Consider the following 111,353-nt stretch of genomic DNA (forward strand, 5'->3'; position numbering starts at 1 on the left):
GCAGTTTAATATTCGTTATTTAGATATAAATGCCCGTCAGCCCAGTTCCCCCCGCACCATGGCCGCCCCGTCGACCATCGCTTTCAACTTGCCGAAGGCGACGTCGCGCGGCAGGTACTTCATGCCGCAGTCGGGGGCCGCGATCAGGCGTTCCGGCGCGATGTGTTTCAAGGCGCCGCGCAGGCGGTCGGCGATCATCTCCGGCGTCTCGACCTCTTCCGTGCCCAGGCTGAGCACCCCGAACAGGATCTTCTTGCTCGGCAGTTTTTCCAGGATCGCGGGATCGAGGTTGGGCTGCGCCGCTTCGATGGAGATCGCCCCTGCCGAGCACGCGTCCAACTGCGGCAGGAACGAATAGCCCACGGGCTTGTCCTTGACCACGTAGGCATAGCCGAAGCAGAGGTGCACCACGGTCTCCCCCTCGATGCCGTCCAGGGCCTGGTTGATGGCCGACACGCCGAATTTTTCCGCCTCTTCCGGATTGGCCTGCATGTAGGGCTCGTCGATCTGGATGACGTCGGCGCCGGCGGCCTTGAGATCGCGGATTTCTTCATTCACCGCCTTGGCGTAGGCCGAAATCAGGGCCGCCGTGTCGCCGTAGTGTTCGTCCTTGGCCAGCTTGGCCATGGTGAAGGCGCCGGGGATGGTGATCTTGATCGGGCGGTCCGTATGGGCGCGCAGGAACGCCACGTCGCGCACCTGTACGGGCGTGGTGCGCCGAATTTCGCCAACCACGCGCGGTACGGGCACGGCGACGCCGCGCCGATTGGGCACCATGGCCGGGTTGTCGATGTCGATGCCGTCCAATGCGTTGGCGAAGCGGTTGAAATAACTTTCGCGGCGGATTTCCCCGTCGGACAGAATGTCGATCCCGGCCCGTTCCTGATCGTGGATGGCGGTCAGGGTGGCGTCGTCCTGGGCTTCGTCCAGTTCTTCCGCCGCCACCTTCCACACGTCCTTCATGCGCACGCGCGGCGGCGCGGAGCCCAGCATCTTGTTCTTGTCGACCAGCCAGGCCGGCTGCGGGTAGCTGCCGACCAGCGTCGTCGGGATCAGTTTCTCGGTCATGGGTGTCCTCCTCCTGGCGTTTCTTCGTTGTGGGCCCAGCCTAGACCAGCCGGCTTTCCTCGACGATCTCGGAATGCAGGGTCTTGTGGACCGGGCATTTGTCGGCGATTTCCAGAAGCTTCGCTTTCTGTTCGTCGCTCAGATCGCCTTCGAAATGAAGATCGCGGACGATTCGGTCCAGCTTGCCCACCTTGGTTTCGCAATCGGTGCAATCCTCGGCATGGATCTTGTCGTGCGTCAGGGTGACACGGACCTTGGTCAACGGCAGTTTCTTCAAATCCGCGTACATGCGGATGGTCATGGCCGTGCACGCACCCAGCGCCGTCAGCAGGAAGTCATAGGGCCCGGGCCCCGTATCGGTGCCGCCCACGTCCACGGGCTCGTCGGCCAGCAGGACATGCCGCCCGCCCACGGAAACCGCGTTCTGGAACCTGCCCTGGCCGGTTTCCTCGACCACCACGGTGCCCGCCTCGGCCTGGGGCGCGATGCGCGACGCCGGCGCGTCTTCCAGACAGACATAGCGGCGCGCCCAGGCGGCGATCACGCCAGCCACGTATTCCGCGTCTTCCTTGCGGCTCAAAAGATGGTCGGCGTCGTCCAGGGACACGAAGCTTTTCGGATGCTTGGCCGCACCGTAAATGGCCGCGGCGTTGTCGATGCCGACGGTGGCGTCGACCGGCGAATGAAAGATCAAGAGCGCCTTTTTCAGGTCGGCCACGGCGGCCGCGACGTTCTGCGCCCGAATGTCGTCCAGGAACTGTTTCTTGATGCGGAAGGGCCGCCCGACCAGCAGCACCTCAGCCTCGCCCTTGGCCTCGATCTCCTCGATCGACTCCTGGAAGTTATGGGCGACATGGGCGACATCCGCCGGGGCGCCGATGGTGATGACGGCCTTGGCCTCCGGCACCTTGGCCGCCGCCACCAGGACCGCGGCCCCGCCCAAGGAGTGCCCCAGCAGCATGGCCGGCGCTTCCAGATTGTCCCGCATCCAGTCCGCCGCCGCGACCAGATCGCCAACGTTGGAGGAAAAGTTGGTGTTGGCGAAGTCGCCTTCGCTGGCACCCAGGCCGGTGAAGTCGAAGCGCAGCACGGCGATGCCGTTTTCCGTCAGCGACCGCGCCACCCGCGACGCGGCGAACACGTCCTTGGTGCAGGAAAAGCAATGCGCCCAAAGCGCATAGGCCCGGGGCGGGCCGTCCGGCAGGTCCAATCGCGCGGCCAGGGTCTCGCCCAAAGCGCCCGGGAAGGAAACCTTTTCGCTTGTCGTCATGGCGGCCGCCTTTCATCAGGGTGACGTCGTTGATATGAAACCCAAGATGACCATACTACCGCCACGGCATGAAAGGGCGATATCCGATGGACAGTGACGATCTAGAGATATTGGCGCGGCGCCAAGTGTTCCAGGGATATTTCCGCCTGGAGGAATGGCGCATCCGCCACCGTTTGTTCGCCGGCGGCTGGAGCAACGAGTTCACCCGTGAATGCCTGGAACGCGGTCATGCCGTCGCCGTCCTGCCCTACGACCCCGTCCGCGACGAAGTCGTCTTGATCGAACAGTTCCGCGTGGGTGCGGCGGCCAGTGCGCCGTCGCCCAATTGGGACGGCGCCCCGCCCTCCCCCTGGCTGATCGAAATCGTCGCCGGCATCGTCGAGGACGGCGAACATCCCGACGAGGTCGCGGCGCGCGAGACCATGGAGGAATGCGGGCGTGACCTTCTCGCCCTCAAGCAGATCACCAACTATCTGGTGACGCCCGGCTGCTCGTCGGAAACCATCCGGCTTTATCTGGGCCGCGTCGACGCCGCGGATGCCGGCGGCATCCATGGCCTGGACCACGAGAACGAGGACATCCGGGTGTTCACGGTCCCGGCGGAGGACGCCTTCAAGATGGTCGCCGACGGCACCATCAACAACGGCACGATCATCATCTGCCTGCAATGGCTGCAACTGAATCGGGAAGACGTGCGCCGGGAGTGGACATGAACGGCCGCCCTATTCCTTGAACCAGCTTGGGTTGCGCTTTTCGAGAAACGCGGTAAGCCCCTCGCTGGCTTCGGCCGACTGGCGTTTTTCCGAATGCAGGCGGGCCAGATCCTCGGCCGTCGCCTCGTCAATGCTGGTTTCCGCAAGTTCCAGTATCTTGGCCTTGGTCTGAGCCACGGCGTCGGGGCCGCTGCGCAGGAAGGCCTCGATCGTCTTTTCCGCCGTGCGTTCAAGCTGCATGGGGGGGGCGACTTCGTGGACCAGCCCCATGTTGTTGGCCTGGTCGGCGGAAAAGCGTTCGGCGGTCAGGGCGTAGCGGCGCACGTTGCGCGAGCCCATGGCGGCGATCAACTGCGGCAGGATCGGTTGCGGGATCAGGCCCCAGCGGACCTCGGAAATGGAGAACGTGGCGTCGGACGCGGCGATCACCACGTCGCAGGCGGCGATCACGCCGGTGCCGCCGCCGACGCAGAACCCCTGCACCACGGCCACGGTCGGTTTCGGGCAGATATCCAGCAGCCGCACGACGGCTTCGGTGTCGCGCGATGCTTGCAGATTCTGTTCCGGCCCCTCGCCGGCCACTCGTTTCAGCCACTTCAGGTTGGCGCCCGCCTGGAAATGTTTGCCGGCCCCCCGCAGGACGACCAAGCGCACCCGGTCATCAACGGACAGGGATTTCACCCCGTTCAGCAACGCCGCGATCATTTCATCGTCGTAGGCGTTGTTGACGTCCGGACGGTTCAGCGTGACCGTCGCGACGCCCCTGGCGTCAATTTCAAGAAGGACGGGTTCGTCGGCCATGATTGTTCTCCATTCGCTCTTATTTTCGCACGTGTCCCGGCGGGCGGGGAGAATAGCGTCTACCACGCGTCCGACGGAACAGGAAATCCGCGCGAAATCCAAAGCCCGCGCCTTGATCGCCCCCGCGGGCACGGTTATGTTGCCGCAAACCCCAACAAACGTAAGCTGACGAACCTCTAGGGACGGAACTCAAATACATGAACATCAAGAAGGGCCTGGTGGACGCCATCGGGAACACGCCGCTTATTCGCCTCAACAAGCTGTCCGAGGCGACGGGCTGTGAAATCCTGGGCAAGGCCGAATTTCTCAACCCCGGCCAATCCGTCAAGGACCGCCCCGCCCGCCACATGATCCTGGAGGCCGAAAAGCGCGGCGACCTGAAGCCCGGCGGCCTGATCGTCGAGGGCACGGCCGGCAACACGGGCATCGGCCTGGCCCTGGTCGCCAACGCGCGGGGTTACCGCACCACCATCGTCATTCCGGAAACCCAGAGCCAGGAAAAGAAGGACATGCTGCGCCTGTGCGGCGCCAAGCTGGTCGAAGTTCCGGCCCTGCCCTATTCCGACCCCAACAACTATCAGCACATCGCCCGCCGCATGGCGGAGGAACTGGCCGCGACGGAACAGAACGGCGTGCTGTTCGCCGACCAGTGGAACAACCTGGACAACCGCCGCGCCCATTACCATTCCACCGGCCCGGAAATCTGGGAACAGACGGGCGGCAAGATCGACGGCTTCATCTGCGCCGTCGGCACAGGCGGCACCCTGGCCGGGACCTCGACGTTCCTGCGCGAAAAGAACCCGAACATCGTCGTCGGCTGCGCCGACCCCAAAGGGGCGGCCATGTACCACCTGTTCAAGGACGGCGAGGCCAAGGCGACCGAGGGCGGCTCGATCACCGAGGGCATCGGTCTCGGCCGCGTCACGGCGATCATCGAGGACCTGAAGGTCGAACAGCCCTATTCCATCGACGACCAGGAAGCCGTGCCGCTGATCTTCGACCTGATCAAGGACGAAGGCCTGGTGCTCGGCGGATCGTCCGGCATCAACGTCGCGGGGGCCGTGCGCCTGGCCAAGGAACTGGGCCCCGGCAAGACCATCGTCACCATCCTGTGCGACGTCGGCACGCGCTATACGTCGAAGCTGTTCAATCGCGATTTCCTCAAGTCCAAGGGCCTGCCGGTCCCGGACTTCCTGCCCTGATCGACCGGGAAGGAAACCGCTCCATGCCCTATTCGAACCCGCAAGCCCTGGTCTCCACCGATTGGGTCGCCGATCACATGTCGGCGCCCGACGTGCGCATCGTCGATTGCACCTATTACCTGCCCAACGACGGCCGCAACGGACGGGAGGAATACGCCAAGCAGCACCTGGACGGCGCCGTGTTCTTCGACATCGACGACGTCAAGGACCCGGACAATCCCCTGCCCCACATGATCCCGCCGGCGCATGTCTTCTCGGCCAAGGTGCGCAAGCTGGGCCTGGGCGACGGTATCCGCATCGTGTGTTACGACCACAACGGCGGCGGCATGGCGGCCGCCCGCGTGTGGTGGATGTTCCGCCTGTTCGGCCACGGCGACGTCTGCGTGATGGACGGCGGCCTGCCGAAATGGCTGGCGGAAAACCGGCCGGTGACGGATATCGAGCCGACCCCCCGGGAGCGCCATTTCACGCCGCGCGAAAACCACATGATGGTGCGCACGGTGGATCAGGTGCTGGCCAACATCGATGGCAAGCGCGAAGATGTTCTCGACGTGCGCGCCGCCGGCCGCTTTGCCGGCACCTCGCCGGAACCGCGCGCCGGCATGCGCTCCGGCCACATGCCGGGGGCATTGAACCTGCCCTACGGCGACCTGATGGACGCGGACAAGAACTGCACCATGCGCTCGGCCGAGGAAATCAGGGCGCTGGCCGACAAGGCGGGCGTCAACCTCAAGCGCCCGCTGGTCACCAGCTGCGGGTCCGGCGTCACGGCCTGTTACGCGGCCCTGGCGCTTTACCTGATCGGCAAGGAAGACGTCGCCGTCTATGACGGGTCCTGGTCCGAATGGGGGGCCCGGCAGGACACGCCCATCGTTACCTGACCCCGTCTCTCCAGCCCATCCGGACAGCATAACATCCGGCGGACACCAACACATGACGCTGCCGGACTTCACCCCCATCGCCCTTCTGGTCATCATCCTGGGCCTGTTTTCCGGCTCCCTGGTAAAGGGCGTGCTGGGTGCCGGCATTCCCGCCGTCGGCCTGCCGATCATGGTCATGGTCATCGACCCGGCCCAGGCGGTGACCCTGTTCATCGTGCCCGTGGCGATTTCCAATGTCTGGCAGATCATCGAATCCGGGGAATGCCGGGAAGCGGTCCGGCGCTTCTGGCCGTTCCTGGTCCTGCTCATGGGGGGCGTGTGGATCGGCGCGGGCGCCTTGACCAACCTGGACCCGCAGGTCATCGCCCTGGCCCTCGGCTGCGTCGTCATCGCCACGACATGCGCGCAGATATTCACGCCCAACGCCACCTTCCTGCAACGTCACGCCCGCCTGGCCAATCCCGTGGCCGGGGGGCTGATCGGCCTGTGTTCCGGTGCTACCGGGGCCTTCACCCCGGTGATCGTCTATTTCGCGGCGCTGCGCCTGCCCAAAAACCTGTTCGTCGCCCAGATGGCCCTGGCGGCCATGGTCGGCTCCGTGCCGCTGTATCTGCGCCTGATCACCGAAGGCCACATGTCCTGGCCGCAGTTCACGGCCTCGGCCCTGGCCATGGTGCCGGTCGGCATCGGCATCGCCACGGGGTTCTGGATCCGCAAGCGCATCTCCGAAGCGGTGTTCCGCCGCCTGGTGCAGGTCGGCCTGATCCTGCTGGGCCTGATGCTGATCTGGCGGGGGCTGTCTTAGGCGTCGGCCGCAGAGCTTCCGTTCAGACCGCCGCCGGCTGGCGGACCGTGGCCGACAACCCGCCATCGACCACCAGCGACGTGCCCGTGATATAGCCCGCCCGGTCCGAGGCAAGAAACAGCGCCGCCTCGGCGATGTCCCAGGCACTTCCCATCCGCCCCATCGGACAGCTCGCGTCGCGCGCGGCACGCATCTGCGCTTCGTCGCGATCGCCATAGCTTTTGGCCAGCGTCACCCCGATCCGGGGTGTGTCGATCAGCCCGGCAATGATGGAGTTCACGCGAATGTTGTCGGGTGCCAGTTCGACCGCCAAGGCCGTCGCGAAGTGACTCGCCGCCGCCTTGGTCGCGCTATAGGCAAGGTGCGGGAACCCGGGATAGCGAATCCCCGCGATCGAGGACGTAATCGTAATCACCCCGGCCCCTTGGGCACGCATGGTCGGGACCGCCGCCTGGGACGCGACATGCAGCGACGTCAGGTTGGCATCACTGATCCGCCGCCATTCGGCGGCCGAGGTTGCGTCCGATGGGCCGCTTTTGCCAAGCCCCACGTTGCAATGCAGGATGTCGAGCCGATCGTGACGGTTGATCACACGGGCCACCAAGGCCTCGACAGACGCATCGTCCAGCACGTCCACTTCGGAGGTTTCCGAACTTCCCCCCGCCTCGGCGATCATGTCGCAGGTCACTTGGGCGGCGGCCAGATCGTTGTCGGCGGCCACCACATGCGCCCCTTCCCGGGCCAGGGCCAGGCAGATCGCCCGGCCGATGCCGATCCCGGGCGCAATCGACCCGGCGCCGATGACCAGGGCCACGCGCCCGCTCAATTCCGGGGTTGCCATGCCGCTCATTGGTCCCTGCCTCTCGGCCGAGAGGAGGTCTTGCGGATGCAAGGGGCCGGCATCGCTGTGCTGGCCGTAAATACCCGGAAGAACGGAACGAAACCGATGATCATGATGTTTTCCCAATGGTCGGAAGAAGGAGGCGGTGCAATGCAGATTACCAAGTCCATGCGACATGGAAACCACCAGGCGGCACCGACTTCGCCACGAGGTTCTGGATTCGAAAGCGCATCTCGGAAGCGGTATTTCGTCGCCTCGTGCAGATCCAGCTGGGCCTGATGCTGATCTGGCCGGGGCTTTTTTCGTTCTGGGAAGGTCGTCCGTAACAGGCGCTTTTAATCCAAGCTGGACGTTCTAACGGCTTTCTATCTCTCCGGCTTAATGGGCAGGGTAAAATGAAATTGCGTGCCTTCACCGGGAACGCTCTCTAACCAAATTTCCCCTCCATACTTCTCAATCATTTCCTTGCAGAGAGGCAGTCCCAGCCCTGTTCCTCGTTCTCCGGCCGTACCAATCGTCGAGGCTTTATGGTCTAGAGCGAAAATCTTATCCATTTGCTCCTTTGAAAGGCCAACGCCTGTGTCGCTCACTGTTACCTGAACCATTCCGTTTGTTTGTTGCGACGAAATCTCAATTTTTCCATTCTTCGGGGTAAATTTTATGGAATTGGAAACGAGATTCCGGATGACCGTTTGAGCCATATCCGGATCGGCAAAGGCTGTGTCGTTATTTATGCTGTTCGTAAGCGAGATATTTTTTCCCATAGCCATGGGCATCAGAACGTCGATGTTTTCCTGAGCTAAATCACGCAATGAGAATGACACTGCCGGTCGATCAAATTTGACCCCTTCCATCTGCAGGCGCGACCATTCGAGAAGGTTTTGTAACAGTTCAAAGACCCGGTCGCCTGCCTCATTCACAGCCTTGGCATATTCAACAAGTTTGTCTTTGCTAAAACTGTCCGCCATTTCGGACATCATATGGGTCATTCCCAGAAGGGAATTGAAGGGGCTTTTCAGATCATGGGAGATGATGGAAAAGAATCTGTTTTTGACGTCGACTTCGTATTCGAGCCGTCTTTTTTGCACCATTAATTCTTCTGTACGCTCTGAAACGGCGTCTTCCAGCCAAGCCCGCTTGGCTTTCTCATCATCCAATAACAACTCCCGGTCTCTCTCCATGGCAGAGAGCATCACGTTCATATGCTCTTGAAGTTGTCTAATTTCGTTATTTTCACTAATCGAAAGGTTAATCCGTTTTCTTGCGTTTTGATCCTGGTGAACCTCATCCACTTGCGACATCAATTCCTTCAAAGGGGCCGCCAAATAACGATCAAAAGCCCATACAAATAAACAAAATAAAATAGATAATTTCACCATAGCCGTAATAACTATCAGTGAAAAACCGAATAAAACTCGATCTAAAACAATTTGCGATGATGAGTAAATTACAAGAAAACCAAGAGGTATTTTTTTATTATTAAACGTCCAGCTCAAATCTGATTTTGTACTGAATATAGATAACGGCGCCGATTCCTGACTGTAAGACCTTTTAGAAATTACTTTTTTTCCATTCGCATCAAAAACATCGACACCTTCGATCACAGGCATCTCGATAAGCCCGGTAGTGAGGGCTTCCAGCTGTTTCTGATTGTATTGCCACACACTCGTAGAAATGGGGATGTGAACTGTTTGCTCCAACTGCTTCAATTCGCTTAAAATTGAATCTTGCGTTTTTAAGTATTCTGTTAGAAATTGAATAATAGTTATAAATAAAGTTACACATAAATATATAGAAAATATAATCCTCAGAAGTTTTTTTGATATATTATTGGGATATATAAAAGTTGATAACATTTAAGATCACACAATATGATAATTAATATAGAAAATGCGTTTAAACATAATAATTATTGATCATTTAATGTAACTCCATAATTTTTAAGAATTTCGTTTTCTTTTTTACCCCTCATCGATAAACGCCCCTCATCCCAAATTTTGATTAATACTTGTCTTTTTTCAGGGGGGATTCTTGTCGAAAAGATCGGTTTTTCCACCAACTTGTTTTCCATACCCGAACGCACAATCTGCAGAACATCGTTCAAGGCCAGCCGCTTCATTACGAACTGCAGGACGAGGTCGTTATCCGCATATAGATCGACCCTGTTTTCCTTAATCATTTTGAAGATGCGATCAACCACATCATCGTAACCGGCAACCACTTCTACAAAGTCAGAATTTTTTGGGTCATCAAGATAATTTTGATAGTCGGCGCTTATTGAACTGTAGTCCCAACCAGGCCCGGTTGCGACGCGCTTTCCTTTCATGGATTGCGTGCCTTCATAGCGCCAGGGATCCCCTCGCCTGACGACAAAAGCTGTTGTGTACGCAAAAGTTTCTTGGTTCGCATACACGTAGCCTTTTCCTGCAATCTCCGAAGCTGGGAGTTCCGGCAACATGTCGCAAAGGCCATTCGCCACCATATCCAATCCCCTTGCCAAGGGAACTTCAAAATATTTCAGTTCATATCCATGTGACGAATATATTTCGTCCAACATATCGATAACGACACCGCGCGCGGGGGCCCTTTCGGATGGAAACATTGTCATCGGGGGCCATTGATCGTAGCAAACATTCAGCGTCGCGGCGTGGCTGATACCGGGCAGGCTGATTCCGGCCAAAAGAGTTACAAGGGCTGCCAGACGATGCATTTTTTACCTTTCGAAACGGCCGCGGCTCTTTCATCGGCGCCATAAAATTCCAATTCAGCGTGGTCGATTAGTTCGACATTTGCACCTTCTTTTCGCTCGGATGAGATCACTCATGCCCACAACCTGAATGTCCTGAAATGGCTTTTGGGGGCATCCGCACAAAAGAAGAAGGCGCCCCAAGGGACGCCTTCTCCATATTCGGAACCGCCGCTGATTTAATGCGCCAGAATCTGGCTGAGGAACAGCTGGGTGCGTTCGTGCTGCGGATTGTCGAAGAACGAATTGGGTTCGTTCTGTTCGATGATCTCGCCGCCGTCCATGAAGATGACCCGGTCGGCCACGGTCTTGGCGAAGCCCATTTCGTGGGTCACGCAGAGCATGGTCATGCCCGTGTCGGCGAGCTCGATCATGGTGTCGAGCACTTCCTTGATCATTTCCGGGTCGAGGGCCGAGGTCGGCTCGTCGAACAGCATGATCTTGGGGCTCATGCAGAGCGAGCGCGCGATGGCCACGCGCTGCTGCTGGCCGCCGGAAAGCTGGCCCGGGAACTTCAGCGCCTGTTCGGGGATCTTGACCCGCTCCAGGTACTGCATGGCGATGGCCTCGGCCTCTTTCTTCGGCGTCTGGCGCACCCAGATGGGGCCCAACGTACAGTTCTCCAGCACCGTCAGGTGCGGGAACAGGTTGAAGTGCTGGAACACCATGCCGACCTCGCGGCGGATCAGGTCGATGTTCTTGAGATCATTGGTCAGCTCGATCCCGTTGACGTAGATGTCGCCCTTCTGATGTTCCTCCAGCCGGTTGATGCAGCGGATCAGGGTCGATTTGCCCGACCCGGACGGCCCGCAGATGACGATGCGTTCCTTGGATTTCACGCTCAGATTGATGCCCTTGAGAACGTGGAAATCGCCATACCACTTATGCATGCCGTTGATCTGGATGATGTCGTCCGACCCTTTGGCGGACCCGATCATGCCGGTCTGTGCGGCGGTTTGCGTTTCAGCCATGATTGGTGGCTCCTCTTAATGACCCGTGTGCAGCTTCTTCTCGAGGTACAGGGAGTACCGCGACATGAGGAAGCAGCTGATGAAGAAGAAGATGGCGACGAAGACATAGACCTCGGTCGAGAGGCCCTGCCACTTGCTGTCGGCCAGCGATGACCGTCCGATGCCCAGGATGTCGAGCCGGCCGATGACGATGACCAGGGTCGTATCCTTGTAGAGGGCGATGAAGGTGTTGACGATGCCGGGGATGGCGATCTTCAACGCCTGGGGCAGGACGATCAGGCGCATCGACTGCCAGTACTTGAGACCCATGGAATCGGCCGCCTCGTACTGTCCCTTGGGAATCGCCTGCAGGCCGCCGCGGATGACCTCGGCCATGTAGCCGGAGGCGAACAGCGTGACCATGATCAGCATGCGGACCAGGAGGTCGAAGTTGGTGCCCGGCGGCACGAAGTAGCTGAGCATCACGGCGGCCACGAACAGCAAGGTGATCAGCGGCACGCCGCGGATGAACTCGATGAACGCGATGCAGACGATGCGCAGCACCGGCAGATGGGATTGCCGCCCGAGGGCGAGACAGATGCCGATGGGCAACGAGAAGGCGATGCCCGTGACGCCGATGATGACGTTCAGCATCAGGCCGCCGAACTGGTCCGTCGCCACGTATTCCAGCCCGAAGATGCCGCCGACCAGCAGTACGCCGGCAATCAGCGGATAAAGCACGGTGAAGATCAGCGCCTTGCCGCGATGCGGCACGTTGTCATAAAGCACCGGCGCCAAAGCGACGAACAGAAGGATCGCCGTCAGGTTCACGCGCCAGCGCTCGGCCTCCGGATAGAAGCCATAGATGAACAACTGCAGCCGAGTACCGATGAAGGCCCAGCAGGCCCCGCCGGCCTGGGCTTCGCAATCCTTGCGCGAGGTCCCGGTGTAGGCCGCATCGATGAACATCCAATCCACCATGGCCGGGATGATCTTGTACAGCAGGTAGATGGTCAGCAGGGTCAGCAGCGTGTTGGTGACCGAGCCGAACAGGTTTGTCTTGATCCAATGGACCGGCCCCTTGACCGAGGACGGCGCCGGCCAATCGGGATGTTCGCCCGGCTCGTAGGCGTTCACGAGGCCGGGTGTCATATCGGGATTCTGTGTGTTTGCCATGATCCCCTCCCCTTACCTTTCAACCAGCGCGATGCGCTTGTTGTACCAGTTCATGAACGCCGAGATGACCAGCGAGAAGCTGAGATAGATCAGCAGCACGATGATCATCGTCTCCATTTCCTTGCCCGTCTGCATGAGCGTGATGCCGCCGATGGTGGCGACGATGTCCATGTAGCCGATGGCGATGGCGAGCGACGAGTTCTTGGTCAGGTTCAGGTACTGGCTGGCCAGGGGCGGAATAATGACCCTGAGCGCCTGAGGGATGATGACGAGTTGCAGCACGCGGTTGCGGCGAATGCCCAGGGCGCCCGCGGCTTCCCACTGCCCTTTGTTGATCGCCATGATGCCGGAGCGCACGATCTCGGCGATGAAGGCCGAGGTATAGAACGACAGCGCCAGCCACAGGGCCAGAAACTCGGGCAGCATCATGACGCCGCCCTGCAGGTTGAAGCGCCCCATCTTGGGCAGTTCCCACACCAAGGGTGAGCCGGAGATCAGGAACACGATCAGCGGCAGGCCGATGATGACCCCCGTGCAGATCAGGAACACGGGATAGATCTTGCCCGTCTCCTCCTGCACCTTCCTGGCCCAGCGGCGGAAGATCACCGCGGCGATCACCGCGATCCCGAAGGCCGCCACGGTAAAGCCGAAGCCGTCGAGAAATTCGGGGCGCGGCGCATACACGCCGCGGTTGGACAGGAACAAGGCATCGCCGACGCTGATCGCCTGCTTCGGCAACGGCAGGAAGTGCACCATGATGCCGTGGATCAGCAGGATATGCAGCAGCACCGGCACGTTACGTGTGAATTCGATGAACACGTAGACGATGCGCGACGCCAGCCAGTTGTTCGACAACCGGATGACGCCCAGCACGAAGCCGAGAACCGTTGCCAGGATGACGCCGCAGAAGGCCACCAGGGCGGTGTTCAGGATACCCACCAGCATGGCCCGCGCGTGCGTCGACCGCGAGGTGTATTCGATCAGCGTCTGGTTGATGTCGTAGGACGCGGGTTCCTGCAAGAAGTCGAAGCTGAACGTCTTGCCCAGCGCTTGCAGGTTCAATACCGCATTATTGATGATATAGGCGAAGAAGGCGAACAGCAGGGCCATCGTCACAATCTGGATGATGACCGAGCGGGTCTCCTTGTTCCGCCAGAGCTTCAACAGCACATTGGGCTCGCCCTGTGCCGTCGCGCTTCCTTGATCCACAGTCGTGGTCACGTCAGCCCCCTGTCGTTATTGGGCGGTTTGATTCAAACCTTACAGGTGTTCCGCCGCCTTGTTTCTTCCCGTGCTCTCGGGAAGGCAGTTTCTTATTATCGGCCCCCGAAACGAAGACGCGCCGGAGGGGAACCCCCACCGGCGCGTATCGTTCAGATCGTTTGCACGAATATGTCCCGGCTTACCGGAACGGCGGCGCGTACTGCAGACCACCGTTGGTATATTGGGCGTTCAACCCACGCTCCAGACCGATCGGCGTTTTCGTGCCGAGATTGCTCTCGAAGATTTCACCGTAGTTGCCGTGTGCCTTGATGGCGCGCAGCGCCCAGGCCTTGTCGAGACCGAGCATGGCGCCCAGGTCGCCTTCGGCGCCCAGCAGGCGGGCGACGTCGGGGTTCGGCGGGGTCTTGGCCATTTCATCGGCGTTGGCGGCGGTGACGCCGGATTCCTCGGCCTGGATCAGGGCGAACACGGCCCAGCGGACGATGTCTTCCCACTGGTTGTCACCGTGGCGGACGACCGGACCCAGCGGTTCCTTGGAAATGATTTCCGGCAGGATCACGTGGTCCGAGGGCTTTTCGAAGGTCGCGCGGGTGGCGGCCAGACCGGAAGCATCCGTGGTGTACGCATCGCAACGGTCGGCCAGATAGTTCTTGCGCGCTTCCGAGCTGTCTTCGATCGGCACCGGCGTGTACTTGATCTTGTTGGCGCGGAAGTAGTCGGCGAGGTTCAGTTCGGTCGTCGTCCCGGTCTGGATGCAGACCGTGGCGCCGTCCAGTTCCTTGGCGCTTTTCACGCCCTTGGACTTGCGAATGATGAAGCCCTGCCCGTCGTAGTAGGTCGGGTGGATGAAGGTCAGCTTCACGTCCACGTCACGCACGAAGGTCCATGTAGTGTTGCGGAAGATCACGTCGCCTTCCTTGGAGTTCAGCAGCGTGAACCGGGTCTTGCCGGTGGCCGGAATGAACTTCACCTTTTCCGGGTCGCCGAGGACGGCGGCGGCAACGGAGCGGCACATGTCGGCGTCGAAGCCGGCCCATTTGCCGTTGGCGTCGGTGTAGGAGAACCCGGGCAGGCCGGTGTTCACGATGCAGTGCAGAATGCCGCGCGCCTTGACGTCATCAAGCGTCGCCGCTTGTGCCCCCGAGGCAATGCCGGCAACCGCAACCGCGGCGGCTACGAAACTTGCTCGTTTGAACATTTGTAGATTGCTCCCTGGCTATCTGAAATCGGTTTATTACTTTGTTTTCCGCGGGCGAATGTTCATACCGCACCCGCGAAGGCTTACAGGCGTAACATAACCTACAAAAATCTCTCAAGCGAGAATGATTGTCCTTTTTCCCGGGAAGCCGTCCGCTTTGGTGCGGTGCACACGCGTAACGCCTTGCGAAAACATGGTTTCCCGTTATCTTGCCGAAACGCCCAACCAACCAAGGACTCTCCCCGAAATGACCAAGAAATCACGGCGCAAGGACACGGTGATCGCCCATACGGCGATGAAGCCCTGGGACAACGTGGGCATTCCCAATCCGCCCATTTATTACGCCTCGACCGTGCTGTTCCCGACCGTCGAGGAATTCGAAACCCGCGACCGGCCGCCTTTCAAGGGCGTGCAGTACGGGCGTTCGGGCACGCCGACCCAGTTCGCGGTCGAGGAAGCCGTGACCGCCCTTTACGAAGGCGCCCACCGGACCGTGACCTTCCCGTCGGGGCTGGGCGCCATCGCGGCGGCGACCATCACGTTCCTCAGACACGGCGACCATGTGCTGATTTCCGATTCCGTCTATGGGCCGACGCGCAAGCGGGTCGGCGCCAATCTTCTGGAACGCGCGGGCGTCGAGATCACCTTCTACGATCCCCTGATCGGCGCCGGGATCGAGGACCTGATCCAGCCCAACACGCGCATGATCTACATGGAATCCCCGGGCTCCCACACCTTCGAGGTGCAGGATGTGCCGGCCATCACCAAGGTCGCGCGGGCGCGGGAAATTCTCACCGTGATCGACAACACCTGGTCGTCGGCCTTCTTCTGCAATCCGTTCACGCTGGGCGTCGATATCGTGCTCGAGGCCGGCACCAAGTACCTGTGCGGCCATTCCGACGCCATGCTGGGCACGGTCACGGTCGCGACCGAGGAGCAGTTCCAGGCCTTGAAGGGCATGCAGAACACCCTGGGATCGCGCGCCGGACCCGATGAATGCTATCTGGCGCTGCGCGGCATCCGCACCCTGTCCGTGCGCATGGAACGCCACGAGAAGAACGCGATGGAAGTCGCGACCTGGCTCGCGGCCCGGCCCGAGGTCGAACGCGTGCTCTACCCCGCCCTGCCCACCGACCCCGGCCACGCCTTGTGGAAGCGCGACCATACGGGGGCGTCCGGTCTGTTCGGGGTGATGCTCGGCGATTATTCCAAGGCGGCGGTGTCGGCCATGGTCGACGGGCTCGATCTGTTCGGCATCGGCGCCAGTTGGGGCGGTTTCGAAAGTCTGGCCATCCCCATCAATCCCAAGGGATCGCGCACGGCCGTGCCCTGGGGGCATGACAATCCCATGGTGCGCCTCCATATAGGGCTGGAAGACCCCCGGGACCTGATCGAGGACCTGGAGGAAGGTTTTGCGCGGTTGAACGCCGCGAAGTGACAAGGACGACGGCATGAGCAACGACGTGGCGGACCGGGTGATCGGCCGCCTGACATTCAACGAAGCCGGCCTGATCCCCGCCGTGGCGCAGCAGTTTGATACGGGCGAGATGCTCATGCTCGCCTGGATGAACGCCGACGCCATCCGCGAAACCCTGGCAACGGGCCGGGTCTGCTACTTCTCTCGCTCCAAGAACCGGCTGTGGCGCAAGGGCGAAAGCTCGGGCCAGATCCAGGCACTCAAGGAATTCCGCTTCGACTGCGACGAGGACACGGTGCTGTTGCTGGTCGATCAGACCGGCGTGGCCTGCCACACGGGGCGCCACAACTGCTTTTTCCACGCCGTGCAGGGCGGCGACATCCGCGTCATCGCCGAGCCCGAGGTCACGCCGGAGGCCCTCTATGGCGGAAAGGACTGAGGCGGAAAGGACTGAGGTGGAAAGGACTGGCGCCGAGACGGCGGACGCCCCACAGAACGTCAACGCGCGGCTGATCGCCAAGACCATTCCCGTCACCGTGCTGACCGGCTTCCTCGGGGCCGGCAAGACGACGCTGCTCAATAAACTGCTCGGCCATCCCGACATGGGCGAGGCGGCCGTGCTGATCAACGAGTTCGGCGAGATCGGCATCGACCACCTGCTGGTCAAGGAAACCCGCGAGGACACGGTGCTGCTCAATTCGGGCTGCCTGTGCTGCACCGTGCGCGGCGACCTGGTCAACGCCATGCGCGAGCTGTTCTGGCAGCGCTTCGACAAGAAAATTCCCTGGTTCAAGCGCGTGGTCATCGAGACCACGGGCCTGGCCGACCCCGCCCCCATCATCCACACCCTGATGACCGACCCCACCGTGGGGCCGCGCTACCGGCTCGACGGCATCGTCACCGTGGTCGACGCGGTGAACGGAGCGCAGACCCTGGACGCCCAGCCGGAAAGCGTGAAACAGGCCGCCGTCGCCGACCGCATCGTGCTGACCAAGGCCGACCTGGCCTCGCCGGAACAACTGGCGGCAATCCGGGACCGCCTGCGCGACCTCAACCCGTCGGCCCCCGTGTTCGACGCGTCCGCCGAATTTGGCCCCAAGGACCTGTTCGACGCCGGCCTGTTCAAGGCCGATCGCAAGATCGCCGACGTCGCCGGCTGGTTGCGCGCCGAAGCCTTCGCGCAGGACCATGCCGACCATGGACATGGCCACGACCACGATCATGACCACGGCCATCATCATCACCATGATCCCAACCGCCACGACGCGCGTATTACGTCCTTCTGCATGACCGTGGATCGGCCCATCCCCTGGGACAGCTTCGTCACCTGGATCGAGATGCTGATCACGACCCAAGGCGAAAATCTGTTGCGCATCAAGGGGATATTGAACGTGGCGGGCGAGCCCAATCCGGTCGCCGTGCATGGGGTGCAGCACCTGTTCCATCCGCCCGCGGGCCTGCCCGGCTGGCCCGACGACGATCACCGCTCGAAAATCGTGTTCATCACCCGCGACATCGGCCGCAAGGTGATCGAAGACACCTTCAAAGCCTTCGTGGACGCGGCCCGGGCCATGCCCTAGCGTGCCCCCGGCATGGGCACGGGAGGCACACGCCATGGCAATGGACGACGAGATCGAGGACCTGGTCAAACGCCTGGTCCGCCTGGAGAAGGAGATCGAGGGCAAGCTGGAGGCTCAGCGGGAGACCTTGCAGTACCGCGTGGAGGCCGGCCGGGCCGTGTTCGAGGACGAGGTCCTGCGCCGCCACAGATTGCTCAAGACCGGGCTGGTGACCTTCCTGCGCCGGTCGCCGCTCGCGACCCTGCTGGTCGCCCCCGCCGTTTACGGCCTCATCGTGCCCTTCTTGATCCTCGACATCGGCGTCACCGTGTTTCAGGCCATCTGCTACACCATATGGCGCATGGAACGCGTCAAGCGCTCGGACTACGTGGTCATCGACCGCCACCGCCTGCCCTACCTGAACCTTATCGAAAAACTGAACTGCCTCTATTGCGGCTACGCCAACGGGGTGATCGCCTATACCCGGGAGGCCGCCAGCCGCACTGAGCAGTACTGGTGCCCGATCAAGCATGCCCTGCGGGTCCGCACACCGCATGGGCGCTACCGCCGGTTCGTCGACTACGGCGACACGCGGGACTTCCGCGAACGGCTGGACGCCTTGCGCCGCGAGGTCATGTCCCCGCCGCCGAGCAGTTGAGCGTCCTGCATCCAACAGTCACCGAAGCCGCCTGATCCCCGCCCCGCGATGACGGCGATTTCCGGCCGCCGCTGGATGTCCTAATATCCGGCCATGCTCGAGCCTGCTCTCATCGCCTTCACGACCTTTCTCGCGACCATCGGGCCGCAGGACGTGGCGATCATTTTCGCCGCCCTGACAGCCAAGGCATCCGCGGACATGCGCCGGCGCACGGCCGTCCGCGCCGTCCTCATCGCCGCCCTGATCCTGGGATTTTTCGCACTTTTGGGCAAACCGGTGCTGACCTACATGGGCATCACCCTGCCGGCCCTGCGCACGGCGGGCGGGATTTTGCTGCTGCTGGTCGCCATCGATCTGGTATTCGCCCGGAATTCAGGGATGACCTCGACGACCGAGGAGGAAAATGCCGAATCCGCGACCCGCAAGGACGTCTCCGTGTTTCCCCTGGCCACGCCGCTGATCGCCGGGCCGGGCACCATCGGCGCGGTCATCCTGCTGATTTCCGACGCCCATGGCGATGTCCGCAAGGTCGCCGCCGTTCTGGGCGCCTTGGCCGCGGTGCTGGCGATCTCGCTGATTCTCATGCTGGCGGCGGCACAGGTTCAGAAGCGCCTGGGCGTGACCGGCGTGCACGTGCTGTCGCGGGTGTTCGGGATTCTCTTGGCCGCCCTCGCCGTGCAATTCCTGTTCGACGGCATCCGCGCGAGCGGCCTGCTGGCCGGGCTGCCCGGCGGCGGTTAGGCGCTTTTGCCCAACGTCGCGATCAGGGCAAGCAGCTTGTCCGCGTCGATGGGTTTCTCGACATAGCCGTCGGCCCCCAGTTCCTTCGTCCGCCCTTTCCAGGTCTCTGCGGAATGGGCCGATACGATGATGATCTTGGTCTGGCGCAGGCGGTTGCTCCGCCGCAGTTCCCGGCACATGTCGAAGCCGTCGACGGCCGCCATCTGAAGATCCGTCAGGACGACATCCGGAATTTCCTGCCTGATGGTCGAAATCGCCGTGTCGGCCATCAGATCGCTCATCACCTCATGGCCGGCGCCTTCAAGAACGGACGTCAGAATTTCAACGGTGATCGGGTCGTCATCGACGATAAAGACTTTCAAGGGCTTCCATCCGATATCTGATCCAAATGTAGGCCCCTTGAGGGCGGACGTCTATGCCGCCTGTTCCCTTTCCCAGGGCGGCACGGGACCGAACTTCTCGGCGAAGTAGTCGATGAAGGCGCGCACGTTGGGCGACAGGTTCCGCTTGTTGGAATAGATCGCCAGGATATCCGACGTTTCATCCGCGTAATCGGGCAACACCCGGACCAAACGCCCCTGCGCCAGGGCATCGTTAACCAGATAGGTGGAAAGCCGGGCGATCCCGACCCCGGCCAGCACGGCGTAATAGATGGCGTCGGCGCTGTTGGCCTCGAAATTGCCCTTGATCGGCAGGCGTATGGGGCCGGAACTCTGGTCTCCCTGGCCGTCGTCGAAGGTCCAGGTGTTCCAGGCTTCCACCGTGGAAATGCGCAGGCAGTTATGGGCCGGCACATCATCCGGGGTGCGCGGCATGCCGTTGGCGGCGACATAGGACGGCGCCGCGACGTAGACCCGGCGGTTGGTCGCCAGTTTGCGCGAGACCACGGACGAATCGTCGATCTGTTCGGAAAACCGGATGGCCACGTCGACCTGTTCCTCGACCAGATCGATGACCCGGTCCGTGGCGTCTAGAGAGATTTTCAAATCCGGATTGACGGCCAGAAACGCGGGCAGCAGCGGCAGCAGCTGCGCCTTGGCGAACGCCACGGTCGCCGCCACCTTCAGGGTGCCCTGGGGGTGGTCGACCATGTTGAGAACCAGGGATTCGGCCTCCTGCACGCTCTGCGACACCTCGGCGCAGCGGACATAGAACGCGCGTCCGACCTCGGTCAGGGAGATACGCCGGGTCGAGCGATTCAACAGCCGCGTTCCCAGGCGGTCCTCCAACTGGCCGATCTGGCGGCTGACCGCCGAGGGCGTCAGGCCGAGATCCCGCGCGGCGGCGGAAAACCCGCCGTTTTCAACGACGGCGGCGAACATGATCATCTGTGTCGCGATATCCATTAACTTATTTCCAATTAAGTTTTGACCGTTTGTGCGTAAAAGTCACAAGCCTTGTGCAATCCGAGGGGATTATCGCTGATTCATCTTACCACTATATTGCACTGCAACACGGATTGTTGCAATGCAGCAGCCGCAGATTCAGTGACGAACCGCACACCAAACCCGAAAGGAGTCCTCAGATGAGCAACATCATTGGACAGACGAGCTACAAAGAAATCTCCCCCGAGGAACTGACCCGGCACCTGCACGAAGCGGAACTGCTTCGCGCCGAAGCGGTCCGCGACCACTTCTTCTCCCTCGGCCGCGCCATTTCCCGTCTTGCCGGCTCGATCCGTCACGGCCTCGACGGCCTGATCCACCCGAACGCCGCGGGCGCCCGCTAATTTAACCCGTACCACCACGGGTTCCGGCGGAGCAGGCGTACAGGACGGGCGTTCAAGCGGACCTCCCACCGCGCGTGGTCCCGTCCTTACTCCGCCGGCCGGATCGGCGGCGTCCCCTTGGCCCAGTCAGCCGTAGGAAGGGGACGCCCCGGTCCGGCCCAAACGTTCCGGCGCCTCCGGGCCCGGCCCTGTAAGGGCCGATATCTCTCCCGCAACGGCGCGGGATCTCATTCAAACATCGACACCGAATCCCCTACCTGCCGCCAAGGTCAGGTAGCGCCGAATTCATATGGAAATCAGGCAATTGCCTGATCGGATTCGTATTTCAGGAAAGGCCATACCCGCCAGGCAACGGCGCCCGGCGTTCACCCCGATCATTCGTTTGGCACGCATCACCATTAATCGGTGCCTTCAAAAACCAACCAGACAGGGAAAAGTGAGAACGTCATGAATCGCCGAGACCTCTTGAAAGCCTCCGTCACCGCCGGGGCCGCCGCCGGCGGTCTGCTGGCCGCCCCGGCCATCGCCCGCGCCAAGGACACCTTCAACTGGAAGATGACCAACATGTATCCGGCCGGCGCCCCCTTCTATACGGTCGGCCCGGGCAGCCCCACGGACTTCTGCGCGCGCGTCAAGGAAATGTCGGGCGGCCGCCTGAACATCCAGCACTTCGCCGCCGGCGAACTGATCCCGCCCAAGGAAGGTTTCGACGCCGTGCGCGCCGGCACCATCGAAATGAACGCCGGCAACGCCTATTACTGGGCCGGAAAGATCTTCGCCGCGCAATATTTCACCACCGTTCCCTTCGGCCTCAACTTCCAGGGCGTCAACGCCTGGATGTACCACGCGGGCGGCCTGGAGCTGTGGAACGAGGTCTATGCCGATTACGGCCTGACCGCCCTGCCCATGGGCAACACGGGCGTGCAGATGACCGGCTGGTTCAAGAAACCCATTGAATCCGTTAAGGATTTCGACGGCCTGAAGATGCGCATCCCGGGCCTCGCCGGCAAGGTCTACGAAAAGCTCGGCGTTGCCGTGAAGCTGCTGCCGGGCGGGGAGATCTTCCCGGCGCTGGAACGCGGCGTGATCGACGCGGCCGAATTCGTCGGCCCCTTCCAGGACCGCCGCATGGGCCTGCACAAGGCCGCCAAGTACTACTACACCACCGGCTGGCACGAGCCGTCCAACGTCACGGAACTGCTGATGAACAAGAAGTCCTGGGACAGCCTGCCCAAGGACCTTCAAGCCATCGTCAAGTCCTGCGCCCAGGCCTGCAACCTGGACAGCCACGCCTGGAGCGAGGCCAACAACGCCGACGCCCTGACGGATCTGGTGACCAACCACGGCGTCATCGCCCAAACCCTGCCCGACGCGGTCGTCGCCGAGCTCAAGAAGCTGACCGAACAGGTTCTGGCGGAAAAGGCCGCCGCCGATCCGTTGACCAAGAAGGTCCACGACCATTTCATGGCCTTCCGGGCCAAGCATCGGTCATGGGCCGCGATCTCGGAAAAGCCCTATCAGGGCATGATCTCTTCCTAACGCGGAACGGATAACCTTGCACATGCATCCACGCAGCCCCTCGGGCCTGCGGCGTCTCGAAGCGGCCCTGCTCATTCCCGTGGAATGGGCGGGCCGTCTCGCGGCCGTCTGCGGCCTGGTCATGGTGTTCGTCGTCGCGGGCAACGTGCTCACCCGCTACGGCTTCAATCTCAGCTCCGTCGCCCTGCAGGAACTGGAATGGCATTTGGTCTCGCCCATCGCCCTGATTGGCATGTCCTACGCCATGCAGAAGGGCGAGCATGTGCGGGTGGATTTCCTCTACGCCCGCCTGCCCGCCCGGTGGCAGGCCGTGGTCGACCTGGTCACGGACTTTCTCGTGATCGGGGTTGCCGTCACCATCGTCGTGCTGTCCCTGCCCTATGTGCAGCAGTCCTATGGCATTCTTGAAGGCTCGCCCGATCCGGGCGGCCTGCCGTACCGCTGGGTTCTGAAAGCCTTCATTCCCTTGGGCTTCGGCCTTTTGGGCCTACAGGCGATCAGCCAGGCCCTGGGCGCCCTCACCACCTTCGCCGCCGCGCGCGCAGAGCAGGCTGCCGCGCAATGACGGAAATGGAACTGCTCGCCATCGGCATGATCGGCGGCTTCTTCGGGCTTCTGGTGATCGGCATCCCTGTCGCCATCTCGCTGGCCGTGTCGGGCCTGCTGTTCGGCTATCTGGGGTTCGGCACCAGCCTGTTCGGCCTGCTGCCGGGGCGCATTCACGGCGTCGTCACCAATTACACCCTGCTGGCCCTGCCCCTGTTCATCTTCATGGGCGTGATGCTGGAAAAATCCCGCATGGCCGAGGACCTGATCGACGTCATCGGCCACGCCATGGGGCGGCTCCGGGGCGGCATGGGCCTCGCCATCGTCATCGTCGGCGTGCTGATGGGGGCGTCGTCGGGCATCGTGGGTGCCACGGTCGTCACCGTCGGTCTGTTGGCGCTCGGCCCCCTGGTGCGGCGCGGCTACGACAAGGGGCTCGCCTGCGGCACCATCTGCGCGTCCGGCACGCTCGGCCAGATCATCCCGCCCAGCCTGGTCCTGATCCTGTTGGCCGATATCCTGGGCCTGTCCGTGGGCACCCTGTTCGCCGCCGCCATGGTGCCGGGCCTGATGCTGGCAGGAATCCTGGCCCTTTACCTGCTGCTGGTCGGCTATTTCCGCCCTGACATGGCCCCCGCCATCCCCGAGGCCGAACGCGACGCCATGGGCCGGCGCGAACTGCTGATCAAGCTGGTGCAGGTCGTGCTGCCGCCCCTGGTGCTGATTTTCGCCGTTCTCGGCTCCATCGTCGGCGGCGTCGCGGCGCCGACGGAGGCCGCCTCCATGGGCGCCCTCGGCTCCCTCATCCTGGCCCTCATGGGCGGGCGGCTGAACCTGCGCGTCCTGGCCGACGTGTGCAAAAGCACGCTTTTGACCTCGGCCATGGTGTTCTTCATCCTGATCTGCGCCCAGCCCTTCGGCCTGGCGTTCCGGGGCCTCGGCGGCGAACACCTGGTCGGCTACATGTTCGACTTCATCCCGGGCGGCGTGACCGCCGACCTGCTGTTCATGATGGCGGTGATCTTCGTGCTGGGCTTCTTCCTGGAATGGATCGAGATTTCCTACATCGCCCTGCCCCTGTTCCTGCCCGTGTTCGCCCATTCGGGCGTCGACATGGTGTGGCTCGCGATCCTGGTCGCCATGAACCTGCAGACATCGTTCCTCACGCCGCCCTTCGGCTGGGCCCTGTTCTTCCTCAAGGGCGTGGCGCCGCCGGACATCACCACCGGCGACATCTACCGGGGCGTCATTCCGTTCATCGCCTTGCAGATGGTGGCGCTGGGCCTGCTGTTCGCCTTCCCGGAAATCGCGACCTGGCTGCCCAAGGCCATCGGCTGGTGACGCGAAGCGGCGGGGTTACTGCGACGGCCGGTAGTGGTCCTGCCACTTGAGCACGATGTTGAAGCTGACCGAGACCCGGGTGTCCTTGGACAGGTTCGGGTGGATGAAGTGGCTGAGAAAGGCCGGCCACATCATCAAGAGGCCCGGTTCCGGCAGCACCGTGAATTCGGGGTCGACGTAGGGGTCCTTGGCGATCGCCGTCATGTTCACGCCCGGGCGCGGGTCGTAGAACGTGATGTGCGAGGGGCGCAGGTCGGCGCGGTTGCGCATGGGCTCCTTCGCCCCCGGCATCTTCAGGTAATAGGTCCCGGACAGGTAGGCCCCCGGGTGATTATGGGCGTCGTGGTAATCGCCCAGTCGGTTGATGTTGGGCCAGCCCTGGATGGTCCACTTCACGTCGTAGTCGATGCCGATGGCGCGCAGATAATCAACCACGGTCAGGTTGATCTGTTCGCGCAGCCAGCCGACGGCGGGATCGTCCAGATTGAAGAAATCGGGGGCCAGGTAGTCCGTGGTCAGGTTCTTGTTCGCCCGCTCCATGTCGCGGATCAGCTTGACCAGGGCCTGGGTCGGTTCCTCGAAACCCGGCAGGTGGCGGCGCACCAGCTTGGTCGGCCACAGGTCGAGGATGCCGTCTTGAGAAGTGTCCGTCATGGGAGGCCGGGCATATCAGGCGCAGGCCGCACGGCGTCGGGTTAGAAGCATCCCAGGCCGTACAGGCTGTTCTGAACCACCTTGAGGGCGTTCACCTCCAGGCTTTTGGCCAGCACGAAGGCCCCCGCGTCCATCAGTTCGGGCGCGAAGATCACGGTGGCCATGCCGACCAGGGCGGCGAGTGCGATTTGCCGTTGCATGCCCGCCATAATATGGCCGAACGCCGCGCGATCCAAGAAAAATGGCGGCCCCGGGGTGGCCCACGGTCACGCTTTCGCGAGACCGCATGGATATCGCGGGCGAATCTCCTATATGCTGAACCACACACGGATTTTCGAGGATCACCGCCATGTTTTCCCTGTTCAAGACGCCGAACAAATCTGAACTGCCGACCGCCGCTCAGGCCCTGCCCGGGCGCGACACGCCGATCCCCACGTCCGAATTCCACGTCGTCACCGGCAACCGCATCAAACCGCCGTTTCCCGACGGCATGGAAACGGCGGTGTTCGGCATGGGCTGTTTCTGGGGGGCGGAGCGCATGTTCTGGCAGACGCCCGGCGTCTGGACCACGGCGGTGGGATACGGCGCCGGGTTCACCCCCAATCCGACCTATCAGGAGGTCTGCACCGGCCAGACCGGCCATAACGAGATCCTGCTCGCCGTCTACGACACGGCCAAGGCGAGCTTCGAGGACATGCTGAAGGTGTTCTGGGAAAACCACGACCCGACCCAGGGCATGGGCCAGGGCAACGACCGGGGCACGCAGTACCGCTCCGGCATCTACGTGAATTCGCCCGACCAGCGCCGCGCCGCCGAGGCCTCGCTGAAGGCCTATCAGAAGAAACTCACCGACGCGGGCTACGGCAAGATCACGACCGAGATCAAGGATGCGGGGCCGTTCTATTACGCCGAGGACGTCCACCAGCAGTACCTGGCCAAGAACCCCCGGGGCTATTGCGGGTTGGGCGGTACGGGCATCGCCTGCCCGATCGGCCTGAACGCCTAGCCGCGCCGCCCCCCGGTCGTCTATGACCCATGTCCAGGGTGTGACTTTCATCACTTTCCCCTGAGCTTCCCTATATTATTTTGATATCGAAATAAAAAGGGGGAACCCCAATGAGGAAAGGACCATGACCATGACGAAGCTCCTTGTGTCGGACGACAACCCCAACGGCGCCAAGCTGGAGGACATTATCCGCATCCTGCGCAACGACATCATCGCGCGGTGCAATGTTTCCGTCGCCACCCATGAACGGGAGACGGAGAAGGTCGTCGCCAATAACATGCGCATCCTCAACCTGCTGACGGAATGCATCGACCTGGCCGAGGCCTCGACGGACATCCTGGTCCAGGCCTACGGCGTCGAGCAGGCCGCCAAGGGCATCGCCCGGCGCCCCGAGGCGGTCCAGAACGACGCGGCATAAGTCGCCAACTCCGCGCATGGAAGGTGGAAATCGACCTCCGCCCCGCGATCAATACCGCCCCTAGGTCTTTTCAATAACTTTCTGAAAATGTGGGGTTTTCACACGCAGGGAAAAGCGCGGCATGGCTTCCCGTTATCCCGAACCGGCGGGGAACGCCATATCGGCGTAGACGCCGGGGGGCGAATGACGGCACTCTCGAACAAGGCGTTTTAGAGAAGAGAGAGCCTTCATGATCCACGAACTGAGAATTTACCACTGCGCGCCGGGGCGCCTGCCTGCCCTGTTGAATCGTTTTGCGTCAACCACCCTGGGCATCTGGGACCGTCACGGCATTCGTCAGGCCGGGTTCTGGACGACCGAGATCGGTCCGGAAAACCATGCCCTGTACTATCTGCTGGAATGGGAATCCCTGGCCGAGCGCGAGCAGAAATGGAACGCCTTCCAGGCCGATCCGGAATGGATCGCCAAGCGGGCCGAATCCGAAAAGGACGGTCCCATCGTCGCCACCATCGAAAACATGATCCTCAAGCCGACGGCATTCTCGGCCGTCAAATAGGCTGAAATCCGCCTGACGGGACGATTGCGGGGGGCGCGGAAGCGCCCCCTTTCGCATTGGCCGCCCCGCAAGGCGCGCTATTTGGAGGCTTTGAACCGCGACAGATCGGCAAATGCCGCGACCGCCGCGCTGGCGATGACGGTTTCGTACCCGCGCTCGGGATACGGCACGTTCAGGCCGCCCTTGACGACGCGGACCGTTGCCTTGCCGTGGGGCAGCATGGCCTGCACGGCATCGACGTCGACCGCCGACGGGTCCTGCACGCCGATCGTCACCTCGACGGTCATATCGGCATCCGGGTCCATGCCCAATTCGCGCATGACCGACAAGCTTGAATGATGGATGGCGTCATCGACGGCGCGGCAGGCGGCTTTGGTATAGTTGCCGCCGCGCAGCGAGACGCCGGAGCCCATTTCCAAAATCACGCGGTCCAGTTTCTTGCTCATTGGGCGGCCTCCAGGACGTCGTCGGAGACCTCCATGCGAACCACAACGGCGGCATGGGCCAGCAAGGTCGAATCCTCGCCGTCCGGTGTCGCGATTTCCAATCCCCCCTCCTGGCAGGTCACGGTGACCTGGCCGTAGGGAAAGACGGCCGCGACGGCAGCCTTGTCGATGGTCTCGGGACGGGGGGCGCCGATGGTCACCTCGATGACCATGTTGTCACGCGGCTGCCCCAGGGCATCGGCGATCTGCAGGAAATTCCGCCACAGCGCGTCACGCACCGCGCGTTCGGCGGCCTTGGTGCTGTCCGCGCCGTGGATATCGGTCCCCTGCCCCATTTGCAGAACCATGCGTTTCAAGCTCACCGCGACCCACTCCGTTTAAATCATTGATATAATTGGCGACCCCGGCAGGACTCGAACCTGCAACCTGCTGCTTAGAAGGCAGCTGCTCTATCCAGTTGAGCTACGGAGTCCCCGGCGGACGACACGCCGGAGACACGGCCCGGCGCAGCCCCATTCAGTGGGTCCAGACGCCGACCTTGTCGAAGGCGAAGTTGTCGGAATAGCTCTTCGGCTTGACGCGGCGGGCATGGGGCTCGATCACCTTGTAGATCAGGCCGTTCTTCTTGGCGTAGTCGACGGCTTCTTCCTTGCTGTCGAACTTAAGCCGCAGCTGGCCGCGGGTGTCGCCCGAGCCGATCCAGCCCATCAGGGGATCGGCGACGCGGGGTTCCGCCGGCTCGTATTCCAGTATCCAGCGCCGGGTTTTGCCCCGGCCGGACTGCATGGCGTTCTTCGCCGGCTGAAAAATGCGCGCTTCGCTCATCTTCCCAATTCCCATCCTGGCGCGGCCGATTGCCGCGCGTTCTAAGGTCTTCTATGCGGCCATCGGGCCGTCCCGTCAACGCTCACATGGACCGGCCACATGGACGGACCGGCGCGGCCCTCCCGGACCCCCTGCCCGGGTACTGGTCGGGGCGACTGGATTCGAACCAGCGACATCGTGCTCCCAAAGCACGCACTCTACCAGGCTGAGCTACGCCCCGACGCGGGGGAAACCTATGATTTAAGCCTGCCCAAGGCAAGCACGCGGTTAGCGGAAGATCGCGTGATCGACCCGGTCGCCGACGCGGATGCCGAGCCGCGCCACGGTCCCGGCGGCGACCTCGAGCACGGCGCGGTTGCGCTCCGGCGCCTCGATGGTCTCCAGGGACTGCGGCGTCGTGCGTTCGCGGATGAATCCGATGCGCCCGTCCGCGCCGATGAACAGCATGTCGAGCGGAATAAAGGTGTTGCGCATCCACATGGAGATGTAGATCTCGCGGCCGAAGTCGAACAGCATGCCGCGGTCCGGAGCCAGGTCGCGGCGGTACATCAGGCCGAGGGCGCGCTGCGCGTCGTCGACCGCGACCTCGACCTTGAATGGATATGCGCCGTTCGCCGTATGCACGACCACTTCGGATTCGGCGAATCCGACCGCCCGGCCGTCCGCCTGCGCGGCCATGCCGCCCAAAACGACGCAAAGCACCGCCAATACCGCGCCAAAACGCAGGCGCGCGCGGCGCGGGATTTTCCACGATCCGAAAATCTTGTCGGTCATTCCACGCCCATCGCACCTATTAATAATACAGCTTCCCTGAATTTCCGCCGCCCCTGGTATACCAGAGCGAACGTCCTTGTTATTCCATGAAATTATGCCCATTTTGTTGTCACGTCGATGGCTTTGGGTGGTATACCTGAGCCTTGGATATCGTTGCGGTCGGTGCCGCCCATCAACGGCGCGGCAATACCGGACAGGGGAAGAACGGGGGAACGTTCCAGTGCTCCATGCGATCAGCCTTAGCATCGGCTTGGCCGCGCTCTGGTGGCTGCTATCGGGCTATACGATTCCCCTGATCCTGGCCTTCGGCGCGGGCTCCGTCGCCCTGGTCGTGTTCATCGCCCACCGCATGGACGTGGTCGACCACGAAGGCCATCCCATCCACGTCACCTGGCGCTGGCTGACCTACCTGCCCTGGCTGGGCAAGGAGATCGTCATGGCCAACATCGACGTGGTGAAGGCCGTTCTGTCGCCCAAGGGCCGAGTCCACACCTCGGTCCTGCGCACCAAGGCGACGCAGAAGACGGAACTGGGCCATGTCATCTACGCCAATTCCATCACCCTCACGCCGGGCACGGTGACCCTCGCCGTCGAGGACGGGGTAATGATCGTCCACGCGCTGACGCGGGGTGCGGCCGACGGGCTGAAGTCCGGCGAGATGGACCGCCGCTGCACGGCCGTCGAGGGCGCGCCCGGAGAGGACCGCTAGCGCCATGAGCTTCGCCGCCGCCGCCCTCGCCGTTCTGGTCACCATGGTCCTGGTCCTGGTGCGCGCGCTCAAGGGCCCGACCGTGTTCGACCGCATCCTTGCCGTGAACGCCTTCGGCACGTTGACCGTGCTGCTGATCTCGGTCGTCGGGTTCCTGCAGGGACGGCCGGAATTCCTCGATCTGGCGCTGGTCTATGCGCTGATCAACTTCATCGGCACCATCGCCGTGACCAAGTTCATCAAGTTCCGGGACATGGGCCATGGGCAGGAAACCGCCGGTCCCGACGCGGGAGATATCTGACCATGGCGCTCCCCATTGATCCGATCATCTTCGACATCCTGACCTGGCTGTTCATTCTGCCGGGGGCGGTGCTCTTGATCATCGGCGGCATCGGCATGATCACCATGCCCGACGTGTTCGCGCGCATGCATCCGGCGGGCATCATCGACACGCTCGGCTGCGAACTGATCCTGGTCGGCCTGATGTTCCAGGCCGGGCTGACCATCGTCACGGTCAAGCTGGCCCTGATCCTGGCCTTCATCTTCTTCACCAGCCCGACGGCGACGCATGCGCTCGCCCGCGCCTGCCTCAATGCCGGCGTCACGCCCCGGGTCGACGAGGAAAAGAGCGCGGCCCTCAGCCGGGGAGGCCGGCCATAGAAAACGTCATCATCATCGTCCTGATGCTCATGATGGGGGCCGTGGGCCTGGCCATCGCGCGCATCCGCGACCTGTTCGCCGTGTCCATGCTGTCGGGCATCTTCTCGCTGATCGGCGCCGCCGCCTATGTGGTGCTGGACGCGGTCGACGTCGCCTTCACCGAGGCCGCCGTGGGGGCCGGGATATCCACCGTGCTGATGCTCGGCACCCTGGCATTGACCACGCGCAAGGAAAAGCTGGGCGGCGGCAAAAGCAAGAGCACGACCGCGTTTCTGGTCGTCGCCGTGACCGGCGCCGTGCTGGTCTACGGCACCTTCGACATGCCCCGCTACGGCGACAAGATCGCCGCCATCCATCACCACGTGGTGCCCCGCTATATCGAGAAATCGGGCGAGGAAGTGGGCATGCCCAACATCGTCACCAGCGTGCTGGCCAGCTACCGCGGCTATGACACCCTCGGCGAGGTCTTCGTGATCTTCACCGCCGCCACGGGGGTGCTCGCCATTCTGGGCCGCGCGCGCCGTCGGCGCGAGGACGAGGAAGCGGACGAAGGCGGCTCCGGCGCGAAGGAGACCGCATCATGATGCACCGCAAGGTCGTTCTCCGCGTCGTCTCCAAGTTTCTGATTCCGCCGATCCTGCTGTTCGCGCTTTACGTTCAGTTTCACGGCGACTTCGGCCCCGGCGGCGGGTTTCAGGCGGGCGTGATCTTCGGCTCGGGCTTTATCCTTTACGCGATCCTGTTCGGCGTGGAGACGGTGAAACGCGTGCTGCCGCCCTGGTCGACGCGCCTGCTGCTGGTCGTCGGCGTGTTGACCTACGGGCTGACCGGGGTCGCGGGGCTGATCCTGGGCGGCAACTATCTGGACTACAACGTCCTGGCCCACGACCCCTTGCACGGACAGCACTACGGCATCCTGATCGTCGAACTGGGCGTCGGCATCACGGTCGCGGCGGCGATGATCACGATCTTCAACGTGTTCGCCGCCCAATCGGGCGGGGACTGAGGCCATGCAGGGGATCGTCGACATCTTCAAGCCGCTGTACGACCTGTGGCTTTCCTTCGAAGCCTTCATGGTCGGCCCGGCGTCGCCCGGACTGCTCGGCTATTGGATCGTCATCGCGCTGATGATGACCGGGTTCTACATCGTCATCGCCCATGACAACCTAGTGAAGAAGATCGTCGGCCTGAACGTGTTTCAGGTCTCGGTCTTTCTGTTCTACATCCTGATGGCCAAGGTCACGGGCGGCACGGCGCCGATCCTGGCCGAAGGCATCAAACTATATTCCAACCCCCTGCCCCATGTCCTGATCCTGACCGCGATCGTGGTCGGCGTGGCGACCACCGCCCTCGGCCTCGCCCTGGTCGTGCGCATCCGCAACGCCTACGACACCATCGAGGATGACGAGATTCTGGCCGTGGAAGAGGAGGAGGACAGGTGACCGCCTTCTACGCCTATTTCCTGTCGCTGCCCTTTGCCGCCGCGATCGAACCGCACCTGCCCATCTTGCAGGTCGTCGTGCCGCTTCTGTGCGCGCCGGTCTGCGTGCTGCTGCGCGACGCCAAGCTGAGCTGGCTGTGGGCGACGATCGTCACCTGGGTCGCCTTCTTCATCGCCCTGGTCCTGCTGGGCAAGGTGCTGGCCAGCGGCCTGATCATCTATGAACTCGGCAGTTGGCCGGCGCCCTGGGGCATCGAATACCGCATCGATGCGGCCAACGCCCTGGTCCTGGTCATCGTCACGGCGATCGCCGCCGTCACCCTGCCCTACGCCAAGGCAAGCGTGGAGAAAGAGGTCGCCCGGCCGCGCATCTACCTGTTCTACCTGATGTACATGCTGTGCATGACGGGCCTGCTCGGCATCACGACCACGGCGGACGCCTTCAACCTGTTCGTGTTCCTGGAAATCTCGTCCCTGTCGAGCTACGTGCTGATCAGCCTGGGCCGCAACCGCCGCGCCCTGACGGCATCCTACCGCTATCTGATCATGGGCACCCTGGGGGCGACCTTCTACATCATCGGCGTCGGCATGATGTACATGATGACGGGTTCGCTCAACATGGCCGATCTGGCGACGCTGCTGCCGGCCGTGGACCACACGCGCACGGTGCTCGCCGCCTTCGCCTTCGTGGTGGTCGGCCTGGGGCTGAAGCTCGCGATGTTCCCGCTGCACACCTGGCTGCCCAACGCCTATGCCTTCGCCCCCTCGGCGGTCACCGTGTTCCTCGCCTCGACGGCGACCAAGGTCGCGATCTATGCCTTGCTGCGCCTCGTCTTCACCGTGTTCGGCGGCACCGACCTGTTCATCGGCACGGACATCAGGCTGATGCTGATCGTCGTCGCCCTGGTCGGCATGTTCGCGGGTGCCTTCGTCGCGATCTTCCAGACCGACGTGAAACGCATGCTGGCCTATTCCAGCGTGTCGCAGGTCGGCTACATGGTGCTGGGCATCGGCATGGCCACCGCGGCGGGCCTGACCGGGGGCATCGTCCATCTGTTCAACCATGCCGTCATGAAGGGCGCCGCCTTCATGGCCGTGGGCGCCATGTTCTACGTCGTCGGGTCGGTCAAGCTCGACGACCTTGCCGGCATCGGCAAACGCATGCCGGTAACCACCGCGGTGTTCCTGGTCGCCGGCCTGTCGTTGATCGGCACGCCGCTGACGGTCGGCTTCATTTCCAAATGGCAGTTAGTGCAGGCTTCCCTCGCCCTCGGCTGGTGGTATGTCGCGGCGGGCATCCTGCTGTCGTCGCTGCTTGCCATCGTCTACGTCTGGCGGGTGGTCGAAGTCGCTTATCTCAAGGCCCCGCCCGAAGGCGCCGTCCGGCGCAGTGAGGCGCCGCTGTCCATGATGGTGCCGATGATCGTGCTGGCCGCCGCCACCATCTGGTTCGGCATCGACGGCGACACCACCCTGCGCATCGCCGGTGAGGCGGCCAACGCCCTCATGGGTCCCGCCAGTGGAGGCAAGCCATGACCGGACTTCTTGCCGGCTGGGCGCCGGGCGACGCCCTGATCCTGGCCCTCGTCATTCCGGTCATCGGGGCCTTTCTGGTGTTGGCCCTTGGCCGTTGGGAAAACGCCCGCGACGGCGCCAGCCTGCTGACCGCCGCCTGCCTGTTCTACGTGGTTGCCCAATTCTACCCCATCGTCGCGGCCGGCGGCCGGCCCGACATCGTGCTGTTCGACATGGTGCCGGGGCTGTCGATCCGCCTGACGCTGGAACCGCTCGGCATGATCTTCGCGGGCATCGCCAGCTTCCTGTGGATCATCACGACGCTGTACGCCATCGGCTACATGCGCGGCCATCACGAGGAAAACCAGACCCGGTTCTTCTTCTTCTTCGCCATCGCCATCGCCTCGGCCATCGGCGTCGCCCTGGCCGGCAACATGCTGACCTTGTTCGTGTTCTACGAAGTACTGTCGATCTCCACCTTCCCACTGGTTGCCCATCACGGGACCGAGGAAGCCAAGCGCTCGGGCCGGATCTATCTCGGCATCCTGCTGTCGACCTCCATCGGCTTCCTGTTGTTCGGCATGATCTGGACCTGGCAGGTCGCCGGGACCCTGGATTTCGTCCGGGGCGGCGTGTTCAACGCCGAACAGGCCCAGGGCCCGATGATCGCGGTGTTGCTGGCGCTCTACGCCTTCGGCATCGGCAAGGCGGCGCTCATGCCGTTCCACCGCTGGCTGCCGGCGGCCATGGTCGCGCCGACCCCGGTCTCGGCCCTGCTGCACGCGGTCGCGGTCGTCAAGGCGGGCGTGTTCTCCGTGGTCAAGGTCATCGTCTACATCTTCGGGATCGACATCCTGAACGCCGCACCCGGCACGGATTTCCTCATCTACGTCGCGGGCTTCACCATCATCGCCGCCTCCGTCGTGGCGCTGCGCCAGGACAACCTGAAACGGCGGCTGGCCTATTCCACGGTCAGCCAGTTGTCCTACGTGGTGATCGCGGCGGCGATCCTGACCCCGATCTCGGTGGCCGGCGCCGCGATCCATATTGCGGCCCATGCGTTCGGCAAAATCACCCTGTTCTTCGCCGCCGGCGCGATCATGGTCACGTCGAACAAGACGGAGGTCAGCCAGCTCAACGGGATCGGCCGGCGCATGCCGCTGACCATGACCGCCTTCGCCCTTGGCGCGCTCAGCATGATCGGGCTGCCGCCGACGGCGGGTTTCGTATCCAAGTGGTTCATCCTGCAAGGCGCCGCCCAGGCGGAGCAATGGACCGCGATCGCGATCATCGTCGCATCGACCCTGCTCAACATGGGCTACTTCATTCCCATCGTGTATGCCGCCTTCATGAAGCCGGAAGACCGTCCCGAGGGTGAAGCCGCCGCCGGGCACGGCAAGAACGCCGACAAGGCGGCCGCCGACGGGCATGACGGTCACGACGACCACGGTCACGATCATCACGCCATCAAGTACGACCACGGCGAAGCCGCCTTCCCCATGGCCTGCGCCATGGCGGTCACCGCGGGCATGACCTTCATTCTGTTCCTGAAACCGGACCTGGCCGTCGGCCTGGCCCAGCAGCTGACGGGGATCGCGCCATGAGCGACACCAGCCCGCGCCCCGAGGGTGGCGAAAAGCACTGGCTGGTCCGCCCCCGGACCATCCGCAATCTGTGGATCGGCGGCATTATCCTGCTGATCGCCGTGACCATGCTTGATCTTATCGTGCACAAGCACGTGTACTTCGGGATCGAGGGCGGCTTCGGTTTCTATTCCTGGTACGGCCTGCTCACCTGCGCGGCCATGGTCGTGATCGCCAAGCTTCTCGGCCTGTTCCTGAAACGGGAGGATACGTATTATGACGATGCCGATTGAGTGGCTCGCCCAGTATCCCTTCCCGCCGGCCCTGATCCTGATCCTGGGCGGTCTCCTGTTACCGCTGCTGCCCACCAGCTTCCGCCCCGCCGCCGTGCTCGGCCTGCCGCTCGCGACGCTGGTCGTGGGCCTCAGCATTCCCGATGGCGTGCTGCTCTATTATCCGTTCATCGGCTATGAACTTGAACTGGTCCAGGGTGATCGCCTGGGCCGGTTGTTCTCCACCATCTTCTCGATCATGGCTTTCGCGGGCGGGCTCTACGCCTTCCGCAATTCCAAGATGATGGAGTTGTCGGCCGCCTTCGTCTACGCGGGCGGTGCCGTCGGCGTCGCTTTCGCGGGCGACCTGATCACCATGTTCGTGTTCTGGGAAATCATGGCGATCGGCTCGACCCTGGTCATCTGGTCGGCCCGCACCAAGGCGTCGCAGGGTGCGGCCATGCGCTACCTCGCGGTTCACCTATTCGGCGGCGTGGTGCTGATGGCCGGCATCGTCGCCCATGTGGCCACCACGGGGTCGATCGAATTCGCCGCGATCAAGCTGGACGGCATCGGCGCCTGGCTGATGCTGATCGGCTTCCTGATCAACGCGGGCGCCCCGCCGTTTTCCAGCTGGATCCCCGACGCCTATCCGGAATCCAGCCCCTTCGGCATGGTGTTCCTGTCCGCCTTCACGACCAAGACCGCCGTGTTCGTGCTGATCCGCACCTTCGCGGGAGCCGAAGTCCTGATCTATGTCGGCGTCTACATGGCCTGTTACGGGATCATCTACGCGCTGCTTGAAAACGACATGCGCCGCATCCTCGCCTACTCCATCGTCAACCAGGTCGGGTTCATGATCTGCGGCATCGGCATCGGCACGGAAATGGCGCTGAACGGTGCGTCGGCCCATGCCTTCGCGCACATCATCTACAAGGCGCTGCTGATCATGTCGGCGGGGGCCGTCCTGCAACAGACGGGCAAGCGTAAATGCACGGACCTGGGCGGCCTGTTCCAAAGCATGCCGCTGACCTGCATCTGCGGCACCATCGGGGCGCTTGCCATTTCGTCCTTCCCTTGGACATCGGGCTTCGTGTCCAAATCCATGATCAACACCGCCGCCGCGACGGAGCATCTGGCCTTCGTGTGGTACATGCTGATGGCCGCCTCGGCCGGCGTGTTCCTGCACGCAGGCATCAAGTTCCCCTGGTTCGTGTTCTTCCAGAAGGATTCCGGCATGCGCCCGCCCGACCCGGCGTGGAACATGAAGGCGGCGATGATCTTCTTCGCCTTCCTGTGCATCGCGCTCGGCGTCTATCCGGACCCGCTTTATGCGCTCCTGCCCTACAAGGTCGAGTACGAGCCCTATACCTTCGCGCATGTCGCCGAGATGTTGCAGTTGCTCCTGTTCTCGGGCCTCGCGTTCTTCCTGCTGCTGCCGATGATGAAGCGCACGCTGACCATCTCGCTCGACTTCGATTGGTTCTACCGGGTCGCCGGGCCGTTCGTCGTCGGCCGTCTGGTGCAGGGATTGGCCGCCGTCGGCACCGCCGTCGAAGCGACACTGACCAAGATGGTGGTCGATACGATCACGGTCATCCGCCGTCACCATGGCCCCGAAGGGTTCATGGCCAAGACCCTGCATCTCAGTTCGATGGTGTTCTGGGTGGTGGCCGCACTGGCCTTCGTGCTGATCCTGGACTTCGCCCGGGGCGTCTGACCGCGACTGTTCGTCCGACTACTGCTCGTCGATGCGCAGATTGACGTCCATTTCCTCGAGCCCGCCGCCCGAGCGCAGCCCCCGGATCGGGCAGGCCGTGCCGTAATCGAGCCCGAGCGCCAGCCGGATATAGGCGTCCGTCGCGCATTGATCGTTGGCCGGATCGAAGCTGACCCAGCCCAACCCCTCAACCAGGGTTTCCGCCCAGGCGTGGCTCGCCAGATGGCTGTCATTGCCCTGCCCCGCCGCCAGGTATCCGGATACGTAGCGCGTGGGCAAGCCCAGGTGCCGGGCGGCGGCGATGAACAGATGCGCCTGATCCTGGCACACGCCCTTGCCGGCGGCCAGCGCCTCGGAAGCCTTGGTCTCCACCGTGGTCTGACCGGCCTGATATTCCACGGCCTCGGCCACCGCGGCCATCAATGCATGGCCCGCGGCAAGCGCCCCCTGCGATTCAAGAACCTTGGCGATCGGCTTGGCGAACTTGCGGATTCCGTCATCGGCATCCGTGTAGTCCGTCGGCGTGAGAAAGATATAAGGCGGCAGCCCGTCGTCCATGGGCAGGATGCCGTTGGTATCCGACGTCGTGATCTCGCCGCTGACGGTGACGCGCACCTCGTCGTGCTCCCCGTCAAAGGTCGCGACGTGGACATGGTTGTCGAAACCGTCGATCCATGGAGTCAGCCGCCCGCTCGCCGTGATCTCCCAGTGGCGGACCCGCTGGCACAGGTCGGCGCGCGGCGTCATCCGAATGTACTGAATCGAATGGGTCGCCGCTTCCGCGAACTTGAACTGGGTGACGTGCTTGACGGTCAGATGCATGACGCACTCATTGGATCATCAGGAAGTCTTTTTGGATTTGCAGGCTGAGGTCGTGCAGGCCGGCCCGGTAATCTTCCAGGAACCGCGCCATGCCCGTGCGGTAGACACGGTCGATGCGCGCCGACTGTAGGCGGTTGAGAAGGTCGCGCGATTGTTCGAAACACCGCGACCGCGGCCGCAGGCCTTCCAGAACTTCACAAATCTCCTCGACACAGGCCATGACCGAGCGCGGGATTTCCGCGTTCAGGGTCAGCAGTTCGACGACCCGGCGCGGGTCGATCTGGCTTTTGTAGATTTCCCGATAGGCCTTGTAGGCGTTGACCGAACGCAGCAACGTGCCCCACTGGTAGTAATCGAGGGTCGCCGTGTCCTCACGCGAAACGGGACCCGTCGGCTTGAAGGTATGGGCGCGGGCGGCGAGCAGGCGAATGGTGTTTTCCGCCCGTTCGATGAACACTCCCATGCGCCAGAATTCAAAGGCTTCGCCGCGCCGCATGGTGCCGTGGGCGACCCCGCGGAACAGGTGCGAACGCACCTTGATCCATTCCAGGAACTCGTGGTGCCCCATGTCCTGCATGTCGGCATAGGTGGTCTGGGCGATGTCCAGCCAAGTCGAATTGACGGTCTCCCACATGTCCGTGGTCAGGACGTGGCGCGTGGCGCGTACATTCTCGCGCGCCGACCACACGCAGGACCGGATGCTCGACGAATTATCGCGATCAAGAACCATGTAAGTCAGCACCGGGTCGGTCTTGAAGGAATCGTATTTCGCAAGGTAGGCGTTACGCTCGTCCTCGGACTGGAACAGCCCTTCCCACAGGCCCGCCTGTGCGCCCCGCCGCGCCGGCAGCAGGGACATGTGATACAGCCCGGTCAGAAGACGCGCGGTATTCTCCGAACGCTCCATGTAGCGCGCCATCCAGAACAGGTTGTCGGCGGTGCTCGATAACATCTCTGCGTCGCCCTCCCTATTCCTCTTCCTCGATGACGGCCGGCGCCTCAAGGACCCAGGTGTCCTTGGTGCCGCCGCCTTGCGAGGAGTTGACGACCAGCGATCCCGCCTTCAGCGCCACGCGGGTCAGCCCGCCCGGCACCACGCGGGTCTTCTCGCCCGACAGAACATAGGGGCGCAGATCCACATGGCGCGGCGCGATGCCTTCCTCGACCAGGGTCGGGCAGGTCGAGAGCGCCAGGGTCGGCTGCGCGATGTAGTTGTCCGGCTCCGCCTTCAGGCGCTGCTTGAAATCGTCGCACTGGGCCTTGGTCGCCTTGGGCCCGACCAGCATGCCGTAACCGCCGGATCCGTGGACTTCCTTGACCACCAGGTCGGCGATGTTGTCGAGCACGTACTTGAGGTCGTCCGGCTTGCGGCAGGAATAGGTCGGCACGTTTTGCAGCACCGGTTCCTCCCCCAGGTAGAAGCGGATCATGTCGGGCACGAAGCAGTACATGGCCTTGTCGTCAGCGACGCCGGTGCCCATGGCATTGCACACGGTCACGCGGCCGCTGCGCACCACGGACAGCATGCCGGGCACGCCGAGGGCCGAGTCCGGATTGAAGACCAGCGGGTCGATGAACCCATCATCGACCCGGCGGTAGATCACATCGACCCGCTTGGGCCCTTCGGTCGTGCGCATGAAGATGGAACCGGAATCGACGAACAGGTCCCGTCCCTCGACCAATTCGATGCCCATTTCCATGGCCAGGAACGCATGTTCGAAATAGGCGCTGTTGTACTGCCCCGGCGTCATCAGCACGACCGTGGGATCATCGACGCCCGGCGGCGCCACGGCCTGGAGAGATCGCAGCAGGTATTCGGCATAGCGGTCCACGGGCGCCACCACGGACTGCGCGAACAGGTCCGGGAACAGGCGCATCATGGTTTCGCGGTTTTCCAGCATGTAGGACACGCCCGACGGCGTGCGCACGTTGTCTTCCAGGACATAGAAGGTCTTGTCATCGACCCGCACCACGTCGACGCCGGACACATGGGCGTAGACCCGGCGCGGCAGGTCGAGCCCCAGCATCTGGGGCTGAAAGGCCTCGTTGGTCATCACCAGCTCGGCGGGAACGACCCCGGCCCGGATGATTTCCTGTTCGTGATAGATGTCGTGCAAGAAGGCGTTCAGCGCATCGACCCGCTGAATCGCGCCCCGTTCCAGGACGCTCCATTCCTCGTGGCTGATAATGCGCGGGATGACGTCGAATGGAATCAGGCGCTCGCCGCCTTCGTCCTCGCCATAAACGGTGAAAGTGATGCCCAGCCGGCGGAACAGCAAATCCGCCTGCGCGTGTTTCTGGCGAAGCCGTTCCAGGGACTGGTCGGTCAGCCAAGCCGAATAATCTCTATAGGCCGGACGGATATCTCCGTTCGCGGCATGCATTTCGTCGAAGATTTTGGGTTTCTCTCTATCGGACAAGTTCACCCCGGGGCCCCAGTTGCCCTTAAACCGTAGAGCATCATTTGGTGCGGCGCAACAGAACCGACGCCGATCCGTCACGTTTAACTGGTTGGCCCGCTAGGGTTTTCCGTGTAGAGGCGTCGGAGAGGTTCGCCATGTCCATTCGTCCGTCCTTCGCCGCTCTCGCGGTTTTCACGTTCGCCGTCGCCGCCGATGCGTCGGAGACGCCGGGACGCGCCCTGCCCCGGGCGGAAATGTTGGAAGAGGATTCCCACCCCCACGACGTCCAGCCCGGCCAGGAAGCCCGGTTTCATACCCTGCCGGTGGCACGGCCGTCCCGGATCGACGTCAAATGCTCGCTGACCGGGCCGGCAGCCCGGGCCGCCATCGTGACGTCCGGCATGGAATTGCAGGACTGGCCGCTGCCGGGCCGTGAATTCGACCTCAAGCCCGGGGCGACCCTGTGGCTCGACATCACCGCCGTGGTCCGGCCGGGAACCGCCGAGGCGCCTTATTTCGCATTCCGGAACCTGGACGCGTCGCGCCTGCTCTGGCACCAGTGCTATAACAATTAGAACAAACCAACCGACATCCATCCGACCTCCAAGGAAACTCCATATGTCCGATGACCAGACAGGCATGAAAAAAGGCCTGACCCGCTATGGCGACGACGCCTTCTCCCTGTTCCTGCGCAAGGCCTTCATCAAGGCCATGGGCTACACAGACGACGCCCTGAACCGCCCGATCATCGGCATCGCCGACACCTTTTCCGGCTACAACGCCTGCCACAAGACCGTGCCCGACCTGATCGAGGCCGTGAAGCGCGGCGTCATGCTGGCGGGTGGCCTGCCGGTGGAGTTCCCGACCATCTCGATCCACGAAAGCTTCGCCCATCCGACCTCCATGTTCCTGCGCAACCTGATGTCCATGGACACGGAGGAAATGATCCGCGCCCAACCCATGGACGCGGTGGTGCTGATCGGCGGCTGCGACAAGACGGTGCCGGCGCTGTTGATGGGCGCCGCCTCCGCCAATGTGCCGGCCATCGTCTGCGTCACCGGCCCCATGGGCACGGGATCGCACAAGGGCGAGCGCCTGGGGGCCTGCACCGACTGTCGGCGCATGTGGGGCAAGTTCCGCGCCGGCGAGATCGACGAGGCCGAGATCGAGGACATTTCGTCCAAGCTGGTGCCCACGGCGGGCACCTGCGGCGTCATGGGCACGGCGTCGACCATGGCGCTCATGACCGAAGCCATGGGCATGATGCTGCCCGGCGGGGCGGCGATCCCGGCGTTCGCCGCCGACCGTCTGCGCCATGCCGAGGAAACGGGCACCCGCGCCGTCGCCCTGGCCAAGGAAAAAGTGACGCCGGACCGGATCATTACGCAAGCGTCCCTGAACAACGCCATGAAGACGCTGTTGGCCATCGGCGGGTCGACCAACGGCATCGTCCACATGGCGGCCGTTGCCGGGCGCCTCGGCCTCAGCGTCGATCTGGACGCCTTCGATACGATGGGCCGCGACGTGCCCATGCTGGTCGACCTGAAACCCAACGGCAGCTACTACATGGAAGACCTGTGGAAGGCCGGCGGCCTGACCACCATCCTGCGCGAGATCGAGGACCTGTTGGACCTGGACTGCCTGACCGTGTCGGGCAAGACGCTCGGCGAGAACCTGGCCGCCATGGCGCCGGGTTGGCAACAAGACGTCGTCCGCCCGCGGAGCAATCCCCTGTTCTCCAAGGGCAGCATGGCCGTGCTGCGCGGCAATCTGGCGCCGAACGGTGCGGTGTTGAAACAGTCGGCGGCGGACCAGGGCCTTTTGGTCCATGAGGGCCGCGCCGTGGTGTTCGAAAACCTGGAAGACCTGGCCGAACGCATCGACAGCGCCGACCTGGACGTGACGGCCGACGACGTGCTGGTGCTGCGCAACATCGGACCCAAGGGGGCGCCGGGCATGCCCGAGGCCGGATACATTCCGATCCCGAAGAAACTGGCGAGTCAGGGCGTGAAGGACATGGTGCGCATTTCCGACGGTCGCATGTCCGGCACCGCCTTCGGAACGATCATCCTGCACGTCTCGCCCGAAGCCGCCGACGGCGGTCCCCTCGCCCTGGTGAAGACGGGCGACCGCATCCGGCTCGACACGCCGAACCGTAGCCTTACTCTACTAGTAGACGACACCGAAATGACCGCCCGGCGCGCGGGCTGGACCCCGCCCCCGGCGCACAAGGGATCTGGCCGCGGCTATCTGAAACTCTACCTGGATACGGTCACCCAGGCCGAGGACGGCGCCGATTTCGGGTTCTTGAAGGCCGTCGACGGCGCCTGACCGCCCCGCCATCTGCATTCGCAGTTAAACGCAACCGCGCCGGCAGCCACCCCGCCGGCGCGGTTTTTTATTTAAGCATTATCAATGAGATGGAGGGCGCTTCTCGCACGACGCCTTGGCCGCCGGGCGGCCTCCGACGTTGAAAACCGGCCCCTGCGGGCAGGCATTCCCCGCCCAAACGGCGCAGCGATTCCAGAAGCGTAACGGCAAGGGCCCGGGGCGCTTACCCCCCCAGGAACAGCCGGCCCACGTCCTCGTTCTCCAGGAGCGCGTCGCCGGTGCCCGCGATGGCCAGTTCGCCCGACACCAGGACATAGCCGATATCGGCGAATTCCAGGCCCTTCTTGGCGTTCTGTTCGACCATGATGATGGTCTTGCCCTCGGTATGCTGAAGGTCGTCCAGGATGTCGAACACCATGTCGATGAACCGGGGCTCGAGCCCGATGGACGGCTCGTCCACCAGCAGAACGTCCGGGTCCATGACCAGGGCGCGGGAGATTTCCAGCAGGCGCCGTTCACCGCCCGACAGCACCTTGGCCAGATGCTTGCGGCGCTGGGCCAGGCGGTCGTACTTGGCGAACACCTTTTCCGCCGCCTCCTTGGCCTGGGCCGTGGTTTCCATGAGGAAGCCGCCCATCCACAGGTTCTCTTCCACGGTCATGTCGGGGAAGATGGACTTGTCTTGCAGGATATAGGCGATGCCGGCCTGCTTCAGCTTCTGGTTGGCGGTCATATGGGCGACGTCCTGGGCCTGCGCGCCCTCGCCCACCAGGATGTTGCCGCCCATCACCGTGTTGAGGCCGTAGATGGCGTGCAGCACCGTTGACTTGCCGGCCCCGTTGGGCCCGATCAGGCAGAGCGACTGGCCCTTGGCGACTTGCAGGTTGAGGCCGTGGATGATCTCCATCTTGCCGTAGCCGCAGCGCAGATCCTTCAGATTGACGAAGGGGGTGTTGTTGGCCAGGGACGCGACCTGTTCCAGCGGCACCTCGACGGCCATGGCCTTGGCCTGGCGGTTGACGTCCTCGACGGAAATGACCGCGTCGACGGTGCCCATGTGATAACCGGTGGAGCGTCGGTTCGCGGCGGCCCCCGCGGATTCGTCTTCTTGTGCCTTGTTTTCGTCGGCCATGTTCAATGTGCTCCCAGATAGGCGTCGATGACGCGCTGGTCGTTCTGGACCTCGTCCGGCGTGCCATGGGCGAGAAGCTCGCCATGGGCCAGACAATAGATCGACTGGGCCATGTTCATGATCACGCGCATGTTGTGCTCGATGACGAACAGGGTGATGCCCAACTCCTCGTTGGCGCGGCGGAGCCGGTCGATCAGCCCATTGATGAGCGTCGGGTTGATGCCCGCCGTGGGTTCGTCCAACAACAGCACTTCGGGCCGGTTCATCAGCGCCATGGCGAATTCAAGCAGCTTCTGCTGCCCGAACGAAAGGTCGCCCGAGATCAGCCGCCGTTTTTCGTACAGCCCGACGAAGTCGAGCAGACGGTCGACCTCTTCCATGGTTTCCTTGTCGCCGCGGTTCTTGAACATGTCCGCGAAGCCCAGCTTACGGTGCGGGATCGAGATCAGCATGTTGTCGATGCAGTTCATGTTCGAGTAGATGCGCGTCTGCTGGAAGGTGCGCAGCAATCCCAAGCGCGCGATCTGCGGCACCCGGTAGGTGGAGATTTCCTCGCCCTTGAACTTGATCGACCCCTCGTCGATGGGATGATAGCCGACGATGGAGTTGAACAACGTCGTCTTGCCCGACCCGTTCGGTCCGATCAGGCCGGTGATGCCGCCGGCGGGCACCTTCAGCGAGATGTTGTGATTGGCGACCACGCCCCCGTAGGACTTCGATACGCCCGAGATTTCAATGACGGTATCGGTCATTTTGCCGTCTCCTTCTTGTCGACGATGATGCCGAACCGTTCCGGGAACTTTTCCATCAGCCAGCCCATGATGCCCTGCTGGAAGAACACCACGTTGACGATGATCAGCACGCCGAGCGCCACCCATTGCCAGCCGAGGAAATAGGTCCAGGTGAGCTCCTTCAGGACGTGGAACAGGGCGGCACCGAGGATCGGCCCCCACAGGGTCCCCTTGCCGCCGAGCAACGACATGGCGACCATGAAGATGCCGAAGGTGGCGACCGGAAATGCCACTTCCAGGGGCTCGACAAAGCCCGTCATGTTACCGAACAGGGCGCCGGAAATTCCCAGGAAGAACGCCGATACCGACCACGCGATGGTCTTGTAGCGCAGGGTGTGGATACCCATGGCCTCGGCCTTCTGTTCATCGTCGCGGATGGCGTTGATGGCCAGGCCGAACCGGGTCGAATAAAGCCAGCTGCAAAACAGGTAGGTTCCGATCGCGGCGAAAAAGCACATGAAATAGAACATGAACGACTTGCCGTCGGCGCTGCCCGGGTAGACGGGCATGGCCAAGCCGCCGCCGGCGCCGACCCATTCCCAGGTCCCCATCAGTTCACCGGCCGTCAGCGCGATGCCGAGCGTGCCGATGGCGAAATAAGGCCCGCGCAGACCGAACAGGGTCCAGCCGAGGGACGCCGCAAGCAAGGCCGAGCCGACGGCCGCCGCCAGGATTCCCCATCCCAGGCCCCAGAAGTACTCGGAACTCGTATAGGTGAAATCGACCGCGCCCGAGGACGCCGTGTATTCGGACACATTGGCGAACATGCTGATCTGGACCAAGGCCGAAATATACATGCCCGAGCCGAAGAACAGGATGTTGCCGAGCGAGTTGTAGCCCATCTGGCCGCCCATGATGTCCCAGGTCAGGGCGAACAGGACCATGACCCAAAGGACGGCGATCTGAATGGTCACGCCGGGAATGACGAAGGGGGCCGCGATGCCGAAGATCAGGATCGGCAGATGCAGTTTCGGATTGAATGATTCCAAGGTTTTTGCTCCCGTTTTCGTTCTTCTTGGGCCGCGCGCCTATTGCACGACCTGGCGGTGGCGGCGCATTTCGAGCTGACGGTAGATCAGCACGGCGACCAGAAGGCCGACCACGCAGGCCTGCTGGTATTCGGCGCCAAGCACGAAGCCGCCGTACTGTTCCATGACGCCAAGTCCCAGCCCCGCCATGATGACGCCGCCCAGATTACCGAAACCGGCCGCCGTGACGATCACGAAGGACCGGATCGAATGGCCGATGCCGTAGAACGGCTGAATCACCCAGATCATCGAGATCAGGGCCCCCGCAGCACCACAGATCGCCGCGTTCAAGGAAAAGGTGAAGGCATAGACCTTGTCCGTGTCGATGCCCATGACCCGCGCGGCGCGGGCGTCCTGGGCCGTGGCGCGGATCGCCTGGCCCATGCGCGAATTCTTCATGAACAGCACCACGGCGACCGCCAGCACCCCGCAGAGCGCGAAGGCGACCAACTTGATATCGGCGACGGTGACGCTGTTGTCGAAATAGCTGCGGATGGCGAAATCGCTTTCCGCCGTCTGCACTTCGGGGCCGAACATCAGGTTCAACGCCTGGGCCAGAACGATGGCGAGGCCGAAGGTCGCAAGCAGCGAGGTGAACATGTCCTTGTCGATGACGCGTCGGATGATGGTGACATAGACCACCCAGCCGAACGTAAACATGACGACGATCGAGATCGGCAGGCCCCACAGGGGATGAATGCCCTGCTTGCCCAGCCACCAGGCGACGTAGCCGCCCATGATGACGAAGTCGCCCTGCGCCAGGTTCTTCACGTTCATGACGCCCCATACGAGGGCCAGGCCATAAGCCGCCAGCGCGAAGGTCGAGCCGATGAACAGCCCGTCGAGGATCAGCTGAATATTGAAGACCGGCGCCGCGGTCAAAATTGAAATGTTGTCCCACATGTCCCTGATCCATCCCTAGTTCAGTGGAGAAGCGATTGGTCGGTATATCCGAAAATATGAATGCTGGTATGCGCAGGAACCGACCGCCCCCGACCGATGCGGGCCGGGGGCGGGGTTCAAGCTTTGCCTGCGGTCACCCGTCAGGCCGGAAAACCCAGATTACTGGGCCTTCCGCGGCCAGTTCACGGGATGCGACGCCCATTTGGACGGCGCCACCACGTTGTACTCGCCGTTCTGGATCTGACGCAGAACCATCGGCTTGGCGATGTTGTTGCCCTCCGGCGCGAACTTGATCCCGCCATAGAAGGTTTCCATATCCGTCGCCGCGATGGCGTCACGCACCTTTTCCGGATCCAGGGAATTGGCCCGTTCGAAGGCGTCCTTCCACACCAGAACCGACGCGGTCGCCTGAGCCGACTGATAAGGCACGTTCTTGTAACCGTCGTAGGTTTTCTTGAACTCCTTGTCGTAGTCGGCAGCCGTGCCGAAGTACTTGTCCTTATAGGTCAAGGTCGGCGCCCACTGGGTCGGGCACAGGAAGTCGTTGGTCGAAGCGCCGAACTTGCTGGTGATCTTGGCCGCCTCGCAATGGGTCAGCGCGATCATCGGCACGTCGATCTTCATTTCCTTGATCTGGCGCGCCCCCGTGGCCGCGCCCTTGGAATGGCCGGACAGCAGCAGCAGGTCCGGCTTCAGGGCCTTGACCTTGGTCAGCGTCGAGGAAATGTCGTTCAGGTCACGCGGCATCTTGTCGTCGATCACGACCTTCATGCCGTATTTCTTGGCGTCTTCCAGCACACCGGCCCGCACGTCGAGGGAGAACGGATCGTTCTCGAACGCCATGGCGATCTTCACGTCGGACGCCTTCTTGCCGTTCTTTTCGGCGATTTCGGCGGCCAGGCCGATCGAACTGGCAAGGTACTGTTCGGACGTCGACAGGACCGCGAACAGGTACTTGTAGCCCTTGTTGAACAGCGAGCGCGACGCGCCTTCCGCCTCGATCATGGGCACCTTGTATTTTTCGATAATCGGCGCGGCGGCCTTGGTGGTGGCCGACGAATACGGCCCCAGGAAGTATTTCACGCCGTCCTGGTTGACCAAGCGCTCAAGCAGCTGCGCGGTACGGAGCGGCGTCGATTCGTCGTCGTAATACTGGATCTTCAGTTTGTAGGATTTACCACCGATCTTGACGCCGCCCATCGCGTTGATCTTCGCGACGCCGATGTCGTAGCCGTTCTTGGCATGGATGCCGTTGGTCGAATACTTGCCGGTGAACGAAATCGCCGAACCGAGGATGATGGTGTCGCCTTCGACCTTGGCTTGCGCCGGGTTGGCGAAGGCCAAACCCGCGACCGCAAGGCTCGCGGCGACGACGGAAATGAGTCGTTTGCTGTTCATGCGTGTCCTCCCAGACATATGTGTAAGGCATTTTATCCGTACGCCATTGCGGCGCTTATCGAAACGTCTGCCTCATTATTGCCGGCCTCCCGGAACGTCTCGGCACCGTCACCGGCACAGAGCAGCCCGGAGGAGCCGTTCGCGCCTGATATTAGCCAAGTCATGGAAAGGCGCAAGCGGAACCCCAGGATCGCCACCGAACACATTGATATGTATGAGAGTTTTTTTGGGACTAGGAGTTTTTCGCGCCCGGGTCCCAGGCCTTGACCTGAACCGGCTTGCCCGTCTGGGTAACAAAAACCTTGGGCTTCACCACCTGCTGAACCCCTGGCGTGTTTTCGGCCCGCACGAACGACAGACGCATGGCATCAAGGGTGATTTCCGTCCGGGCGCCCTTGGCCCGGGCCTGCTTGTAGGCGCTGGTTCCCTTGGTTATTTGGTTCAGCCGCTCCATCGACGCATGGCCGAAGCGGCGCCACAGACTGGTCAGGTAGCCGTCGATTTCATGGGGAATGAAAAGCTCGACATCGATGTTGGGGCGCCCGCGGGAGAATCCGGCGTAGATATTCGGCTCCATGGGGCCGAGTTCGTCGGCGACGAAAACGGCCGGCATCAATTTGCGCCCGTTATGCAGCACGGCGTAATAGCCCTGCGCCAGGAACAGGAGCCGCTGAAGCTTTTGCGGCTGTAGATATTCATTCTGTTCCAACGCCGTGTCCGCGAACCAGAAGGCCACGTCGAAGGCGCTTTTTACATCGGCACGCATGCCTTCACCCTTGTTTCCGGTGTCGTTCCGGTGCGCCGGTCTGTCCGGCTTGATGATCTCCACGCCGCAAGCCTTGAGCGGGCGGCCCGAGTATGGCCCGCCATTGACCAAGGAAAGATTAACATGGGCCCGCCATGGGAGGTCCAGCCCAAACATGCCCCGCACATCGCGGCGGTTGTGCCTGCCTTCCGCGCATGAACCTGCCTTCCGCGCATGAAAAAGCCGGCCATCGGGCCGGCGCGCAGGGCGGTCCGCGGCGGGATCGGCTAAAGACGCATGCTCAGGGTCGTGCCCTTCCTGGGCAGCGTGCCGTGAATGACCTGGGCGTTCAGCTCGTAAGTCGCGATCGCCTTGGAGACAAGGCCGCCGAAATTCCTTGGCCGGCCTTCCTCGCCGTAGACCTTGGGGGCGGTCATCTCACTCTGAATGATCCTGGCGAAGGTGTCGTTGGGTGCCGTGAAACGCCCGCGCCCCAGGTTCGGATTGCGCCGCCGGTCGTCGGACAGGGCCCGGCGGTCATCGTATTTGTCATCCGGCGCGTTCTGGAAGCCGAACTGGGCGGCTTCGAACGACATCGCATTGCTGCCGCTCAGTTCCTCCACGCGCCCATGGCTGGCCACCGCCGCGGCGCCCGTCATGCGGGCGGTCGAGACGCTGGAAATGGCCGGCGCGGCGGTTGGAGAAATCTTCGCCATATTCCCGTTCGTTAACGTGTCGTTTTTGGCTCCCGGCCGCGTGCGGCGCACGCGAACCGGGCACACTGCTCCATTAAGGCGCAGGTACACCACTACACTGTATAAATTATAGGAGTCTTAACGGCAGAACAACCCTAGAAGCCCCAGCCTTTTCAGGATGTTATGATTAACGCGCCGAAGGAACGGCGCCCTTCCCGCCCGTCGGTGCGGCGAGAAAGTTCAAAACGGCCTCCCCGGCGCCGAAGTCATAGACGTCGCCATGCCCCGCCCCCGGCAGCCAGGCCGCCGTCTTGGGTTCCGCCGCAAGGGCGAACAGGCGCATTCCCTGGTCCTGCGGAACGACCCGATCGGCGCTGCCGTGGAGGATCAGGACCGGGCATCGTACGGCGCCGATCTTGGCGCTGGAATCGTAGCGGTCACGGGTCAGCAGGCCGGTCGGAAGCCAGGGATAGTGCACCCCGGCCGCATCGGTCATGGCGGTGAACGGCGCTTCGAGCACCAAAGCCCGCACCGGCGTTCCCGCCAGAGCGAGTTCGAGGGCCGCCTGCACGGCCACACCCGTGCCGAGGGATTCGCCGTAGACGACGATGCTTGCCGGATCATGCCCCTTATCCGCCAGCCAGGCCAGATTGGCCCGAGCATCGGCATACAGCCCCGCTTCCGTCGGGCTGCCCGGATTGCCGCCATACCCCCGGTATTCCGCCAACATCACGCCAATCCCCTGGCGCGCGAAGAGACGCGCCTTGAAAGCACGGTCGGCGATGGTGCCCGCATTGCCATGGAGATAGAGAATGACCGGACGGCCGGGCTGGGGCGCCATATACCAGGATCGAAGTTCGACCCCGTCCGCCGTCGATACGCGAACCTCGCCCGCGTCGGGCAAGCCGGCGTCGGCGGGCGCGCCGGCCACACCGCCCGGATGATACATCAGGCGCCGCTGCCCAAGGTACACCAGACCGACGACAAGAACGTAGGTGCCGACAGCGAGAATCAAAACCTGTAAGGCGACCAGCATCACCGGGCCGTACGGCCGCCGGCCTGGCCCAGGGGCCCGCATCCTGGGGTCACGGCTTCGTTTCAGACTGGCCGGACACAGCCGGCGGCAAGGCGGGAAGCGGCGCCGTCGCCGGGGTGGCCGCCGAGCCCTGCCGGCCGAACAGCACGCCCATGGGACGGGCCCCTTCCGCGAACCCGGACAGGGGCGTGCCCGGCTGTCCGGGCGTTCCGCCGGCGGCGGGCCGCAGATCGGCGCCCCGCCCCGCCACGGTCCGCGTTCCTACCGCGCCGGTGCAGGCAAACTCGGCGCCGACCGGCGTCAGCATGGGGCATTGGGCGTAACCGTTGCCGACAAAGGCAATGCCGGTGCCGTAGGGAGCACAGGTTTCAGCGGCAAGCCGCGCAACCTCTGCCGGCGTGGTCGACCGCTTGGAATAACAGATGGTAACCGAATTTCGTGTTTTTGGGGTTTTGGCAAAATCGGGGTCATCACGGTTGTAGGCGACAGGATCGTAGACATAGGGCCTGACCATTCCACAGCCGCCGAGCAAGGCCGCGGCGAGAACAGCGAAAGTCGCGGTGCGGACCGTTCTCAAACGGGCTTCCCTTGTCCGGTCAATGCGTTGGTGCGGCGTGGCCATGGTCTCGCTATAGCCTCTTTTTCACGCCCCGGCAAACCCCATGCCGACCGGGAATTGCCGACAATTTTATCTAAAAGTGTCGGCAAATAATTCATTCGGGCACATTTTTCGCATCCATTAGACTATATCGAAAGTCATAGATTCGGCCATGCAACGAACCGGCATGCCGACGCTGGATATACATCGAACGCAGGAGCACACGAAATGACACGCGCGGCACAGGCGATGACGGCACCGAAACGAGGCAGGTTCCGCCCGTTCCGGGCGCTTGCCCTGGTCTTCGGCGTGTTGGGGGTGGCCTTCGGTCTGCTCGCTCATTTCGCCTCGCCCGCCCCCCAGGAAACCGACACGACGGATGTCGCCGGCTACCTGCCCGACATGGAAATCAAGAAACGGGAGGTCCAGCACATCGGCGCGGCGGCCCTGCAACTCTACGTGGCCCGCGCGCGCGCGCCCCTGGCGGATCCGAATTTCTTCATCGGCCCCATCGAAATCGGCATGACTTATGAGAATTTCCTCAAGATCATTCCCACGCCCGAATCCCTCAAGGCGGCCCAGGCCGGCGTGATCGGCGTCCTGCGCACGGACAAGGGAGTGTTCACCGCCCACTTCCCGACGGCCGAAAAGGACGCGACCGCCTTTCGCCTGAGCTATACACAGACGTTCCGATTTCATACCGAACGCGAAATCACCGAACATCTGGGCAATTTGTGGGGCAAGCCTTCCACCTCTGAATGCACCCGCCTGTCCTACGGCAACGGCCAGGATTGCCGTTATCAGTGGTGGCCCGTGAACGGCGTGCGCGTCAACGCCCAGCTGCGCGTGACCAACGACCGCCTGCACGGGCGCCCGGAAATCACGCTGCGGGTCGATGCCGCCGACGAACGCACGGAAGGCCGCCGCTGGTCGTCCAACAAGGTCGCCTTCGCCGTCGGCCGTTGACGCCCCTTCAATTTCAACCTGTGAAATGCGCTGAATCTTGCCCGCACCTCTGAACCGTGCGAGTTTGACGCCTCATTTGGCGCCAACGATAAGCAAACAGGAAGGAGCACCCGATGCCGGATGCAACCGACGCCCCCCAACTTGCCCCCAAGTCCCCGCAGGCGAAGCCTGAATTCAACTGGGAAGACCCCTTCGGGCTGGTCGATCAGCTGACCGAGGACGAACGCATGGTCGCCGAAACGGCCCGCGCCTATTCCCAGGACAAATTGATGCCGCGGGTTCTCGAATCCTTCCGCAACGAGACCTTCGACCGCGAAATCTTCAATGAAATGGGCGAATTGGGTTTTCTCGGCCCGACCATCCCCGAACAGTACGGCGGCGCCGGCGTCGGCCATGTGTGCTACGGCCTGATCGCGCGCGAGGTGGAGCGGGTCGATTCCGGCTACCGCTCAAGCTTAAGCGTACAGTCGTCGCTGGTCATGTACCCGATCTATGCCTACGGCACCGAGGAACAGCGCATGAAGTTTCTCCCGCGCCTGGCCAAGGGCGAGATCGTCGGCGCCTTCGGCCTGACCGAGCCGGACCACGGCTCCGACCCGGGCGGCATGAAGACCCGGGCCGAGAAGGTCGATGGGGGCTACGTGCTGACCGGCAACAAGATGTGGATTTCCAACAGCCCGATCGCCGACGTGTTCGTCGTCTGGGGCAAGCTGGACGGCAAGATCCGCGGCTTCCTGCTGGAAAAGGGCATGAAAGGCCTGTCGGCGCCGAAGATCGAGGGTAAGTTCTCCCTGCGCACGTCGCTGACCGGCGAAGTCGTCATGGATAACGTGTTCGTGCCCGAGGAAAACCTGCTGCCCAACGTGTCCGGCCTGGCCGGTCCCTTCGGCTGCCTGAACAAGGCGCGATTCGGCATTTCCTGGGGGGCTCTGGGTGCCGCCGAATTCTGCTGGCACGCCGCCCGCCAATACACCCTCGACCGCAAGCAGTTCGGCCGTCCGCTGGCCGCCAACCAGCTGATCCAGAAAAAGCTGGCCGACATGCTGACCGAGATCACCCTCGGCCTGCAAGCCTGCCTGCGGGTCGGCCGCATGCTCGACGAGGGCACCTGCCCACCGGAAAACATCTCGCTGGTCAAGCGCAACTCGACGGGCAAGGCGCTCGACATCGCGCGCATGGCCCGCGACATGCACGGCGGCAACGGCATCGCGGATGAATTCCATATCATCCGGCACCTTCTTAACCTTGAAACGGTTAATACGTACGAAGGCACCCACGATATCCACGCCCTGATCCTGGGCCGGGCGCAAACGGGCATTCAGGCCTTCACGGCGTAATCCCGGGCCGGAGGCGACCCCATGGCTCCATCCGCCGACGTCCCGGACTTGTTCGCCGGCGACGATGACGTCTGGTGCCAGATCGTCAACCGCACGCCGGGCCCGGTCCGCCGGGGGGCGCTATTCCTCGACCGTGACGGCGTCATGGTCGAGGAACAGCCCTATCTGCACCGCATCGAGGACGCCTGCCTGGTCCCCGGCACCGTGGCCGCCATTCGCGCGGCCAACGCCCGGGCCATGCCCGTCGTCGTGGTGACCAATCAGGGCGGCATCGGGCTCGGAAAGTACGACTGGGCCGATTTCGCCCGCCTACAGGACTGGATGTGGGCGCAGCTGGCCCAGGCCGACGCCTTCGTCAACGCGATCCTCGCCTGCCCGCATCATCCAAAGGGCCGTGGCCTGCTGCGGGTGTCGAACCATCCGGACCGCAAGCCCAACCCCGGCATGCTGTTGCGTGCGTTGGAAATTCTGCCCATCGACGCAGGGGCGTCCTGGATGGTCGGCGACCGCGTGATCGACGTTCAGGCCGCCAAGGCCGCCGGCCTTGCCGGTGCGGTGCATATGCGATCGTCTCATCAGGATTCCGAAGCCGAACGCGGCAAGGCGGCCGCGCTGGCCGACGCCGGGTTCCGGGTCCGCGCCTGTGACGACGCGGATACATTGACGGAGGCCCTGAGCCCCTTGTGGGCGCAGGGCTGAAAACGGCCGGGCCGAGCGCTTTATTCGCCGCCGTAATGGATGTAGTCGGCCCAGGTCCGCTCAAGCCGTTGCAAGGCTTGGCAGACCTCCTCAACCTTCGGCTCGTCGATGTATTCGCTGAAGGCGTTGGCGTTGTGATCCTCAAGCGCCTTGACCTGCTTGACCACGGCCCGCGCCTTGTCCGTCAGCTGCACCGTGATGGACCGCTTGTCGTGCAGGGAGCGTTCCTGGGTCAGATAGCCCATGTCCGTCAGTTTCTTGATGTTGTAGGACACGTTGGAGCCCTGATAATAGCCGCGTTCGACCAGATCGCGGATGGCCATGGCCTCGTCCCCGATATTGGCCAGCAGCAAGGCTTGCACGCCGTTCAGATCGCGCACCCCCAGGCGGTTCAGTTCAGCCCGGATGACGTCGAGAAAGCGCCGATGCAGGCGCTCGATCAGGCGCGTCAATTCGGAATAGGTTCGGCTCACGTGACGTCTCCTCTGTCTCAAGACTGTTATATTTTCTGTCCCATTTCGCAACAACCAAGTCAGACTCCGGTATCAAGCCGTGGTAACGGCCCTATGGCCCACCGTGGCGCGGCGTTGTAGGCTCTGGTCATGACCGCGCCGTCCCGCACATTTCGGCGAATCTTCCTCGCCGCCACCCTGCTGTCCGTCGCCGCCTGCGCCACGGACAAGGTGCCGACGCCGGACGAGATCAAGCAGGACAACGCCGACAGCCGCGCGCGTCAGCTCGTGCGGGTCGGCGACGCATCCCGCGCCGGCGGCGACAGCGCCTCCGCCCTCGCCTTCTACCAGCGCGCCCAGGCCATGCGCCCCGACTGGGACGAACCCTACCGCCGCACGGGCGAGACCGCCCTGGCGCTCGGCATGGCGGAAGAGGCCGCCGCGGCCTATACCCGCCTGACCACCCTGGCGCCGGACGACGCGGCCGCCCTCTTGGGCTTGGGCCAGGCCCTCGTCGCCCTCGACCGCCCGGCGGAAGCCGCCGACGCCTTCACCCGCGCCCAGGCGGCGGCCCCCAAGGACCACCGCCCCCTCAACGGCCTCGGCATCGCGCGCGACCTTGCGGGCGACCATGCCGGGGCGCAGGATTTCTACCGCCGGGGCCTCGCCCTGGCCCCGGACAGCCTGTCCCTGAAGAACAACCTGGGCCTGTCCCTGGCTTTGTCCGGTGCCTACGCGGAAGCGATCCGGGTGCTGGGCGATGCCGCCAAGTCGCCTGGCGCGGGCCCCCGCGGACGCCAGAACCTGGCCCTGGTCTACGGCCTGTCCGGCGACACGGACCGCGCCGCCAAGATCGGCCGCCTGGATTTGACCGAATCTCAGGTGCAGAGCAACCTCAGGCGTTACGAAGCCCTGCGGAAACTATCGGACAAGGCCCGGGCGCGGGCCGTGCACACGGGCCAAGGCCCGGACGGCTAGGTCTCCGCCGCCCCGGCCGCGGGTAAAGCGGCCGGAGGACGGCACCCCTCCGTCCTCCGGCCAGGTGGTCCGCCTGACCCCTAAAGTGAAGGCGGCTCACCCAACTTATCCTCAATCTCTCCGGCACTCATTTCAGACCTCCCAGTCCGTCGATGGCGCTGATCACGGCCGGCCCCAGCAGCACGACGAACAGCGCCGGCAGAATGAACATGATCAGCGGCACGGTCAGCGTCGCCGGCAGACGCGCGGCCTTTTCCTCGGCCCGCATCATGCGGTCGTTGCGGAATTCCGTGGACAGCACGCGCAAGCTGAGCGACAGCGGCGTGCCGTATTTCTCCGTCTGCTGCAGGGAATTGACGACGCCCCGGATCGACGCCAGGGCCGTGCGCGCCGACAGGTTGTCGAGGGCCTGGCGGCGGTCCGGCAGGAAGCCCAACTCGACCGCGCAGATGCTCAATTCCTCCGCCAGTTCCGGACAGGCCGGCCCGGTCTCCCGCGCCACCCGCGTCAGGGCCGCGTCGAGGGCAAGGCCGGCCTCGGTACAGATGACCAACAGGTCGAGGGCGTCCGGCAGGCCCTTCTGCAAGACCTGCTGGCGCTTCTGCCGGATGTTGGCGACGAAGACCTCGGGCGCGTAGGCGCCGGCGACCACCGCGGCGATGGCGACGAACAGCTTCATCATCCCCGACATCGCCCACAGGTTCGCGACATAGACCAAGACCACGGCAACGGCCCCCAACACAAAGGGCAACGCAAGCTTGGCGAACAGATAGATGACCAGCGCGTCCTTGGACCTGAACCCGGCCTGGGCCAGGCGCAAGGTGATGGCGTCGGCCTGCTGCGTCTTCAAAAGCTTCAGGCGCAGGGCCACCCGGCGCATGAAATCGACCGTGGTCTCGCGCCGCCGCGCGCGGTTGCCCTGGGCCGCCAGCATGGCCTGACGCAGTTCGTCCCGGTGCAGGCCGACGTTTTTGATACGCTGCGCCATGGGGTCGCGGACCAACAACGCCGTCCATACCGCATAGACCGCGAAGCCCGCCGCCAGGGCCGCCATCGCGGTGATCAGGTCGGCCACACCCAGGCCGGGAATCAGGTCGAGGGCGCTCATATCTCGAACCTCACCATGCGGCTCATGACGAACACGCCCATGCCCATGGCGACCAGCCCGCCGCCCAGAATGAGACGCCCGCGCGGATCCGTGAACAGCAGGGATTCATAACCCGGGTTCATCATGTAAATGATGCAGAACATGATGAACGGCAGAGACCCCAGGATCATGGCGCTGGCCTTGGCTTCCGACGACATGGCCTTGATCTTCAGCTTCATCTGCCGGCGGCGGCGCAGGATATCCGACAGATTGGCCAGGGTTTCGGCCAGGTTGCCGCCCGTTTCCTGCTGCACGGACAGGCTGACCACGAAGAACTTGAACTCGGGAATGTCCAGGCGATGGGCCGCCGCCCACAGGGCGTCGTTGATCTTGGCCCCGAACTTGACCTCGTCGGTGATGCGGCGGAACTCGACGCCGACCGGCTCGGCCAGTTCGCGGCCCACGGCCTTGATGCATTCCGTGACCGGCAGGCCGGACCTGAGCCCCCGGACCATCAGGTCGATGGCGTCGGGGAACAGGTTGTTGAACCTGTTCTGCCGCCGCGCCGCCATCGTGGACACGGCAAGATGCGGCAACAACAACCCGGCGGCCGACGCCGACAGCGCGGACAGCACGGGATGCAGATGCAGGACCAGGAACAGGGCCACGAACACGACCGCCACCAATCCCGCCGACACGCATAGATAGCCCGTGACCGACATCCGTTTGCCGGTCCGCGCCAGCCGCTTGCGCAGGCTGGCGGTACGCGGCAGCAAGCGGCCCAGTGATTTCTCGACCCCCCTGCCCGCCCCGTCGTCGCGGCGCAAGGTCACGGCGGCCCTGCCGCTGGGCATCGCCTTGGCCGGCCCGACCGCGGCCACGCGGCGGGCCAGGATACGGGCACGATTGGATCGTCCCGCCCCAAGCCCGAACCAGCCGGTCAGAAAGGTGACGAACACGCCGAGCGATATCAGCAGGATTTCCATGGCCGCCGCTACCCCGCCCGCTGCGTCATATGGTCGGGTTGGGACATGGCCTCCAGCAATGCCTTTTCCAGGCCGAAATACTTGGCGTTGGCGGCGAAGGCCGGGCGCAGGCCGGTCGACTTGAAGGCGCCGAAAAGCTTGCCGTCCGCGTCTTCGCCCTCGAACTCGAAGGTGAACAGGTCCTGGGTCGTGACGACCTCGCCCTCCATGCCCACAACCTCGGTGATATGGGTGATGCGGCGCACGCCGTCGCGCATGCGGGCGATCTGCACGATCATGTTGACGGCCCCCGCGATCTGCGCGCGCACGGCCTCGTTGGGCAGCTTGACCCCGGCCATGGCGACCATGTTCTCCAACCGGGTCAGGGCTTCGCGCGGGCGGTTGGCGTGGATGGTGCACAACGAGCCGTCATGGCCCGTGTTCATGGCCTGCAACATGTCGAGCGCCTCGCCGGCGCGGATTTCGCCCAGGATGATGCGGTCCGGGCGCATGCGCAGGCAGTTCTTCACCAGTTCGCGCTGGGTGATCTCGCCCTCGCCCTCCAGGTTGGCGGGCCGGGTTTCCAGGCGCACCACATGGGGCTGCTGCAATTGCAATTCGGCCGCATCCTCGATGGTCACGATGCGCTCGCCGGGGTCGATCATACGCGACAGGGCGTTCAGCAAGGTCGTCTTGCCCGACCCCGTGCCGCCGGAAATGATGATGTTGAGGCGCGACCGCCCGGCGATGCGCAGCACCGTCGCCATGGCCGGCGACAGGTTATTCTGCTGCTCCATCTTTTCCATCGTGATCTTCTGCTTGGCGAACTTGCGGATGGAAATGGACGGCCCGTCGATGGCGAGCGGCGGAATGATGACATTGACCCGCGATCCGTCGGCCAGGCGCGCGTCGCACAGCGGCGAGGTCTCGTCGACCCGCCGCCCGATGGCGGACACGATGCGCTGCGCCACGTTCAGAACATGGGCATTGTCGCGAAACCGAGCGTCGGCCAATTCCAGGCGCCCGCCGCGCTCCACGTAGACCTGGTCCGGGCCGTTGACCATGATGTCGGTGACCTTGTCGTCGGCCAGCAGCGGCTCCAACGGGCCCAGGCCGAGCATGTCGTTGAGCAGCATGGTCACCAGACCACGCTGCTCGATCAGGTTAAGGTGCAGTTTCTCGTCGGCCAGGATTTCGGCGACCAAATCCGTCACCTGGCGAGCCATCTCGGCGCGCGGCAATTCGGCCGCCTTGGACACATCCATGCGCGCCATCAACAGGGGCTGAACCCGTTCCTTGGCGAGCCCCGTAGGGTCGAGCACCGTCGCACGGCCACCCGCCGCGCCGGCGCCCGGCAGGTCCATCAAGCGGTTGAGCAATTCCGTGATGACGTCGCGGCGTTCGGCTTCGAACAGAGGGTCGCCGGACATCCTGCTTTCGGCATCGAGAATGACGCCGATGCAGGCCGCGCGGTCACCCCGGCTGTAATCCGGACTCAACAGATCCTTCGCACCGATCCGAACGCTGGGCCAAATCTTGTCGATCGCGCGGGCAACGGTTTCGGGGCGGTACTCTTCCGCGGCTTCGACGTCGTGCACCGGCGGTTCCGGCACCGGGTCCGCCCCCGCAAGAGTATCACCCTGGCCGGCGACCGGAACCGGATCCGCATCGCCCGGCGCGGGAAGACGATGTGCCGACAGGGCAACGACTTTCGAGGTATCTCTGCGTCCGAAGCTCATGACAGCCTCCTATTTCCGTCCGCCGAGGATCAGGCCGAACAGGGAGCGGACCGGCGTCTCATCGCTGTCGCCGACCGCCAGATCGCGGGCCATGGCGAGGATCACCTTGGATGCCTTGGCCCGGGGCGCTAGATGCACCATGGGCTTGCCCGTGGCCTGCGCCTGCGCCTGAACCTTGATCTCGTCGGGAACCACGTAGGCGGGTTTGGGCAGGCCGCCCTTGACCGCGTCGGCTTCGCTCAGCTCCCCATTCTTCGCCGCCCCGCCCTTGTTGAGGACGATCAGCACCGGCAGGTCGGACCCGGCCAGGGCCTGGGCCGCGTCCTTGAGGCGCAGCGCGTCGCGCAGACCCGCCAGGGTCGGCTCCGTCACCAGAAACAGACGGTCCAGGTGCTTCACATGATCGCCCAGGCGCCAGCGCGGCAAGTCCGCGATCACATGGTCGAAGGCGCCGGTCAGCATGTCGAACAGGACATCGAGCGCTCCCTCGGCGACCGCCGGTTCCGCCGATACGTCCTCTTCCCCCGCCAGCAGGGACAGATTGTCCGTCGCGCGCACCATGGCGCGTTCCATGAACAGGCTGTCGATGCGGCCGGGATTGTCGAGCGCTTCCTTGAAGCCGCGGCCCGGTTCCAGGTCCAGCATCATGGCGGCGGTGCCGAACCGCAGGTCGAGATCGACCAAAGCGCATTTGCCGGGTGCTTCGACCGACAGCGCCCAGGCAAGATTGACGGCGACCGTGCTGGCCCCCGCCCCGCCGCGCGCCGACAGCACGCCCGTGACCGTGCCGCGCCTGACGGCGGTGACCGCCGTGTCACCCTGGTCCGGTTCCGCCGCCGCCCCCAGGCGCGCCAAGGCCGCCGTCAATTGCGGCCCGGCCACCGGCTTGACCAGATAGTCGGACACGCCAAGGTCGATCAGCGTACGATAGACCCCGACGTCGTTGACAGCACCCAGGACCAGGACCCGGGTATCCGGCTGGCAGACCTCGGCAAATTCGTTCACCGCCGCGACCAGATCCGTATGCTCGGCAAGATCGAGAACCAGATGACGGGCGGGCACGACCTCGGCCAGGGTGGCGAGGGCCGCGTTCGTGCCGCCCACGTAAACATCGCCGGAAAAACCCGCATCCTCGGCCGCGCGTTCAAGCTGGCTGCGGGTGACCTCGTCGGTGACGAAGGCCATGAAGGGCTTGGGCTTGCCTGCCGCCGCCGGGGCGGGCTTCTTTTCCGGGGCCGGGGTCATTTGCCGGCTCCCTCGCCGCCGGCGGGCGCACCCGTGCCGGCCGCAGGCGCCTGCGACGTCGCGCCGCCCAGAAGCGGCTTGGTCTCGCCCTTGCGATAGCGCTGGATGCCCAACACCTGGGCCTCGCCGTCGGCAGGCCCGCCGTCGCGCCCCCATATCAGATCGCCCGGGTTGGCGACCATCAGGCCGAGATTGACCGCCGTGGCGCAGCCCCAATTGCCCGTGGGCTGGTTGTCGTGGGTGACGCCGCTGCGATCCGTCCAATCGGGACATGCCGGCAAGGCGACCTGATATCGATGGACAACCAGACGCACCGTGTCGGCCGCCATCTTGGGATCGTCGTCGATGACCAGACCGGCGGCCAGTCGCTTGAGCTTCAGATAGGCCGCAATCCGCTCGGCCCGGCCGCGCGCGATCTCGCCGCCGCCGGCCGGGATGGCGATTTCCAGGGCGTCGGCGCGGTCGACCTTCTGACGCGCCAGAAAGGCGTCGATGTCGCGGCCCGCCGTGGCGTCCAGGGTCACGGCCCCCTGAGGGAAGGCGACCTTGTGGGCGATGGCGACAGGCTGCACGCGGGGCTGTCGCGCGGCGGGCGGATCGTAGGGCGCATAGGCCTTGAAATCGGGGATATGGTCGCAGGCGCCGAGCAGGATCAGGCACAACAGACCGGCCCAGGTGCTGCCCGCATGGGCGCCGGCCCGCCAACCGACGGCCTGCCCCTTGCCGCCGCACCCGCCGCCGACGCCGCGGTCCCAGATGGTGGGCTTGCGCTTCGCGGCGGAAACGAACGCGGCCGGCTTCGTCTTGGCCGTGCGGGGCTTCGTATAAATTCGGTTCGGGGTGTTCATGGCAATGCTCCTGGGGTGTGAAGACATTGGGGGATGCGGGTAGCGGGTTCTCAATCCTCGAAGGTGAAGCCGACGGGGCCGATCAGCGCCCGGCCGTCCTTGGCCACGGTCCGGGGCTTGGCCGGGGTGTCGGCATGGCGGCCCGTCGAGCCGCCGATGATGCGTTCGATGTCGTGGGGCGCCTGATAGCCGTCCGTGGGCGCCGCCAGTTTGCGCGTCGGCGACGGTTTGACGATGTAGGGGGTGACGATGATGACCAGTTCGGATTCCTCGCGCTGGAAGCGGTCGGACTTGAACAGGCTGCCCAGCACCGGCACATCACCGAGCCCGGGAAATTCGGAAATGCTGTGGGTCACGTTGTTCTGCAGCAGGCCGGCGATGGCGAAGCTCTGGCCGCTGCCCAGTTCCACCGTGGTTTCCGCCCGCCGCGTGGTCAGCGACGGGATCTGGAAGTTGTTCAGGGTCACCGCGTTGGCGTTGGACAACTGGCTGACCTCGGGGCGGACGTGCAGGTTGATGCGGCTGTCGCCGGAAATCGTCGGCGTGAAGGCCAACGACACGCCGAACTCCTTGAACTCGATGACCACCCGGTCGTTGCCCTCCGGCACCAGGATCGGGAACTCGCCGCCCGCGAGGAAGCTCGCCGTCTCGCCCGACATGGCGGTCAGGTTGGGTTCGGCCAGCACGGTGACCAGGCCTTCTTCCTCCAGCGCGTCGATGACGCCGTTGACGTCGAAGGTGAACTTGCCGTTGCCGGCGGAAAACTGGCCCGGATTGACGGTCAGGGTCTGGCTGATGACGTTGGCCGCGAAGGGGTTGGCCGTGGCGACACCGAAGGCGAAGGCGCCGATGGAGCCGACGGCGCTCCAGTTGAATCCCAACTGCTTGTCCACGTCACGCGACACCTCGGCGACACGGACCCGCAGGTTGACCTGGTTGGGGGCATCGACGCCCAGGCGGTTGATGACGTTTTCCGGCGCCCCCGCGAAGGACACGGCGAGGCGGCGAATGTCCTCGGCCTTCGACGCGGAAGGCACGATGCCGTCGACGATCAGCGCGCCGTCGATACTGTCGACCGTGACGTCATGGTCCGGCGCCAGCTTGGCCAAGGCATCGCGCAGACGCGACAGGTTGTGGCCGACGGTGATATCCACGTTGGCCAGCACCCGTTCGGCCTGATCGACGGCGTACAGGGTCGTCTCGCCCGGCGCCTTGGCGAACAGGTAGACCAGGGACGGCGACTTGACCTGCACGTCGGCGATGCGCGGATCGGCGATGAACACGGTGGAGGCCGGACGCAGCAGGCGCACCAGACGGCCCTTGTTGACCTCCATCTTGATGTTGGCACCGGCGGGGCTGATGACCTCGACCCGGCCCGCGTCCAGGCCCTGGGCCTCGGCGAAGGCGGCCAGCGGCGGCGCGAACAGCATCGCCAGTAGCAGGGCCAGCATCACGCCGCCGACGAGGATCAGACGGTTCCAGCGCTTGATGTCGCGGGGCCGGGGCTTGTCGTCGAAGATGTCCATCGTTTGGGGTCGCATGGCCGTCCGCCCTTTCAGAAGTTGGCCTGTTCGGCCTTGTCGGCGCGGATCACGTTGACCCCGCGCGCCCGGGCACCCGGCCCGAAACGCTTGTCGCCGAGCATGCTCATGATGTCGAATTCAAGGGTGTAGCTGCCGCCCAGGTCCTGCGGCGGCGCATCGCCGTCCAGGGCGCCGACCGCGCGGGCGACCTCGGCGAACCGATCATCGGCCGTTTCCACGGCATCGTGGCGGGCCAGGGAATGCAGGCTCAGGCTGACTCCGCCCATCTTCAGGGCCAGGGCGACCTTTTCCGCCTGCTTGGGCGTGACCTCCAGGGTCGCGGTCTTGGCCACCTTGGCCTGGCCGTCACCGGCCTCGACCTTCTGGTCCATGGCGATGACGCGGGTGCCGGACAGCAGCGTTTCGGAAAACTCGATCTTCTTCACCTTGCTGCCCTCGGCGTCGCCGCGCCGGGTTTCCAGGCGCATCTGGCCGATGAAGATGACGTCGACCCAGTCGCCCGGAAAGATGAACCCGGCGATCCCCGTCGTCGCATCGACGGGCACGGAGACGGCGCGCTTTCCGGGTTGCAGCACCGCCGCCAGGAAGCCCCGTTCGCCCGGCTGCACCAGCTTCAGCGCCGTCACCGGCTCGCCCGCCGTGATACGGGTGCGCACGACGGCGCCGTCGAACACGGCGATGCCGCGGTTGTTGGGTTTTCCGCCGTCGGAGGCATCCGGCGCGGGCTTGAGCCCTTTCGGCGCCACGCCCTCGACGACATAGCCTTCGGCGACCCCGTCCTTGGGCCAGGCGGCCCAGCGCAGGTCCTCGGCGCGCACGAAGCGGCCGGCCTCCAGGGTCTGCTTGGCGACCAGGACCCGGCGGGCTTCCGTGGCCGGGGCGGTTTGCGCCGGCCGGGCCTTGAACGCCGCCTGCTGCTGGGCGATCCAGTTGCGGGCGAACAGCGCCGTGCCGGCAGCCACGGTCAAGGCCACGACGATCAGCAGAATTCCGCGCAGGGAGATCGGGGACATATCAGCCTCCTAACCGGCCAGCGCCGGGGCGGCGCCCAGCAGAGACGGCACGGGCATGGTGACGAACGTGGCCGCGACAATGGCCACGGCATAGGGCACGTCACGGCCGAGCAAGGTATGCGCGACACCCGTTTCCCCCCGGTCGGCGAGGACCTGGGCGACGGCCAGGCGCCAGTGCGAGATTTGAACCAGGGCGATGGCGCCGCCGAACAATGCCGTAACAAGGATGAAATCGAGACATGCCGACGGGCCGATCCACAGGCTGACGGCGGCCATCAGCTTCACATCGCCGCCGCCGAACACACCCAACGCGAACAACGCCGTGCCGCCGGCCAGCACGGCGGCGCCAACGGCCAGCGCGCCGACGACATCAACGCCGGCCCACGGCAACAGGGCATAGACGGGAAACAGAGCCGCAATGGCCAGGGTCACCGAATTGGGGATGCGGTATTCCTGAAGGTCGGTCAACGCGGCCAGACCGAGCAGGCCGGTGAACAGTGCCAGGGGAAATGCATGAATGGCGGCCGTGAGGGACATGGGTTGGGGCCTTTTCCGACTTGGCGGGTGGCTGGGGTGCGGCCACCCGCCCGGGTTCACGTTACGCGCTGCTCTCTCTTCTCAATTCGTCAGATAAATTGACTAACTAATGCTGGGATCGGCGGGCGGATAAAATCGGGTTTCCGGGCCGGGGCTCCGCCCCCTCCCCCTTCGGGCCCTGCGAAACCGGGGGACCGGCTTCGTGGGGAATTGAGGACCCGAAGTTCGAACCCACCTAAGGGTTCTGGGGAGGGACATGGAGATCGTAGGGCAGTCTTCCGAAGCTGGATTACGGGGCGACGGCTTCGTTGAGCTTGGTGGAAACGGTGGTGAACATGGTCTCCAGGGACTCGCCCATGGTGGTCAGGGCGCCGATGGCGGCAACCGAGACCAGGGCGGCGATCAGGCCGTACTCAATGGCCGTGGCACCGGACTCGTCCTTCAGCAGTTTGATGATCGTGGTCTTCATGGCTTCTCTCCTGAAACAATCTTCGTGGTTCGCCGTGAACCTCGATGCCCAATTTTCTATGACTAAAGTTATAAGTCAAAATTTTTATTTATTTTTAAAAAATCTATACTTTATCAATACATTTACATAAAATTTTATGTAATTTTAATCAGTTGTTTGGCGCAAACGTTTCAATTGACCGGATTGTTTTTCTATAATTATTAGTGCGCAGTACAGGAACCCCCTGAAATGACGCAACTAATTGATAATATTAAGAAATTTATAGTCCGCCTTGGCGCCTGCCGGCGCGGCGGCGTTGCCGTTTTCCTTGCGCTGGCCATTATCCCGGTGATCGGTTTCGTCGGCATCGGCACCGATGTGGCCCGTGCCTATCTGGTCAAATCGCGCCTGTCGTCGGCACTCGACGCGGCGGCATTGGCCGGCGGGCGATCGTTCTTCCTGCCGACCCGCGACGCCGACATCGACATGTTTTTCAACGCCAACTTCCCGGCGGGGTATCTCGGCGCCACCGTGACGGGGCCGCTTAAATTTCCCGATGTCGACAACGAGACCCTGGAGCTGACCGCCTCGGCGGTGGTCCCGACCAGCTTCATGCGTGTCCTGGGGTTTAACGACGTCAGCGTGTCCGCCTCCTCCCAGGTCAAGCGCGAGCTGATCGCCCTGGACGTGGTCCTGGCCATCGACATGTCCGGGTCCATGGCATCGGGCGCCATCGGCGGCGGATCGCGCATCGCCGCGGCGCGCACGGCCGCCCAGACCCTGACCGGCATCCTGTTCGGCACGGCGCCGAACAAGGACCTTCTGGGCATCGGCCTGGTGCCCTGGAATTCCAAGGTCAACATCACCATCGACGGGACCGCCTACGATCCCGCCATGACGACCGAAAACGCCGTCGCCGCCTATGCCCATCCGGTGACGGGGGCCGCGCAAAGCAGCGTGTTCACGGTCAACGCTTCGCCCGTACCGTTGCTGAACGATCCCGGTCCCGATTGGACCGGCTGCGTGTTCCAGCGTTATGTCGACGACGGCGACGACGGCAACGACGGCGATGCCCTGCTCGGCATCGGCCAGATCGGGGGCAAGGACTGGATCGCTTGGGAACCCATCGGCCCGGACGGCGACCCGCAATCCGGCTGGAGCAACTGCACCATGGCCGTGGGCGGCAACGAATGCGGCCCCTGCCTGAGCCACGGCATCACGCCGCTACAGCATTCCAAGGCCGTCATCGAAGGCAAGATCGACGCCCTGACAGCACCCCAGGGCCAGACCAACATTCCCCAGGGCCTGGGCTGGGCCTGGCGCGTTCTCAAGCCCTCAGCCCCCTTTACCGAAGCGATCCCGGACCCCCCTTACCGCCGCCAGCAGGCGATCGTGCTGTTGACCGACGGCGAGAACGTCGGCGGATCGGGCGACGGTTACAAGGGGATCTGGGGCACGGGCAATACCGCCCACGACGAGATGAACAGCCGTCTGCTGGCCCTCGCGGCCAACGTCAAGGCGGACGGCGTCATCGTCTACGTCATCCAGTTCGCCAACAACGACGAAGACCTGAAGAACATCCTCAAGCAGGTCGCAAGCGGCCCCGACGCCCCCTATTACCACCTGGCGCCGGGAGCGGCGGAATTGCAGACCGTGTTCCGCGAAGTCGCCAACCACCTGACCGAACTGCGGCTGTCCAAGTAGACGCTTAACCGCATGGCCAGAAGTGAATACATATCTATTCACACATAGGTATATATTGCTTGAGTCCTGCTATCCCACCTCTCCATCCCCTTCTATAATCTGTTGAATTGGCGCGGTTTCCGTCGCGACGCGACCGCCCTGAAATATTTTCTGGAATTTCCAACGGCACCACATGCGCGTAGGTGCAAACGGGCTTAATTGCCCGCCCGCAGCCATGCTTAGAAATTGGAAGAAGAACAACCATGAGACTTCGCGACCTTCGGATCAGATACCGCGTAATGTTATTGCTGGCGGTTCCTCTCATTGGCGTTCTTGTCCTGGGAACCATGCTCGTCACCCATCGCATGAACCAGGTCTCCGACGCCGAGAGTTTGGCCGACGTGTTGCGCCTGGCGCCGGTACTCAGCAACTTGGTTCACGAACTGCAGAAAGAACGCGGCATGTCCGCCGGTTTCATCAGCAGCAAGGGACAGAAGTTCGCCGCTGACATTCCCGTCCAACGGGGCGCGACGGACGCCCGCAGGGATGCGTTGATGAGCATCCTTGCCGACTTCCGGGCAGAGGACCACGGACAGTCGATCAAGACCAAGATCGATAAGGTCAAAGAGAGCCTCGACCGGATGGCCAACGTCCGCAAAGGGGTCGATACCGCGGCCCTTAGCGTCGGCGAGATGGCCAAATACTACAGCGGCACCATTCAAAACCTGCTGACCAACGTTGAGGAAATGGTGGCGCTCAGCCCGAATGCGACGGTCATCCGCGGCATCGGCGCCTACACGGCGTTCTTGCAGGCCAAGGAACGGGCCGGAATCGAGCGCGCCATGGGGGCGGCCGGCTTCAGCGCCGGCAAGTTCTCTCCGGCCGTCTTCCAGCGGTTCCTGTCCCTGATCGCGGCGCAGGAAACGTACCTTTCCACCTTCGCCGTCTTCGCCACGGACGGTCAGCGAGAGTTTCTCGCGAAAACCGTCTCCGGTCCGATTACGGCCGAGGTCGACCGCCTGCGCAAGATCGCAATCGACAGCGACGAGACAGGAAACACCGGCGGCATCGAAGCCGGCGCCTGGTTCGACGCCATCACCAAGAAGATCAACCTTTTGAAACAGGTCGAAGACCGCCTCGCCTCGGATCTCGTTGCGGCGGTGACGGACATCCGGACGCAGGCGCAGTCGGAGGAAATCGGCTTGCTGGTCGGCTTGGCAATCGGGCTCGTTCTGCTTGCCGCCTTATCGGCCTTGATCGTTCGCTCGATCACCCAACCGGTCACGTCGCTCACCCGTCAGATGGGCGCCCTGGCCGGCGGAGACCTGGAAATCGAAATCAACGGCGTCGTGCGTAAGGACGAAATCGGCGACATGGGCCGGGCGGTCCTGGTGTTCAAGGAGAACGCAATGGCGGTCAAGCGCATGGAAGCCGAACAGGCGGCGGCCAAGGAACGCGCGGAGCAGGAAAAACGGACCGCGATGAACCTGCTGGCCGACGAGTTTTCGGCCAGCGTCGGCGGCGTGGTCGACACGGTTTCGTCGGCGTCGGCGCACCTCAATTCCTCGGCCACGCAATTGGCCGGAAACGCTCAGCAGACCAGCGAACAGTCCGCGGTCGTCGCCTCGGCGTCGGAACAGGCGAGCGCCAACACACAGACCGTTTCGGCGGCCGCCGAGGAGTTGTCGAAATCGATCCAGGAGATCACCCGTCAGGTCACGGAATCGACCCGCATCGCAAGCGACGCGGTCCACCAGGCGCAGTCGGCCAACGCCAAGATCTCCGGCCTGGTCGAATCAGCTCAGAAGGTCGGCGAGGTCGTCAACCTGATCACCGACATCGCCGAACAGACCAACCTGCTGGCCCTCAACGCGACCATCGAGGCGGCGCGCGCCGGCGACGCCGGCAAGGGCTTCGCCGTGGTCGCCTCGGAGGTCAAGAACCTGGCCAACCAGACCGCCAAGGCGACCGAGGAAATCGCCCGCCAGATCGCGGATATTCAGGCATCGACGAACGATGCGGTGACGGTCATCGGGTCGGTCACCGCGGTGATCGAACAGATCAACGAAATCGCCGGCAACATCGCCTCGGCCGTCGAGGAACAAGGTGCCGCGACCCAGGAAATCGCGCGCAACGTGGAACAGGCGGCGAGCGGCACCTCCGCGGTCAACGAAAACATCCAGCACGTCAGCCTTGCGGCAGATCAGACGGGCAAATCGGCGGACGGCATCCTTCAGGCCGCCAACGAATTGTCGAACCAGTCCGGCGTCCTGAAATCGGTCGTCGCCGAGTTCCTCGACAAGGTCCGGGCGGCCTGACGATATTGCGAGCCCTGGGCGGGCGGGATGGGGCAGCTTGCGCACCCCCGTCCCGCCCGTCACGGCCCCGTGACGCAGGGTTGTATACAATTAGTTACAATTGCGCCCTCGTAACATGGTGCGTTTTACCCTAATATTCGTGCCTTCTGATTGCTTTTCTCCGGGTAACGGAACCACCGAAATTCAATGAAGACGTTTTCGTCTCGGCGCGTGGCGCTTGGCGTCTTGCTGATTGCGGTCGGCGCGGGCGCCTATTTCACGCTGGCCGGCGGGCCTGCCACCGACAAACCCGTGGCCAAAGCGGGCGGCAAGCCACCGACGCCGGTCCTTGTCACCCAGGTGACGACCCGCACGATGCCGGTCACCATCCGCGCCATCGGCACCATTCAGGCGCTGGCCACGGTGTCCGTGCGCTCGCGGGTCGACGGCCAGATCATGGAAACCGCCTTCACCGAAGGCCAGACCGTAGCCAAGGGCGATCCCCTGTTCCACATCGACCCTCGCCCGTTCGAAGCCCGCCTGCGCGAGGCCGAGGCCAATTTGGCCCGCGACCGCGCCAACCTTGAAAAAGCCCAGGGCGATTTTCAGCGCTACCAGTCGCTCAGCGGCAAGGGCTTCTCCTCGCAGCAGAAGTTCGAGGAAGCGCGGGCCGCCGTCAACAGCCTGTCGGCGACCATCCGCGCCGATCAGGCAACGGTCGACCTTGCCAAATTGAACCTGGAATTCACGACCGTCCGCGCGCCGCTGAGCGGACGCACGGGCAGCGTCCTGGTCCAGGCCGGCAACCTGGTGAAGGCCGATGACCAGCAGCCCCTGGTCGTCATCAACCAGGTCGATCCCATCCTGGCGGCCCTGTCCGTGCCCGAGGGACATTTGGCGGAAATCAAGCGGCGGCTTGCCGAGGGGGCCCTGGCCGTCGAGGCCGCCGTGCCCGACAGCAATCGCCCGCCGGTCCGCGGCCGCGTCGTGTTCATCAACAACGCCGTTGATACGCAAACCGGCACGATCCTGCTGAAGGCCGAATTCAGCAACGCCGACGGGTTTCTGACCCCGGGGCAGTTCGTGCGCGTCATCATTGAAATGGACTCGATCGTGAATGCGGCCGTGGTGCCCGAACGCGCCGTGCAGAGCGGCCAAAAGGGCAACTACGTCTTCGTCGTCGATCCGGCCGACATGACGGTGCAGCCCCGGCAGGTGGTTCTCGGGCCGTCGATCGACGATTTCGTCGCCATCGGCGATGCCTTGAAACCGGGCGACACGGTTGTCACCGACGGTCAACTGCGCCTGTTCAAGGGTGCCAAGGTGTCCTTCAAAGCCGACGGCGCCAAGGATTCCAAGGGCGTGAAGAAAACGGGCGACGCGGCGCCGGTGGCCGGCGGCGCAAACAAGTCGGGCGGCTGACCGGGGCCATCTCCCCGCGCAGCGCCCTGGGAAGGAGCGGGCTGAACAGGCCGCGGAACGAACGATGAATTTGTCCGAGCTTTGCATCCGCAGGCCGGTCATGACGACCCTCGTCATGTTGGGGCTTGTCCTGTTCGGGGTGTTCGCCTATCGCGGCCTGCCGGTGTCGGAGCTGCCCAACGTCGACTATCCGACCATCGAGGTCACGGCCTCGCTGCCCGGCGCCAACCCGGAAACCATGGCCGCCGCCGTGGCGACGACGTTGGAAGGCCAGTTCTCGCGTATCGCCGGCGTGCGCAACATGACCTCGATCAGCGCGTCCGGCACGTCCCGCATCACCCTTGAGTTCGATCTCGACCGCAACATCGACGCGGCGGCGCTGGACGTGCAGTCGGCCATTTCGACGGCCCTGCGCGCCCTGCCCGACGACATGACCGACCCGCCGTCGTTCCGCAAGATCAACCCCGCCGACTTCGCCATCTTCTACATCGGGCTGTCGTCGGACACCCTGCCGATCTCCATGGTCAACGAATTCGCGGAAACCATGCTGGCGCAGCAGCTGTCGACCATCAGCGGCGTCGCCCAGGTGCAGATCTGGGGCCAGCAGAAATTCGCCGTGCGCGCCCAGGTCGACCCGGACGCCCTGGCCACCCGCGGCATCGCCATCGGCGAGGTCGAACAGGCCATCCGCGGCGGCAACAGCTATCAGCCGACCGGCACCCTGAACGGCCCCGACCGCGCCATCGCCGTGAAGACCACGGGCCAGATGAGCAACGCCGCCGCCTACAACAAGCTGATCGTCGCCTACCGCAACGGAGCGCCCGTGCGCCTGTCGGAAATCGGCACGGCCATCGACGGGGTCGAGGCGACCCGCGTCGCCACCTATTTCGGGGACCGTCAGGGCATCATGCTGGCGATCTACCGTCAGCCCGGCTCCAACACCGTGCAGATCGTCAAGCAGATCAACGACATCCTGCCCGTGTTCCGTCAGCAGTTGCCCGAGTCCGTGAACCTGGAGGTCATGTACGACCGCGCCCAGTCGATCGAGGAATCGATCCTCGACGTGGAATTCACGCTGATGCTGGCCTCGGCCCTGGTCGTTCTGGTGATCTTCCTGTTCCTGCGCAACCTGGCGGCCACGGTGATCGCCAGTGTCGCGTTGCCGATTTCGGTCATCGGCACGTTCTCGGTCATGTACGTCATGGGATTTTCGCTCAACAACCTGAGCCTGCTGGCCCTGACCCTGTCCGTCGGTTTCGTCGTCGACGACGCCATCGTCATGCTGGAAAACATCATCCGTCACAAGGAACGCGGCCTGAGCTCGATGCAGGCAGCGCTCAAGGGATCGCGGGAAATCGGCTTCACCATTCTGTCCATGACCCTGTCCCTGGTCGCCGTGTTCATTCCCGTGATGTTCATGGGCGGCATGGTCGGGCGTCTGCTGCACGAATTCGCCATGACCATCAGCGTGACCATCATCGTGTCGGGTATCGTGTCGTTGATGCTAACGCCGATGATGTGCAGTCGCTGGATTTCCGATGCCGCCCACGGCGCGGAAAAGCCCCAGCGCGGGTTCATGGCGATGATCGAGCGCGCCTTCGACGCCCTGCTGCGCGGCTATGACGTTTCCCTGCTCTGGTGTCTCAAGCGCAAGCCGTTCGTGCTGGCCGTGTTCCTGGGCACCCTGGCGGGAACCTGGGGTCTCTATGCCGTGATCCAGAAGGACTTCCTGCCGGCCGAGGACACGGGCCGCCTCATCATCTACACCGAAGGCGGCCAGGACGTGTCGTTCGACGCCATGAAACGCTATCAGAAAGAGGTCGCCGACATCGTCAACAGCGATCCCAACGTCGCCGCGACCATGTCGCGCGTGGGGGCCGCCGGCAGCCGTATCACCAACAACGCGGGCCTTCTGTTCCTGCGCCTGAAACCGCGCCACGCGCGGCCCGACGCCAACATCAACGATGTCGTGCAAAAGCTGCGGCGCAAGCTGAACAAGGTCGCCGGCATCAAGTCCTTCGTGCGCAACCCGCCGGCGATCCGGGTCGGCGGGCGCCTGTCCAACGCGCAGTACCAATACACGCTGCAGGATCTGGATCTGGAATCCCTCTACAAATGGGCCGAGGTCATGGCCGCCGAACTGGGCAAGCTGCCCGGCTTCCAGGACGTGACCACGGACCTCAAGATCCGCAGCCCATCCCTGGTCGTCGACATCGACCGCGACCGCGCCGGCACCATGGGCATCAAGGCCGAGGAGATCGAGGCCGTGCTCGCCAACGCCTTCGGCGGGCGCAAGGTCTCGACCATCTATACCGCCGCCAACCAGTACGCGGTGATTCTGGAGGTCGCACCCGAATTCCAGAAAGACCCGGAAGCGCTGAAGAAGCTGTATATCCGCGCGCCCGGTGACCGTCTGGTGCCGCTGGCCGCCGTCGCCACCCTGACCCGCGGCGTGTCGCCCCTGACCATCAGCCACCAGGGCCAGATTCCCGCCGTGACGATTTCCTTCAACCTGGCGCCCGAGGTCTCCCTCGGCACGGCCATCAACCGGGTCCACGCGCTGGAGCGCGACATCCAGGTGCCGGCGACCCTGACCACCAGCTTCCAGGGCACGGCCAAGGTGTTCCAGGAATCGCTCGCCGGCATGGGCATGCTGTTGGCGCTGGCGATCATCGTCGTCTACATCGTGCTGGGTATTCTCTACGAAAGCTTCATCCACCCGCTGACCATCCTGTCGGGCCTGCCGGCGGCGGGCGTGGGGGCGCTGCTCGCCCTCATGGCCTTCGACATGCCGCTGACGCTGTACGGGTTCGTCGGCATCATCATGCTGGTCGGGATCGTGAAGAAGAACGCGATCATGATGATCGACTTCGCGCTGTCGGCGCAGCGCGAGGACAATCTCAGCCCCGACGAGGCGATCTATCAGGCCTGCCTGATCCGTTTCCGCCCGATCATGATGACGACCATGGCCGCCCTCATGGGCTCGCTGCCCATCGCCATCGGCTTCGGCCAGGGCGGAGAGGCGCGGGCGCCACTCGGCCTGACCGTGGTCGGCGGTCTGCTGATGTCGCAGGTCATCACGCTCTACCTGACGCCGGTGGTCTATATCTACCTGGACCGACTGTTCCCGACCAAGGTGATCCAGGGTGCCTCCTCCGGCGACGCCGCCACGGGCCGCGCCCCGGCGGAATAACCGCCCCCCTACTCCGCCGCCTGGAAATGGCGGCGCGTGCCGTTGGCGAAGGCGACCAGGGACAGCATCACCGGCACCTCGACCAACACCCCCACGACCGTCACCAGGGCGGCCCCCGAGTTGAGCCCGAACAGGCCGATGGCGACCGCCACGGCGAGTTCGAAGAAGTTGGAGGTGCCGATCAGGGCGCAAGGCGCCGCCACGTTATGCGGCACCCGCCAGGCCCAGGCGGCGCCATAGGCGACGACGAAGATGCCGTAGGACTGGATCACCAGCGGCACCGCGATCAGGGCGATCAACAGGGGTTGTTCGACGATGACGTTCCCCTGGAACCCGAACAGCAGCACGACCGTGGCCAGCAGGCCCAGGATCGAGAACGGCTTGACCGCCCCGGTGAAGCGTTCGACCGCGGCGGCTTCCTGATCCGCCGATTTCCCGCGCCCAAGCGCATGGCGCGTGGCCATGCCCGCCGCCAGCGGGATCACCACATACAGGGCGACCGACAGCAACAGGGTCTGCCACGGCACTTCGATGTCCGTAACGCCCAAAAGAAGGGCCACGATGGGCGCGAAGGCGAAGACCATGATGACGTCGTTGAGCGACACCTGAACCAGGGTGTAGTTGGCGTCGCCCTTGGTCAGGTACGACCACACGAACACCATGGCCGTGCAGGGGGCGGCGCCCAGCAGGATCAGCCCCGCGATGTACTGGTCCGCGTTGGCCGGATCGATCAGGTCCACGAACAGGTGCTTGAAGAACAACACGCCCAGCGCCGCCATGGTGAACGGCTTGACCAGCCAGTTGACCACGACGGTGATGATCAGGCCCTTGGGCCGCCGATGAACGCCGCGCAGGCTGGCGAAATCCACCGCCACCATCATGGGATAGACCATGGCCCAGATCAGCACGGCGACGGCCAGGTTGACCGACGCGTATTCCCAAGACGCGACCGCCTGGAAAAGACCCGGCGTCGTGTTGCCGAGCACCACGCCCAGGACGATGCAGAGCGCGACCCAAAGCGAGAGATAACGTTCGAACAGCGTCATTGGTCAGTTCGTTCCTTCAAGTAAGGGAGGATGGAAATGCGGACAGCCTAGACCGATTCTTCCCGGCGCGCGCCGATCGCATCCAGGCGTTTCTTGAGGGTCATGCGGTCGAGGCTGCGGAGCGGCAGGTTAACAAAGATGCTGATCCGGTTGTTCATGAATCGCATGGTCTCGGCGAAGGCCGCGCGCTTCACGGCCTCGGTGCCTTCCACCGCCGCCGGGTCGGGCACACCCCAATGGGCCGACATGGGCTGCCCCGGCCAGATTGGGCAAACCTCGTTGGCCGCGTTGTCGCAGACCGTGAACACGAAGTCCATTTGCGGTGCGCCGGGCTGGGAGAATTCGTCCCAGCTTTTCGAACGCAGGTCCGCCGTCGGGAAATTCTGGTTGCGCAGCAGATCCAGGGCATATGGATTGACCTGCCCCGCCGGCTGGCTGCCGGCGCTGAACGCCTTGAAGCGGCCGGCGCCCAGGCGGTTGAGAGCCGCTTCGGCAAGGATGCTGCGGGCGGAGTTTTTCGTGCACAGAAACAGCACGTTGAAGATCGGCGTTGTTGGATCAGGCATCATTCGTCTCCTTCGCGGGCCCGCAATCAAGGGAAGCGCCATAGCCGCAGATTTCCGGTCGGCCTTCGCAACAGTCGTCGGTCAGATAGGCGATCAGGCGCCGCGTGCCTTCGACGTCGATGGCGTAGAAAATGCTCTGACGGCGGCGGGCCGCCCGCAGCAGCCCCGCCTGACACAACTGCGCCAGATGGGCCGACAGAGTCGACGGTGCGACATCCAGGCGGCGGGCGATGTCGCCGGCCGGCAGGCCGTTGGGCCCCTCGCGCATCAACAGGCGAAAGACCGCAAGACGATGTTCCTGGGCCAGAGCCGCGAACAGCGCGACATGGATTGCTTCATTCATATTTCGGTTATTTCCGAAATACCGTAGCATGGCAAGTGACAATTCAATGAAGCGCCAGGCCCTCAACGCGCCCGGAATGAAATACCGCGAACGAACCCCCGGTTGCGGCTGCCCGTATCGTCGCTGTCGGCACCGATCAGCACATGTGCCGCGCGCAGCGGGCGGCGGCCGAACACCCGTTCATGATCCGCCGCCACGTCGACCGTTTCCCGCAGCCAGGTCCCCAAGGGGGCATCGCCGGTGCGCGCCACGATCATCACATTGACGTCGCCGAAATAAGGGCTGGCGACGACCGTGCCGGGCACGGTGGCGTCGCCGCTCCAGACATAGGACAGGGTGCGTGCCGGCGCGTTCTTACCGCGCGCCAGTTCGACCAGGGGACGAAGCAGGGATTCCGAAAACGTCGCCGTGTCGGGGTCGTAAGGAAAGGTCACGTAAATCGCCAGGGCCCTGTCGTCCCGCCCCTTGACGGTCAGGTCCGTCGCGGTCACGGGCAGGTCCACCTTCCATTCCCAGGTCAGCACCGGCATTTCCGCCAGATTCACCGTCACCGGCCGCCCGATCAGGGACACGCTGGCGTCCGTATTGATCTCGACACAGTCGGTGCCGCAGGCGCTGTAGCGGTTGGCGGTCTTGCCGTCGAAGGTCATTTGCTCCCACGACCGCGCGGCCAGGTCCGCCGGCAACGCGCCGGTCCCCGCAACGGCCAGCGATGCCGCGCCGGTTGCCAGGAACAGTCCCAGGCACGAAAAAAACAGGCGTTTCATGGATCTACTATCCACCACCGCCGCCGGTCCGCTCAAATCACGAATTGGTTGGCCGATCGCCCGGGTCAGGGTTTGACGGTGGTCAGGCTTCCGAACCGGGGCCGGAACACGGCGCTGGAATAGAGCTGCCCGGCCTCCAGCACGGCGGTGATCATGATCGGCTCGAAATCGTAGAACACCTCGGCGGTGATGACATTTTCGCTGTCGCGGACCTCGAACCCGGCGGGCAGAACCGCCGGATCGCCCGCGGCGCCGAACCGGCTTGCCGCCGGCGCCAGGCCGTAGGTCCGCTGCCAGATGATTTCCGGGCCGCCGCCGTCCCGCGCGATGGAGGAAATGATGACCCGGCCGCCGACCTGAACGTCATAAGGGGTCATGACCTGGTCCGAGGCGGCGAAGAACGACGTGATGTCGCCTTCGGTCAGTTCCGGCATGCGCGAAATCAGATCGCCCATGGTCGCCGCCGTGCGCTCCAGCTTCTGGTTGATCAGGACATAGCGCGTGACCTCGACCCCCGACATCAAAAGGCCCGTCAGCACCGGCACGGCGATGGCCAGTTCGACGGAGATGGTGCCTCGCCCGTCGCGCCGGAACCGATCCAGGAATGTGCGGATGAAGCCCATGACGCCCCTCACCCGCCCGGCGCCGGTGCGCCGATGGCTTGATCGTAGGGCTCGTTGCGCACGGCGATGGCCGATTTCAGGATGAACTTGCCGCCTTCCCCGATCAAGGGACCGGCCAACGGCGTGCGCAGCGGCCAAGCGTATTCCATGCGGTAGGCAACGATCGCGCCCGCCTCGCCGGCCCCGGCCTCGCCGACATCGGCGTCGTGGGCGCCGTTGCCGTTTTCGTCGGTGAAGGTCTCGCCCGGATCGTAGACGCCGTTGCCGTTGCCATCGACAAAGGCTTCGCCGCGCCCGACATCGCCGAAGGTGGGATAGACCCGAACCTCGACCTTGGCGTCGGCCATGTCGACCAGACCGATGGTGCGGTCCGCGACGATGGCAAGAATTTGTTCCAGCCGCGTGCCGCCCTCCGGCGCTTGGCCAGTGATGCCGAACCGCGCGGCATCACGCAGGGCACTTTCCATCAGCGTCGACACGAACATGATCATGCCGAATTCGATGATGGCGATAAGCATCAGCACCACCAGGGGAGCCGCGAAGGCGAATTCGACCAGGGACGAGCCCCGCTGGTTTTCAATCAGCGCCGGGCGCCCGAAGGACAAAAAAACGGGTCGGCGGAGCACCATCGCGGAAATTCCTTTTCTTCCACAGTTTACGTTTCGACTCAAATTCGGGCAAAGATATTAAGTGTTTTCAATATTCTATAAAACTTTCATAAAATTCCAGGTAACGGTCTTGACCTTCATGCCCCTGCGAAGCCTAATGCGGCCATCGGTACGGAAACCGATCAAAAACGTCTGAATTCCATCCGGGAGCCCCATCCATGAAATTGCTGCGCTACGGCCCCAAGGGCGAGGAACGTCCGGGCCTGCTGGATGCCGCCGGCCGCATCCGCGACCTGTCCGACCGCCTGCCCGACATCACGCCGGAAACGCTGGTCAGCGACCGCCTGGCCCGCCTGAGCGCCATGGACCCGGAAGAATTTCCCGCCGTCGGCGGCTCGCCGCGTTTGGGCGCACCCGTCGCCGGCGTCGGCAAGATCGTCGCCATCGGCCTGAACTATGCCGACCACGCGGCCGAGGCCGGGATGGCCCTGCCGGAAGAGCCGATCATCTTCACCAAGGCGATCACGTCCCTGTCGGGTCCGACCGATCCAGTGGTGCTGCCCAAGGGATCACAAAAGGGCGATTGGGAGGCCGAGTTGGCCGTCGTCATCGGCAAGCGCGCGCAATATGTCGAGGAAGCGGACGCCGCCGAATACATCGCCGGTTACGCGGTCCTGAACGACGTGTCGGAACGGGCGTTTCAGTTGGAAACCACGGGGCAATGGGTGAAGGGCAAAAGCTTCGACACCTTCGCGCCGTTCGGCCCCTGGCTGGTCACCCCCGACGAAGTGCCGGACCCGCAGAACCTGCGCATCTGGTGCGAGGTCTCGGGCCAGATGATGCAGGACGGCAACACCAAGACCATGGTGTTCAACGTGTTCAACCTTGTTTCCGTGGTCAGCCGCTACATGACCCTGATGCCGGGCGACATCATCGCCACGGGCACACCGCCGGGCGTCGGCCTGGGCATGAAGCCGCCGCGGTTCCTGAAGGCCGGCGACGTCATGCGCGTCGGCATCGAGGGTCTGGGCGAGCAAAAGACCGAGGTCAAGGCCTGGCCGGAGTAATCCCCGGCCTTACGCCGCCGCCTCGCGGCGGATGTCTTCCCAGGTTTCGCGCATCCATTCGACGCAGGCGACCGCTTGGTCGAACAGGGAATACCTGCAGCCCTCGCCGTAATCCGTGCCTGGGATAAACTCGGTCGAAATCTGGCCCAGCTTGCCCGTGGGGTCGGCCGCGTGGTGGCGCATCAGCATGCGGATGCACTCTTTCCAAGGCTCCAGCAAGGCGCCGTCCCAGTCGGCATGGTATTCGCCCGGTTTCGGCTGCACGAAGGGATACTGAATGCCACGCCCGACGCTGCCGTCGGGGTGGCGGCCCGTTTCGTTGACCGGGTTGTTGGGGATCGCCGCCCGGGCATGGCAATGACGGACCCAGCCGGCCTCGATCCACTGCTGCACGACGTTGCCGGGGGTATAGGGATCAAGGATCACCTGCCCCGCCGCGATCTGCCCCGCCGTGTCGAAAATCTTCTGTTCCTTGGGATTGTCGATCTTGAAGATGACGTGGCTGTGGTCGAGGGTGATGTTGAACTCCACCCCCCGCGCCTCGACCATGCGGCCGACCCGGGCGACGCGGGCGAAGTCTTCCGACCACATGTTGACATGGACCTCGAAGCACGGCGTGACGCCGTATTTGTTCCCCAGTTCCGCCGCCCATAGATAGGCGTTCAGGACTTCCTCGTCCGTCACCACATGGCCCTTCGCGTGGTGGAGCTTGATCTGGGTGTTATGGACGAGAGAGCCGAGCCGGCGGCCCGTCTCAAGATTCTTTTCCAACAGCGCCTCGTCCTGGCCCAGAACGTAGAACCAGCCGCCCGCCCGCACCGGCAGGCCGTATTTGTCCCGCGCGCGCTCGAAATCGTCGATCTGGTCCGGGTCCGGGGTCTTGTCGATGTAATCGAACACCCCCGCTTCCTTGACCATGCGGAAGCGCGTATCGACATCGGGCATCGGGTCCGCATGGGCATGCTTGATGCCGTTGGTCTGAATCCCGAAAAGAAGGTCGCTGGCCATATGTCTGTTTCCGTCCCCTGGTGATCGCCCCCGGCGCATCGTAACGCAACGGCCCCCCGACGCAACGGCGCCAGCGTTCAGGCGCCGATATTCAGGCGTTCCCGGATGGCACGGGCGATATCTTCCGCCGGGTTGAGGGGCGCGTGGGTCCAATCTTCCCAAACAGTCTCCGCCGTCAGCGGCCGGGCGTAGCCTTCGCCGAACAGATAGTCGTGGAACCGTTTGTGCTTGGGCGTGATCAAGGGCGGCGGCGCGTAGAGATAGACCGGCCCCGGGCGGGCGCAGGCTTCGGTCGACATGGACACGGAATCCCCCGTCACGATCACCGCGTCGGCATGGGCGAGGTAGCCCATGTAGGGGTTCCCCGCCGGATCGCCCCAGCGGTACAGGTGATGGGGCAGGTCGGCGAAGGCGGCCAGCAACGCCGGCATGGTGCCCGGGTCTTCCGATTCCTCGACCCGGCGGCTGGTCGACACCAGCAAGGCGCCGCCCTGGTCGCGGGCCATCTTGGCGGCCAGCCCGGCGACCTCGGCCGCCATCTCCGGGCCGAATTCGCGCCGCCGGGTGCTGCCGCCGACCATGAGGGCGATCAGCGGACGCGGGAGGTGGGCGAAAGCGGGGGCCCATTCGTCCCGGGCGGCGGCCAGGACGTCCGCCGTCACGCCGTGGGCGGCGGCGGGAATGGTCAGGGTGTTGCCGGCCGTGGGGCGGGCGTCATGGGCGGGCTGGGCGATCAGGTCGAAATCCCCTGCCCCGGCCCCCGGATGCATGATGTGAACCAGTTTCGCACGGCCGCCGGACAGCTTCTTGATCTTGCGCGCGGCGGAGGCCGACCGCCGCCCGGCGCCGATCACCAGGTCCGGCCAGGGCGGCGTCAGCACGGCGCGGCTGGCCGGCGTGATGGCGGCAAAAGACGCCCCCAGCACCGCGTTATGCAGGCGCACCAGGGGGCCGTATTCGATGTCCTTCCGTTCGAACGGCAGGCCGAGAACCCGCGCCACGCCCAGGCATTGGCTGCGGTTGCCGGGCCGGTCGTCGGCCAGCACCCAGACGCGCGGCGCATCAGCGGTTTGTTCCGTGTCGGACATCGCCCGCTTATGGCATGGGCACCCCGTTCCGGCAACGGATCAGTCCGCGGCGGCGCTTCCGCCGACCATGTGAAGTGGTCTAGCACTTCCGTCCAGGTTACGCGAAAGCACATCACATTGTATGACGTCAGCGCAATGAACACCTACGGGACAATCCACGATATCGACGGCCACCTAACCGGACGCCGCGCCCGCCGCGTCTGGGATTACTGGCGCCGGCAGGCCGGCTCCGCGCCGGCACCGGCCTGGGATGCCTTCAAACTGATGGACGTTTACCAGGACGCTCCCATCATGCTGGTTCTCGACGTACTGCCACGGCCCGATCACACCGATTTCCGCTACCGCTTCGTCGGCACCACCATCGTCCAGAATCGCTGGAAGCTTGACGTTCCCGACCACACGGGCCTGACCTATTTCGAGTCCCGCCACCAATACGATTTCCAGGAAGTCAAAGAATCCTACGACCGTTGCGCCAGCACCGGGCATCCGACCCTGATGCAGCGGAATTTTGAAACCTATGACGCCTCGGGGAGGCATGAACGCCTGATCCTGCCGCTCCAGGGAGCGTCCGGCGATATCGACAAACTTGTCGTCGTCGTCGAGCGATTGGAGGAATGGAAAATCTTGCGCCCGACCGATCCGCACCTGTTCTGAAGAAAGGTGGCAATCTCAATCGAAAACCGGGTGCGGTCGCCGGTCACAAGCGGTTGTATTTGCGCAGGAAGGCTGCGTGATCGGTCAGGTAGCCTTTGTATCGCCGCGCCAGAATCATGTTCCGCCCAAGCGTCAGGGGGGAAATCACCAATACAATTGCGGCAAGCAGGGTCGGCAGCCAGATCAGGTCGCTCCATTCGAATTCTTCGCTCGGTTCCTTGTCCGATGGACAGGGCGACAGCCCCTGCGCACGGAATTCCTTGAGCACTGTCTGGTAATTCGGCGTATCGGCGGCCAATTCGAAGCAACTCTGAGACGACGAGCCTTCAAAGATCGCCCCGGAAAACAAGGCTGTCATCCAACCGGCGCCCAACATGAGGAAAAACGCGGAAGCCCAGGCAAGGCCCTTGGCCATGCCCAGTTGCTGTTTTATCCAGTGTTCCTGTTCCACGGACAGGACCAACCGCAGGCTTTCGTCCTGGACTGGTGAACCGGCAGGACCCGAAGAATTTCGACCTTCCAAATCGGGCCTCGCGACCTATCCATTCCGCCGAAGACGGAATGATAGGCCAATAACGTCGATCGGTAAATTCATGGCGTCCGTCCCGCCTGACCAGCCCCCCTCATATGGCGCCGAAGCCCTTCGGGGCCCTACTCGGCCGCAACCGGCAGGCGGAAGCGGGCCTCCATTTCCCGGCGGATTTTGACCGCGTCCATGGTCTCGTCGACCTCGACATCCTGCCAGCGCACGGGCCGGTTGGCGGGGATGTCGGCCTTCAGCTTGACCTTATGGGCCAGGCCGATGGGCAGGCCGCCCAGTTCCAGCGACTTTTCCGCCGGATAAAGCTTGCCCCAGACGGTAAACCCGCCCTCGCCGTCGAGCATTTCGCCCGCCTTCAGGTCGCGCTTAGCCGTGGCCACGACGTCGCCGCGGAACCCCAGGGTCGAGCCCGTCGGCTTGTTCAACAGCGCCGCCGACAGGATCGAGATGTTCAGTTCCAGACCGATCAGGTGGAACGGCTTGAACATGGCGGAATAACGCCCGGAGGCATCCGTGTTCATGCCGTACTGGCGGAAGCAGGCAGCGGCGTAGTCGTTGGGGGCCTCGATGACGACATAGACGCCCCAGCGCAGGTCCTTGAACACCGGGCGTCCGTCGCGTTCCAGGGACGACACGACCTCGACCTGGCCCTTGTGCTCCAGCATGCCGCCGTCGGCGACGGGGCGCAGGACATGGGCGAGATCGTCCATGCCCGCCGCCGGGAAGTTCAGACCATCGGACGGCGGGGTCAGGCCCGTGCCGTTGGCGATGGCCGCCATTTCCAGGGCCGACTTGGTGCCGTCGAGGAAGCTGTTGAACATCTGGCTGTTCATGCCGGCGGCGGCCGCCTGTTCGGGCGTCAGGCCGTAGTGGTCCCAGACCGTATCCGGGGTCGAGGCGTGATAGGACGGCAGGTACTTGGTGCCCTTGCCCGCCGCGATGACCTCGAAGCCCGTGGCGCGCGCCCATTCGACCAATTCACAGGTCAGGGCCGGCTGGTCGCCGTAGGCCATGGAATAGACGACGCCCGCCTGGCGGGCTTCCTCGGCCAGCAGGCCGCCGGCCAGAACATCGGCCTCGACATTGACCATGACGATGTGGATGCCGTTGCGGATGGCTTCCCGCGCATGGACCAGACCGACGACCGGGTTGCCCGTGGCCTCGACGACCACGTCCACGCCGCCGGCCCGCATCATGGCCATGGCGTCGTCGACGAACTTGGTCTGGGCGATCAGATCATCCGGCCAGCCAACGGTGCGGCAGGCCTTTCGGGCGCCGTCCGGGTTGAGGTCGGCGATCACGGCGACCTCCAGGCCCGGGGTGGTCGGCACCTGCGACAGAAACATGGAGCCGAATTTCCCGGCCCCGATGAGGCCGACACGAACGGGCTTGCCCTCGGCGGCGCGGGCCGCGAGTTCTTGGTAGATGTACAAGGTTGATTACTCCGCTGCTTGCTGACGCTTGGCGACCAGTTCGTCCAGGCAGTCGTCTGCCAGGGCTTCGATGGGGGTGAAATCGCGGTGCGCGATCCACTCCGCCCGGTTGAAGGCGCGGATGTGGTTGTCGACATGGCACAGCGACAGATAAACGATCGTCCGCCCGAACGGCGAGATGTTGGGCGGGCTGGCATGGACCAGCAGCGACGAGAACATCAGCATGCTGCCGGCCGGGCCGGTCGGCGCGACGCAGCCGCCGCGTTCGGCCAGTTCGGTGACCTTGTCCCGGTCCAGGGTCCACAGCGGATAGCTGGTCGTCTCCAGATCGTGGCCGGCGTCGACCACCCCCTGCTTGTGGCTGCCGGGAATGAACAAGAGCGGCCCGTTGGCCGCCGTCACGTCGTCCAGGAACACGGCGATGTTCATGGCGCGCGGTTCGGGCATGTCGTCGTCGCGCTTCCAGGTGCCGTAGTCCTGATGCCATTGCCACACGGCACCGTCGAAGGCCGCCTTGGCGTTGACCTTGTACTGATGCATGTAGACCGGCCCGTCGAGAACCTGGGTGACCGGCTCGATCATGCGCGGATGGGCGCCCAGTCGGCGGAACGCCTCGTTGTATTTATGGGCGGCGAAGGCCGTGCGGGCGACGCCGTTGGACTCGCGCCAGACCTCTTCGCGGTCGAGCGCATAGACGGCCTCGGCCTCGGCCTTGAGGCAGGCCGCTTCCTCCGGCGTGAACTTTCCGGGAAAGAACAGATAGCCGTCCTCGTCGAAACGTTTCAGTTCCTCTTCGGTCAAGCGCATTGGATCATCCTCCGATTGATGTCTTGCTTGTCGTTCCGGGGGTCTGTTGCCCCGGGTCCAGGTTCTTGAGCCGGCGATAGGTCGCCTCGCCCGCTAATTCCACATGCCGCGCCGCCAGGTCGCCGGCGGCGTCGACGTCGCCGGCCATGACGGCATCGGCGATCGCGCCGTGATCAGCCCAGATGGCGCCGTGGCGGCTGGTGTCCTCGAGCACCATGCGCATGGCCCGCACCATATGCGGCCACGCCCCTTCCGCCGTCGCGGCGATTTCCGGATTGCCCGCCAGGGCATACAGCGCCTGATGAAACGCGACATCGGCGGCGACCAGCCGGGCGATGCTGCCCCGCGCCACGGCGTCGCGGCCGTCGGCCATCAGCTTGTCGAACATGCGCCGGCGCGTGCCCTGGGGATCGTCCTGGGCGGCGGCCAGACGGGCCGCCAGACGGTCCAGGGCGCCCCGCACCTGATAGAGGGCCCGCAGGCGGTCCGCATCGACGGGCGCCACCATGTAGCCCTTGCGCCCGCGCGCGACGATCAGTCCTTCCTGCTTGAGCAGGACCAGGGCGCGGCTGACCGGCTGGCGGCTGACGCCCAGACGCTCGGCCATTTCCTCCTGGGCGACCGGCGCGCAGGGTGGCAGCTCGCCGGACAGAATGGCCGCGCGAATGGACTCGAGCGCCTGCTTCGTCAGATCTGATTTAAGTTTAAGTTGTTGCATTTATTGTATTTTTAAATTTCTGAATTCCGAATTCAGAAAACAATATGCGTCCCGACCGGCGCTGTCAACTCGATGGCCGGCCGCTCCCCGGGACCAGGGCGTTCCGCAAGTCAGGAACGATTTGACGGATTACGCGAGGTCGCCGAGAAACGCCTGATAGGCCGCCGCCCGCCCGACCGCGTTTTTATAGAGCGGCTGGCGCACCTGCCAGTTGGAGGCCGTCAGCACGGCGTTCCCGGACCTGTGGAAATCAAGACAGGCCGGATCCCAATCCAGGCCCAGGAAATCGATCAGCGCGCGGCTTTGCCCTTCCTGGTCGGCGATCAGATCCTCGTAGCGGAGTTCGTGGACCGGCAGGTCCAGAATTTCCCGCCAATGGGCCATGACGCGGTCCTGGGCCGCCTGCATGCGGGCGATGTCGGCAAGGTCCGTTGACCAGGCCAGGCCCTGGACGAAATTGGTGAAGTAGCAGGACAGGGCCGTGTCCTTGGCGTCGCGCACGCAATGGACGACGCGCGCCCCCGGCAACAGCATCTGCGCCAGCCCCAGCAGGAAGATGTTGAAGGGCGTCTTGTCGACGATCCGCAAGGCCTCATGCCGTCCCGCCCCCAGACATTTCAGATAGTCCGCCGCCAGGGTGCCCGCCCGGCCGGCGTCCAGGTCGGCCACGCCCTCGGGATAATCGGGCAGCAGCCGCGACAGGGCGTCCAGTTCCCCGGCCCCGGCCCCCTGCCCGTGGCTGGAAATGATCTGTTCGGCCAGGGTCGTGCCCGAACGCGGCATGCCGACAACCAGAACCGGGGCCTCCGACGCATCGCCCCAGCCCTTGGCCCGGGCCAGGAACTCCCTGTCGAAGGTCGCGATGATCGTATCGACCCAGCGGTCCAGCCGCGCCGCGTCGAAACCCAGCCCCGCCCCATCCAGCAGGCGGCGGCGCATGGCGTTGGCCTTGGTGAAGGCGTCGAACGCGCCGGCCTGGTCGCCGCGCCGATCCTTGGCTGCCCCCAGGGCGAACAGAAGCTGCGCCGTCTGATCGTTTTCCGGCGCGGTTTCCAACAGTTCCGCCAGCTGGGTTTCATGATCTTCCGTCAAGGCCCCGGCGGCGGCCAGGTTGACCCAGGCGTCGCCCAAGCCCTGATGGGCCTCGACGGCACGCAGGAACGCGTCCTCGGCACCCGCCGTGTCGCCCTTGGCCAACAGCACCGTGCCCAGGCCCGACCAGGCGCCTGCGAAACGGTCGAAGCGCGCGACGGTGTCGCGGTAGGCGTCTTCCGCCCGCTCCAGATCGCCGGACTTGAACAGCGCCCCCGCCAGATTGGCCCGTGCCTCCAGATACCCTTCGCGGTGGGTCAGCGCGGCGCGGAAGGCGTCGAGCGCCCCCAGAATGTCGCCCCGCGCCATCAGCACGTTGCCGAGCGCGTTGAACCCCTCGGGATAGTCTGGCCGGAGACTCAGCGCCTTGCGGCAGAAGTCCTCGGCCCCCGTCAGATCGCCCAGGCGGCGCAGCACGACGCCCAGGTTGCCGGGCGCCATGGGATTGGCCGGGTCGATTTCGGCGGCGCGGCGGTACATCGCCGCCGCCTCGGCCAGGGCGCCCTTGCGGAAATAGAGATTGCCCAGATTGATGTGGGCTTCCAGATGCTTGGGGTCGAGTTCGACCGCCCGTTTGCCGCAGGCCTCGGCCTCGTCGATGCGGTCCTGAAGTTCCATGGCCACGGCCAGGTTGTTGTAGGCCTCGGCGTTGTCGGGGCGCAGTTCCAGGACATGACGGGACGCCGCCTCGGCCTCGGCACCGCGGCCGCACAGGTTGAGGACGGCGGCCAGATTGGCGTGGATCGCCGGATCCTCGCCATCGACCATGGAGGCCGCGACCAGATGATCCGCCGCCTGCTCCAGGCGGCCCGTGCGATATTCGATCAGACCCAGAAGATGCAGCGCCTGGACCTCGCGCGGGCGTTCGGCCAGGACCTTGGTGAAGGCCTCCTCGGCCTCGCTGAAGCGGCCCGCGTGATAGGCCTGAACCCCGGCGGTCAGGCGCGCGCGGCCCTTGGGCGAAAGACGGTCTGCCGTCTCCGCAAGCTTCTTCTGCCGGCGCCGTTCCTGTCGGTTCACTTAAAGGGGGCCCTCCCGGCCGGTCCGTTCTGATGCGGACGAAAAGAAACGGGGCCCGGCCGGTGGTCGACCGAGCCCCCAGGATTGGGAGGGAGAATAGTGATCACAGGTCGCCGTGCCAAGCGGGGAGCAATCCGGTACTGCGAGGACGCGTCCCTGGGAGGACATCATCGGCTGCGGCGTTCCATCAACTGGCATATGGTATACCAGAGGCCAGACGGACGCAACAAGGGAATATCACGGCGGGATTTATCCCCCGCCCCGGCCCCGCGCGCGCTTGCGGGTCTGGGGCGAACCCGCTAAACGAAACCCCAGACACCCAGACACCCAGACACCGGCCACGATCCCTGGCCCGAACCATCCGACCGACATAGCCCGCCCGCCCCTTGTTCGGCGGGTTCCAGAGCGCACGAGGCCCCCATGACCGCCGCCATGACCCCAGCCCAGGAAACCGCGAAACTTCTGCTCGACATCAAGGCCGTGAACTTCCGCCCGCAGGAGCCCTACATGTTCACCTCGGGCTGGGCGAGCCCGGTTTATATCGACTGCCGCTGGGTCATTTCCTTCACCGAGGCGCGGCGCCGGATCATCGAACTGGGGGTCGAGATGCTGCGCCGCGACGCGGGTCTGGACGATGTCGACGCCGTCGCCGGTGGCGAGACCGCGGGCATTCCCTATGCCGCCTGGATTTCCGAGGCCGCCTCCAAGCCCATGCTCTACGTGCGTAAGAAGCCCAAGGGCTTCGGCCGCGACGCCCAGATCGAGGGCAATCTGGTCGAGGGCTCCAAGGTGCTGCTGGTCGAGGATCTGGCGTCGGACGGCGCGTCCAAGCTGAATTTCGTCCATGCCATCCGCAATGCCGGGGCCGAATGCACGGACGCCTTCGTCGTGTTCTTCTACGGCGTGTTCAAGGGGGCGCTGGAGACCCTGGAGAAAGAAGGCGTGACGCTGCGCTATCTCGCGACCTGGAAAGATGTGTTGCAGGTGGCCGAGGATGGCGGATACTTCGATGCGGAAACCATCGCCGGGGTGCGCGCGTTCCTTGACGATCCGGAAAAATGGTCCCTGGCCCACGGCGGACGCGGCTACGACGACTGATGATTGAGTGACGATCTGGGGAGACTCCATGCGACCGGCCGGCCCTGTCCTGAAATCGCTCCTTACCGCCGCCTTTGTGATGCTTTGCGCCGCCGCCCCCATACGCGCGGCGGAGCGTGACCAGCTCACCATCGGCATCACCCAGTATCCGTCGACCTTCCACCCCAACATCGACAGCATGGTGGCGAAGTCCTACATCCTGGGCTTCACGCGCCGGCCGTTCACCGTGTTCGACCAGAACTGGCAATTGGTCTGCATGCTCTGCACCAAGCTGCCGACCTTGGAAAACGGCCTGGCCGTGCCGGAAACGGCGCCGAACGGCAAGAAGGGCATCGCCGTCACCTACACCATCCGCCCCGATGCCGTGTGGGGCGACGGCACGCCGATCACGACCAAGGATGTCGAATTCACCTGGCGCATGGGCCGTCACGGCAAGACCGGCATCCTGCCAATCGAGTTCTACCGCTCCGCCTACAAGCTCGATACCAAGGACGACAAGACCTTCACCCTCCATTTCGACAAGCTGACCTTCGACTACAACGCCATCAATTCCTTCAACCTGATCCCCGCCCATGTCGACGCGGTGAATTTCGACGCCGATCCGGTGAACTACAAGAACAAGACCGCCTTCGACACCCAGACCACCAACGAAGCCCTCTACTTCGGCCCCTACCTGATCACGGAAACCCAGCGCGGCAGCTACGTCGTCCTGGAACGCAATCCGAAATGGTGGGGCAAGCCGGGGGCCTTCAAGCGCATCGTGGTCAAGGTCATCCCCAACACGGCGGCGCTTGAGGCCAATCTGCTGTCCGGCAGCATCGACATGATTTCCGGCGAACTGGGCTTCACCGTGGATCAGGCCCTGCGCTTCGAGAAACGCCATGGACGGAAGTTCCGCATTCTCTACAAGCCCGGCCTGGTCTACGAGCACATCGACCTGAACCAGGACAACCCCCTGCTGCGGAACCGCGATATCCGCCACGCCCTGGTCTACGCCATCGACCGTGAGGCGATTTCCCAACAGCTGTTCGGCGGCCGCCAGCCGGTCGCCCAATCATCGGTCAACCCCCTCGACTGGGTCGCCGCCGACGATATCCCGAAATACACCTATGACCCGAGGAAATCCCTGGAACTCCTTGTAAAGGCAGGATTTACAAAACTTGTCCAGGGCGTGCGCCAGCACAAGGACACGGGCGCCCCCCTGCGCTTCGAATTCATGACCACGGCCGGGTCCAAGGCCCGCGAACTGGTCCAGCAGGTCCTGCAAAGTCAATGGAAGGCCGTCGGCATCGACGTCCGCATCAAGAACGAACCGGCCCGCGTCTACTTCGGGCAGACGGTGACCCAGCGCAAGTTCACGGGCCTTGCCATGTACGCCTGGTCGTCGGCGCCGGAAAGCGTGCCGCGCACGAGCCTGCATTCCGCCCATATCCCGACCGAGGCCAACGGCTGGGCCGGGCAGAACTATCCGGGCTTCAAGAACGCGGAAATGGACGCGCTGATCGAGAAGATCGAGGTCGAACTGGACAAGCCCACGCGCAAGAAGCTGTGGCATCGGCTGCAGGAAATCTACGTCACCGAACTGCCGGCCATTCCCCTCTACTTCCGCGCCGAGACCTACATCATGCCGCCCTGGCTGACCGGCGTCGCCCCCACGGGCCACCAATACCCGTCCAGCCTGTGGGTCGAGGACTGGGGCGTGAAGTAGGAAGGACTCAGTCCTCCAGTACCGCGAGGATCGCTGCCAGGACGCCCTCCAGGTTTTCCATCACCTCGTTGTTCCAGATACGGAGAACGCGAAACCCGCGGGCCTGCAACGCCTGCGTCCGCGCCGCATCGGCTTCCGCCCGCGCACTGTGCTGACCACCGTCGACCTCGACGATCAACCCACGTTCCACACAGGCGAAATCCGCCACATAGGGCGGGATGGGATGCTGGCGGCGGAATTTGTGGCTGGCCAGTTGTCGATTGCGCAACGCCTGCCACAGGCGGCGTTCCGCATCCGTCATGGACTTGCGCAGCAATGTGGTCATGGATGCCCCCTCACCCTAACCCTCTCCCCCGAGGGGGAGAGGGGACGATTCTCCACGGAGAGCCCTCTCGCCGCAACGGGATATCGGACGTAGCGTAGGGCAAGAGTCTCCCTCTCCCCCTTGGGGAGAGGGCCGGGGTGAGGGGGAGCCCACTTTCGCTGGCCCCCCGGCATGCGCCGGACTACCCTCCCCCCATGCTTCGTTTCATCAGTGAACGCCTGATCCAATCGGCCGTCGTTCTGGCGGTGATGTCGTTCGTCATTTTCGGGCTGATCGGCCTGATGCCGGGCGATCCGGTGGATCTGATGATTTCCGCCGACCCGGACCTGACCTCCGCCGATGTCGCCAAGCTGCGCGAGATCTACGGCCTCGACCGTCCGGTGGCGGAACGGTACGGCAGCTGGCTTCTGTCCGTTCTGCAAGGCGATTTCGGGTTTTCCCGCCTGTTCGCCAAACCCGTGTTCGACATTCTCGGCCCGGCCCTGGGCAATACCCTCATGCTGCTGGGCATCAGCCTGACCCTGGCCCTTTGCATCGGCCTGCCGCTGGGCATCTGGGCCGCCGTCAGGCCCTATTCCCTGCGCGACTATTCGGTCAACCTGTTCGCCTTCGCCGGCATCTCGATCCCGTCGTTCTGGCTCGGCCTGTTGCTGATCATCCTGTTCGCGGTGGTCCTGGGCTGGCTGCCGGCGGGTGGGCTGGGCACGCCGGGACGGGACGGCTGGTCGGACAAGCTGATCTACCTGGTCCTGCCGGCGGCCAGCCTGACCCTCGCCAGCGTCGGCGGCCATACCCGCTACATGCGCGCCAGCATGCTGGAGACCCTGCGTCAGGACTATATCCGCACGGCCCGCGCCAAGGGCCTTTCCGAACGCCGGGTCGTGCTCGGCCATGCGCTGCGCAACGCCCTGATTCCGGTGACCACGATCATCGCGCTGGATTTCGGCACGTTGTTTTCGGGCGCCCTCATCACGGAAACCATCTTCGCCTATCCGGGCATGGGCAAGCTGACCTTCGACGCGGTCATGGGCAACGATTTCAACCTCGCCCTGGTGTGCCTGCTGCTGGCCACGCTGGTGACTCTGGTCGGCAACATTCTGGCCGATCTCGCCTATGCCTGGCTCGACCCCCGGATCGGCTTCGAAGGAAAGACGCAATGAGCGACGCCGCCGCCACGGCCGCGACGCCGCTCGCCCTGGTCACACGGCGGTTCCTGCGCCACCGGCTCGCCCTGATCAGCGCCGGGGTGTTGACGGTCCTGGCGGCGGCCAGCCTGCTCGCCCCGGCGGTCGAGGGCTGGCTCGGCCTCGACGCCAACGCGGTCGACCTGTTCAACCGCCTGGCCCCGCCGAGTGTGGCCCATCCGCTGGGCACGGACGAGGCCGGGCGCGACGTGCTGGTGCGGCTGCTGTACGGCGGGCGGGTGTCGCTGTTCGTCGGTATCGCCGCGGCCCTGACCGCGGCGGTCCTGGGCACGGCCGTGGGGCTGCTGTCGGGCTATTTCGGCGGGCGGCTGGATGCACTCTTCATGCGCGTGACCGACGGGGTCATCGCCCTGCCCCTGCTGCCGCTGCTGATCGTGCTCGCGGCCATCGATCTGCAAAAGCTGGGATTTTCCGCCGAGGCGGCGCAGGCGGAAAGCATGAGCCTCTATCGCATCGTCGTTATCGTGGCGCTGGTCGGCTGGACCACCGTGGCGCGGCTGGTGCGCGCGACGGCGCTCAGTCTGCGCGAGCGGCCTTTCGTGCTGGCGGCACGGGCCCAGGGGGCGTCGTCCTTCCGCATCATGGCCGTGCACATCCTGCCCAATCTGGCCTCGCCGGTGATTGTCGCGACGACGCTTTCCGTCGGCAACGTGATCCTGCTGGAATCGGTGCTCAGCTTCCTCGGCCTCGGCATTCAGCCCCCCTTGCCCAGTTGGGGCAATCTGCTGACCAATGCCCAGGAACTGATCTGGGACGCCCCGGCGCTGGCCATCTATCCGGGCCTCGCCATCTTCGTCACCGTGATCGCCTTCAATTTCGTCGGCGACGGGCTGCAAGATGCCCTCGACCCCCGCGCGCGGGAGCGTGGCAGGCGCTAACGCGGGCCCGCCCCGCCAAGAGACGTCCTGAACCCGGGTTCGACCACCATGACCGCCAAGCCGGCGCCGATCCACATGCAGAACAGGGCGACCCAGGCGGTCAACGCCAATACCGCCCCGCCGGTGATGCCGGCGCCGACCGCACAGCCGCCGGCCAGCATGCCGCCGAAACCCATCAGCACGGCGCCGACCAGATAGCGCACGGTGCCCGTCTCGCCGCTGAAGGTCTGGACCTCGAACTCGCGGAACAGGCACGCCGACAGCATGGATCCCAGAAACACGCCAGGCACCAACCCGACACCGAAGTTCAGTTCCACCGCCGGCTTGGTGATGAGCACCATCAAGGTGTCGGCGGACGGGCCGGTGAAGGTGACGCTGCCGACGGGAACGATGTCGAAGGAGGCCCGCGCCAGGGCCGAGGTAAAGGCCCAGCCCAGGACCACCGCCAAGCCGACCCCGGCCCCCGTCACCCCGGTCAGGAGCGACACGTTCTTGCGCCGGGAGAACCACAGGGCCGTCGCGACGAAGGCGAGACCGACCGCCAGGCCCGTACCGTCCGGCAGATGCGCCATCAGATTGCGGTCGAACGCGGACACGACCCATAACGCCGACAGCTTGACCCTGAGCGGCGACAGGATGCCCGACAGGCTCGACTGGGCGGCGACGGTCACGACCAACCCCGTCACCAAGGCCCGCACGTTGCCGGCACCCGCCAGCACCAGGACGCGGCTGGCGCAGCCCCGCGCCAGGATCATGCCGATGCCGAACATCAGCCCGCCGATGACCGCGCCGGACAAGGTGCCCGGCGTTTCCAGCTGGCGGATGCCCTGGACCGGCAGATTGCCGGTCAGCATCAGCGCCTGAACGCCCGCGAGCGCCGCGCCGAACACCAGCAGCCAGACCGCGAATTTCTCACCCAGGGCGCCGCGCCAGAACTCGATACAGGCGGAACGCAGGCAGAACCGGCTTTTCTGCGCGCAGAACCCGAACAGCAGGCCGACCACGAACCCGCCGAGGGCGAGTTTCTGCGCATCGGTCATCAGATCGCTGGCCAACCAAGTGCTCATGGAACAAACTTCCTTCGATCACACATTGTCGCCTCTCGATCACGAGTGTCGCGCAGCCCTGCATCGAGCGCGATGACATCGATCAAACGATTTATAATCTTTGAATGTGTTTACCGCACGACGTAATCTGGCGAAAACGCCATCCCGGGAGACCTCCAAAATGCGCCTGTTCCGCCCTTTCGCCCCTATTCTTGCCCTGTTCACCTTGCTGGCCGTCGCCCTGCCGGCCGCCGCCGAGGAAGTCCGCATCAAGCCGGGCGCCCAGACCCTCAACGCCCATCTAGACCTTGCATCGGGCAAGGCGTTGAAGGACGGCGTGGTGCTGATCGTCCACGGCACCCTGGCCCATAACGACATGGAAACCCTGAAGACCCTGCGTGGCGTGCTCAACGACCGGGGGCTCAACACGCTGGCCATCAACCTGTCCCTCGCCATTGACGACCGCCACGGCATGTACGACTGCAAGACCCCGCATCGCCACGGGCACCTGGACGCGCTCGACGAGATTTCCGCCTGGATGGACTGGCTGAAGGACCGGGGCGCCGGGCCGGTGGTGCTGTTCGGCCATTCCAGGGGCGGCAATCAGGCCGCCCGCTTCGCCGCCGAGCGCGGCAATGCGATGATCAGCAAACTCGCCCTTCTGGCGCCCGCGACCTGGAACGCGGCAAAAACCGCCCAGGGGTTCGAGAAATCCCACGGCCGCCCCCTGGCGCCGGACCTCGCCGCTGCCGAGGCCCTGGTCAAGGCCGGCAAGGGGGATCAGCTTCTCGACAAGCCGGGTCTGCTCTACTGCCCGACCGCCAAGGTCTCGGCGGCCAGTTTCGTCAGCTACTACCGGCCCGACCCGCGCTTCGACACCCCGTCGATCCTGGGTGAGATCAAGGTGCCTGTCCTGGTCATGGCCGGATCGAACGACACCGTCGTCGCCGACCTGCCGGAAAAAATGGCGGGCAAGGCCGACGGCGCCAAGGTCGCGTTCAAGGTGATCGACGGCGCCGATCATTTCTTCCTCGACCTTTATGCCGAGGACGTGGGCGACGCCATGGCGGCGTTCATCACCGGAGGCTGAGGCCGGGCAGCCCCCCTGCCCGGCCCCGCCCGGTCAGTGGGACATCACCACGGGCACCGTCTGGTGCGACAGCACCACGTTGGTCACCCCACCGAGGATCAGTTCCGACCATCTTGCATGGCCGTAGGCCCCCATCACCATCATGTCCGCCGACATGTCGGCGGCGCGGGACAGCAACAGGTTGCCGACATCGAGTTCGTCCGAGGTCACATGGCTGGCCTCGACCGTCACCCCATGGCGCGCCAGATGAGCCGCGATATCCGCGCCCGGATCACGTTTCTCGCCCGGCACCTTGGTCGGATTGGCGACCATGACGACGACCTTTTCCGCCGCCCGCAGCAACGGCAGGGCATCATGCACCGCGCGCGACGCCAGCGGGCCTTCGTCCCAGGCGACCAGAATGCGCTTGCCGGCAAGGTCGCCCGAATAACCGTAAGGCAGCACCATGACCGGCCGCCCGGCGGTCAGGATCAGCCGGTCCGGCAGGTCGCGGTCGCCGGGAAACAGGCTTTGCGCCGGATCGGGTTGACTGACGATGGTCAGATCCGCATAGCGGCAGTGAAAACCGAGAACCCGGCCTTCGTCGCCTTCCTGCTGCCGCCACTCCACGGACAGACCGGAATTGGCGGTCGCCGTCTTGAACGCCGCCTCGGCGCGGGACGCGGCCTCTTCGGCCGAGGCGCGCTGGGCTTCCAGCACTTCGGCGGTAATTTGCACTTCGGCGTAGGCCGGAATGTAGGGGCGCGGTACGGCGTAGACGCCAACCAGATGGGCGCCATGGGCCTGGGCCAGGGACATGGCCGATTTCAGGCGACGCTCCGATTCCGCGTTCAGGTCGATATGGACAAGGATATCTTTGAGGGACATTTGATCCTCCCGTGGTGAATGGGCATACCGCCATCAAAGCCCCGACCGTCACCGCGGAACATGACCTGTATCAAGCGGCGAAAAAGATTTTCTATCAAGCGGCGAGAAAGATTTTCGTCTTCGCCATTGCTCTCCGCCGCGTCCCTGGACCAAACTGCGCCCGCCGAACGGCCTTCACAGCAATATCGATCAGGAAGCCCCCATGACCGCCGCCCGTCCCGCCCCCGGAAACTCTCCCGCCAGCCGTGACATCGCCTATCACGTTCACGGCTACACCAATCTGGCGAAGCACGAGAAAGTGGGGCCGCAGATCGTCAGCCGCGGCAACGGCATCCATATCTACGACGACGCGGGCAAGGAATACATCGAGGGCCTGGCGGGCCTGTGGGCGGTGTCGCTGGGGTTCAGCGAGCAACGCTTGGTCGACGCCGCGACGCGCGAACTGTCGCGCCTGCCCAACTATCACGGATTCGCCCACAAGACCCCGGACGTGACCATCGACCTGGCGGAAAAGATTCTCGAACTGGCCCCCGTGCCCATGTCCAAGGTGCTGTTCGCCAATTCGGGGTCGGAGGCCATCGACCTGTCGATCAAGCTGGTGTGGTACGTAAACAACGCCCGCGGAAAGCCGGAAAAGAAGAAGCTGATCGCCCGCCAGAAGGGATATCACGGCGTCACCGTGGCAGGCGCCAGCCTGACCGGCCTGCCCCATCTGCACGGCGATTTCGACCTGCCGATCGCCCGGGTGCTGCACACGGACTGCCCGCACCACTACCGCTTCGCCGAGGACGGCGAGGACGAAGAGGCCTTCGCCACGCGCTGCGCCGACAACCTGGAAAAACTGATCCTGGCCGAAGGACCGGAAACGGTCGCCGCCTTCTATGCCGAGCCGGTGATGGGCGCCGGCGGCGTGATCGTGCCGCCCAAGAGCTATTTCGAGAAAATTCAGGCCGTCCTGAAACGTCACGACGTGATGCTGATCGCCGACGAAGTCATCTGCGGGTTCGGGCGCACGGGCAACATGTGGGGGACGACGACCCTCGGCATGAAGCCCGACATGATGACCATGGCCAAGGCCTTGACGTCCGGCTACATCCCCATGTCGGCCCTGATGATCTCGGAAGAAATCTATCAGGACCTGGTGAAACAGAGCGAATCCTTCGGCGTGTTCGGCCATGGATCGACCTATGCCGGGCACCCGGTGGCGGCGGCGGTCGCGCTGGAAACCCTCGCGATCTATGCGGAACGCGACATCGTCGGCCATGTCCGCGCGGTCTCACCCGCCTTGCAACAGGGTCTGCGCGCGTTCCAGGACCGGCCGCTGGTCGGCGAGGTCCGGGGCCTCGGCCTGATCGGCGCCGTCGAACTGGTCAAGGACAAGGCGACCAAGGCGCCCTGGCCCAAGGAAACGGGGATCGGCGCCAAATGCCAGGAATACTGCTATGATGAAGGACTGGTGCTGCGCGCCGTCGGTGATTCGATCGCGTTCTGTCCGCCGCTCATCGCCACGGCGGCGGACGTTGGCGAGATTCTCAGCCGGTTCGACAGCGCCCTGAAGAAGACGGAAGCCTGGGCGGCGCAACAGGCGGGGTGACGCCGCGCGCGCCGCCTGCGACCACCGCTGGACAGACTCCCGACTTATCCATAGACTTGCGACTCATTCGCAATTAATGAAGGTGCCGACGCCGTGTACGCCGACAACACCCTGACCCCCCGTGAAGCCGTGCGCCTCTGCGCGCTGGGCACGCTGGCGTCCGGGCCGCGGCGCTACAGCGATCTGGCGGGGGAAATCCGGCACTTCACCAGCCATGTCCTGGGACCGTCCCTCGACGTCATGGGCACGTCCATCGAACTTCTGAAATACGAGGGCCTGGTCACCGCGACCGAGGGCAAGGGGCTGGAGGACAACGCCGTCCTGACCATTTCCGACGCCGGACAGGCGGAACTGGCGACGCTTCTGACGGCCCGCATCCGCGCCCAATCCAACGACATGAACAAGCTGATCATGGCGCTGAAGTTCCGCTTCCTGCACCTGTTGCCCAAGGACGATCAGCTCGACCAGATCGACCTGTTGCTGGAAGCCGCCGAGGGCGAGGCCGCGCGCCTGCAAAGCCTGCGCGACCATCACGCGGCCGATCCCGGCCTGTTGAACGTGTGGCTCGACCACGACATCGACGCGCTGGAACAGCGCATCAAGTGGTTGACGGATATGTCGGATAAGCTGGAGGCCGAGGGCGCCTGACGCCGTGGCCCGGCCGGTCAGTCGTCCCCGCCGGCGGCCTTGACCTTCTGTGCGACCTTGCCGAGACCATCGATCACCATACGCCCGGCCTCGCCGCCGTCGCCGGACAGACGCCCGCTGATCACCGCGCGCATGGACTTGTAGCAAAGCTTCATCAGGTCGATGTCTTCCTGGCTCAGCCGGCCCTTAAGGTTCTCGATATAGCGGCACATCAGGGCGCCGACCTCGGTCATCAACTGATAGCCGAAGCTGCCGCCCTGGCCCTTGATGTCATGGGACGTACGGTAGATGCGATCAACCCGTTCGTCGCCTTCCGCCGCTCCCGGCTTCAGCGCCGCCAATTCCGTCTCAAGCTTCTTCAGATCCGCCTCGACCCAATCGAGATAGTTCGCGGTCATCTTTTCGATGACCGCCTCGGCGCGGGCAAGGCGTTCCGGATCGACGGCGCCGGGGCCGCCCATCGATACCTTGGACTTCAATTTATTGGGTGGATTGATGATCTGCGGTTTCGCCATTTTCTTCCCAGGTTCATCCCTCCGGTAAAATTTCACGTTCTCACGCAAAATTTCCCGCCGATTTGTGAAAGAGCCTACATGGCTCGGACAGTTCAGGGCAAGGTCGCCGTTGCCGGCCCCGCCGCGCGCGCCGTGGAAACCCTCATAAATGCTTGAAATTCCCGCGTTTCAGAGCGCATCACGACATCGTCAATGCACCCCGGGGTCGGCCTAGATAAGCCCCAGGCCGCGCAGTTCGTCCGCCAGTTCCGGGGGCAGGTCGGTCAACTGACCGGCGTCCCCGTCCAGATCCGGCGGGGCATCCGCCGCGGTCAGATAGCGCCAACCCTGGAACGCGCGCGACGCACGGGGACGCACCGGCACGATCTCGGGATCGAGCACCAGGCCGCAGGCGGGCTTCCCCTGCCCGTTGACGGTCTCGTCGAAGGCCAACAGGCGCTGCCGGCAGCGCACGGCCCGTTTGATCACCCAATAGATCGACCCGCCGTCGAGAACCTCCGCCTCGCGCCGAGGCCACATGCGGGTGACGTGATACAGGCGCGGCTCCTGCCCCGCTTCGCGGCGGGCCCGCAGGCGGTCACGCTGAATCTGCGCCAGATGCTCGATGCTCTCGACGCCGACGGAAAGCTTGATGAGATGCAGGGTCATGATCGGGATGCGGCGGGCTGTGGAGAAGGACCGGCCCAGCTTAGCCAGGAAACGCCGCGTGGAACAGGCCCCCGCCCCCCGGGTTACCCACAGGACCGAACCGCGATCAGCCCCCGCCCCCCGAGCCGGTGGCCGCCGCCTGGTAGGTATAGGCCGCGCGCCGCCGCTCCAGCCCGGGAAACCGCATCTGCCGGCGACGCCGGTCCGGGCCGTAAAAATCCTCGGTGCCCACGAACGCGCGCGGGTTTTCGATGATGCTCATGAACCGCTGATAGACCATGCGGGTCGAGATGGGTTTGGCCAGGAATTCGTTCACCCCGGCGTCGCGGGCGCCGATGATCAGATCCTTCGAGGTTTCCCCCGAGACCATGATGATCGGGATGTGCCGGTCCGCCGGCGTCTTCCCCGCGCGCACCATGCGGGTCAGGTCCGTGCCGCCGATGGGATCCATGATGTTGTCGACCAGCAACAGATCGGCCGGATAGTCCGCAAGGTAGTCGATGGCCTCCTTGCCGCTGGCGACCATCTGGAAATCACCGACGTTGAGTTCGAACAGGATTTGGCCCAGCAGCTTGCGCATCGGCGCGTAGTCCTCTGCGACCAGAACCTTGATTTGCGAAAGATCGTATTCAGCCACGGCAGACCGCCCCCCGTCCTCTCAGTTGCTTTTGGCTATTTCCTGATCCAACTGGGTTTTCTTTTTTCCAGGAACGCGGCCAGTCCTTCCCGGCCTTCGCCGGAGGCGCGGACGCGGGCGATATGCCCGGCGGTCTGCGCCATCAGGGCCTCGTTGCGTTCATGGCCTTGTACATAGCGCACCAGATTCTTGACCTCGCCCATGGCGCGCGGGCCGTTTTTCATCAGCATGCCGGCGAATTCCTTGGCCCGGGGCAGGACATCGCCCTGTGCCGTGACCTCCGTGACCAGGCCGAGTTCCAGCGCCCGGGCGGCGTCGAAACGCTCGCCCGTCAGCATGTAGCGCGTCGCCTGGCGCGGTCCCATGGCGGAAACGATATAGGGCCCGATGGCCGCCGGCAGAATGCCCAGTTTGACCTCGGTCAGGGCGAATTCAGCCTGTTCGGCGGCGACGGCGATGTCGCAGGCGGCGACCAGGCCGACACCGCCGCCGAAGGCCGAGCCCTGGACCGCGGCAATGGTCGGCTTGCGCAGGCTGGCCAGGGTGAACATCAAACCGGCGAGCGCCTTGGCGTCTTCCAGGTTTTCTTCCTGGCCGAATTCCGCCATGCGCTTCATCCAATTGACGTCGGCGCCGGCGCAAAAACTTTTGCCTGTCGAGGCCAGAATCACGACGCGCACCACGGTATCGCGGCTTAATCCCTGAAACTCACGCGTCAGGCGCGCGACCAGTTCGTCGTCGAAGGCGTTGTGAATTTCCGGTCTCGTGAGCGTAACCGTCGCGATACCGCCCGCGATCTCGGTGATGAAGGGCGCACTCGTGGTCATTTGTGTCTCCAGGGCCGGGACCAATATACCGCCGATCCCGAATGTCCACCTATGAGCAAATTAACTTTTCCGAATTGTGAGAGGCAACCTAGCCAAACGGCTATTCCTTTCGGGACGGTTTCTCCACGACCGGATGGCCCGCTTCCTTCCACGCGCGGAACCCGCCTTCGATATGCGCCACCGGCGCAAGCCCCATGTCCTTGAGCGCCTTGGTCGCCAGAGCCGAGCGCCAGGCGGACTGGCAATACAGAACGAATTTCTTGCCCGTGGCGAACACGTCCTTGTGGTAGGGGCTGTCCGGATCGACCCAGAATTCCAGCATGCCGCGGGGTGCGTGGAAGGCGCCCGGCACCATGCCCTCGCGTTCCAGCTCGCGGACGTCGCGGATGTCGACGAACTGCACCTCCGGATCGTCGAGCAGCGCCGCCGCCCTGGTCACCGGCACGGTCTCGATTTCCGCGTTGGCCTCGGCGACCAGTTGCTTCACGCCCTTTTTAAGCGTCATGTCTTTTGTCCCTTCCCCAGAAACCGTTCGATCTGCCAAATCCGGTCGGAGCCGAAGAACGGCTCGCCATCGATCAGGAAATAGGGCGAGCCGAACACACCCAGGTCCAGCGCCTCGGCGGTCTTGTCCTTGACCCGCTGTTTGACGTCATCCCGCGTCACGGCCTCGGCGAGCGCGGCGCCGTCGATGCCCATCTCCTCGGCGATCAGGGTCACCTCCTGGACGTCGGAAATATCCGCCCCCTTGCCGAAATAGTGGTGATAGACGGCCTTGGCGAAAGGCACGGCCTTTCCCGGATCATGGTTCAAAAGCCAGTAATAGGCCCGCGCCGCCGCCAGGGTGGCGACGGGAAACGGCTCCGGCCAGGTGAACGGCACTTCCATCATCTTGGCCAGGCGCGGCACGTCCATGCGCATGTAGTCGCCCTTCAGCCCGATATCCGCATTGGCCGAATTGCCCGTTTCCTTGAAGATCACACCCAGCATGATCGGGTGCCAATTAACGCGGCGGCCGTAGCGTTCGCCGATCTTGTCGATCTTCTGCGCCGCCAGGTATCCGTAGGGCGACGAGAAATCGAAATAGAACTCGATGTCGCCCTTGTGTTCTGCTGTGCTCATGTCGTGGGTCTCCGCCTTACCAGGGTATCTCGCGTCCGTCATAGGCGAACAGCCGCCCGCTTTCCGCCATGCCCGCCCCGGCCAATACCTTGCGGATGCCCGTGACGCTGGTTTTCGTATCGATGGCCGCCCCCGCCCCGCCCATGTCGGTCTGCACCCAGCCGGGATGCAGCAGGATCACGGCGACGTTCCGGTCCCGGACTTCCTCGGCGAACACATGCATCGCCATGTTCACCGCCGCCTTCGACGTGCGGTAGGCATAGGACGCCGAATTGGGCGACGATTCCGCGATCGACGACAGCACCGACGACACCGTGGCGATCATGCCGCCGCCGCCCGCCGCAACCAGCGGCAGAAAGGCGCCGGACACCTTGAGCGGCGCCATGGTGTTGATCCGGAACGCCTGCTCCCAATCGGCGTAATCGATGTCCTGGTGGCTGGAGTTGCGGTCGCCGTAAACCCCGGCGTTGTTGATCAGAAGGTCGATCTTGGTGCCCGCAAGCTCCTCGGCCAAGCGGTCGACCTGACGATGATCGGCGACATCCAGGCCGTGAACCCGGATATCGCCCGGGATTTGGGCCAGTTGCCCGGGACCGATGGGATTACGGCAGGTGGCGATGACGGTCCAGCCGTCGGCCCCGTACTGGCGCGCCATTTCCAGGCCGATGCCCCGGTTGGCGCCGGTGATGAAGACTGTCGGCATGGTTCTCTCCCCCGCAGGTTTCGGTTAGGTCAGCCGTTCGACGGCCACGGCCGTGGCCTCGCCGCCGCCGATGCACAAGGACGCGACGCCCTTGGTCAGGCCGTATTTTTCCAGCGCGGCCAGCAGCGTCACCATGATCCGGGCCCCCGACGCGCCGATGGGATGGCCCAGCGCGCAGGCGCCGCCGTGGACGTTGACCTTGTCGTGCGGCAGGTCCAGATCGCGCATGGCCGCCATGGTGACAACGGCGAAGGCTTCGTTGATTTCGAACAAATCGACGTCCTTGAGGTCCCAGCCGGTCTTGTCCGCGAGCTTGCGCATGGCCCCCACCGGGGCCGTCGTGAACCAGCGGGGCTCCTGGGCATGGCTCGCATGGCCGCGGATCACCGCAAGCGGCGTCAGCCCCCGCCTTTCGGCCTCGGATCGCCGCATCATCACCAGCGCCGCCGCACCGTCGGAAATGGACGACGAATTGGCCGGCGTCACCGTGCCGTCCTTGGCGAAGGCCGGTTTCAAGGTGCGGATCTTGTCCGGGGCGGCCTTCAGGGGCTGCTCGTCCCGTTCCACCGTGACCTCGCCCTTGCGGGTCTTGACCGTGACGGGGGTGACCTCGGGCGCGAAGGTGCCGTCCTCGATCGCCTTCTTGGCGCGGGCCAGGGACGTCAGGGCGAAATCGTCCTGGGCGTCGCGGGTAAACTGGTAATGGGTCGCCGTGTCCTCGGCGAAGGTGCCCATGAGGCGGCCCTTGTCATAGGCGTCCTCCAGCCCGTCCAGGAACATGTGATCCAGGACCGCGCCGTGCCCCATGCGATAGCCGCCCCGCGCCTTGTCCAGCAGGTAGGGCGCGTTGGTCATGCTTTCCATGCCGCCGGCAACCATGACCGCCCCGGCGCCCGCGAGAATGCCGTCATGGGCCAGCATGGCCGCCTTCATGCCTGAACCGCACATCTTGTTCAGCGTGGTGCAGGGCACGGCATCGGGAACGCCCGCACCGAGCGACGCCTGGCGCGCCGGGGCCTGGCCCAGACCAGCGGGCAGAACAAGACCCATGTAGACCTCGTCAACGGCCTCGGGCGCCACGCCGGCGCGTTCGAGAGCCGCCTTGATCGCCGCCGCGCCAAGATCCGGCGCGCGGGCGCCCGACAGGTCGCCCTGAAACCCGCCCATGGGCGTGCGCGCGGCGCCGGCAATGACGATCGGATCCTCATGCATTGGTTTTACTCCCCCCTCTTACAACTTGATAAGATGAGCAAAATTATACCCCGCCATGGCCAAGCCGATCCATTCCGCGATCAGCCATCCGCGCATCAGACGGGTCCAGACAGGGTTTTCAACATTGGGCGCGCAGCGCCACAGGCTGACCGTCATCCAGATCAGATAAGGCACCGCCACCGCCGCGCCAAGAACCATGCCGGTGATCCCGCCGACATAACCGCCACGGGTATCCTGAGGCGCGAACACCAAGCCGATCTGCAGGCCGATGAAGATCGCCGCCAGGACACAGGCGAGAACGACCCCCGTGCCGAACACGCCGTAAGCCCAGAACACGATCCACAACCTCTCGCGGCCGTGCCAACAGCGGGAGAGGATCGGCTCCGGCGGCCCGTCGCCAGGCATTCCGCCGCCGCCACCATGCAGGTTGATGTAAACGGGGGTCTGGTCGTTAATCATCGCGACAACGCCATGAATGCGGTGGCCATGTTGGCGATCACCAATAGGGCCACCATGCCGCGCGCCGTGGTCGGCCAGATGCCCGGCGTTTCGTGATCGACGGACCGCCACACGCCAATGCACCACCACACGAAGGCCGCCATCAATATCCACTCACACAGCCGAAGCAGGCCGTCGAGCACATAAAGTTCGCCCGCGAAATAGGGCGACTGCGGCACCCGGAACATGTTGACCACCCCGCGTTCGAGCGCGAAACCGATAAACCACACGGCACCGCCACCCCAGAACATGCGCGTCAGGGGAATCTTGCCCTTCCAGCCGTCGATGCACCAGCGGGCCATGAATTGGGCCGCACCCTCGCGTTTCTTTTCACTCACCGGCCGCCCCCCTACCCGACCACGTCGGCGCGGCCCTGGACGCGCATCAAGGTCTGCTGCAAGGCGGCGCAGGGCAGCGCCTGGCCGTTCTTGACCACCACGACTTCGGCGCGGCAGACGGTCAGGGTCTTGCCCGGCCGCACCACATAGCCGCGGGCGATCAACTCGTCCCCGTCGGCGGGCGCCATCAGGTTCAGCTTGTATTCCACGGTCAGCACGCCGTCGCCCACCCCCATCAGACTGTAGGCGGCGAACCCGCCGGCGCTGTCGGCGATGGTGCCAACGACGCCGCCGTGAAAAAAGCCGTGCTGCTGCGACACGGCGTCCGAATAGGGCAGCTCGATCTCGCAATAGCCGGGCCGCACCTCGCCCAAACGGGCGCCGATATGGGTCATGATGCCCTGCTTGTCGAAACTGTCGCGCACGCGTTGGGCAAAGGCGTCGTCGAGAGGCTGGAAGTCGGTGGTCATGATGTCCATTGGGTTGCGGCAGCGTATCGCCGCCAAGGGGCCGCGCCTCCCCCATTATCATCATCGAACACGCGCCCGCCAGACCATTCGGCGCCATCGCGCATGCCGTCCCCCTATCCAACGCCATATATGCGCGCCAGACGATTCATATTATCATATTCAGATGTAACCGGCGCTTCCGCGAAGATACCCCGGCGAGCCTCAAGCATGTCCCCGGAATATCCGAGCAACAGCTAATCGACTGTCAGGTTGAAAGGTAACATCCATGAGCATTTCCAATTTCAAGGTTACCCACCGAATTCAGGTTTTGGTGATCCTTCTTGTGGCGGTCAGCGCCGCCATCGCTGGCGTCGGAATTTGGAAAATGGACAAGATCGGCAAGGAGATCACCGAGATCGCCGAACAGGACATCCCGCTGACGGAAGTCGTCACGCGCATCACCATCCACCAGCTTGAACAGGCCGTCCTCATCGAAAAGGGCGCCGGGCATTTGAACCCCGCGAACCTTGGCGATTTGGGCAAAAATTTCGCCGACCTCGGCCACAAGGTGGAAGGGGAAATCAAGGAAGCCGAGAAGATTCTCGCTGCCGCGGTCACCCATGCGGCAACCGCGGAATCGAAGCAGGAATTCGAACACCTTTTGACCGTCATGAAGCGGGTGGAAGCCGGGCACCGGGCCTATGAAGAGCAGGGGGAGACATTGTTTGCGCTGATGGCATCCGGCGACATGGACAAAGCCAAGGCGTTGGCCGTGAAGACGGAGGTGGATCAGAAGCAACTGGACGCGGACCTGGTCGCCGCCCTGGCCCAGTTGGAGAAGTTCACCCAACGTTCGGCCTCCAGTGCGGAACAGGATGAACAGACCGGCATGAAACTGCTGATTGGCTTCGCCCTTGCCGGCATGCTGGTCGGTGTCGTCATGGGCACCATGATCGGCCGGTCCGTTTCCGTTCCGATCAACGAGCTGACCGCCGTCATGGGCGACTTGGCCGCCGACAATACGGAGGTCACCATCCGCTTCACCGACAACCGCGACGAAATCGGCCAGATGGCGCGGGCGGTCGAGGTCTTCCGCGCGAGCGCCATTGAAGTCAAACGCCTGAATGCTCTTCAGCAGGAAGCCGACCGCAAGGCCACGGAGGCCCGCGCCGAATTGCTCACCACGGTCGCCCAGCAGATCGAGACCGACATCGGGGGAATCGCCCGTAAAATGGCGGCCGCGTCCGCCCAGGTTAAGGGTGCCGCCGAGTCTCTGTCATCGACCGCGACCAAGGCCTCAAGCCAATCCGCGACCGTTGCCAGCGCCTCCGAACAGGCATCCGCCAACGTACAGACCGTCGCCACGGCGGCCGAGGAGCTTTCGGCATCTGTCACCGAAATCAGCCGCCAGGTGACAACCTCGACCGAAATCGCGCAACGCGCCGTCAAAGAGGTTGAAAACACCAATATCAAGGTCCAGGGACTCTCGGACGCGGCGGAAAAGATCGGCCAGGTCGTTGCCCTGATTAGTGATATCGCCGAGCAGACCAACCTGCTCGCCCTCAACGCCACCATCGAGGCCGCCCGCGCGGGCGAGGCGGGCAAGGGCTTCGCCGTTGTCGCCTCCGAGGTCAAAAACCTGGCCAGCCAGACCGCCCGGGCAACGGAGGATATCTCCGCCCAAGTCCTTGAAATTCAAGATGCAACCCAGGCCGCGGTGGAAGCAACGCTAAACATCGGGAAGGTAATTGGCGAGATTAATGAGGTCGCCAACGGAATCGCCGCCGCCATTGAGGAACAGGGCGCCGCGACCCAGGAAATCGCCCGCAACGTCGAACAAGCCGCCGCCGGCACTCAGGAGGTATCGTCCAACATCACCGGCGTGGCCCAGGCCGCCAACGACACGGGCGGCAGCGCCCGCGATCTGCTCGAAGCCTCGGAAACCATGGACCGGGATTCCACGGACCTCAAACAGCAGGTTACCGATCTGGCGACCCGGATCCGGGCCGCCTGACTCTGATGCATCAACGGCTGAAGCCAACCAGCGGGCCTTAGATCTGCGACGTGGTCGCGATCATCAGCGACATTACCGAGCAGACCAACCTTCTGGCCCTCAACGCCACCATCGAGGCCGCCCGCGCCGGCGAGGCCGGCAAGGGATTTGCCGTGGTCGCGTCCGAGGTCAAGAACCTGGCCAGCCAGACCGCCAAGGCAACCGACGAGATTTCCGCCCAGATTGCCGAAATTCAATCGGCCACGGACGACGCGGTCGCGGCCATTCTGGCCATCGGCAAGGTGATCGAGGAAATCAGCAACGTCACCCACGGCATCGCCGGCGTCGCCCAGGCGGCCGAAAGCACCGGCGGAAGTGCCCGCGACCTGTTGCAGGCGTCGGAAACCATGGACCAGGATTCCAGCGACCTGAAACGCCAGGTTTCCGAACTGGCGGGTCGAATTCGCGCGGCCTAGGCGCCCCCCCGAGAGCCCCTGAACACCCGCGGGCTGCCCGTGGCCCGCGGGTGTTGGCACAGGATTTGCGCTGTCTGTTTCGAAACCGGATGGATCGGTTTCGGACGCTGGCGCCAAAGCCCACAAAACCGGGGGTCCCCGCCGAAATGGATCGGCAGGAACCCATCGGGGATCGGAGACACTTCCAGATTTCGTGTCAAATTGAGAATCGGCACCGTCTTCTGGACACATCGGAACCTCGCCGCCGCAGTAGGACAGGTTCCGCCGCCCCCGACACACGGTTATCCAGTTTCACCCGCCTTCGGCATTTGCCGAAGGTCGACGTTTCAAGGGAATCGAACCAATGAGCCTTTCCAATTTTCGTGTTTCCAGCCGCATCAACGCCCTGGCCCTGGTGCTTCTGCTGATTTTGGCGGCCGTGGCCGGCACCGGAATCTGGAAGATGCACAAAATCGGCGCCGAGATCGAAGAGATCGCCGAACGCGACCTGCCACTGACCGAGATCGTCACCAAGATCACCGTGCATCAGTTGGAGCAGGCGATCCTGTTGTCCAAGTCCGCGGGGCACCTCAATCCCGCGGATATCTCCGTCACGTCGAAGAAATTCGCCGACCTGGGCCATAAGGTCGACGCCGAGTTGAAACAGGCCGCCGGAATGGCGACCGCCGCCATCGAGCATGCGGCCACGCCCGAGGCGCGGCAGGAACTTGAGAGGCTGAACGCGGCGTTGACCCGGATCACCGAGGAACACATTGCCTACGAGAAGCACGGCGAAGAAACCCTCAAGCTTCTCGCGTCGGGTAACGTGGAGGCCGCGAAGGCGCTTGCCGCGACAACCGAACAGGAGCAGCAAAAGCTGGACAAGGAATTGGTCGACGTCCTGAACCAGTTGGGACAGTTCACCGCCGCCGCGGCCCTGAAGGCCGAGCAGGACGAACATCTGGGCATCCAGTTGCTGATCGGCAGCACGGCCGCCGCCTTCATCTTCGGCATTCTTGCCGCCTTCCTCATCGGCCGCTCCATTTCCGTGCCGGTCACGCGGATCACCGAGGTCATGGGCCGCCTGGCCGAGGACGACACCGACGTTGAGATCGACTACACCAAGAACCGGGACGAGGTGGGCAGCATGGCCCGCGCGGTCGAGGTTTTCCGCGACAACGCGATCGAGGTGAAGCGCCTGAAGGCCGCGCAGGAAGCGGCCGACCGCAAGGCGGCCGAGGACCGCGCCCGGATGCTGGCCGACGTCGCCGGCCAGATCGAGAGCAGCATCGGCGCCATCGCCCAGCGCATGGCGGCGGCCGCATCCCAGGTCAAGACCTCGGCGCAAACCCTGAGCGCCAATGCGGAGCAGGCCTCCGCGCAGTCCGGCACCGTCGCCGGGGCGTCCGAGCAGGCGTCCGCCAATGTCCAGACCGTCGCCGCGGCGACCGAGGAACTGGCCTCGTCCGTGTCGGAAATCAGCCGGCAGGTCGTGCAGTCGACGGAAATCGCCGGACGCGCCGTGCGTGAGGTCGATGCGACCAACACCAAGGTCCAGGGACTTGCCCGGGCCGCCGGCCAGATCGGCGAGGTCGTCGCGCTGATCAGCGATATCGCCGAGCAGACCAACCTGTTGGCCCTCAACGCCACCATCGAAGCGGCCCGCGCCGGCGAGGCGGGCAAGGGCTTTGCCGTCGTTGCATCGGAGGTCAAAAACCTCGCGAACCAGACCGCACGCGCGACCGGAGAGATTTCCTCTCAGGTCTCCGAAATCCAAGCGGCGACGAACGACGCGGTCAATGCCATCCTGGCCATCGGCAAGGTGATCGAGGAGATCAACAACGCCACCAACGGGATCGCCGCGGCGGTGGAAGAACAAAGCGCCGCAACCCAGGAAATCGCCCGTAACGTCGAACAGGCGGCCACCGGCACCCAGGAAGTCTCCAGCAATATCGTGGGAGTCGCCCAAGCCGCCGACAGCACCGGCTCCAATGCGCGTGAACTCTTGCAGGCATCGGAGACCATGGACCGGGATTCCGGCGAACTGAAGCAGCAGGTCATCGACCTGGCGGACCGTATTCGCGCCGCCTGAGGCAGGTCACGGCAATGGAGCTTCTTCTCGACAACCACCCCGACCAGATCGCCTTGATCGGCAACGACGGCACCGTCGTTTGGGTCAACAAGGCCTGGAAGGAATCATACAACAGCCGGCGCGGCAATGGGTCCGATTGTGGGGGGCAACAAAACTACCTGAGTGTGTTGGCCCAGGCGGTCAATTTCGGCGCGCCCTATGCCGACAGGGTGTCGAGAGGTCTCCAGGACCTGATTGCGGAGAAATCAGAAGGGTTTGAGATCGAATACCCCTGTGACGGTGACGGCGTGCAGCGCTGGTTTCTAATGAGGGCGTTGCCGGTCATGATTAGGGAAACACCCCGGATATTGATCTCCCACACGGACATCACCCGGAGCAAGTCGAACGAGAAGATCCTTCTCGCCAAACAGGAACAACTCGACCGGCAGGTGACCCATCAGGCCCGCCTTCTGAAGAAAAGCGAATCCCGCCTGCGGACGGCGATCGAGACCATGCATGGCGGGATCTACATGTTCGATCATGACTTCACGATTGAGATCATGAGTTCGAATTTCGCGGAGACCTTCGACGTGCCGCCGGCTTTGGCGCGCGAAGGTCTGTCCTTCCTGGATGTTCTGCGATACCGGGCAGAAAGAGGCGATTTTGGATCGGAGGATGCAAAGGAAGGTCTCGCAGCGCGGCTTGAGGTGTGCCGGTCTCCCATCCCCAATTTTTCCGAGGACACGGTCGGCGGACGCGTGATCGAGCAGTACAGGGTCCCAACGTCGGACGGCAGCGTCGTCGTCGTTTTCAACGACATAACCGAACGGCGTAAAACCGAAGACGCGTTGAGAAAAAGCGAGGCGCTTCTGCGTAAATCCCAACGCATCGCGCGGCTGGGAAACTGGCATTGGGAACTTTCGGACACCCTTTGGTGGTCGGACGAGGTCTATCGGTTATTCGGCCTTGCTCCCGGCGAAATGCAACCGTCCTATGAGACTTTTCTCGGGTTTGTGGCGCCCGAAGATCGGTCTCGCGTGACCCAGGCCGTGGACGCCGCGCTGGCAGGTGAAGCGGATTATTCCATCGTTCACAAGATCGTCCTGCCGGGGGGCGACATCCGCGTTGTCCACGAACAGGGTGAAGTCACGTTCGATGATGCCGGAAATCCCGTTCGGATGGACGGGACAATCCTCGACATCACCGACCTGCAACGCGCGGAAGAGAACGCCAAACGGGCCGAAGCGCGGGTACAACAGCTTCTCGATATCGCGCCGGAGGCCGTGATCACCGTCGGCGCGGATATGACCATACAGCTATACAATCAGAGTGCCGAAAAGATCTTTGGATATGCACCCGAGAACGTGATCGGCCGTCCGCTGGAAATGCTCATGCCGGCGCGGTTCCATGCGGAACACCGAAACCATGTGCGGACATTCGAACGAAGTGGGGATACGGCGCGCCGCATGGACAAGCGAAGAGAGGTTGTCGGTGTCCGCGAGGACGGTACGGAGTTTCCCGCCGCGGCGTCGGTTTCTCAACTGGCGTTGGACGGCGAAAAGATTTTCACGGTTGTCTTGCAGGACATCAGCGAGCGAAAGAAGGCTGAAAGAACACTCATCGCGGCCAAGGAGACGGCGGAAGCAGCCAGCCGTGCCAAGTCACAGTTCCTGGCCGCCATGAGCCACGATCTCAGGACGCCGTTGAATGCGATCCTGGGGTTTTCCGACATGATGTCGCAGCAGTTCCTTGGGCCGTTGTCCGCCACTTATGTTCAGTACGCTTGCAATATACACAGAAGCGGGCAGCATCTTTTAGGTCTGGTAAACCAAATATTGGATCTGTCCGCCATTGAGTCGGAAACGCCCCGCCTGTTCTTCGAAAATCTCAATGCACTTGAAGCGTTCCAGGAATGTCACGCGATCATCCAGAACATTGCCCTGGAGCGCGATATCCGGATCGAAATTGCAGAGGAATCCGCCCAAGTATCGTTCATCGCAGATCATCAGGCGGTACAGCAAATTTTGCTCAATCTCCTGTCCAACGCATTGAAGTACACCGCAAACGGCGGAAGCGTTCGGATGACCGCATGTCATATCGATGAGGGTGTGGAACTGACTGTATCCGACACCGGCCGCGGTATTGCGGACGAGGACCTGGAGCGTATTGTGCAGCCATTCGCGCGGGGACAAACGAACCCTTATGTTGCGCAGGACGGCTGGGGGCTGGGACTCGCAATTTCCAAGGCGCTGGTGGAAATGCATCAAGGCAGGTTGGAAATCGAGAGCGCCCTGGGACAGGGGACCACCGTCCGAACTTTCTTTGCCAGTTCGCTCGATGCAAGCGGCCAAAACGCCAACTCGCAGGTTGTCGGCTCTTCCATCCCAGCCGTCAGTATGGCGGCACAGAGACGATGACTCTTTAACGATCCGGTTTCAGGCATCCGCGCCGCCTGATCCTGCTGCGCCTGACCGAGCCGACGGGCCCGTACCGGATTAACCCGGTGCGGGCCCGGCCGCGTTCAGGTCCCGACCCGGAGCGGGCTGACCAGCCCCCGCAGGGTCGCGATCATGCTGAGCGGCACGATCTTGCCCGTCGCGGGGTTTTCCGCCGTCGGCTCCCCGGCGATGTTCATTTCGACCCGCACGATATCGGATTCAACGGTGATCCAATGGGTGTTGCGGGTGATCGTCGGATCGGCCCAGACCTCGTAGCGCGTTTCATCGA

Annotated in this window: 117 protein-coding genes and 2 tRNA genes (1 of these 119 only partly in view); 49 read left to right on the forward strand and 70 right to left on the reverse strand. The window is 63.9% G+C overall.

What is annotated here, in order from left to right; translation table 11 throughout:
- Positions 1-36: 36 nt before the first annotated feature.
- A complete protein-coding gene (locus RJ527_17350; protein WND75781.1) occupies positions 37-1,068 on the reverse strand; it encodes a uroporphyrinogen decarboxylase family protein in 1,032 nt (343 codons plus the stop codon).
- Positions 1,069-1,108: 40 nt separating this feature from the next.
- Positions 1,109-2,338 carry an alpha/beta fold hydrolase gene (locus RJ527_17355; GenBank protein WND75782.1) on the reverse strand — a complete coding sequence of 410 codons (1,230 nt, stop codon included), beginning with the start codon at positions 2,336-2,338 and terminating at the stop codon, positions 1,109-1,111.
- Positions 2,339-2,424: 86 nt separating this feature from the next.
- Here RJ527_17355 and RJ527_17360 point away from each other — a divergent pair, with 86 nt between their 5' ends.
- The gene (locus RJ527_17360) at positions 2,425-3,051 is read left to right on the forward strand and encodes an NUDIX domain-containing protein (protein ID WND75783.1); all 627 of its coding nucleotides are present in this window, start codon (positions 2,425-2,427) and stop codon (positions 3,049-3,051) included.
- Positions 3,052-3,060: 9 nt separating this feature from the next.
- Here RJ527_17360 and RJ527_17365 read toward each other — a convergent pair whose 3' ends face one another.
- Positions 3,061-3,852: an enoyl-CoA hydratase-related protein gene (locus RJ527_17365; GenBank protein ID WND75784.1), complete on the reverse strand. Its 792-nt coding sequence runs from the start codon at positions 3,850-3,852 to the stop codon at positions 3,061-3,063.
- 197 nt (positions 3,853-4,049) lie between these two features.
- On the opposite strand from RJ527_17365, the gene RJ527_17370 reads away from it, so the two are divergent.
- From RJ527_17370 to RJ527_17380, 3 genes are read left to right on the forward strand one after another with little or no spacing between them, the layout of a single operon-like run.
- Complete coding sequence (locus RJ527_17370) at positions 4,050-5,054, forward strand: cysteine synthase A (protein ID WND75785.1); 1,005 nt, start codon at positions 4,050-4,052, stop codon at positions 5,052-5,054.
- A 23-nt stretch (positions 5,055-5,077) separates the two neighbouring features.
- The gene (gene sseA, locus RJ527_17375; protein WND75786.1) at positions 5,078-5,935 is read left to right on the forward strand and encodes a 3-mercaptopyruvate sulfurtransferase; all 858 of its coding nucleotides are present in this window, start codon (positions 5,078-5,080) and stop codon (positions 5,933-5,935) included.
- A gap of 52 nt (positions 5,936-5,987) precedes the next feature.
- Entirely contained in the window at positions 5,988-6,740 is a 753-nt protein-coding gene (locus RJ527_17380; protein WND75787.1) for a sulfite exporter TauE/SafE family protein, read from the forward strand.
- Positions 6,741-6,762: 22 nt separating this feature from the next.
- On the opposite strand, the gene RJ527_17385 is transcribed toward RJ527_17380, so the two are convergent.
- The 7 genes from RJ527_17385 to RJ527_17415 form a co-directional block, all read right to left on the reverse strand.
- On the reverse strand, positions 6,763-7,590 hold the full coding sequence (locus RJ527_17385; GenBank protein WND75788.1) for an SDR family NAD(P)-dependent oxidoreductase: 828 nt from the start codon (positions 7,588-7,590) through the stop codon (positions 6,763-6,765).
- A 356-nt stretch (positions 7,591-7,946) separates the two neighbouring features.
- Positions 7,947-9,290, reverse strand: a complete 1,344-nt coding sequence (locus RJ527_17390) for a HAMP domain-containing sensor histidine kinase (protein WND75789.1) — start codon at positions 9,288-9,290, stop codon at positions 7,947-7,949.
- Between the two features lie 200 nt (positions 9,291-9,490).
- A complete protein-coding gene (locus RJ527_17395) occupies positions 9,491-10,291 on the reverse strand; it encodes a transporter substrate-binding domain-containing protein (GenBank protein ID WND75790.1) in 801 nt (266 codons plus the stop codon).
- Positions 10,292-10,506: 215 nt separating this feature from the next.
- A complete protein-coding gene (locus RJ527_17400) occupies positions 10,507-11,298 on the reverse strand; it encodes an amino acid ABC transporter ATP-binding protein (protein ID WND75791.1) in 792 nt (263 codons plus the stop codon).
- Between the two features lie 15 nt (positions 11,299-11,313).
- Entirely contained in the window at positions 11,314-12,453 is a 1,140-nt protein-coding gene (locus tag RJ527_17405; GenBank protein WND75792.1) for an amino acid ABC transporter permease, read from the reverse strand.
- 12 nt (positions 12,454-12,465) lie between these two features.
- On the reverse strand, positions 12,466-13,674 hold the full coding sequence (locus RJ527_17410; protein ID WND75793.1) for an ABC transporter permease subunit: 1,209 nt from the start codon (positions 13,672-13,674) through the stop codon (positions 12,466-12,468).
- A gap of 181 nt (positions 13,675-13,855) precedes the next feature.
- Positions 13,856-14,875, reverse strand: a complete 1,020-nt coding sequence (locus tag RJ527_17415) for an amino acid ABC transporter substrate-binding protein (protein ID WND75794.1) — start codon at positions 14,873-14,875, stop codon at positions 13,856-13,858.
- Positions 14,876-15,122: 247 nt separating this feature from the next.
- Between RJ527_17415 and metC the strand changes: the two genes are divergently transcribed.
- The 5 genes from metC to RJ527_17440 all read left to right on the forward strand — a co-directional run bounded on the left by metC (position 15,123) and on the right by RJ527_17440 (position 19,250).
- Positions 15,123-16,313, forward strand: a complete 1,191-nt coding sequence (gene metC, locus RJ527_17420; GenBank protein WND75795.1) for a cystathionine beta-lyase — start codon at positions 15,123-15,125, stop codon at positions 16,311-16,313.
- 13 nt (positions 16,314-16,326) lie between these two features.
- Positions 16,327-16,731 (forward strand): phosphoribosyl-AMP cyclohydrolase, encoded by a 405-nt coding sequence (gene hisI / locus RJ527_17425; protein ID WND75796.1) that lies wholly within the window; start codon positions 16,327-16,329, stop codon positions 16,729-16,731.
- Positions 16,732-16,801: 70 nt separating this feature from the next.
- Positions 16,802-17,872 (forward strand): GTP-binding protein, encoded by a 1,071-nt coding sequence (locus tag RJ527_17430; protein WND78082.1) that lies wholly within the window; start codon positions 16,802-16,804, stop codon positions 17,870-17,872.
- Between the two features lie 34 nt (positions 17,873-17,906).
- Positions 17,907-18,509 (forward strand): hypothetical protein, encoded by a 603-nt coding sequence (locus RJ527_17435; GenBank protein ID WND75797.1) that lies wholly within the window; start codon positions 17,907-17,909, stop codon positions 18,507-18,509.
- A 93-nt stretch (positions 18,510-18,602) separates the two neighbouring features.
- Positions 18,603-19,250, forward strand: a complete 648-nt coding sequence (locus RJ527_17440; GenBank protein WND75798.1) for a MarC family protein — start codon at positions 18,603-18,605, stop codon at positions 19,248-19,250.
- On the opposite strand, the gene RJ527_17445 is transcribed toward RJ527_17440, so the two are convergent.
- Positions 19,247-19,612: a response regulator gene (locus RJ527_17445; protein WND75799.1), complete on the reverse strand. Its 366-nt coding sequence runs from the start codon at positions 19,610-19,612 to the stop codon at positions 19,247-19,249. The genes RJ527_17440 and RJ527_17445 overlap by 4 nt on opposite strands.
- Before the next feature lie 51 nt (positions 19,613-19,663).
- Positions 19,664-20,596 (reverse strand): LysR family transcriptional regulator, encoded by a 933-nt coding sequence (locus tag RJ527_17450; GenBank protein WND75800.1) that lies wholly within the window; start codon positions 20,594-20,596, stop codon positions 19,664-19,666.
- A gap of 179 nt (positions 20,597-20,775) precedes the next feature.
- On the opposite strand from RJ527_17450, the gene RJ527_17455 reads away from it, so the two are divergent.
- The 4 genes from RJ527_17455 (at position 20,776) to RJ527_17470 (ending at position 24,405) form a co-directional block, all read left to right on the forward strand.
- Entirely contained in the window at positions 20,776-20,979 is a 204-nt protein-coding gene (locus RJ527_17455; GenBank protein WND75801.1) for a hypothetical protein, read from the forward strand.
- A gap of 447 nt (positions 20,980-21,426) precedes the next feature.
- The gene (locus RJ527_17460) at positions 21,427-22,518 is read left to right on the forward strand and encodes a TRAP transporter substrate-binding protein (protein WND75802.1); all 1,092 of its coding nucleotides are present in this window, start codon (positions 21,427-21,429) and stop codon (positions 22,516-22,518) included.
- Between the two features lie 22 nt (positions 22,519-22,540).
- Complete coding sequence (locus RJ527_17465; GenBank protein ID WND75803.1) at positions 22,541-23,083, forward strand: TRAP transporter small permease subunit; 543 nt, start codon at positions 22,541-22,543, stop codon at positions 23,081-23,083.
- On the forward strand, positions 23,080-24,405 hold the full coding sequence (locus RJ527_17470) for a TRAP transporter large permease subunit (protein WND75804.1): 1,326 nt from the start codon (positions 23,080-23,082) through the stop codon (positions 24,403-24,405). The genes RJ527_17465 and RJ527_17470 overlap by 4 nt, the downstream gene beginning before the upstream one ends.
- A 15-nt stretch (positions 24,406-24,420) precedes the next feature.
- On the opposite strand, the gene RJ527_17475 is transcribed toward RJ527_17470, so the two are convergent.
- Together RJ527_17475 and RJ527_17480 are read right to left on the reverse strand one after the other, a co-directional pair.
- Positions 24,421-25,059 carry a TIGR02466 family protein gene (locus tag RJ527_17475; protein WND75805.1) on the reverse strand — a complete coding sequence of 213 codons (639 nt, stop codon included), beginning with the start codon at positions 25,057-25,059 and terminating at the stop codon, positions 24,421-24,423.
- Positions 25,060-25,100: 41 nt separating this feature from the next.
- On the reverse strand, positions 25,101-25,259 hold the full coding sequence (locus tag RJ527_17480; GenBank protein WND75806.1) for a hypothetical protein: 159 nt from the start codon (positions 25,257-25,259) through the stop codon (positions 25,101-25,103).
- Between the two features lie 149 nt (positions 25,260-25,408).
- Between RJ527_17480 and msrA the strand changes: the two genes are divergently transcribed.
- The 3 genes from msrA (at position 25,409) to RJ527_17495 (ending at position 27,039) form a co-directional block, all read left to right on the forward strand.
- The gene (gene msrA / locus RJ527_17485) at positions 25,409-26,065 is read left to right on the forward strand and encodes a peptide-methionine (S)-S-oxide reductase MsrA (GenBank protein ID WND75807.1); all 657 of its coding nucleotides are present in this window, start codon (positions 25,409-25,411) and stop codon (positions 26,063-26,065) included.
- Positions 26,066-26,189: 124 nt separating this feature from the next.
- Positions 26,190-26,483 (forward strand): hypothetical protein, encoded by a 294-nt coding sequence (locus RJ527_17490; protein WND75808.1) that lies wholly within the window; start codon positions 26,190-26,192, stop codon positions 26,481-26,483.
- A 229-nt stretch (positions 26,484-26,712) separates the two neighbouring features.
- A complete protein-coding gene (locus tag RJ527_17495) occupies positions 26,713-27,039 on the forward strand; it encodes an NIPSNAP family protein (protein ID WND75809.1) in 327 nt (108 codons plus the stop codon).
- A gap of 77 nt (positions 27,040-27,116) precedes the next feature.
- Here RJ527_17495 and RJ527_17500 read toward each other — a convergent pair whose 3' ends face one another.
- From RJ527_17500 to RJ527_17525, 6 genes are all read right to left on the reverse strand, one after another.
- Positions 27,117-27,485 (reverse strand): Lin0512 family protein, encoded by a 369-nt coding sequence (locus RJ527_17500; protein ID WND75810.1) that lies wholly within the window; start codon positions 27,483-27,485, stop codon positions 27,117-27,119.
- Positions 27,482-27,847 (reverse strand): Lin0512 family protein, encoded by a 366-nt coding sequence (locus RJ527_17505; GenBank protein WND75811.1) that lies wholly within the window; start codon positions 27,845-27,847, stop codon positions 27,482-27,484. The genes RJ527_17500 and RJ527_17505 overlap by 4 nt, the downstream gene beginning before the upstream one ends.
- 33 nt (positions 27,848-27,880) lie before the next feature.
- Positions 27,881-27,957 (reverse strand) — tRNA-Arg (locus RJ527_17510).
- 44 nt (positions 27,958-28,001) lie between these two features.
- Positions 28,002-28,310: an ETC complex I subunit gene (locus tag RJ527_17515; protein ID WND75812.1), complete on the reverse strand. Its 309-nt coding sequence runs from the start codon at positions 28,308-28,310 to the stop codon at positions 28,002-28,004.
- 143 nt (positions 28,311-28,453) lie between these two features.
- Positions 28,454-28,530 (reverse strand) — tRNA-Pro (locus RJ527_17520).
- A gap of 47 nt (positions 28,531-28,577) precedes the next feature.
- Complete coding sequence (locus RJ527_17525; GenBank protein ID WND75813.1) at positions 28,578-29,084, reverse strand: DUF192 domain-containing protein; 507 nt, start codon at positions 29,082-29,084, stop codon at positions 28,578-28,580.
- A gap of 220 nt (positions 29,085-29,304) precedes the next feature.
- Here RJ527_17525 and RJ527_17530 point away from each other — a divergent pair, with 220 nt between their 5' ends.
- The 10 genes from RJ527_17530 to RJ527_17575 are packed head-to-tail and all read left to right on the forward strand — an operon-like array spanning position 29,305 to position 36,984.
- A complete protein-coding gene (locus tag RJ527_17530; GenBank protein ID WND75814.1) occupies positions 29,305-29,793 on the forward strand; it encodes a Na+/H+ antiporter subunit E in 489 nt (162 codons plus the stop codon).
- 4 nt (positions 29,794-29,797) lie between these two features.
- Complete coding sequence (locus RJ527_17535; protein WND75815.1) at positions 29,798-30,094, forward strand: monovalent cation/H+ antiporter complex subunit F; 297 nt, start codon at positions 29,798-29,800, stop codon at positions 30,092-30,094.
- Positions 30,095-30,096: 2 nt separating this feature from the next.
- Complete coding sequence (gene mnhG, locus RJ527_17540) at positions 30,097-30,453, forward strand: monovalent cation/H(+) antiporter subunit G (GenBank protein ID WND75816.1); 357 nt, start codon at positions 30,097-30,099, stop codon at positions 30,451-30,453.
- A gap of 23 nt (positions 30,454-30,476) precedes the next feature.
- A complete protein-coding gene (locus RJ527_17545; GenBank protein ID WND75817.1) occupies positions 30,477-31,037 on the forward strand; it encodes a DUF4040 domain-containing protein in 561 nt (186 codons plus the stop codon).
- A complete protein-coding gene (locus RJ527_17550) occupies positions 31,034-31,459 on the forward strand; it encodes a Na(+)/H(+) antiporter subunit B (protein ID WND75818.1) in 426 nt (141 codons plus the stop codon). Before RJ527_17545 ends, RJ527_17550 begins: the two co-directional genes overlap by 4 nt.
- A gap of 4 nt (positions 31,460-31,463) precedes the next feature.
- The gene (locus RJ527_17555; protein WND75819.1) at positions 31,464-31,895 is read left to right on the forward strand and encodes a cation:proton antiporter subunit C; all 432 of its coding nucleotides are present in this window, start codon (positions 31,464-31,466) and stop codon (positions 31,893-31,895) included.
- The gene (locus RJ527_17560; GenBank protein ID WND75820.1) at positions 31,892-33,430 is read left to right on the forward strand and encodes a monovalent cation/H+ antiporter subunit D family protein; all 1,539 of its coding nucleotides are present in this window, start codon (positions 31,892-31,894) and stop codon (positions 33,428-33,430) included. Before RJ527_17555 ends, RJ527_17560 begins: the two co-directional genes overlap by 4 nt.
- Complete coding sequence (locus RJ527_17565; protein ID WND75821.1) at positions 33,427-35,013, forward strand: proton-conducting transporter membrane subunit; 1,587 nt, start codon at positions 33,427-33,429, stop codon at positions 35,011-35,013. Before RJ527_17560 ends, RJ527_17565 begins: the two co-directional genes overlap by 4 nt.
- Entirely contained in the window at positions 35,010-35,285 is a 276-nt protein-coding gene (locus RJ527_17570; GenBank protein WND75822.1) for a hypothetical protein, read from the forward strand. The genes RJ527_17565 and RJ527_17570 overlap by 4 nt, the downstream gene beginning before the upstream one ends.
- Complete coding sequence (locus RJ527_17575; protein WND75823.1) at positions 35,269-36,984, forward strand: Na(+)/H(+) antiporter subunit D; 1,716 nt, start codon at positions 35,269-35,271, stop codon at positions 36,982-36,984. The genes RJ527_17570 and RJ527_17575 overlap by 17 nt, the downstream gene beginning before the upstream one ends.
- A gap of 18 nt (positions 36,985-37,002) precedes the next feature.
- On the opposite strand, the gene RJ527_17580 is transcribed toward RJ527_17575, so the two are convergent.
- Genes RJ527_17580 through RJ527_17590 form a run of 3 tightly spaced genes read right to left on the reverse strand, consistent with a single transcriptional unit; the run spans position 37,003 to position 40,190 of the window.
- A complete protein-coding gene (locus tag RJ527_17580) occupies positions 37,003-37,806 on the reverse strand; it encodes a transglutaminase family protein (protein WND75824.1) in 804 nt (267 codons plus the stop codon).
- A gap of 7 nt (positions 37,807-37,813) precedes the next feature.
- Entirely contained in the window at positions 37,814-38,758 is a 945-nt protein-coding gene (locus tag RJ527_17585) for an alpha-E domain-containing protein (protein WND75825.1), read from the reverse strand.
- 16 nt (positions 38,759-38,774) lie between these two features.
- Positions 38,775-40,190: a circularly permuted type 2 ATP-grasp protein gene (locus RJ527_17590; GenBank protein ID WND78083.1), complete on the reverse strand. Its 1,416-nt coding sequence runs from the start codon at positions 40,188-40,190 to the stop codon at positions 38,775-38,777.
- Positions 40,191-40,363: 173 nt separating this feature from the next.
- Between RJ527_17590 and RJ527_17595 the strand changes: the two genes are divergently transcribed.
- The gene (locus tag RJ527_17595; protein WND75826.1) at positions 40,364-40,783 is read left to right on the forward strand and encodes a hypothetical protein; all 420 of its coding nucleotides are present in this window, start codon (positions 40,364-40,366) and stop codon (positions 40,781-40,783) included.
- A gap of 43 nt (positions 40,784-40,826) precedes the next feature.
- Entirely contained in the window at positions 40,827-42,539 is a 1,713-nt protein-coding gene (locus RJ527_17600) for an IlvD/Edd family dehydratase (protein ID WND75827.1), read from the forward strand.
- A gap of 223 nt (positions 42,540-42,762) precedes the next feature.
- On the opposite strand, the gene RJ527_17605 is transcribed toward RJ527_17600, so the two are convergent.
- The 9 genes from RJ527_17605 to RJ527_17645 all read right to left on the reverse strand — a co-directional run bounded on the left by RJ527_17605 (position 42,763) and on the right by RJ527_17645 (position 50,781).
- Positions 42,763-43,671, reverse strand: coding sequence for an ATP-binding cassette domain-containing protein (locus RJ527_17605; protein ID WND75828.1), 909 nt, complete (start codon positions 43,669-43,671; stop codon positions 42,763-42,765).
- A 2-nt stretch (positions 43,672-43,673) separates the two neighbouring features.
- A complete protein-coding gene (locus RJ527_17610) occupies positions 43,674-44,423 on the reverse strand; it encodes an ABC transporter ATP-binding protein (GenBank protein ID WND75829.1) in 750 nt (249 codons plus the stop codon).
- Entirely contained in the window at positions 44,420-45,451 is a 1,032-nt protein-coding gene (locus RJ527_17615; protein ID WND75830.1) for a branched-chain amino acid ABC transporter permease, read from the reverse strand. Before RJ527_17615 ends, RJ527_17610 begins: the two co-directional genes overlap by 4 nt.
- 39 nt (positions 45,452-45,490) lie before the next feature.
- Positions 45,491-46,393, reverse strand: a complete 903-nt coding sequence (locus RJ527_17620; protein WND75831.1) for a branched-chain amino acid ABC transporter permease — start codon at positions 46,391-46,393, stop codon at positions 45,491-45,493.
- A gap of 159 nt (positions 46,394-46,552) precedes the next feature.
- Positions 46,553-47,791 (reverse strand): amino acid ABC transporter substrate-binding protein, encoded by a 1,239-nt coding sequence (locus tag RJ527_17625; protein ID WND75832.1) that lies wholly within the window; start codon positions 47,789-47,791, stop codon positions 46,553-46,555.
- Between the two features lie 232 nt (positions 47,792-48,023).
- The gene (locus RJ527_17630; GenBank protein ID WND75833.1) at positions 48,024-48,713 is read right to left on the reverse strand and encodes a hypothetical protein; all 690 of its coding nucleotides are present in this window, start codon (positions 48,711-48,713) and stop codon (positions 48,024-48,026) included.
- A 110-nt stretch (positions 48,714-48,823) separates the two neighbouring features.
- Complete coding sequence (locus RJ527_17635; protein WND75834.1) at positions 48,824-49,252, reverse strand: hypothetical protein; 429 nt, start codon at positions 49,250-49,252, stop codon at positions 48,824-48,826.
- 166 nt (positions 49,253-49,418) lie between these two features.
- Complete coding sequence (locus RJ527_17640; protein WND75835.1) at positions 49,419-50,267, reverse strand: alpha/beta hydrolase; 849 nt, start codon at positions 50,265-50,267, stop codon at positions 49,419-49,421.
- 49 nt (positions 50,268-50,316) lie between these two features.
- Positions 50,317-50,781, reverse strand: coding sequence for a hypothetical protein (locus RJ527_17645; GenBank protein ID WND75836.1), 465 nt, complete (start codon positions 50,779-50,781; stop codon positions 50,317-50,319).
- A gap of 312 nt (positions 50,782-51,093) precedes the next feature.
- Between RJ527_17645 and RJ527_17650 the strand changes: the two genes are divergently transcribed.
- The 3 genes from RJ527_17650 (at position 51,094) to RJ527_17660 (ending at position 53,867) form a co-directional block, all read left to right on the forward strand.
- Entirely contained in the window at positions 51,094-51,831 is a 738-nt protein-coding gene (locus tag RJ527_17650; GenBank protein ID WND75837.1) for a hypothetical protein, read from the forward strand.
- A gap of 113 nt (positions 51,832-51,944) precedes the next feature.
- Complete coding sequence (locus tag RJ527_17655) at positions 51,945-53,168, forward strand: acyl-CoA dehydrogenase (GenBank protein WND75838.1); 1,224 nt, start codon at positions 51,945-51,947, stop codon at positions 53,166-53,168.
- Between the two features lie 21 nt (positions 53,169-53,189).
- Complete coding sequence (locus RJ527_17660) at positions 53,190-53,867, forward strand: HAD-IIIA family hydrolase (GenBank protein WND75839.1); 678 nt, start codon at positions 53,190-53,192, stop codon at positions 53,865-53,867.
- Positions 53,868-53,887: 20 nt separating this feature from the next.
- Here RJ527_17660 and RJ527_17665 read toward each other — a convergent pair whose 3' ends face one another.
- Positions 53,888-54,340 carry a MarR family transcriptional regulator gene (locus RJ527_17665; GenBank protein WND75840.1) on the reverse strand — a complete coding sequence of 151 codons (453 nt, stop codon included), beginning with the start codon at positions 54,338-54,340 and terminating at the stop codon, positions 53,888-53,890.
- Between the two features lie 129 nt (positions 54,341-54,469).
- Here RJ527_17665 and RJ527_17670 point away from each other — a divergent pair, with 129 nt between their 5' ends.
- Positions 54,470-55,297, forward strand: a complete 828-nt coding sequence (locus RJ527_17670) for a tetratricopeptide repeat protein (protein ID WND75841.1) — start codon at positions 54,470-54,472, stop codon at positions 55,295-55,297.
- Positions 55,298-55,424: 127 nt separating this feature from the next.
- On the opposite strand, the gene RJ527_17675 is transcribed toward RJ527_17670, so the two are convergent.
- From RJ527_17675 to RJ527_17715, 9 genes are all read right to left on the reverse strand, one after another.
- On the reverse strand, positions 55,425-56,405 hold the full coding sequence (locus tag RJ527_17675; GenBank protein WND75842.1) for a type II secretion system F family protein: 981 nt from the start codon (positions 56,403-56,405) through the stop codon (positions 55,425-55,427).
- Positions 56,402-57,370, reverse strand: a complete 969-nt coding sequence (locus RJ527_17680) for a type II secretion system F family protein (protein WND75843.1) — start codon at positions 57,368-57,370, stop codon at positions 56,402-56,404. Before RJ527_17680 ends, RJ527_17675 begins: the two co-directional genes overlap by 4 nt.
- Before the next feature lie 8 nt (positions 57,371-57,378).
- A complete protein-coding gene (locus tag RJ527_17685; GenBank protein WND75844.1) occupies positions 57,379-59,088 on the reverse strand; it encodes a CpaF family protein in 1,710 nt (569 codons plus the stop codon).
- 9 nt (positions 59,089-59,097) lie between these two features.
- Positions 59,098-60,333, reverse strand: a complete 1,236-nt coding sequence (locus tag RJ527_17690; protein WND75845.1) for a hypothetical protein — start codon at positions 60,331-60,333, stop codon at positions 59,098-59,100.
- Positions 60,330-61,181: a CpaD family pilus assembly lipoprotein gene (locus RJ527_17695; protein WND75846.1), complete on the reverse strand. Its 852-nt coding sequence runs from the start codon at positions 61,179-61,181 to the stop codon at positions 60,330-60,332. Before RJ527_17695 ends, RJ527_17690 begins: the two co-directional genes overlap by 4 nt.
- 50 nt (positions 61,182-61,231) lie before the next feature.
- On the reverse strand, positions 61,232-62,722 hold the full coding sequence (locus RJ527_17700) for a type II and III secretion system protein family protein (GenBank protein ID WND75847.1): 1,491 nt from the start codon (positions 62,720-62,722) through the stop codon (positions 61,232-61,234).
- Between the two features lie 14 nt (positions 62,723-62,736).
- Positions 62,737-63,738, reverse strand: coding sequence for a Flp pilus assembly protein CpaB (gene cpaB, locus RJ527_17705; protein WND75848.1), 1,002 nt, complete (start codon positions 63,736-63,738; stop codon positions 62,737-62,739).
- 9 nt (positions 63,739-63,747) lie between these two features.
- Positions 63,748-64,275: a prepilin peptidase gene (locus tag RJ527_17710; GenBank protein ID WND75849.1), complete on the reverse strand. Its 528-nt coding sequence runs from the start codon at positions 64,273-64,275 to the stop codon at positions 63,748-63,750.
- Positions 64,276-64,564: 289 nt separating this feature from the next.
- A complete protein-coding gene (locus tag RJ527_17715; protein WND75850.1) occupies positions 64,565-64,744 on the reverse strand; it encodes a Flp family type IVb pilin in 180 nt (59 codons plus the stop codon).
- Between the two features lie 228 nt (positions 64,745-64,972).
- Between RJ527_17715 and RJ527_17720 the strand changes: the two genes are divergently transcribed.
- From RJ527_17720 to RJ527_17735, 4 genes are all read left to right on the forward strand, one after another.
- Positions 64,973-66,427, forward strand: a complete 1,455-nt coding sequence (locus RJ527_17720) for a pilus assembly protein TadG-related protein (protein WND75851.1) — start codon at positions 64,973-64,975, stop codon at positions 66,425-66,427.
- Between the two features lie 326 nt (positions 66,428-66,753).
- Complete coding sequence (locus tag RJ527_17725) at positions 66,754-68,724, forward strand: nitrate- and nitrite sensing domain-containing protein (protein ID WND75852.1); 1,971 nt, start codon at positions 66,754-66,756, stop codon at positions 68,722-68,724.
- A gap of 186 nt (positions 68,725-68,910) precedes the next feature.
- Positions 68,911-70,125: an efflux RND transporter periplasmic adaptor subunit gene (locus RJ527_17730; GenBank protein WND75853.1), complete on the forward strand. Its 1,215-nt coding sequence runs from the start codon at positions 68,911-68,913 to the stop codon at positions 70,123-70,125.
- Between the two features lie 64 nt (positions 70,126-70,189).
- Positions 70,190-73,318 carry an efflux RND transporter permease subunit gene (locus tag RJ527_17735; protein WND75854.1) on the forward strand — a complete coding sequence of 1,043 codons (3,129 nt, stop codon included), beginning with the start codon at positions 70,190-70,192 and terminating at the stop codon, positions 73,316-73,318.
- Positions 73,319-73,326: 8 nt separating this feature from the next.
- On the opposite strand, the gene arsB is transcribed toward RJ527_17735, so the two are convergent.
- The 6 genes from arsB to RJ527_17765 form a co-directional block, all read right to left on the reverse strand.
- Positions 73,327-74,364 carry an ACR3 family arsenite efflux transporter gene (gene arsB, locus RJ527_17740; protein WND75855.1) on the reverse strand — a complete coding sequence of 346 codons (1,038 nt, stop codon included), beginning with the start codon at positions 74,362-74,364 and terminating at the stop codon, positions 73,327-73,329.
- 47 nt (positions 74,365-74,411) lie between these two features.
- Positions 74,412-74,930 (reverse strand): arsenate reductase ArsC, encoded by a 519-nt coding sequence (locus tag RJ527_17745; GenBank protein WND75856.1) that lies wholly within the window; start codon positions 74,928-74,930, stop codon positions 74,412-74,414.
- Positions 74,923-75,273 carry a metalloregulator ArsR/SmtB family transcription factor gene (locus RJ527_17750; protein ID WND75857.1) on the reverse strand — a complete coding sequence of 117 codons (351 nt, stop codon included), beginning with the start codon at positions 75,271-75,273 and terminating at the stop codon, positions 74,923-74,925. The genes RJ527_17745 and RJ527_17750 overlap by 8 nt, the downstream gene beginning before the upstream one ends.
- A gap of 62 nt (positions 75,274-75,335) precedes the next feature.
- A complete protein-coding gene (locus RJ527_17755) occupies positions 75,336-76,040 on the reverse strand; it encodes a DUF3047 domain-containing protein (GenBank protein ID WND75858.1) in 705 nt (234 codons plus the stop codon).
- Positions 76,041-76,105: 65 nt separating this feature from the next.
- Complete coding sequence (locus tag RJ527_17760; protein ID WND75859.1) at positions 76,106-76,663, reverse strand: pilus assembly protein; 558 nt, start codon at positions 76,661-76,663, stop codon at positions 76,106-76,108.
- 8 nt (positions 76,664-76,671) lie between these two features.
- Positions 76,672-77,292, reverse strand: coding sequence for a TadE/TadG family type IV pilus assembly protein (locus tag RJ527_17765; GenBank protein WND75860.1), 621 nt, complete (start codon positions 77,290-77,292; stop codon positions 76,672-76,674).
- A 197-nt stretch (positions 77,293-77,489) separates the two neighbouring features.
- On the opposite strand from RJ527_17765, the gene RJ527_17770 reads away from it, so the two are divergent.
- Entirely contained in the window at positions 77,490-78,338 is an 849-nt protein-coding gene (locus RJ527_17770) for a fumarylacetoacetate hydrolase family protein (GenBank protein WND75861.1), read from the forward strand.
- A gap of 9 nt (positions 78,339-78,347) precedes the next feature.
- Here RJ527_17770 and RJ527_17775 read toward each other — a convergent pair whose 3' ends face one another.
- Positions 78,348-79,346, reverse strand: a complete 999-nt coding sequence (locus tag RJ527_17775) for a hypothetical protein (protein WND75862.1) — start codon at positions 79,344-79,346, stop codon at positions 78,348-78,350.
- A gap of 77 nt (positions 79,347-79,423) precedes the next feature.
- Positions 79,424-80,434: a mitochondrial fission ELM1 family protein gene (locus RJ527_17780; protein WND75863.1), complete on the reverse strand. Its 1,011-nt coding sequence runs from the start codon at positions 80,432-80,434 to the stop codon at positions 79,424-79,426.
- A 135-nt stretch (positions 80,435-80,569) separates the two neighbouring features.
- On the opposite strand from RJ527_17780, the gene RJ527_17785 reads away from it, so the two are divergent.
- Complete coding sequence (locus RJ527_17785) at positions 80,570-81,088, forward strand: hypothetical protein (GenBank protein ID WND75864.1); 519 nt, start codon at positions 80,570-80,572, stop codon at positions 81,086-81,088.
- Between the two features lie 43 nt (positions 81,089-81,131).
- On the opposite strand, the gene RJ527_17790 is transcribed toward RJ527_17785, so the two are convergent.
- From RJ527_17790 to RJ527_17810, 5 genes are all read right to left on the reverse strand, one after another.
- Positions 81,132-81,539 (reverse strand): hypothetical protein, encoded by a 408-nt coding sequence (locus RJ527_17790; protein ID WND75865.1) that lies wholly within the window; start codon positions 81,537-81,539, stop codon positions 81,132-81,134.
- A 200-nt stretch (positions 81,540-81,739) separates the two neighbouring features.
- Complete coding sequence (locus RJ527_17795) at positions 81,740-83,062, reverse strand: Gfo/Idh/MocA family oxidoreductase (GenBank protein ID WND75866.1); 1,323 nt, start codon at positions 83,060-83,062, stop codon at positions 81,740-81,742.
- Between the two features lie 6 nt (positions 83,063-83,068).
- On the reverse strand, positions 83,069-83,869 hold the full coding sequence (locus tag RJ527_17800) for a phytanoyl-CoA dioxygenase family protein (GenBank protein WND75867.1): 801 nt from the start codon (positions 83,867-83,869) through the stop codon (positions 83,069-83,071).
- 4 nt (positions 83,870-83,873) lie between these two features.
- The gene (locus tag RJ527_17805) at positions 83,874-84,587 is read right to left on the reverse strand and encodes a GntR family transcriptional regulator (protein ID WND75868.1); all 714 of its coding nucleotides are present in this window, start codon (positions 84,585-84,587) and stop codon (positions 83,874-83,876) included.
- A gap of 129 nt (positions 84,588-84,716) precedes the next feature.
- Positions 84,717-86,699, reverse strand: a complete 1,983-nt coding sequence (locus RJ527_17810; GenBank protein ID WND75869.1) for a tetratricopeptide repeat protein — start codon at positions 86,697-86,699, stop codon at positions 84,717-84,719.
- A gap of 420 nt (positions 86,700-87,119) precedes the next feature.
- Between RJ527_17810 and RJ527_17815 the strand changes: the two genes are divergently transcribed.
- Entirely contained in the window at positions 87,120-87,797 is a 678-nt protein-coding gene (locus RJ527_17815) for an orotate phosphoribosyltransferase (GenBank protein ID WND75870.1), read from the forward strand.
- 28 nt (positions 87,798-87,825) lie between these two features.
- Positions 87,826-89,505, forward strand: a complete 1,680-nt coding sequence (locus RJ527_17820; protein ID WND75871.1) for a peptide ABC transporter substrate-binding protein — start codon at positions 87,826-87,828, stop codon at positions 89,503-89,505.
- Between the two features lie 7 nt (positions 89,506-89,512).
- On the opposite strand, the gene RJ527_17825 is transcribed toward RJ527_17820, so the two are convergent.
- The gene (locus tag RJ527_17825; protein ID WND75872.1) at positions 89,513-89,830 is read right to left on the reverse strand and encodes an endonuclease domain-containing protein; all 318 of its coding nucleotides are present in this window, start codon (positions 89,828-89,830) and stop codon (positions 89,513-89,515) included.
- 194 nt (positions 89,831-90,024) lie between these two features.
- Here RJ527_17825 and RJ527_17830 point away from each other — a divergent pair, with 194 nt between their 5' ends.
- Together RJ527_17830 and RJ527_17835 are read left to right on the forward strand one after the other, a co-directional pair.
- On the forward strand, positions 90,025-90,990 hold the full coding sequence (locus RJ527_17830; protein WND75873.1) for an ABC transporter permease: 966 nt from the start codon (positions 90,025-90,027) through the stop codon (positions 90,988-90,990).
- Positions 90,987-91,913, forward strand: coding sequence for an ABC transporter permease (locus RJ527_17835; protein ID WND75874.1), 927 nt, complete (start codon positions 90,987-90,989; stop codon positions 91,911-91,913). The genes RJ527_17830 and RJ527_17835 overlap by 4 nt, the downstream gene beginning before the upstream one ends.
- Here RJ527_17835 and RJ527_17840 read toward each other — a convergent pair.
- A complete protein-coding gene (locus RJ527_17840; GenBank protein ID WND75875.1) occupies positions 91,910-92,980 on the reverse strand; it encodes a YeeE/YedE family protein in 1,071 nt (356 codons plus the stop codon). The two genes, RJ527_17835 and RJ527_17840, sit on opposite strands and share 4 nt — an antisense overlap.
- Positions 92,981-93,140: 160 nt before the next feature.
- On the opposite strand from RJ527_17840, the gene RJ527_17845 reads away from it, so the two are divergent.
- The gene (locus RJ527_17845) at positions 93,141-94,049 is read left to right on the forward strand and encodes an alpha/beta fold hydrolase (protein ID WND75876.1); all 909 of its coding nucleotides are present in this window, start codon (positions 93,141-93,143) and stop codon (positions 94,047-94,049) included.
- Positions 94,050-94,082: 33 nt separating this feature from the next.
- Here the strand turns inward: RJ527_17845 and RJ527_17850 are convergent, their stop codons facing one another.
- Complete coding sequence (locus RJ527_17850; protein ID WND75877.1) at positions 94,083-94,916, reverse strand: universal stress protein; 834 nt, start codon at positions 94,914-94,916, stop codon at positions 94,083-94,085.
- A gap of 202 nt (positions 94,917-95,118) precedes the next feature.
- Here RJ527_17850 and RJ527_17855 point away from each other — a divergent pair, with 202 nt between their 5' ends.
- Positions 95,119-96,510 (forward strand): aspartate aminotransferase family protein, encoded by a 1,392-nt coding sequence (locus RJ527_17855; GenBank protein WND75878.1) that lies wholly within the window; start codon positions 95,119-95,121, stop codon positions 96,508-96,510.
- A gap of 93 nt (positions 96,511-96,603) precedes the next feature.
- Entirely contained in the window at positions 96,604-97,158 is a 555-nt protein-coding gene (locus tag RJ527_17860) for a hypothetical protein (protein WND75879.1), read from the forward strand.
- Between the two features lie 17 nt (positions 97,159-97,175).
- Here RJ527_17860 and RJ527_17865 read toward each other — a convergent pair whose 3' ends face one another.
- The 11 genes from RJ527_17865 to RJ527_17915 form a co-directional block, all read right to left on the reverse strand.
- Positions 97,176-97,673: an Hpt domain-containing protein gene (locus RJ527_17865; GenBank protein WND75880.1), complete on the reverse strand. Its 498-nt coding sequence runs from the start codon at positions 97,671-97,673 to the stop codon at positions 97,176-97,178.
- A gap of 210 nt (positions 97,674-97,883) precedes the next feature.
- Complete coding sequence (locus RJ527_17870) at positions 97,884-98,321, reverse strand: DUF1489 domain-containing protein (GenBank protein ID WND75881.1); 438 nt, start codon at positions 98,319-98,321, stop codon at positions 97,884-97,886.
- Positions 98,322-98,427: 106 nt separating this feature from the next.
- Positions 98,428-98,958, reverse strand: coding sequence for a response regulator (locus RJ527_17875; GenBank protein ID WND75882.1), 531 nt, complete (start codon positions 98,956-98,958; stop codon positions 98,428-98,430).
- 35 nt (positions 98,959-98,993) lie between these two features.
- Complete coding sequence (locus tag RJ527_17880) at positions 98,994-99,785, reverse strand: enoyl-CoA hydratase/isomerase family protein (GenBank protein WND75883.1); 792 nt, start codon at positions 99,783-99,785, stop codon at positions 98,994-98,996.
- A gap of 100 nt (positions 99,786-99,885) precedes the next feature.
- Positions 99,886-100,290 carry a rhodanese-like domain-containing protein gene (locus RJ527_17885; protein ID WND75884.1) on the reverse strand — a complete coding sequence of 135 codons (405 nt, stop codon included), beginning with the start codon at positions 100,288-100,290 and terminating at the stop codon, positions 99,886-99,888.
- Positions 100,287-100,907 (reverse strand): 2-hydroxychromene-2-carboxylate isomerase, encoded by a 621-nt coding sequence (locus tag RJ527_17890; protein WND75885.1) that lies wholly within the window; start codon positions 100,905-100,907, stop codon positions 100,287-100,289. The genes RJ527_17885 and RJ527_17890 overlap by 4 nt, the downstream gene beginning before the upstream one ends.
- 16 nt (positions 100,908-100,923) lie before the next feature.
- Positions 100,924-101,610 (reverse strand): SDR family oxidoreductase, encoded by a 687-nt coding sequence (locus RJ527_17895; GenBank protein WND75886.1) that lies wholly within the window; start codon positions 101,608-101,610, stop codon positions 100,924-100,926.
- A 24-nt stretch (positions 101,611-101,634) separates the two neighbouring features.
- The gene (locus RJ527_17900; protein ID WND75887.1) at positions 101,635-102,822 is read right to left on the reverse strand and encodes an acetyl-CoA C-acyltransferase; all 1,188 of its coding nucleotides are present in this window, start codon (positions 102,820-102,822) and stop codon (positions 101,635-101,637) included.
- A gap of 18 nt (positions 102,823-102,840) precedes the next feature.
- The gene (locus tag RJ527_17905) at positions 102,841-103,281 is read right to left on the reverse strand and encodes a hypothetical protein (protein ID WND75888.1); all 441 of its coding nucleotides are present in this window, start codon (positions 103,279-103,281) and stop codon (positions 102,841-102,843) included.
- On the reverse strand, positions 103,278-103,658 hold the full coding sequence (locus RJ527_17910; protein ID WND75889.1) for a hypothetical protein: 381 nt from the start codon (positions 103,656-103,658) through the stop codon (positions 103,278-103,280). The genes RJ527_17905 and RJ527_17910 overlap by 4 nt, the downstream gene beginning before the upstream one ends.
- Before the next feature lie 11 nt (positions 103,659-103,669).
- Positions 103,670-104,128, reverse strand: coding sequence for a PaaI family thioesterase (locus tag RJ527_17915; GenBank protein WND75890.1), 459 nt, complete (start codon positions 104,126-104,128; stop codon positions 103,670-103,672).
- Between the two features lie 265 nt (positions 104,129-104,393).
- On the opposite strand from RJ527_17915, the gene RJ527_17920 reads away from it, so the two are divergent.
- From RJ527_17920 to RJ527_17935, 4 genes are all read left to right on the forward strand, one after another.
- Positions 104,394-106,121: a methyl-accepting chemotaxis protein gene (locus RJ527_17920; protein WND75891.1), complete on the forward strand. Its 1,728-nt coding sequence runs from the start codon at positions 104,394-104,396 to the stop codon at positions 106,119-106,121.
- A gap of 50 nt (positions 106,122-106,171) precedes the next feature.
- Positions 106,172-106,576, forward strand: a complete 405-nt coding sequence (locus RJ527_17925; GenBank protein ID WND75892.1) for a methyl-accepting chemotaxis protein — start codon at positions 106,172-106,174, stop codon at positions 106,574-106,576.
- Between the two features lie 343 nt (positions 106,577-106,919).
- Entirely contained in the window at positions 106,920-108,647 is a 1,728-nt protein-coding gene (locus RJ527_17930) for a HAMP domain-containing methyl-accepting chemotaxis protein (protein WND75893.1), read from the forward strand.
- Positions 108,648-108,661: 14 nt separating this feature from the next.
- The gene (locus RJ527_17935; GenBank protein WND75894.1) at positions 108,662-111,043 is read left to right on the forward strand and encodes a PAS domain S-box protein; all 2,382 of its coding nucleotides are present in this window, start codon (positions 108,662-108,664) and stop codon (positions 111,041-111,043) included.
- Between the two features lie 104 nt (positions 111,044-111,147).
- Here RJ527_17935 and RJ527_17940 read toward each other — a convergent pair whose 3' ends face one another.
- Positions 111,148-111,353: the final stretch of an aspartate dehydrogenase gene (locus RJ527_17940; protein WND75895.1), read on the reverse strand. 622 nt of this gene lie beyond the right edge of the window; only the last 206 of its 828 coding nucleotides appear in the window; its start codon lies beyond the right edge, outside the window; it ends in the stop codon at positions 111,148-111,150.

Source organism: Thalassospiraceae bacterium LMO-SO8 (assembly GCA_031655335.1).
In the GTDB taxonomy this organism is placed as follows: domain Bacteria; phylum Pseudomonadota; class Alphaproteobacteria; order Rhodospirillales; family Casp-alpha2; genus UBA1479.

What these genes read in the sequence shown, in the direction of transcription:
- RJ527_17825 (WND75872.1), bottom strand. Translation starts at nt 89,830, where the DNA reads ATGACCACATTGCTGCGCAAGTCCATGACGGATGCGGAACGCCGCCTG.
- RJ527_17500 (WND75810.1), bottom strand. Translation starts at nt 27,485, where the DNA reads ATGAGCAAGAAACTGGACCGCGTGATTTTGGAAATGGGCTCCGGCGTC.
- RJ527_17800 (WND75867.1), bottom strand. Translation starts at nt 83,869, where the DNA reads ATGCGCTTGACCGAAGAGGAACTGAAACGTTTCGACGAGGACGGCTAT.
- RJ527_17715 (WND75850.1), bottom strand. Translation starts at nt 64,744, where the DNA reads ATGAAGACCACGATCATCAAACTGCTGAAGGACGAGTCCGGTGCCACG.
- RJ527_17590 (WND78083.1), bottom strand. Translation starts at nt 40,190, where the DNA reads ATGCATGCCGCGAACGGAGATATCCGTCCGGCCTATAGAGATTATTCG.
- RJ527_17830 (WND75873.1), top strand. Translation starts at nt 90,025, where the DNA reads ATGCTTCGTTTCATCAGTGAACGCCTGATCCAATCGGCCGTCGTTCTG.
- RJ527_17585 (WND75825.1), bottom strand. Translation starts at nt 38,758, where the DNA reads ATGTTATCGAGCACCGCCGACAACCTGTTCTGGATGGCGCGCTACATG.
- arsB (WND75855.1), bottom strand. Translation starts at nt 74,364, where the DNA reads ATGACGCTGTTCGAACGTTATCTCTCGCTTTGGGTCGCGCTCTGCATC.
- RJ527_17815 (WND75870.1), top strand. Translation starts at nt 87,120, where the DNA reads ATGACCGCCGCCATGACCCCAGCCCAGGAAACCGCGAAACTTCTGCTC.
- RJ527_17635 (WND75834.1), bottom strand. Translation starts at nt 49,252, where the DNA reads ATGGCGAAGATTTCTCCAACCGCCGCGCCGGCCATTTCCAGCGTCTCG.
- metC (WND75795.1), top strand. Translation starts at nt 15,123, where the DNA reads ATGACCAAGAAATCACGGCGCAAGGACACGGTGATCGCCCATACGGCG.
- RJ527_17780 (WND75863.1), bottom strand. Translation starts at nt 80,434, where the DNA reads ATGTCCGACACGGAACAAACCGCTGATGCGCCGCGCGTCTGGGTGCTG.
- RJ527_17935 (WND75894.1), top strand. Translation starts at nt 108,662, where the DNA reads ATGGAGCTTCTTCTCGACAACCACCCCGACCAGATCGCCTTGATCGGC.
- RJ527_17555 (WND75819.1), top strand. Translation starts at nt 31,464, where the DNA reads ATGCAGGGGATCGTCGACATCTTCAAGCCGCTGTACGACCTGTGGCTT.
- mnhG (WND75816.1), top strand. Translation starts at nt 30,097, where the DNA reads ATGGCGCTCCCCATTGATCCGATCATCTTCGACATCCTGACCTGGCTG.
- RJ527_17745 (WND75856.1), bottom strand. Translation starts at nt 74,930, where the DNA reads ATGCCTGATCCAACAACGCCGATCTTCAACGTGCTGTTTCTGTGCACG.
- RJ527_17750 (WND75857.1), bottom strand. Translation starts at nt 75,273, where the DNA reads ATGAATGAAGCAATCCATGTCGCGCTGTTCGCGGCTCTGGCCCAGGAA.
- RJ527_17890 (WND75885.1), bottom strand. Translation starts at nt 100,907, where the DNA reads ATGAGCACAGCAGAACACAAGGGCGACATCGAGTTCTATTTCGATTTC.
- RJ527_17640 (WND75835.1), bottom strand. Translation starts at nt 50,267, where the DNA reads ATGCTGGTCGCCTTACAGGTTTTGATTCTCGCTGTCGGCACCTACGTT.
- RJ527_17400 (WND75791.1), bottom strand. Translation starts at nt 11,298, where the DNA reads ATGGCTGAAACGCAAACCGCCGCACAGACCGGCATGATCGGGTCCGCC.
- RJ527_17360 (WND75783.1), top strand. Translation starts at nt 2,425, where the DNA reads ATGGACAGTGACGATCTAGAGATATTGGCGCGGCGCCAAGTGTTCCAG.
- RJ527_17775 (WND75862.1), bottom strand. Translation starts at nt 79,346, where the DNA reads ATGGCCAGCGACCTTCTTTTCGGGATTCAGACCAACGGCATCAAGCAT.
- RJ527_17460 (WND75802.1), top strand. Translation starts at nt 21,427, where the DNA reads ATGAATCGCCGAGACCTCTTGAAAGCCTCCGTCACCGCCGGGGCCGCC.
- RJ527_17645 (WND75836.1), bottom strand. Translation starts at nt 50,781, where the DNA reads ATGGTCAGGCCCTATGTCTACGATCCTGTCGCCTACAACCGTGATGAC.
- RJ527_17395 (WND75790.1), bottom strand. Translation starts at nt 10,291, where the DNA reads ATGCATCGTCTGGCAGCCCTTGTAACTCTTTTGGCCGGAATCAGCCTG.
- RJ527_17735 (WND75854.1), top strand. Translation starts at nt 70,190, where the DNA reads ATGAATTTGTCCGAGCTTTGCATCCGCAGGCCGGTCATGACGACCCTC.
- RJ527_17820 (WND75871.1), top strand. Translation starts at nt 87,826, where the DNA reads ATGCGACCGGCCGGCCCTGTCCTGAAATCGCTCCTTACCGCCGCCTTT.
- RJ527_17620 (WND75831.1), bottom strand. Translation starts at nt 46,393, where the DNA reads ATGTGGGACAACATTTCAATTTTGACCGCGGCGCCGGTCTTCAATATT.
- RJ527_17765 (WND75860.1), bottom strand. Translation starts at nt 77,292, where the DNA reads ATGGTGCTCCGCCGACCCGTTTTTTTGTCCTTCGGGCGCCCGGCGCTG.
- RJ527_17385 (WND75788.1), bottom strand. Translation starts at nt 7,590, where the DNA reads ATGAGCGGCATGGCAACCCCGGAATTGAGCGGGCGCGTGGCCCTGGTC.
- RJ527_17465 (WND75803.1), top strand. Translation starts at nt 22,541, where the DNA reads ATGCATCCACGCAGCCCCTCGGGCCTGCGGCGTCTCGAAGCGGCCCTG.
- RJ527_17580 (WND75824.1), bottom strand. Translation starts at nt 37,806, where the DNA reads ATGCATCTGACCGTCAAGCACGTCACCCAGTTCAAGTTCGCGGAAGCG.
- RJ527_17865 (WND75880.1), bottom strand. Translation starts at nt 97,673, where the DNA reads ATGGCGAAACCGCAGATCATCAATCCACCCAATAAATTGAAGTCCAAG.
- cpaB (WND75848.1), bottom strand. Translation starts at nt 63,738, where the DNA reads ATGTCCCCGATCTCCCTGCGCGGAATTCTGCTGATCGTCGTGGCCTTG.
- RJ527_17605 (WND75828.1), bottom strand. Translation starts at nt 43,671, where the DNA reads ATGGCCGACGAAAACAAGGCACAAGAAGACGAATCCGCGGGGGCCGCC.
- RJ527_17895 (WND75886.1), bottom strand. Translation starts at nt 101,610, where the DNA reads ATGCCGACAGTCTTCATCACCGGCGCCAACCGGGGCATCGGCCTGGAA.
- RJ527_17850 (WND75877.1), bottom strand. Translation starts at nt 94,916, where the DNA reads ATGTCCCTCAAAGATATCCTTGTCCATATCGACCTGAACGCGGAATCG.
- RJ527_17785 (WND75864.1), top strand. Translation starts at nt 80,570, where the DNA reads ATGAACACCTACGGGACAATCCACGATATCGACGGCCACCTAACCGGA.
- RJ527_17695 (WND75846.1), bottom strand. Translation starts at nt 61,181, where the DNA reads ATGAACACCCCGAACCGAATTTATACGAAGCCCCGCACGGCCAAGACG.
- RJ527_17380 (WND75787.1), top strand. Translation starts at nt 5,988, where the DNA reads ATGACGCTGCCGGACTTCACCCCCATCGCCCTTCTGGTCATCATCCTG.
- RJ527_17490 (WND75808.1), top strand. Translation starts at nt 26,190, where the DNA reads ATGACCATGACGAAGCTCCTTGTGTCGGACGACAACCCCAACGGCGCC.
- RJ527_17930 (WND75893.1), top strand. Translation starts at nt 106,920, where the DNA reads ATGAGCCTTTCCAATTTTCGTGTTTCCAGCCGCATCAACGCCCTGGCC.
- RJ527_17920 (WND75891.1), top strand. Translation starts at nt 104,394, where the DNA reads ATGAGCATTTCCAATTTCAAGGTTACCCACCGAATTCAGGTTTTGGTG.
- RJ527_17770 (WND75861.1), top strand. Translation starts at nt 77,490, where the DNA reads ATGAAATTGCTGCGCTACGGCCCCAAGGGCGAGGAACGTCCGGGCCTG.
- RJ527_17355 (WND75782.1), bottom strand. Translation starts at nt 2,338, where the DNA reads ATGACGACAAGCGAAAAGGTTTCCTTCCCGGGCGCTTTGGGCGAGACC.
- RJ527_17525 (WND75813.1), bottom strand. Translation starts at nt 29,084, where the DNA reads ATGACCGACAAGATTTTCGGATCGTGGAAAATCCCGCGCCGCGCGCGC.
- RJ527_17880 (WND75883.1), bottom strand. Translation starts at nt 99,785, where the DNA reads ATGACCACGAGTGCGCCCTTCATCACCGAGATCGCGGGCGGTATCGCG.
- RJ527_17480 (WND75806.1), bottom strand. Translation starts at nt 25,259, where the DNA reads ATGCAACGGCAAATCGCACTCGCCGCCCTGGTCGGCATGGCCACCGTG.
- RJ527_17685 (WND75844.1), bottom strand. Translation starts at nt 59,088, where the DNA reads ATGAGCTTCGGACGCAGAGATACCTCGAAAGTCGTTGCCCTGTCGGCA.
- RJ527_17350 (WND75781.1), bottom strand. Translation starts at nt 1,068, where the DNA reads ATGACCGAGAAACTGATCCCGACGACGCTGGTCGGCAGCTACCCGCAG.
- RJ527_17365 (WND75784.1), bottom strand. Translation starts at nt 3,852, where the DNA reads ATGGCCGACGAACCCGTCCTTCTTGAAATTGACGCCAGGGGCGTCGCG.
- RJ527_17370 (WND75785.1), top strand. Translation starts at nt 4,050, where the DNA reads ATGAACATCAAGAAGGGCCTGGTGGACGCCATCGGGAACACGCCGCTT.
- RJ527_17515 (WND75812.1), bottom strand. Translation starts at nt 28,310, where the DNA reads ATGAGCGAAGCGCGCATTTTTCAGCCGGCGAAGAACGCCATGCAGTCC.
- RJ527_17630 (WND75833.1), bottom strand. Translation starts at nt 48,713, where the DNA reads ATGTTTGGGCTGGACCTCCCATGGCGGGCCCATGTTAATCTTTCCTTG.
- RJ527_17415 (WND75794.1), bottom strand. Translation starts at nt 14,875, where the DNA reads ATGTTCAAACGAGCAAGTTTCGTAGCCGCCGCGGTTGCGGTTGCCGGC.
- RJ527_17690 (WND75845.1), bottom strand. Translation starts at nt 60,333, where the DNA reads ATGACCCCGGCCCCGGAAAAGAAGCCCGCCCCGGCGGCGGCAGGCAAG.
- RJ527_17440 (WND75798.1), top strand. Translation starts at nt 18,603, where the DNA reads ATGCTCGAGCCTGCTCTCATCGCCTTCACGACCTTTCTCGCGACCATC.
- RJ527_17625 (WND75832.1), bottom strand. Translation starts at nt 47,791, where the DNA reads ATGAACAGCAAACGACTCATTTCCGTCGTCGCCGCGAGCCTTGCGGTC.
- RJ527_17450 (WND75800.1), bottom strand. Translation starts at nt 20,596, where the DNA reads ATGGATATCGCGACACAGATGATCATGTTCGCCGCCGTCGTTGAAAAC.
- RJ527_17710 (WND75849.1), bottom strand. Translation starts at nt 64,275, where the DNA reads ATGTCCCTCACGGCCGCCATTCATGCATTTCCCCTGGCACTGTTCACC.
- RJ527_17495 (WND75809.1), top strand. Translation starts at nt 26,713, where the DNA reads ATGATCCACGAACTGAGAATTTACCACTGCGCGCCGGGGCGCCTGCCT.
- RJ527_17575 (WND75823.1), top strand. Translation starts at nt 35,269, where the DNA reads ATGACGATGCCGATTGAGTGGCTCGCCCAGTATCCCTTCCCGCCGGCC.
- RJ527_17535 (WND75815.1), top strand. Translation starts at nt 29,798, where the DNA reads ATGAGCTTCGCCGCCGCCGCCCTCGCCGTTCTGGTCACCATGGTCCTG.
- RJ527_17435 (WND75797.1), top strand. Translation starts at nt 17,907, where the DNA reads ATGGCAATGGACGACGAGATCGAGGACCTGGTCAAACGCCTGGTCCGC.
- RJ527_17675 (WND75842.1), bottom strand. Translation starts at nt 56,405, where the DNA reads ATGAGCGCCCTCGACCTGATTCCCGGCCTGGGTGTGGCCGACCTGATC.
- msrA (WND75807.1), top strand. Translation starts at nt 25,409, where the DNA reads ATGTTTTCCCTGTTCAAGACGCCGAACAAATCTGAACTGCCGACCGCC.
- RJ527_17915 (WND75890.1), bottom strand. Translation starts at nt 104,128, where the DNA reads ATGACCACCGACTTCCAGCCTCTCGACGACGCCTTTGCCCAACGCGTG.
- sseA (WND75786.1), top strand. Translation starts at nt 5,078, where the DNA reads ATGCCCTATTCGAACCCGCAAGCCCTGGTCTCCACCGATTGGGTCGCC.
- RJ527_17545 (WND75817.1), top strand. Translation starts at nt 30,477, where the DNA reads ATGCTCATGATGGGGGCCGTGGGCCTGGCCATCGCGCGCATCCGCGAC.
- RJ527_17755 (WND75858.1), bottom strand. Translation starts at nt 76,040, where the DNA reads ATGAAACGCCTGTTTTTTTCGTGCCTGGGACTGTTCCTGGCAACCGGC.
- RJ527_17660 (WND75839.1), top strand. Translation starts at nt 53,190, where the DNA reads ATGGCTCCATCCGCCGACGTCCCGGACTTGTTCGCCGGCGACGATGAC.
- RJ527_17835 (WND75874.1), top strand. Translation starts at nt 90,987, where the DNA reads ATGAGCGACGCCGCCGCCACGGCCGCGACGCCGCTCGCCCTGGTCACA.
- RJ527_17565 (WND75821.1), top strand. Translation starts at nt 33,427, where the DNA reads ATGACCGGACTTCTTGCCGGCTGGGCGCCGGGCGACGCCCTGATCCTG.
- RJ527_17870 (WND75881.1), bottom strand. Translation starts at nt 98,321, where the DNA reads ATGACCCTGCATCTCATCAAGCTTTCCGTCGGCGTCGAGAGCATCGAG.
- RJ527_17655 (WND75838.1), top strand. Translation starts at nt 51,945, where the DNA reads ATGCCGGATGCAACCGACGCCCCCCAACTTGCCCCCAAGTCCCCGCAG.
- RJ527_17475 (WND75805.1), bottom strand. Translation starts at nt 25,059, where the DNA reads ATGACGGACACTTCTCAAGACGGCATCCTCGACCTGTGGCCGACCAAG.
- RJ527_17855 (WND75878.1), top strand. Translation starts at nt 95,119, where the DNA reads ATGACCGCCGCCCGTCCCGCCCCCGGAAACTCTCCCGCCAGCCGTGAC.
- RJ527_17845 (WND75876.1), top strand. Translation starts at nt 93,141, where the DNA reads ATGCGCCTGTTCCGCCCTTTCGCCCCTATTCTTGCCCTGTTCACCTTG.
- RJ527_17730 (WND75853.1), top strand. Translation starts at nt 68,911, where the DNA reads ATGAAGACGTTTTCGTCTCGGCGCGTGGCGCTTGGCGTCTTGCTGATT.
- RJ527_17720 (WND75851.1), top strand. Translation starts at nt 64,973, where the DNA reads ATGACGCAACTAATTGATAATATTAAGAAATTTATAGTCCGCCTTGGC.
- RJ527_17840 (WND75875.1), bottom strand. Translation starts at nt 92,980, where the DNA reads ATGAGCACTTGGTTGGCCAGCGATCTGATGACCGATGCGCAGAAACTC.
- RJ527_17600 (WND75827.1), top strand. Translation starts at nt 40,827, where the DNA reads ATGTCCGATGACCAGACAGGCATGAAAAAAGGCCTGACCCGCTATGGC.
- RJ527_17885 (WND75884.1), bottom strand. Translation starts at nt 100,290, where the DNA reads ATGACGCTTAAAAAGGGCGTGAAGCAACTGGTCGCCGAGGCCAACGCG.
- RJ527_17610 (WND75829.1), bottom strand. Translation starts at nt 44,423, where the DNA reads ATGACCGATACCGTCATTGAAATCTCGGGCGTATCGAAGTCCTACGGG.
- RJ527_17805 (WND75868.1), bottom strand. Translation starts at nt 84,587, where the DNA reads ATGCAACAACTTAAACTTAAATCAGATCTGACGAAGCAGGCGCTCGAG.
- RJ527_17570 (WND75822.1), top strand. Translation starts at nt 35,010, where the DNA reads ATGAGCGACACCAGCCCGCGCCCCGAGGGTGGCGAAAAGCACTGGCTG.
- RJ527_17700 (WND75847.1), bottom strand. Translation starts at nt 62,722, where the DNA reads ATGCGACCCCAAACGATGGACATCTTCGACGACAAGCCCCGGCCCCGC.
- RJ527_17550 (WND75818.1), top strand. Translation starts at nt 31,034, where the DNA reads ATGATGCACCGCAAGGTCGTTCTCCGCGTCGTCTCCAAGTTTCTGATT.
- RJ527_17650 (WND75837.1), top strand. Translation starts at nt 51,094, where the DNA reads ATGACACGCGCGGCACAGGCGATGACGGCACCGAAACGAGGCAGGTTC.
- RJ527_17760 (WND75859.1), bottom strand. Translation starts at nt 76,663, where the DNA reads ATGGGCTTCATCCGCACATTCCTGGATCGGTTCCGGCGCGACGGGCGA.
- hisI (WND75796.1), top strand. Translation starts at nt 16,327, where the DNA reads ATGAGCAACGACGTGGCGGACCGGGTGATCGGCCGCCTGACATTCAAC.
- RJ527_17470 (WND75804.1), top strand. Translation starts at nt 23,080, where the DNA reads ATGACGGAAATGGAACTGCTCGCCATCGGCATGATCGGCGGCTTCTTC.
- RJ527_17455 (WND75801.1), top strand. Translation starts at nt 20,776, where the DNA reads ATGAGCAACATCATTGGACAGACGAGCTACAAAGAAATCTCCCCCGAG.
- RJ527_17905 (WND75888.1), bottom strand. Translation starts at nt 103,281, where the DNA reads ATGATTAACGACCAGACCCCCGTTTACATCAACCTGCATGGTGGCGGC.
- RJ527_17725 (WND75852.1), top strand. Translation starts at nt 66,754, where the DNA reads ATGCTCGTCACCCATCGCATGAACCAGGTCTCCGACGCCGAGAGTTTG.
- RJ527_17405 (WND75792.1), bottom strand. Translation starts at nt 12,453, where the DNA reads ATGGCAAACACACAGAATCCCGATATGACACCCGGCCTCGTGAACGCC.
- RJ527_17680 (WND75843.1), bottom strand. Translation starts at nt 57,370, where the DNA reads ATGGAAATCCTGCTGATATCGCTCGGCGTGTTCGTCACCTTTCTGACC.
- RJ527_17900 (WND75887.1), bottom strand. Translation starts at nt 102,822, where the DNA reads ATGCATGAGGATCCGATCGTCATTGCCGGCGCCGCGCGCACGCCCATG.
- RJ527_17670 (WND75841.1), top strand. Translation starts at nt 54,470, where the DNA reads ATGACCGCGCCGTCCCGCACATTTCGGCGAATCTTCCTCGCCGCCACC.
- RJ527_17595 (WND75826.1), top strand. Translation starts at nt 40,364, where the DNA reads ATGTCCATTCGTCCGTCCTTCGCCGCTCTCGCGGTTTTCACGTTCGCC.